This window comes from Pseudoalteromonas sp. S408 (assembly GCF_005886645.1).
Taxonomy (GTDB): Bacteria; Pseudomonadota; Gammaproteobacteria; order Enterobacterales; family Alteromonadaceae; genus Pseudoalteromonas.
On the sequence record NZ_PNDY01000001.1, the window covers coordinates 57,672 to 173,014 of the forward strand.

Sequence of the window (115,343 nt, forward strand, 5' to 3'; positions counted from 1 at the left end):
CCCACGTTACGACGAAGGCATGTTAGACCCGGCAGCCGCTAACTATTGGTTACCTGTAAACCAATACATAGGTGGTATTGAACACGCAATTTTACACTTATTGTACTCACGCTTTTTCCATAAACTATTACGTGACTTTGGTTTAGTAAATTCAGACGAGCCATTTGACCGCTTACTATGTCAAGGTATGGTACTTGCCGAAACGTTCTACCGTAAAGATGAGAAAGGTGGTGACATTTGGATTTCACCGAGCGATGTAGAAACCGAAACTGACGAAAAAGGCCGCGTAACTAAAGCATGGCATAAAGACGACGGTGAGCCAGTATTCTCATCAGGCATGAGCAAAATGTCTAAGTCTAAAAATAACGGTATAGACCCACAACAAGTAATTGCACAATACGGTGCTGATACAGTGCGTTTATTCATGATGTTTACTGCACCACCAGAACAAACACTTGAATGGTCAGATTCTGGCGTTGAAGGCGCACACCGATTCTTAAAACGTGTATGGAAATACGCAGTAGACGTGAAAGCGGCAGGTTACCAAGCACTTGAAAAGTCTGCGCTTACTAACCCACAAAAAGTACTTCGTCGCGAATTACACAAAGCCATTGCAAAGGTAAGTGATGATGTTGAACGTCGTCAAACGTTTAACACGGCGATTGCTGCCATCATGGAGCTGTCTAATAAGTTAATTAAAGCGCCACTTAACGATGCACAAGACATTGCCATTGCAAATGAGGCACTTGAAGCGTTAATTATTATGCTTGCCCCTATTACGCCGCATTTATCTCATGAGTTGTGGGAAGAACTAGGTAAAGACGGTGATATTTTAGATGCAGCATGGCCAATAGTTGACGAATCAGCCTTGGTTGAAGATGAAAAGCTCATCATCGTTCAAGTAAACGGTAAACTTCGCGCTAAACTAACTGTGGCAGCAGATGCAACACAAGAACAAGTAGAAACACTTGCCTTTGCAGAAGCAAACGTAACTAAATTTACTGATGGTAAGACCATTCGTAAAATAATTTACGTGCCAGGTAAACTACTTAACGTGGTTGCTAACTAATATGGCTGTATTTAAGGCCATTAAAAACGGACTAGCCTTAGCGCTAGTCTGTTTTTTGTTATCTAGTTGTGGGTTTCACTTAAAGCAAGCGTCAAGCCTGCCTGATAATCTAAAACTCATTACGCTTATTGGTGATGACGAAAAATCAGCTTTATTTGAACAGCTACAAAAAGAGCTGTTAGCAAGTGAAGTTAAACTTACCTCTTCATCTAAAAACGTAGCGCAGCTGTATTTACGTAAAGAAACCATAGAACGCCAAACGTTGTCGTTATTTAAAAATGGCCAGGTTGCTGAATACGAACTTGCCTATGGCGTTTCATATGTTCTAAAACACCCCAATAAAGATGCTATAGAAAAACGCTTTGAGCTTTATAGAAATTATCAAGACGACCCCGATAACGCACTTGCCAAAGCCAAAGAGCTAGAGCTGCTAATTAACGAAATTCGTAAGCAAGCAAGTCGCCGTATTGTTAGAGAGCTGTCGCAACTGTAATGCGCTGTTACGCTAATCAATTACCTAACGAGTTAAACAAAGGCTTAAAACCTTTTTACCTAGTTTTTGGTGAAGAGCCTTTTCAAGAAGCACAGTGTGTTCAGCTGATACGCGATACCGCCAAAGCACAAGGCTTTGATGAAGTCATTAAATTTACTTTAATGCAAGGATTTGATTGGCAAGAAATAATAGCGCAATATCAAAGTATGTCATTATTTAGTGCACGCACTATTATTGAGTTTGATCTAAACCAGCAAAAGCCCGGTGTAATTGGTAGTAATACCTTTAAGCGTGTCGTTGAGCTTGTTAACCCCGACACGATACTAATTATTAAAGGTGCAAAAGCGAGCCAAGAAGTACAACGCGGTGCCTGGTTTAAAGCGCTCGACAAACAAGGTGTATTTGTACCTTGTTACCCACTGACTGGCTCGCACGTCAAACGATGGCTTGATGAGCAATGTCAACGCTTGGCTCTTAACATGCAAAATGATGCCAAATTAAGCCTTATCAATGCTACAGAAGGTAACCTTCTAGCGTGTTATCAGGAACTTGAAAAACTCTCCTTACTGCATGGCAACGCACTTATTACCCAGCAATTGGTTATGCAAGGGCTATTAAATCAAGCCAAATTTGATATTTTTGATTTAAGCGATGCCTTATTAAATGGTCATGCCAAGCAAGCCATTAAAGTTTTGAACAAACTAGCCAGTGACAACACTGAAGTTGTGAGTATATTGTGGGCGATTACAAAAGAGCTCAACACCTTGATGAATGTGCAATTGGGATTGTTAAATGGTGAGCCAATCGCCAGCTTATTTAAACAAAATGCCATTTGGAAAAATCAGCAAGGGCCGGTGCAAAATGCCGTTAATCGCCTAAATATTACTGTACTTGAGCAAATTAATAGTGACATTGCTTTATTTGATGCAAGCTATAAACAAGGCAACTTAATTGCTACTTATCAGGCACTTGCACATATTTGTATTAAGTTTTGTCAACCGCTCGATATTCCTATGCCGTGTCACAGCCTTAATTAGTTGCTTAACCTGTTGGACAAAAAAATGATTGCTATTTTTGGTGGCACCTTCGACCCCGTTCATCTAGGCCATATTAATATGGCTCAGCAATGTGTAAGCGCATTTAATTTAAGCACATTGTATTTTATGCCCTGCGCACTACCTGCCCACAAAGCGGCACCAGGTATAAGCACAGAACATCGTGTTAATATGCTCAATGCGGCGATTAAACCGTACCCTCATTTTGCACTCGATTTAAGAGAGCTAGATCGTTCAGGCCCATCATACTCATTACTTAGCCTGCAAGAACTGCGTAAAGAGTACCCAAGTACACCTATTTTATTTTTGATTGGAATGGATTCATTTAATTCACTAAATAAGTGGTTTGAATGGCAAACAATTACTGAGCTTTGCCATATTGTGGTATATCAACGACCAGCGCAGAGTTGTCAGGTAACAGGTGAGCTTAAACACTACATGCAGCATGCCCTCGTGGATGACCCCGCTCTTATTACAGAGCATTTAGGTGGTAAACTTTACTTTTTACCGGGTAAAATGCTTGATGCAGCTTCTAGTTCTATTCGTGATGATCTTAAAAAAAGTAACAAAAAGAATGAACTATTACCCGATGCCGTGAGTCATTACATACAAATGCATCAGCTATATCAAATTGATGCTTAAAAATGCCTAGCGTGTTAAAATACGCGCCATTAAATTTTTAAATTGAGACAAAACCTTGGATTCAAAACAACTACTCGCCTTTGCAATGGATAAAATTGACGATATGAAAGCGCGTGACATCGTTGACATAGACGTAACTGATAAATCAGACATTACCGATTACATGGTAATTTGTACTGGCACGTCTAAACGCCACGTTCAATCAATCGCCGACCACTTAGCAAAAGAAGCACGTCATGCAGATTCAGAGCCGTTAGGCTATGAAGGCGAAAATGACGGCGAATGGGCACTGGTTGATTTAGGCGATGTGGTTGTACACGTGATGCAAACTGAAGCACGTAGCTATTACGATCTAGAAAAACTGTGGGGCTAACCACCCACTTGTTAAAAGCAACGCTTGGAAGTTATTCGTGAAAATACAAATGATTGCTGTTGGTACAAAAATGCCAGCGTGGGTAGAAACGGGATTTGCTGAATACCAGCGCCGTTTTCCCAAGGATATGGCTTTAGAGCTAATTGAAATACCCGCCGGTAAACGTGGCAAAAATGCCGATATAAAGCGTATTTTACATATTGAAGGCGAAAAAACATTAGCCGCTATTCCTAAAGGCAATCGTATTGTTACGCTAGAAGTCACTGGCAAAGCGCTAGATACTCACCAACTTGCTAAAAACATGGAAAAATGGCAACTCGATGGCCGCGATGTAAGTTTACTTATTGGCGGCCCAGAAGGACTTGCTCCAGAATGCATTGCTGCATCGGAGCAAAAATGGTCGTTATCGAACCTAACATTACCACACCCTTTGGTGCGAATTATTGTTGCAGAAAGCCTATATAGGGGCTGGAGCTTAAATAACAATCATCCCTATCATCGCGAGTAACGCCTTGCCATGCTAAAACAAAGACCCACTATTCGCGATCACTCCGCAGAAGCAAATTTGTTTGCACGGCGTGCATTTGTGGGTTTTGTTTTTGTATTAGGGTTAGTAGCTGTTTTAATTACTAATCTTTACAACATTCAGGTAAAAGACCACCAAGATTATCAAACCCGCTCCAACGACAACCGTATTAAAGTTATTCCTATTGCACCTAATCGCGGTTTAATTTACGACCGAAACGGTGTACTGCTTGCTGAGAACAAACCCGTTTATAATCTCGAGGTGATCCCCGAGGAGGTTGATAACCTTGAAAAATCACTTGAACAAGTAAGCCAACTAATCACGATTACAGAACAAGAAAAACAAGATTTTTTAAAAGATATAAAAAACACGCGCCGTTTTAAATCGCAAGTACTTAAAGCGCGCCTTGATGAAGCCGATGTTGCTACATTTTCGGTCAACCAGCATAAATTCCCCGGGTTTAGTATCGAAGCCCGTTTGGCACGTTATTACCCATTCGGCGACACGCTTACTCATGCCCTAGGTTATGTTGCAAAGCTAAACCGAAAAGAGCTGAACAAGCTCGAACAAGAAGGCCAAGCCACAAACTATCGTGCAACCCACGATATTGGCAAACTCGGTATTGAAAAATACTACGAGCAACTTTTACATGGTCAAGTCGGTTCGCAACGTGTAGAAGTTAATAACCGTGGTCGTGTTATCCGCACCCTGAGTATGCTTCCCCCACAGCCAGGTAGTGATTTAGTGTTAACGCTTGATATTGGCCTGCAACAAATAGCCCAACATGCACTCAAAAACATGCGCGGTGCGGTTGTCGTAATGGATGCAAAAGATGGTGGTATACTAGCGCTATATTCGAACCCAAGCTACGACCCCAATTTATTTGTACACGGTATTAGCAGTAAAAATTATAAGGCACTTCTTAACCCAGATCGCCCACTCATTAATAGAGCTACCCAAGGCCGATACGCACCAGCATCCACCATTAAACCGCATATGGCTATTTTAGCACTTGAAGAAAACATGGTGACGGAAGGGACAACCATGTGGGACCCGGGCTTTTTCCAAATTCAAAACGTAGAGCACAAATGGCGCGACTGGAAACGTTGGGGCCATGGCCATGTGGATGTATACAAAGCCATTGAAGAGTCGTGCGATACGTACTTTTACGATACCGCGTACCGATTAGGCATTACAAAAATTAGTAATTTTATGGCGCGCTTTGGTTTTGGCGACCTATCGGGTATAGATATACACGAAGAAACCACCGCGATATTGCCTTCAAAAGAATGGAAAGAAAACAGATTTAAAGAGTCATGGTGGCGTGGCGATACAATTTCTGTAGGCATTGGCCAAGGATATTGGACCGCAACACCGATTCAAATTGCTAATGCAACTAACATACTTGTTAACAAAGGGGTTAATCACCCTCCTCACTTAGCGCAAGTGGCTAAAAAAGAGGACGATGTGACGCAAATAAATAATGAAGAAAAACCACCTGTAGTACTGAACAATCCTGACAATTGGCGTATAGCCATTGATGCTATGCACAATACCGTAACTAAAGTCACAGGTACCGCCCACAAAGCGTTTAAGGGCGTAAACTACGACCCTGCAGGTAAAACAGGCACGGCACAAGTTGTGAGCATTGCACAAGGTGAAAAATACGATGCAGAATCACTTAAAGAGCGACAACGCGATAATGCCATTTATGTGGGGTTTGCCCCTTACAATAATCCTCAAATAGTTGTGTCTATTGTTGTTGAAAATAATGGTGGTGGCAGCACGGTTGGCGCACCTATTGCCAGGCAGTTAATGGATTATTACTTTGCAGCTAACCCTGTTGAACTGGCAAGGAATAACACCCTATGACCGCCCTGCATGACAAGCGCTCTATTTGGATGCGCATGCATTTAGACTTGCCTTTACTTATTGCCATTTTACTTATGATGGCTGGAAGCATCACGGTTGTGTACAGCGCAAGTGGCCAAGAGTCAGCGATGATGATAAGACACATGACGCGGATGGGTGTGGCCATCATTGCCATGGTAGTACTTGCACAAATTCCTCCCGCGACACTGAAAAGACTCACTATACCGATGTACTGCGTTGGGTTATTAATGCTGGTTGGTGTGTTGTTATTTGGTGTGAGCTCTAAAGGCGCGCAACGTTGGCTTGATTTAGGGTTAACTCGCTTTCAACCCTCAGAATTAATGAAGCTTGCAGTACCTATGATGGTGGCTTGGTATATTGGCCGTAAACATTTACCACCACGACCACTACACTTAATTTTCGGCTTTGCGATTGTAATGCTGCCTACATTATTAATTAAAGAGCAACCAGACTTAGGAACATCAATACTGATTGCAAGCTCTGGCATATTTGTACTTTTTTTATCAGGGTTGAGCTGGCGATTAATTAGCTTTTTAAGTGCAGCAGTTGCTTTAGCTGCATGGCCATTTTGGCAGTACGGCATGCATGCTTATCAACGACAACGCGTACTGACATTTTTAGATCCGGAGAGCGACCCTCTTGGCTCGGGTTATCATATTATTCAATCTAAAATAGCCATTGGTTCTGGCGGTGTCGAAGGTAAAGGCTGGTTGCAAGGTACACAGTCACAACTTGAGTTTTTACCTGAACGGCATACCGATTTTATTTTTTCGGTATTAAGTGAGGAGTTTGGCTTATTTGGTGTCTGCGTTTTACTTAGCTTGTACTTGTTTATAATTGGCCGCAGCTTATATATTGCAGTAAATGCACAAGACGCATTTGGAAAGCTGTTAGCTGGCGCACTGACTTTAACTTTTTTTGTTTATATATTTGTAAATATTGGCATGGTATCGGGACTCCTACCTGTTGTTGGTGTGCCCTTACCCCTGATAAGTTATGGTGGCACATCGATGATTACGCTAATGGCCGGCTTTGGTATTATTATGTCGATTGCGACAGACAAAAGGATGCTTTTAAAATAATGCAACGTTACGCTCAGATTCTAATAATCATCTTAATCACTATCACTGTCAGTGCCTGTAGTAGTGGTTCGAGTGGGCGTTACCATATGCGCCATGATTCAGCCCCTCTTAGAGCACCCACAGCGCTTGAAATGCAGGATGCTGTTGTTACTGAGGTGCAAAAAAGTGCTAGTGCTTCTCGCCCCTACGAGGTGCTAGGTAAACGGTATACCCCAATGCTTGACGAAACGGGTTACAAAGAAGAAGGCATTGCATCGTGGTACGGCAGAAAGTTTCACGGATACCACACTTCAAATGGTGAAATATACGATATGTTTGCCATGACCGCGGCGCATAAAACATTACCTTTACCTAGTTTTGTTCGCGTTACAAACACGCAAAATGGCAAGTCAGTAATTGTACGCGTAAACGACCGTGGGCCTTTTCATGATGACAGAATTATTGACCTGTCATATGCGGCTGCATACAAGCTAGGCTACTATACACACGGTACAGCAAAGGTTAAGCTTGAAGCGGTTACGCTTTCGAATTCTGCTGCGAATAAAACGTATATTCAAGTAGCTGCAGGCAGTACATTGGCAAATATTGAAGCCCTTGCACAACGCTTACGCCAACAATATAAATTACCAACAAACATTGTAAAAAAAGACACTATTTACAGATTGCATTTGGGGCCAATACAAAACGCCCAACATGCAGAAAAAGTATTAAAAAAATTAAAACAAAATCAATTTCAAAACGCGTTCTTGCTTTACACTCAGTAAGACAAATACCCAAACCAGCCTAACCACACTCGCATCTCGGGGGTGTTTGGGTATAGAATGGCGTAACGCGAATTTTTAACTTTAACCATTAATGAGTATGATGAAATCAATTAAACATAAAATCCTCAAAGGTGTATGTGGCTTAGTTTGTTCAGCCGCCGTATTTTCAGCCAGCGCCCAAATTATTCCGGCTCCACCTCAAGTTAATGCAAAGGGTTATTTTTTAGTAGACTTTACAACAGGTAAGGTTATTGCTGAAGGCGAAGCCGATACTAAACTTGCGCCAGCAAGCTTAACTAAAATGATGACCAGTTATGTAATTGGTACAGAAATTAAAGTTGGTAACATAGCCCCTACCGACATGGTTACAATTAGCGAAAAAGCATGGGCAAAAAACTTCCCAGAGTCTTCAAAAATGTTTATCGAAGTGGGTAAGCAAATTAGTGTTGATGAGCTCAATCATGGCATTATTATTCAATCAGGGAATGACGCCTGTGTTGCTATGTCTGAGCACATAGCAGGCAGTGAAAGTGCTTTTGCCGACTTAATGAATGCTCACGCTGCTAAATTAGGTATGACTAACAGCCACTTTATTAATAGCCATGGTCTTGATACTGATGAGCACTATACTACACCACGTGATATGGCCACGCTAAGCGCCGCACTTATCAGAGATGTACCTGAAGAGTATGCTATTTATAAAGAAAAATCATACACCTACAATGGTATTAAGCAATACAACCGTAACTCACTATTATGGGATGAGAGCTTAGACGTAGATGGTATAAAAACAGGCCACACATCTGAAGCTGGCTACAGCTTAGTTACATCAGCCACTAAAAATGGTATGCGTTTAATTGCTGTTGTTATGGGCACCTCAAGCGAGCGTGCACGTAAAGTAGAAAGCAAAAAACTACTTAACTACGGCTTTCGCTTTTTTGAAACAATTACACCTTACAAAGCGGGCGACAGCTTTGCAGAGCAGCGCATTTGGATGGGTAACAAAGAAAATGTATCGTTAGGTATTTTAGAAGACACACCTATCACTATTCCACGTGGTCAGCATAAAAACCTAAAAGCTAACTTTGAGCTAGACAACACCCTTGAAGCGCCATTAGCTAAAGGCACTAAAGTAGGCACTTTATTCTTGCAACTAGAAGGGGAAGACATTGCGCAATACCCACTAGTGACACTTGAAGAAGTGGAAGAAGGCAGCTTCTTTAGTAAAATTTATGACTACTTACGTTTACAGATCATGCAATAACTTGTAAATGACTAAGTATATATAATTTAAGCGCCTCCATTGTGGGGCGTTTTTTTTTGCTTGAAAAATGCTAGAATGCGCCCCATATATGCATCACTGCTAAACGCCTATCTGTATTAAGCTTCGTGCTTTACATAGAGTTCACACTTTTGTATGAGGAGTCACTAACGTGGTTCAACCAGTTAAAAATACTAAATTTGATGAGTACCTAGAGTACCCTTGCCCATTTACATTTAAAATTATGGGTTTAGCCAACGTTAATTTAACAGATCAAATATTAGCAAAATTACAACCTATTGCTCCGGGCGACTACGCACCAAAAGTAAAACCAAGCAGTAAAGGTAATTATGAGTCTGTTACGCTAGTAGCTACGGTTACAAGTGGAAAACACATTGAAGAAATTTACAACGTGATCAGTAATATCGATGACGTACGCCATATGCTTTAAGCCATAGTTGAGATTTGATGTGAGCGAAAACACTTTAATCGTACGCCAATTAGGTCGCCAGCGTTACATGCCTATTTGGCAAAAAATGCAAGACTTTACCGATACACGTGATGAAAACACCCCTGATGAAATTTGGCTTGTAGAGCACGAAAGTGTATTTACTCAAGGCCAAGCAGGAAAAGACGAGCATTTACTTGCCCCTGGCGACATTGAAGTAATTAAAGTTGATCGCGGTGGCCAAGTTACCTACCACGGCCCTGGCCAACAAATGATGTACGTATTATTTAACCTACGTCGTTTAAAGATAGGTGTGCGTGAACTTGTTACTTGGCTCGAAGAGTGCATTATAGAGTCGCTTGCTGAATACAATATTGAAGCATACGCTAAAGCCGACGCCCCTGGTGTTTACGTTAACGACAGCAAAATTGCATCATTAGGTTTAAGAGTTCGCCGCGGCTGCTCATTTCATGGCTTAGCATTAAATGTTAACATGGACCTAAGTCCATTTTTACGCATCAACCCGTGTGGTTATGCCGGTATGAATATGGTGCAAACAAAAGAATTAGAGGGTCCTCAAAACCTACAAAGCGCAGGTGAAGGACTCGTAAAACACATGATTAAAAAGCTTAATGCAGCACAGGTTAAGCATACTGAAGGGTTTGAAAACGAATGAATAAACCAGTCAAAATGGAACCAGGTGTAAAACTACGCGACGCAGAAAAAATGGCGTTGATCCCCGTTAAAGTTTTGCCAACAGAAAAAACTGAAATGTTGCGTAAGCCAGAGTGGCTTAAAATTCGCTTACCAAAGTCAACAGAGCGTATTGACGGTATTAAACAAGCAATGCGTAAGCACGGGTTACACTCAGTATGTGAAGAGGCATCGTGCCCAAACCTATCAGAGTGTTTTAACCACGGTACAGCAACCTTTATGATTTTAGGTGCTATTTGTACGCGTCGTTGCCCATTTTGTGATGTTGCTCATGGTCGCCCATTAAAACCTGATGCAGCAGAGCCTGAAAAGCTTGCACTAACTATTAAAGACATGAAGCTTAGCTACGTTGTAATTACCTCGGTTGACCGTGATGATCTTCGTGATGGCGGCGCACAGCACTTTGCCGATTGTATCCGTGAAATTCGAAAGCACAACCCAACCATTACCATCGAAATTTTAGTACCCGATTTCCGTGGCCGTATGGACCGTGCTCTTGAAATTTTAATTGAGACACCGCCTGATGTGTTCAATCACAACCTAGAAACAGCACCGCGTTTATACAAACTTGCGCGCCCAGGTGCCGATTACAAATGGTCGTTAGAATTACTTCGTCGTTTTAAAGAAGCACACCCAGAAGTAAAAACTAAATCTGGCTTAATGGTTGGTCTAGGTGAAGAGATTAGCGAAATAGAAGAAGTACTTCGTGATCTACGTGCTCATAACGTTGACATGCTAACAGTTGGGCAATATTTACAACCTTCTAAGCATCACTTGCCAGTTAAACGTTACGTGCCGCCTGCAGAGTTTGACGCGTTGAAAGAATACGCTGATGAAATTGGCTTTACACATGCAGCCTCTGGCCCATTCGTTCGTTCAAGCTACCACGCTGACCAACAAGCTGCGGGTAAAGAAGTAAAATAATTACTTTTAAAATGCATTAAAAAAGCCCTTGGTAATTAAATTACTAAGGGCTTTTTTGTGGATTTTATAATTGTATTATGTCGATTACTTTATTAAAGAACCTTTCTTAATCACAAAATCAGCAAATCGTACCTGCTCTTCTTCAGCGCGAAGGCTATCGGTCTCTACTATTGAGCGGTAAATTCCCCATTTAGGGCGTGCAAAGTCATCATCGCTTACGCCCCGCCACATATCTATATTTTGCTCGTTTATATTCAATAGCTCTTCATTGTCGCTTAAGCGGGTAAGGGTCATCTCAAATTGCCCCTCCTCGCTATATGTGGCTTGAACAAAAACCTGTATCCACTCATCGGTTATAAGTGACCAATCTGTTTCTAAAAGGTTTTTATCAAGCCCTGTACTGTTACCGTTTTCATCAAAACCTGCGCTATAACGCACCTGTAGTTGATTCCCTGTACTGTTTTTTTGCGCCCCAGAGAGCGTAATAATTGGCTGGTCGTCGTTACCATTGGTATTGTCGTTGGTATCGTTACGGGCTTTTATTTGAAAAAAGTGACTGAATTTACTCGTTAACTCAAGCTCACTACTTACTTTAAACTTCCAGTTGTATTGTACGGTTTCATTTTCAAAAGCAAGCGTTGCCGGGGGGGATTTATCATAGGACTTAATTTCGTTACGCTGACGATCACTCGGGCCTTTGTCTTTATCTTGGTCTTCATCGCGATGAGCTAAAAATACAAAGTGATTACCTACAATAGCGTCTGTATCTTCCACTATATGTATAACACCTTCATGATTCCCGCTATACATATCAGGCGATTCAATTGAGCCTTCACTAAATACATTTTCTATTAACGTATAAGCGCTGAGGCCTAAATTAACGCCATCAGCATTTAGGTTTGTTTCATCGCTTACTACAAAATTATCTGTCTGTACTACGCCAACAACGGTAATGCTTATTGTCGCTTTAGTTCCATCCGCAGAGCTAATTACTATTTCATCAAGTAATGTGTCCCCTATATCTAAAGCGGTAACGTTTGTGTCAGCGAGGTCCAAGGTGTAAGACCAACTACCATTGCTTGAAAGATTAAATATACCATAACGTGTTTGACTGCTCGTCTGAGTAATAAACACCGCCTCACCAGCTTGCTCATCTGTTATAGAAAGCTCACCCACGACTGCACTTTGACGATTGCTTTCTATATTTGCTGATATTTCCCCACTGATAATTGCGGCAGATTGTACCGACAGCTCAGTGCTGACTAACTCATTTTTCGAACTCGAACTCCCACAGCCCAATAATGAAAAACTTAAAAAGCACACAGTATAGATATTTAATACACTCAAACGAAATATCGACATAACAAACCAGCCCAACACATTAATGGTAAGTAAACTTTTAAAAATATAACTTACCAATTATTAATTTTAATAACTAGTTATTTATTACCAATAACTCATTATTCGCTTTAAGGGCTAGTTAAGTGTTTTAAACTAATAGAAGTAACTATGCTAAAAATATAATTAGGTTAAAACCAAGTTACTTGAGATAATCTAACCGATACCATTATTTAGGTTAAATATGAAATTATTAGTTCGTAATTTGTCTCGCACAACATCAGAGCAAGACCTTCGTACGTTGTTTACAGCTCACGGTAAAGTGACAACTTGTAACTTGGTACTTGATAAAGAAACTGGCCAATCTAAAGGTTTTGCCTTTTTAGAAATGCCAAACGACATTGAAAGTAAAAGCGCGATTAAAGCACTTAATCAATCAACCGTTGATAAAAGTAAGATTCGCGTAAAATACGCAGATGAAAAATAGCCGCTTGCTATGCACTTTTAAAACCAGCTAAATGCTGGTTTTTTCAATTATTAGTATTGCTGTATTTTCAGCTCAAAATCGTACCTAAGTTTGCTACTTTCAGACTACTACAAGTGAACCTTTATACCCCAACCTACTATTTTATATTAGGTTTGTTAAAAGCTACTTCCAACCTTGACGCCATTTTTCAGTGTTTTTAAGGTCTCGCCAGCTAATGGGATATTGTTTTTTAGAAAACACCGACTCAGTAATACAAGCTATTACATTAGCATCTTCATCGTACTCTACTTCTACAATTACAAAATGCTTTTCTTTATTAATGGTAGGTGTTGCAGTCCATTTGCTATTAAGTAATTTTTTTGGATTGAGGTTATTCATAAAATTTAAAGCTTATTATTAATTTATAGAGCCTAATACGAACAAATATGCGTCTAAGCTCAATTAAAAAACCCTCATGAAAGCGTTAACTGGTTTGCCATTAGCAAAAAAACCGAATAAACTTCTTTATTCTGTTTAATATCGATAACGCTTTGCTTTAACGTAAACTTAATAGTTTACTAATCAATAAAGCTTAATCATCCTCAATATTGTCCAAGCCTTTGGTGCCCTCTTTTGGTTTGAGTTTATGATGAATAGCCGACTTAATTAACATATAGCCACTAATTGGGGCCGTTATTAATAGAAATATAGTGATCAGTATTTCTTTAACACTTAAACCCGTTTTAGAGTTTGCAAAATACACCATAGCGGCAATTAACATACTTGCCATACCCAACGTTGTTGCTTTAGTTGGGCCATGTAAACGCATAAAAAAATCTGGCAATTTTAATAAGCCTAACGAACCAATTAAAATAAACGTGCCACCAAATAACAATAAAATTGATACAACCCATTCGCTAATCATTTTGCCACCTTATTCAATTATATCGCCACGTAGTAAATACTTACATACAGCTACTGTGCTTACAAAACCAAGCATAGCTATTAATAATGCGGCCTCAAAGTACAACCCTGTTCCCATGCTTATACTGTATAAAACAATGAGTGCAATAACATTTATGTACATAGTATCGAGCGCTAATACTCTATCGGGGATTGATGGGCCAATAATTAAACGCCATAAATTAAGCAGTAAAGAAAGTCCTATCATTGCGAAAACAATAAGTAATACAGTATCTAACATTGAAATATCTCCTTTAGTGGAGCTTCGTAGCGTTTTTTAATATGCTTGATAAGCTCAGCCTCGTCGTCAAGGTCAAGTACATGTATGAGCAAATAACGCTGCGTCATTTCCTCTCCCTCAGCTAACGACTCAGGAATAGGATACACCTCAGCACTTACAGTACCGGGAGTTAACGACACACTGCTTGCTAAAATTGTAATCGGCATATCGTGAGTTAAGTCTAAAGGGACTTTAATAAATGCTGGGCGTAGTTTTTTGGAAGGCCCAACAATTAATAACGCAACCTGTAAGTTAGCAACAATAATATCATAAAGTACAATTACAAATTGTTTTAGAGCTAGCCCTGGCTTTAAAATTAGCGGCTGAGGATCTCTAAATGAAAAGCTTAGAATAGGAATAAAAATAGCAAAAAATGTTGCCAGTACAATATGGCCAACCGACACACTATTGTTAAGCAACAACCATACTATAAACAAAAATAAACTACGAAATGGCGTTGGTAACCACCGAAAACGGGCTTGTAGTCTCATTACATGCCTCCTTTAAGTACAGCGTTTATGCCGCCGCTAATATCATGTAACTGCGTAGCAGCACCTACCATGTACTCGCTAATCGGCCCACCGAAAATCACTAACAGCGGCGAACAAGCAAGTAAACCTATTATTACCGTCACTTGCAATGGGTTTGCATCAGCGCAGTCTGCGCTTTCGCTGCGTTTATCTTTTCTTTCCCAAAACAAACTTGTACCCGCCCGAGAAAGTGCCACTAACAGCGCAAAGCTTGTCACTAAATACACTGGCCAAAATACTAAGGCTTGCTCACTATTTAACGTCGATTTTAGTATCCATATTTTACCAACAAAGCCCGATAGTGGCGGCATACCTACCACAGTTAAGGCTGCTACAACAAAGCATGCCCCAAGTAAAAGCGGCTGTTTAACTGCGCGCCCACCAACAAGCCTATCAGCAACTTTACCGCGTTGCTTAGCAATTAAGTCAGCTAGTAAAAATAACGCCGCACTCACTAATGTTGAATGCACTAAGTAATACAACAATGCAGCCGTTGCATTTACATTTTGTAAAGCTACTAGTGCAACTAAAGTACCTACCGACACCAAGACTAAATTAGCGGTTAACTTACGCAAATCTTGCGCAGCGATAGCGCCCATGGCGCCAACCACAATCGTTGCAATCGCTAATCCCCAAAGCCAAGGTTGTACCATGTGCTCAAGTGCACCCGCCTGTTCACCAAATATAACGGTGTAAACACGCAGCATGGCATAAACACCCACCTTAGTCATAATAGCAAATAAGGCTGCTACAACAGGTTTTGCGCTAGCATACGTATTTGGAAGCCATAAATGTAGCGGCAACAATGCGCCTTTTAAAGCAAATACAATAAGTAGTAATAAACCGCCGGCTTTAGCAATAAATACATCGTCGCCATTAAGTTGTGATACCTTTTGCGCCATATCAGCAATATTCAATGTACCTAATACGCCATATAAAATACCTAAACCGATTAAAAATACACTCGAGCCCACTAAGTTTAGAATTACATATTGTAGTGCTGCACGTGTGTTTTGTTTGTCGCCACCGTGCATAAGTAATGCATACGATGCAATCAGTAAAACTTCAAAAAACACAAACAGGTTAAACAAATCACCGGTTAAAAAAGCGCCATTAACACCCAGCACTAAAAAATGAACCAGTGGGTGATAAAAGCTCCCTTTTTCATCATCGCCTGCACTGCCATATAAAATGGCCCCAAGCCCTAAAAACGAGGTTAGCGCTACGAGTAATGTTGATAGATTGTCGGCCACAAGTACTATCCCGTAGGGGGCTGACCAATCACCGATGGCATAAACACTAATGCCTGTGTTGTAAATATGTATTAATAAAAACACACTAACAGCAAATGTAATAAGCGCCATAGTATTTGATGCGTATCGACGAATTTGTACACTTTTACCGCAAGGTGGGAGTAACAAAATTACAGCTGCAAGCATAGGCAGTAAAATAGGTAACGAAGCTAAATGTTGGATCATTTTTGCTCCTTACTTGCTGCAGCTGATTTAACGGGGCTTCCATCAACGTGGTCGCTTCCTAAATCAGCACGTCCACGAATAGCCAAAATAACCACAAATGCTGTCATTGCAAAACCAATTACAATTGCGGTTAAAACCAAGGCTTGAGGAAGTGGATCGGCGTAATCTGCACCGGTACCAAGCACCACGGCTTTGTTTATAGTTAAACGCCCTGATGAAAATAAAAATAAGTTTACTGCATATGAAATCATGGTAAGACCCAGTACAACAGGAAACGTACGTGCTCTTAACAGTAAAAATATACCGCAGCTAACTAATACACCAACGCACGATGCGTATAATAGCTCCATTAAATATTCACCTCTTTTTTAGGGGCATCGGAAGTCATATTACCCAAACTAGCTAAAATCATTAATGTTGCACCTACAACTGTGAGGTACACGCCAAGGTCAAACACAATTGCACTAGCAAGTTCTGTTTTACCTACAAATGGAATATCAAAGTAATCGAACCACGTGGTTAAAAATGGTCTACCAAAAAACCAACTACCCACACCGGTAAACATTGCTATACCTATACCCGAGGCGATAATTTTACGGTAGTTGATATCAAAGCGCTCGGTGATCCAATTAGAGCCATGCGCCATGTACTGTAAAATAAAGGCTATTGACGTAACTAAACCAGCAATAAAGCCACCGCCGGGTAAGTTATGACCACGCAAGAATATATATGCTGATACTAACAATGCCAGCGGTAATAAACTTTGTGAAATACTTGCAAGTAAAATTGGGTATCGTTCACGCGCCCAAGGACGCCCTTCACTGTCACTAGCTGGCATAAATAGCGGAATACGCGATAACACTTTAAATATACCTAGTGCAGCAATGCCCAATACCGTTATTTCACCTAGGGTGTCAAACCCTCTAAAGTCGACCAGTATAACGTTAACTACGTTTGTGCCACCGCCACCCGTTTTAGCATTAGCTACAAAGTAATCAGAAATAGAATTTAATGGGCGCGTTAGTATTGCATAACAAATACTAGCAACTACGACACCAATAGTAGAAGCAATCCCTAAGTCGCGTAGCACTCGCAACGAGCTCGACTCTTTAGGCGTATGCTGCGGTAAAAAGAACAGCGCAAGCATTAGCAATATAATGGTGGCAACTTCAACTGTTAGCTGAGTTAACGCTAAATCTGGCGCAGAAAAACGAGTGAATAAGACCGACACCATTAAACCAACAATAGAAAGCATTAACAGTGCGACCATTCTTGATCTGTGCCAAATAACGGTGGCTATTGCCCCAATTATTAATAAACCAGCACCAATCGCATTATGCACATCAACAGGTGTGCGCGGCATACTGCCGGCTAATTGTTGCATTTCAAATAATGGCCAACCTGCACAAAGTAATACCACGCCCAGCATAATAACTAAGTAACGCTGTAAAGAACCGTTTTCAGTACTGTTAATTTTACTTTGACACCATGCAACGACACTCAGCACGGCACGCTCAAAGGTTTTTTTAGCATTGAGTGTGGGTAATGACGCCTGAAATTGAAATAAATATTTGCGATTTACGTAAATGAACAAACCACCAACAACAGCCATTGCACTCATCAGTAACGGCAAATTAAAACCATGCCAAATTGTTAATTTATACTCTGGCATCGCCTCCCCTAATACTGCTAATGAAGCTGCAGATAAAATACTATCAACAGTAAAGCTTGGGAAAATACCTACCAAAATACACAGTACAACCAGTATTTCTATTGGCACTCGCATATAGCGTGGAGGTTCATGCGGTGTTCGCGGTAAATCTATTGGGTCACCGTTAAAAAATACATCGTGAATAAAGCGGGCTGAATAGGCAACTGCAAATGCACCAGCCACCGTCGCAAGCACCGGTATTAACCATGACATAGAGCCAAGTACTTGCTGATGGAGTGTTTCGGCAAAAAACATTTCTTTAGATAAGAAACCATTGAGCAGAGGCACGCCCGCCATAGCTGCAGCAGCAACCATAGCAAGGGTTGCAGTATAAGGCATAAACCGCCACATACCATTGAGTTTACGCATATCACGCGTACCAGTTTCATGGTCAATAATACCGGTTGCCATAAATAGCGAGGCTTTAAATGTCGCATGGTTAATTATATGAAATATGGCTGCCACCGTTGCAAGCTCGGTATCAAGGCCAAGTAATAGCGTGATCAAACCTAAGTGGCTAATTGTCGAATATGCAAGTAACCCCTTTAAATCGTGCTTAAATAACGCAATGTAAGCACCAAACAGCAGGGTAGCTAAACCCGTTAAACCAACTAATAAAAACCACATCTCGGTCCCAGCTAAAGCTGGATAGAAACGCGCAAGTAAAAAGATACCTGCTTTAACCATTGTTGCTGAGTGTAAATAAGCGCTAACAGGCGTAGGCGCAGCCATGGCATGGGGTAACCAAAAGTGAAACGGAAACTGAGCCGACTTAGTAAATGCCCCCAGCAATACTAGAACAAGTGCTAATTCGTACAAATCATGGGATTGTATAATGGCTTTGCTCGCTAAAATAACATCTAAGTCGTAACTGCCAACAATGTCCCCTAACAACATTAACCCGCCAAGTAGTGCTAAACCGCCTGCACCCGTTACAGCTAGCGCCATTCGCGCGCCCTTACGCGCTTCAGATTTATGCCACCAATAGCTTATCAATAAAAAAGAACTGATACTGGTCAATTCCCAAAATAACCATAGTTGTATAACGTTATTAGACATAACAATACCTAGCATTGCCGTCATAAATAACATTAAGTAGCTATAAAGCTTAGCCATTGAGTCATTAGCGCTGAGGTAATAACGTGTATATACAATAACAAGCAAACCAATGCCTAGTATCATAAACATAAACAAGAGGCTTAAACCGTCTATACGAAGCGATAAATCAAGCCCAATAGATGGGATCCACGCTAATGAATAGCGAATAGTTTCACCAGAAAGAACCGCAGGCGCGTGGTATAAAGTAATAGCCAAAGCGGTTAACGGTGCAAGCACAGTAATAAATGTACTTTGATTGCGAGAAAGTTTGCCTGTGAATGCAGAAATAACACTGCCAATCAAGGATAACAAGGGTATCCAGAGCAAAGTCATAATGTAGGGCCTTTTATAATCATAAGTTTATCAGGGCGCCACTTTTATACATTAAGTGATGCTTTTACTGCCTGTTTTTAAACGACATTAATGGTAATAGTTATACTCAATAACACATATTTTGTCTATAAAAAGCGAAGCATGTTGAGTTAATTTAAAGAGGGAAAATAGGGACTTAAAAACCTATGGTTATAAACATATTAACGCTTAATTTTATCTATATGTGCCAACCAAAGGGCCCTGTATTGATCAGAAAGCGTGATCTGCTGATATTCTAGAATTGACCAGTCTTTACTTGGTTTGTAGGCTACACCGCCAATCTGGCAGCTTTTACTTTTATGCCAACCATTTGGTGATTTTTCACCTTTTTGTGCAATATACAAGTTAGGAGCAACTAAACCTCTCCTTTTACACAACCACGCTTGCTTAGACTTGGGTAAAATATATTCATCTTCAAAGCCATTAAAGTGCATTAGCTCGTGCAAAAAAATACCATAATTAGCGCCTGAATTTAATTGCATAACGCCACGTCTAACATTAGCACTTCCATATTTGGGCATCATCACAACAAAATCAAATTCTCTTAAAAGCTGTTTATTTATTAACGCTGATTGCCAATCACAATTAGCCGCTTTGCTCATGCTATTAGTGCATTTTAAAGCACCTGCCACATATACTGGTTTACTAAAACAAAAAGCGCCCCGTCTTGGTTCAGGTTTTTTATTATAGGTTTTTATTAATGCCGACAACTTATAAAGTCCACTTCGATGATCGCTCATCGTTAAAACATTAAACTGGCATTTTTGATTTGCCAAAATATTAGAGTCTAACGATAAAAACTCCAATGAATGTAAAAATGGCTTAGGGATCTGTGTGTGAATAACACCATTGTGTAAATTAAAATGATTTAATACAAAACCAGGCTTAAGGTACCCTAACGTGTTTAATATATTAAGATCGCCCCATTGCTCAGTAGCGAGTAGTTGCTCCGATAAGTTAGTAATCTGAGCATTATTTATATTGGGTAAACTTGCCCACCAAAATAATTTAGCAGCTTTGATCTGTTTTGCCTTGAGCAGATGTAAAGAATACTCGTATTGCGCAGTAGGAATTTGATGCCTAGCAAGTAGGCCAAGGGTGTTTTTAGGCAGCTTATTTATACGTGCTAAAAAGTAGTGTGGAAATTGCCAATATAATTGCAGCGGATTGGCCTTGGCATTTAAAACCTGCCAAAAACCAATACCGCCATAACTGTTACTCGACCCTGCTATTGATAAGCTAAAAAGTAACGCGATTGTTGCTCTTAACACACTAACTTGCGTCTGCTTCCATTAACAGCTCAAGTTCTAAACGTGCATATTTGTATTCAATAAACTCATGAACGTTTGTAGACAGTGCCAATCTAAAATAATCCGCAGCGACATAGGTATCACCTGCAGCTTGATGTAGTTTAGCTAAGTAAAAATAAGCTTCGCACAAACGTTGTGCATATTCTTGCTCTGACTTAACGCCATCGCTAACGCCAGATAAAAATGCATGCTCACTCATATCACCCGCAAAAAGTGAAATTAGCTGATAAGCCCATTGTGAGTCATCAAGCGCTTTAGAATTGGTTTTTAGTTCGGCGAGCGCTGAGTCTTTATCTAATTTAGCTTGTGCTAAATAAACCCACAACACACGGTAAGGATCATTGGGAGAACGCGCTAAAAATTGGCTAAAATCGGTCTTTGCAATACTAGGCCTATCGCCATAGTACAATGCAATGCCCCGGTTTAAATAAGCATACTCATGTTCTTCATCCAGCTCTAAAGCAGAATCAAAAAGCTCATACGCTTTTTCGTATTGCTGCATTAATGTATGTTGAATACCTAAAAAATTATAAACTTCGGCTAAGTCTGGCTTAAGCTTTACAGCACGGTTGAAGTCAATACGCGACAATGTCGTCATACCTAAGCTGTCAAACAGTACTCCCCGATCATAATATAATTTAGCTTGTTGCTCGGGTGTTAAATCAGCTCTGTTGAGTAACTCAGAATAACGCGCTATGGCTATTTCACTGCGAAAGTCAGACGCTAATGGTGCTGTAAAAGGCACATTCACCACTGGTGTTGGTTCTGATTGAGTTGTTGTTTGGCAAGCGCTTAAAGACAAAATAGCAAAAGACGCCAAAGCAATGTGTTTGAATATCATTAAAATCCTTAATACCAAGGTTGGTAGCTCTAAGACTGACGACGACCAATTTGGTTCATAATCACATATACACTGTATATCATCGTAAGTAATCGAACCTCCTTGAATAATCTTTGTTTAAATTCAAGTTCCTCATTAAAGCATAAAAAAAGGGGCTAAACAGCCCCCTTTTATATTATCCAGTAAATATCTGGATTAAGCATTAGCAATTACGCGTCAGTTGGCGCATCAGCTGCTGGTGCAGCAGATTCCATTGCTTCTTTAATACTTAGACGTACACGGCCTTGGCGATCTACTTCTAGTACTTTAACTTTAACTTCTTGACCTTCGCTAAGGTGGTCAGCAACGTTATTAACGCGCTCAGTACTAATTTGAGAAATATGTACTAAACCATCTTTACCAGGAAGAATGTTTACGAACGCACCAAAATCTACGATTCGTACAACTTTACCTTCGTAAATAGTACCTACTTCAAGTTCAGCTGTTAGTTGCTCGATACGGCTGATTGCATTTGCAGCACTTTCACCGTCAGTAGCGGCAATTTTAATTGTACCGTCGTCACCAATCTCAATCGTTGTACCTGTTTCTTCAGTAAGCTGACGAATAGTAGCGCCACCTTTACCGATAACTTCAGCGATTTTCTTCTGTGGAATTTTCATTGTGTAAATGCGTGGAGCAAACATTGAAAGCTCTTCAGAAGGAGCAGAAATAGCTTCGTCCATAACTTCTAAGATGTGTAAACGTGCTGCTTTTGCTTGTTTAAGCGCAATTTGCATGATTTCTTGCGTGATACCTTCAATTTTAATATCCATTTGAAGTGCAGTAATACCTGCAGCAGTACCCGCTACTTTAAAGTCCATGTCACCTAAGTGATCTTCATCACCTAAGATGTCAGAAAGAACAACGAATTTCTCGTCTTCTTTTACTAGACCCATCGCAATACCTGCAACAGATGCTTTAATTGGCACACCTGCGTTCATCAGTGCCAGTGAAGTACCACATACAGACGCCATTGAAGATGAACCGTTTGATTCAGTGATTTCAGATACTACACGGATTGAGTAAGGGAAATCTGTTAGCGTAGGCATAACTGCTGCAATACCACGCTTAGCTAGGTTACCGTGGCCGATTTCACGACGCTTAGGAGAACCTACAAAACCTGTTTCACCTACACAGAATGGAGGGAAGTTATAGTTAAGCATAAAGTGGTTTTTGTGTGTGCCAGTCAAGTCATCGATTAACTGTGAGTCACGCTCTGTACCAAGCGTAGCCGTAACTAATGCTTGAGTTTCACCACGTGTAAAGATAGCAGAACCGTGAGTACGCGGTAATACGCCAGTCATTACGTCTAGTGCGCGGATCATATCTGGTTCACGACCATCGATACGCTTTTCGCCTGCAGCGATACGGCCACGAACAATTTTCTTCTCAAGTGAACCGAATACCTTACCCACTTCTTGCTTATCAAGCGTTTCGCCTTCAGCAAGCTCGCTTGATAGTGCTTCGATAACTGCATCTTTAGCTACGCCAAGTGCTTCTTTACGCGCTACTTTATCAGTGATACGGTAAGCTTCGCCTACTTTATCAGCAGCAAGTTCAGCTACTTTCTCTTCAAGAGATACGTTTTTCTCAGGTGCAGTCCAATCCCAAGTAGGCTTGCCTGCTTCTGCTTTAAATTCGTTAATAGCGTTGATGATAGCTTGAGATTGCTCATGGCCATATACAACAGCGCCTAGCATTACGTCTTCTGCAAGAACGTCTGCTTCAGATTCAACCATAAGTACCGCGTTATCTGTACCCGCTACTACTAAATCTAGTTGGCTTTCTTCAAGTTCTTTTAACGTTGGGTTAAGAACATATTCGCCACCAATGTAACCAACACGCGCAGCACCAATTGGACCACTGAACGGGATGCCAGAGATAGCAAGCGCCGCAGATGTACCAATCATTGCAACCATATCAGGTTGGATCTCAGGGTTAACAGACACAACCGTTGCAATAACTTGTACTTCGTTAACGAAACCATTTGGGAAAAGTGGACGAATTGGACGGTCAATAAGACGTGCTATTAGTGTTTCACCGTCGTTTGGACGACCTTCACGCTTAAGGAAACCACCTGGGATGCGACCTGCAGCGTACATACGCTCTTGGTAGTTAACTGTTAGTGGGAAAAAGTCTTGGCCAGGTTGTGCTTCACGCTTACCAACAACAGTTACTAAAACTGACGTGTCGCCAATGCTTGCTAAAACAGCACCATCTGCTTGACGCGCAATTGCGCCTGTTTCTAGAGTTACAGTGTGTTGACCTAGTTGAAATTCTTTTATAATTGCTTGCACTTAAAATATCCTTTAAATCTAAATAAGTGTTCCATCAAAGTACCAATTACAGTACATAATTGTATTCAGTTGGAAATCAATTAAGTACTACAATTGGCAATGATGTTATTAACTGTAGATAAACCTTTTTATCCACGCGCATAGTATATACCAAAGCCACGTAAAAATGCGAGTCTAGCAAACAGTTTATAGTATGTATGTTTATCATCTAAATGGGTTGAATTAACGAGAAAAACTGCGCACAGCTTTATAGAAGGCTTTTATACTAATCCGCTTAATAAAGTGATCTATTTTAAGAGTGGAAAAACGTGTAAATAGCTAAGCAAAAAACTTGCTATTAAGTTGTTCTCAAAATAAATTTTTAACGCAGATAGTGACACGTTTAGCCCCGCAACATGGTTAAGTATTATTGCGGATTGGTGTAAATATTATGGCCAGTTACTAGTCGATGTTATTTGCTAAATTTCAGGCACAAAAAAAGGAGCTATAAAGCTCCTTTTCTCGTAATCAAGTTCTTAGCGACGTAGGCCAAGCCCTTGGATTAACGCAGTATAACGCGAGATATCTTTACCTTTAAGGTAATCAAGCAATTTACGGCGAGTGCTTACTTTACGAAGCAGACCACGACGTGAGTGGAAGTCATGCTTGTGATCAGCAAAGTGACCTTGAAGCTTGTTGATATCAAAAGTAAGTAATGCTACTTGTACTTCAGGTGAACCAGTGTCGCCTTCAGCACGTGCGAATTTAGCAATGATATCGATTTTTTCTTGATTGCTTAGTGACATAATAACTCCAAAAATTAAATTTAAAAGGTGTCTTAGCCGATCACTAATTCAGCCAAAACGATTAAGCGGACGTATTCTAACAAGTATAAGAATAACTACAAGTTAAACTTTACTCTGCCTGCTGATTAGATAGGCCGCGCTTTGATTTTAAGTGCCCATCAGGATTTTTCTCACCAGTGCCTATAAACACGCCGTCTGCCAAGACTTTTATTGCACCGTCTGGTAATTCTTTACCTAGTACCACAGCTTGACCATGGCTAAATGCAATGCCCTGCTCTTCACTTATCTCTACAACAGGTAAATCAACTAATGCTGTATCCATAGGTAGAAGCAGTTCATCAAGGTAGCTTGATGGCAAAATTTCTTCGTCTTTCGCTTTAGCTAATAACGATTCTAGTTGCTCGAGCGATACCATTTTATCTGCAGGATAATGCCCAACAGCTGAACGGTGAAGCATAATTACATGAGCACCACAGCCTAAATTTTCACCTAAGTCATCAACAATAGTACGAATGTAAGTCCCTTTAGATACATGGGCCGTCATTTGTACTTCATTATTTGCTTCATCAAACTCATCAAGCGTTAAACTAAACACATTTATTTTTCTGCACTTTCTTGGAACTTCAATACCTTCGCGGGCATACTTATACAAAGGTTTTCCTTCGTATTTAAGTGCAGAATACATTGATGGATACTGATCAGATTCACCTAAAAACGCTGCAATTTCTTTTTTCAGCTGTTCTATAGTTACATTTACATCTCGTGTCTGAACTATTTCACCATCAGAGTCTGATGTTGTTGTTCTTTCACCTAATTTAGCGCGCACAACATAAGTTTTGTCGGTATCAAGTAAAAACTGGGTAAACTTAGTTGCCTCACCAAAACAAATTGGCAGCATACCAGTCGCTAGCGGATCAAGCGCGCCTGTATGCCCCGCTTTTTGAGCAAAATATATACCTTTTGCCTGTTGTAATGCTTTATTTGACGAAATGCCTTGCGGTTTGTTTAACAACAAAATCCCATCTATTGCACGGCCTTTACTGCGTCTTGCCATCGCTACATGCCTTCTTAACTGTCTTTATCGCCTGCTTGCTCGATATTATCATCGTTATTTTGCGCTTCATCAACGCTGTCTTCATTGACATGTTTTGCGTTATCTTCTCTGATGATTGTGTCCACTAAGTTAGAGATACGCATCCCTTCCATTAATGAATTATCAACCACAAACTTTAGCTCTGGCATAATACGAGCACGAATACGCTTACCTAGTAACGAGCGAATATAGCCTGTTGCTTCGTTAAGAACTTTTGCGCTTTGCTTAGCTGCATCTTCATCTTTTGTATTGAACACCGTGATGAAAATTTTTGCATAAGATAAATCGCGCGATACTTCTACCGCAGACACTGTCACCATGCCTAAGCGCGGATCTTTAATTTCGCGTTGTAAAATCACAGCAATTTCCTTTTGGATTTGCTGGCCAACACGATCAGTGCGAGAAAACTCTCTCATGAAATTTGTCCTAAAAATGTAACTTATTGAAATTTAATAATAAGCTAATTAAGTTATAGATACACAAATGGGGGCTAAGCCCCCATTTATTAGTTTAGTGAGCTAACAATTATAAAGTACGTTGTACTTCAACTGTTTCAAATACTTCGATTTGGTCACCAACACGTACGTCATTGTAGTTCTTAACACCGATACCACATTCCATACCGTTACGCACTTCTTGAACATCGTCTTTAAAGCGACGAAGTGATTCAAGTTCACCTTCGTATATAACCACATTATCACGTAGTACACGAATAGGCGCGCTGCGCTTAATAATACCTTCCGTCACCATACAACCGGCAATAGCGCCAATTTTTGGTGATTTGAATACGTCACGAACCTGAGCAAGACCGATAATTTCTTGCTTAAATTCTGGTGCAAGCATACCTGACATCGCTTGCTTAACTTCTTCAATTAAGGCGTAAATAACGCTGTAGTAGCGTAAATCTAAGTTTTCAGAGTCAATCACTTTACGTGCAGATGCGTCAGCACGTACGTTGAAACCTACAACAATTGCATTAGAAGCTGCAGCAAGCGTTGCGTCTGTCTCTGTGATTCCACCAACGCCAGAACCTACTATCTTCACTTTTACTTCGTCAGTAGAAAGCTTAGTTAGTGAATCAGAAATTGCTTCGATAGAGCCCTGTACGTCCGCTTTAAGTACCACGTTAACTTCTGAAACGTCACCTTCTGCCATGTTAGTAAACATGTTTTCAAGTTTCGCTTTTTGCTGACGTGCTAGTTTAACATCACGGAATTTACCTTGACGATATAATGCAACTTCACGCGCTTTACGCTCATCTTTAACTACCGTTGCTTCATCACCCGCTGCCGGAATACCAGACAGACCTAAAATCTCTACTGGGATAGATGGACCTGCAGACTTGATGTCTTTACCGTTCTCATCGCGCATTGCACGAACACGGCCATACTCAAGACCACACAATACAATGTCACCTTGGTTTAGCGTACCTGACTGAACAAGAATAGACGCTACTGGACCACGGCCTTTATCAAGACGCGATTCAATTACAACACCTGCAGCCATACCTTGGCTTGGTGCAGTAAGTTCTAATAGCTCAGATTGCATAAGTACAGCTTCAAGTAGTTCATCAATACCTAAGCCAGTTTTAGCTGAGATATGAACGTACTGCGTGTCGCCGCCCCATTCTTCTGGAATAACGTCTAGCTGTGCTAGTTCGTTTTTAACGCGATCTGGATCTGCGCCTTCTTTATCCATTTTGTTAACAGCAATGATTAAAGGAACACCCGCTGCACGAGCATGCTGTACCGCTTCTTTAGTTTGTGGCATTACACCATCATCAGCTGCAACAACTAGGATTACAATATCAGTCGCTTTAGCACCACGAGCACGCATTGATGTAAACGCGGCGTGACCCGGTGTATCTAAGAATGTGATCATGTTGCCGTTAGTTTCAACGTGGTATGCACCAATGTGCTGCGTAATACCACCGGCTTCGCCTGAAGCAACTTTAGCTGAACGAATGTAATCAAGCGTCGATGTTTTACCATGGTCAACGTGACCCATAACAGTAACTACTGGAGCACGCGGCTCAGACTTGCCATCTTCGTGGCGGTCATTTAGTACTGTTTGCTCTAATTCGTTTTCTTTAACAATGATAACTTTATGACCCATTTCTTCTGCTACTAGTTGTGCAGTTTCTTGGTCAATAACTTGGTTAATCGTAACCATGTCACCCATTTTCATCATTGTTTTTACAACTTCAGCGCCTTTAACAGCCATACGTGATGCAAGCTCAGCAACTGTAATTGTTTCGCTAATACGCACTTCATTTTTAACATCAGCCGTTGGTTTTTGGAAACCATGCTGTAATGAAGCAGGTGCTTTTAGCTTACCTTTTTTACCTTTAGACGCTGCAAACTTATCTTTTGCTGGCGCTTTTTTCTTCTTCTTCGCACGGCGTGAGCCTTGCTCTTCGCGAGCATCAGCTACATCTTCTGCTTCACGTGCGTAAGTTGAAGTCGTAAGGTGGTGATCTGCTGTTTCTTCACGCTTCTTACGCTCTTCTTCTTCTTTCTTCCAACGAGCTGAATTTTCTTCAGCTAGTTTTCTTGCTTCTTCTGCCTGACGTTTCGCTTCTTCTTCAGCTTTCTTCAATGCGGCCTCTTCTGCTTCTTTTTGCAGACGCTCAGCTTCGATGCGATCTTTCTCAGACTTAGCACTTTGCTCTGGGGTCATCTGCTTTTGTTTCGCTTTACGCTCAGCATCAGCTTTACGTTTAGCTTCTTCTTTGGCTTTACGATCAGCGTCTTCTTTCGCTTTACGTTCTGCCTCTTGTTTTGCCTTTAACTCAGCGGCTGCTTGTTCAGCTTTTTGCTGCTCTTCAAGACGCGCTTTTTCTTCAGCGGCTAAGCGTTGCTGCTCTTGCTCTTGTTCCATTGCGCTTTTCTTCACGTAGGTACGTGTTTTGCGAACTTCAACTTGAACTGCTTTCGCTTTACCTGTAGAGCCAGTCACATTTAATGTGCTTTTGCTCTTACGTTGTAAAGTCATGCGTGCAGGGCCTTCAGAGCCCGTGCCACCATGTGACTTGCTTAAATGATCAAGTAACGTTGCTTTTTCTGCTTCAGTTACATTATCAGTTGCCTGCTTAGTGATACCCGCTTGCGAAAATTGCTGTAGCAATTTATCAACAGTTGTACCTATATCGCCGGCTAGTTTTTCAACATTTACTTCTGCCATAGTGTGTAATACCTCCGTTAATAAATTACTCGTCTGCAAACCAACAAATATTTCGTGCAGCCATTATAAGCTCACCTGCTTGTTCAGATGAAAGCTCTGTGATATCAACTAATTCGTCAATACCTTGTTCTGCCAAGTCTTCAAGTGTTACAACACCTTTGCTTGCCATTACAAATGCTAGGTGACGCTCTAACCCTTCAAGCGCAAGTAAGTCTTCAGCTGGCTCTGCGCCCTCTAAGCTTTCTTCTGTTTTAAGCGCTTTTGTTGTTAATGCATCTTTAGCACGTGAACGTAAAACGTCCACAGTCTCTTCGTCAAGACCGTCGATTTCTAAAAACTCAGAGGCTGGCACATAGGCAACTTCTTCAAGCGTTGAGAAACCTTCGTTGATAAGTAGTGTTGCAAACTCATCATCGATATCTAAATTTTCAGTGAATAAGTTAAGTAACTTATCTGATTCTGCTTCATTTTTGGTACGCATCTCGTCAACTGTCATTACGTTTAGTTCCCAACCAGTTAACTGGCTTGCTAAACGAACGTTTTGACCATTACGTCCAATGGCTTGTGCTAGGTTATCGGCTTCAACTGCGATATCCATTGAGTGAGTGTCTTCATCTACTACGATTGAAGCAACTTCAGCCGGCGACATTGCATTGATAACAAATTGAGCTGGGTTGTCATCGTAAAGTACAATATCAACACGCTCACCACCAAGCTCAGACGAAACAGCCTGAACACGGGCACCACGCATACCTACACATGCGCCAATTGGATCAATACGCTTGTCATTAGATTTAACCGCGATTTTAGCGCGTGAACCAGGATCACGCGCAGCAGCACGAAGCTCGATCATTTCTTCGCCAATTTCTGGCACCTCAATGCGGAATAACTCCATCAGCATTTCAGGTTTAGAACGCGTTACAAATAATTGTGCGCCGCGAGCTTCTGGCTTAACTTCATATAAAAGACCACGAATACGGTCGCCTGGGCGGAAGTTTTCGCGTGGTAACATGTCGTCACGGTAAATAACGGCTTCTGCGTTGTTGCCTAAGTCAAGTACGATTGAATCACGCGTTGCTTTTTTAACAACACCTGTTACTAACTCACCAACTTGGTCTTTATATGCGTCAACCACTAAAGCACGCTCAGCTTCACGTACTTTTTGTACGATTACTTGTTTAGCCATTTGTGTGGTGATGCGGTCAAATTTGATTGAATCAATTTGCTCTTCAACAAAATCACCAAGCTGTAAATCAGGCTCTTCAACCTGCGCAGCTTCCAAAGTTATTTCGCTATACGGGTTTTCTAATGACCCATCTTCTAAAACTTCAGCAATCTGCCAGCGGCGGAACGTGTCGTAATCACCTGTTTTACGGTCAATTGATACACGTACTTCAATTTCACCATCGTGTTTTTTCTTTGTCGCCGTCGCTAGTGCGAACTCTAATGCTTCAAAAATCTTTTCTTTTGGAACCGCTTTCTCATTGGAAACGGCTTCAGCAACCAATAATATCTCTTTTGCCATGGGTAATGCCTCGCTTGCCCTATTCCTTCGCACTCGAATTTAAAACTTTGCGATTAAATTCGCACGTTCTATATTACTAAGCATGATCAAATGCTCTACACCATCGCTTGATAGTGTGATCATATCGCTGCTAACTGCTATTAAGTCGCCTTTAAAATTTCGACGACCGTCTTGTGGAAGCTTAGTACGCACGCGTACTTCCTCTCCTTGCGCCTGCTCGTAGTGATCTTGTTTGAATAATGGACGATCAACACCAGGAGACGACACTTCCAAATCATATTCATTTGTAATTGGGTCTTCGACATCTAATATCGCACTAATTTGGCGACTAGCGTCCGCACAGTTATCAACTGAGATCCCATCCTCATGAGCAATATATACTCTTAAGGTAGAATGGCGACCCGCTTGTACAAATTCAAGACCATGTAACTCAAAGCCTAACATTTCTACCGCAGGCGTTAACATGGTTACTAAATCTTGTTCAAGTTTTGTCACGAAAATCCTCCATACAAACAAAAAAAGGGCTTATAGCCCTAAAATACTGAGTTTAAATTTTAATTTAATGACAACCGCCATAAATTAAGAAAGGTGCAGATACAACAACGCCCCGAACCAAGCGGGGCGTCACACCAATAAAGCATAAAACTGTGTGGCCTAGGGCCGAGCTTGGTTGCGAGTCAGTAAATGACCAAATTAAACTGCATTAGCTTAAACGCAAAACGCGCATTACGTAGAATGCGCGATATAAAATAATAAGTTTACACTTATTAGTAGAATTGGTTGCGGGAGCCGGATTTGAACCGACGACCTTCGGGTTATGAGCCCGACGAGCTACCAGGCTGCTCCATCCCGCGCCAATAGATATCAAACCTTGATTTAATATCGCTGTTAGTTGTTTTAAAACAGACTAAACAATGGCCGCTATTATAGGGATGTTGGGGATGATTAGCAACCATAATAACGAATAACTTTTTAAATATTGTGCTCAAAGACGCTAAACAAAATACTCATTATACCTATTAAAGGTATAGAGCTATTCTCGTTGATGTATGATTTACAGTTTAAACAGAGCAAATACAGTAAAAACGAATCAATAACCACTCTCATTTTTATTTTTAAATGTATAAAACTCAAAAAGTTATTTCATAATTAATACTTTTTCATCAAAAAAACGTGTGATTTTTGTTACGCAACCTATAATAATAAAAAAGAATTATAAAAATAAGTTTTTCCTTTCTGTGAGGCTATGATGAATTCACATAAATCCGTTTTGTTAAAAAGTCTTGGTATCATAAAACCAAACTTTCACGCATTTACTGCACGATTCCACAAAAAGCTCGAGCAATCTAATGTATCAATGAAGATACCGAGCGCTGAGCAATTTAACGAAAAAAGTTACATTTTATATTGTACCTTAGAGCGCATAATCAAAAATATAGATAACCCATCATCTGTTGCGCCATTTTTGAGTCATCATTTACAGTTTTTAAAAAAATTAAATATTCAGCAAAGTGATATAAAGCCCCTTACAGATATATTTTATATAACTTTAGTAGAGCACTTGGGTCGACTATTTAAGGAAGATACCCATTTAGCATGGCGTAATGTTCTGACCTATTTTGAACGCTTTACGAATGACACACTGTTTAATGTCTCTAATGTGGTTTGCTTAAGCGAACTTATGCAACAAAAGCGAAGTAATAATTAAAGTAGTTTTAGGGTCTGTTGACCTTTTAAGATTGAATTTGAAGCAGTCTGTTTGGTATTCAGGCAAGGCAGAGCTTGTGTAGTGCTGTTATTCCCCATAAATTGGCGATAACGAAGCATTAATGCCAAACAGGCGCTGCCCGAGGGGGCTTCCTAAGGGCTATTCACGCTTTGTTGCCTACATGGACGCAAGTAGGGGCGTGAGCAGGACGCAGAAGCTTTGCTCGGTCTTTACTTATACTTACATGAATGAAAGCCAGTAGAATAAAGCAGGAGCAGTTATCGACTGCCCACTAGGTTAAACACCTCGCGCCGCGATTACCCCCCTAGTCTGAACAAATCTCAAACCTAAAAGATCATCAACCCCTAATTAAACCCTCTAAAATTGATTTAATAATATAAATAGAACGTAAATTGTAAATTAAGTTGTTAAAAAACAGCGATCGGTTAGGCAAATACCTACGTATTAATTTTCATTTTTTGGCTTTATTATGGCGGCTTATAAAACGCTAAGACTCATTTTAGGCGACCAACTCAACCCTTCTCATTCTTGGTTTAAAAATAAAGACGATGACGTCGTTTACCTTATTGCAGAATTAAAACAAGAAACCGACTACGTTAAACACCACATACAAAAGCTGTGTGCTTTTTTTAATGCAATGGAAAACTTTGCAACTGCGTTGAAATCAGCAGGTTTTAATGTCTTACACTTAACACTTGACGACACACATCAGGATGAAAACCTACCTGCACTGCTGAATCGTATTGCAAAAGAATATAACTGCACTTCTATAGAATACTTATACCCGGACGAATTTAGGTTAAAAAAGCAATTGGCTGATTTTGAAAAATCAAACGCAATAAATGTGTCAGCATATGACTCTGAACATTTTTTACTGCCTTTTGGCAATATTAAAGATCGATTCAAAAAAGATAAGCACGTAACTATGGAGCACTTTTACCGTGCTATGCGTAAGCAATATGATCTGTTGATGGAAGGCGATAAACCAGCTGGCGGTAAATGGAACTACGACAGCAATAATCGCAATAAATTTTCTAAGCAAGACTTAAAATCTATCCCAGAGCCTAAATTATTTAAAAATGATGTGAGTCATATCATTACTCGTTTAAAAAAGCATGATGTAGCTTATTTCGGTGAAATAAATGTAGAGAAACTCGAATGGTCGACCTCTCGTAAGCAAGCCAAAGAATCTCTTGAATACTTTTGTAAATATTTACTTGTCAATTTTGGTAAATTTCAGGATGCAATGACAGATCAAAGTAAAGACAATACCAGTCTTTACCATAGCAGGCTCTCTTTTGCCCTAAACACTAAACTTCTTCACCCCTTGTATGTAATCAAACGTGTAATATCTGAATTCAAGCAACGGCCTGACGAAATATCACTTTCACAAGTTGAAGGGTTTACCAGGCAAATACTCGGTTGGCGAGAATACGTTCGTGCTGTTTATTGGGTAAACATGCCCGACTACGCGACTAAAAATCAACTAAAAGCCAATAATAAGCTACCTAAATATTTTTGGGATGGTAATACAAAAATGAACTGTTTGAGCCACTCGTTAAAGCAGAGCTTAGACACCGCCTACGCTCATCATATTCAGCGCTTAATGATTATTGGTAACTTTTGTTTACTCAGCGGGATAAACCCTGATGATGTTGATAACTGGTACTTAGGTGTCTACATAGATGCCATTGAGTGGGTTGAAATGCCCAACACACGTGGAATGAGCCAATTTGCAGACGATGGAATTATTGCTACCAAACCTTATGCTGCAAGTGGTAATTACGTCAATAAAATGAGCGACTACTGCAAAAATTGTCAATACGACGTGAGACAAAAAATGGGGGATAAAGCTTGCCCACTGAACAGTTTATATTGGCGTTTTATGCAAACACACCGCGAAAAACTAGAGAAAAACCCACGCATAGGCATGGTTTATAGAAATTGGGATAAGCAAGACGATGAATTACGCGAAGAGACACTTAATCAAGCTACACACTACATAAATAACATTGAGTCTTTATGACACAAAAAAGCCGCCTCAAAAGAGGCGGCCAAATAATCAGGGGAAAATAATGTTGTTAATAACGAGGTTAGCTGTCTTCTAGTAGTCGACCTTGGCCAATCTCAATTTTACGCGGCTTTAAAGCTTCTGGTATCTCGCGCTTTAGCTCTATTGTTAGCAAGCCGTTTGCTAAGTCGGCGCCAAGTACTTTAACATGGTCTCCTAGCTGGAACTTTCGCTCGAAATTGCGTTCTGCAATACCTTGATGAATAAACTTACGTTCTTTGTTTTCATCTTTATTAGCTTTTATACCCGCTACTTTTAATGTGTTATTTTCTGACTCAATGCTTAGCTCGTTGTCGCTAAATCCGGCAACAGCCATTGTAATTTGGTATCTGTCTTTATCAAGTGCTTCAATGTTGTAGGGTGGAAAGCTAGGCTGTTTGTCTGTATTCGCCGCAGCATCCATTAAAGACGCTAAATGATCAAATCCGATGAATGAACGATAAAGTGGTGATAAGTCTACTGTACGCATAATAATACCCTCATATTTAAGCGATATTTTGTTTGCACTTTTCATTTGAACAAGCGCTAACAAATATAAATTAATAATATAAATTTCAATTGTTTAAGTTTAGCTTAGGACCCATCAGGCGTCCTACTAAACTATATATGGACGGTAAAAATGTTTTCAAGTAAATAAATTAAAATATTTAAAAAAATTCCTCATTTTATAAACTAGTGAACTTAGTAACCCATTTTGAGGCATTAAAAAGTCAAATGCTTTTAATTCCTCAAAATGGTTGTTCAGTATTGTAGATTAGCGCTAAGTATTCATCGCTAATTAGTGTGTTAATGTGCCACGAATTGGATAATCGTTTTCGCGAATAAACTCAATACCAGCCAACAAATCATTTAAATCAGGGCGTGAAAAAGGTGCATTTGATTTATCTAGTATCTGAATTTGATCATGCTCGTTAATTACAAAAATAGCAGGTTCAGCAAATGGGTGATCGGTTTCTTTTTCACTGCGTGGTTCACTAATATACAAACCTAAATCCGTCATTTGCGATAAAGATAAGCCACTGTAAAGAGGAAAGTTAATCTGTAAATCATTTAGATGCTCGGTTAATTGTGCATGGCTGTCGCCACTAACGGCTGCAATCTCTACCCCTGCATCTTTAAATTTATCTTTCATTTTAGCAAGTGCGTTAAGTTGTTTAGTACATAGTGGGCAGTGCTTTCCGCGATAAATTACTATCATTTTCCAGGGTAAATCTGTCTGTCGAGCCGATACGTCAGCATGGTTGTTTTCACTATCTTTTACATTAAGTGAAGGCATTTTCATTGCTGGTTGTAAATAATTGCTCATGATCTAGGTCTCCTTTGCCAGTTAAAAAACATATTCTATATGTTCGTCTCAAATATAGAGCTTAGGGTTAAAGTTATAAATTCAACTGTTAAAATGTAACCTGAAAGTCATTACCGTTTTCTTCTGAAGCTTTTTACTAGAAGCATATTTTGTGTAGAAGAGTAAGTTTAAAATAGATGCTTTATTGGCGTGTGGGCGCGATAAGTAAGCAAAAGCTAACTCCACTCCCAAATAACAGTGGCTGCTTAGCATTTATGTTAGGGTTGGCTTTTAATTATAAATAGGTCAGATAAAATCAATGGCATTAATACGTAGCACGTTAATAAATTTAAGTTTAGCAATACTCGTGTTTTACTTAGCAAGTGCCTACCAAACGCGTAATTTACTTGAAACAAACCACACTCCTGCCCCTTATTTTAACTTGCCTGTTTTAAATGAAAGCGGCGAGCGGTTTAGCATCGCAGAGCTTAAAGGAAATACAACTATTGTGTATTTTTTTGCTCCTTGGTGCTCGGTATGCCGATATAGCATGCCCAACTTACAAAGCACGTTAATAGGCTCTGACATTAATGTAATTGGTATTGCCCTTGATTATAAAAATGAGCAGCAGGTTATTCAATTTATAGATGACCTAAACCTTAATATCCCTATACTACTGGGTAATCAATACACCCAATCAAATTATAAAGTAGGCGCTTTTCCAACTTATTACGTAATAGATGCAAATTTACAGATAACGGCACACGCAATGGGCTACTCAACCCAATTAGGAATAGCAGCAAGAACGTGGTGAGTTAAGCCGTTCATAACTCGCTCAGCTTAATGTCCATTGTAATAATAGAATGGCACAATCACTTTTTTGCGCTTTATTATATTTTTTAATCATTTAAACTTAAGTCAATCAAATAAAGGAGAGCACCATGCTTACAGTAATTTTTGGCCGTGAAGGCTGCCCATTTTGTGTTCGTGCCAAAGATGTTGCAGAGCAACTTGCTAACGAGCGCGATGATTTTAAATATCGTTACATCGACATTATAAAAGAAGGTATAAGCAAAGCAGATTTAGAAAAGTCAGCCGGTAAACCTTGCCCTACTGTTCCACAAATTTTTGTTGATCAAAACCACATAGGCGGTTTTACCGAATTTGAAGCTTACGCAAAAGAAAATCTAGGCTTGTATAAGTAATCTTGTATCAAACTTGTTAACCAGTTTAATAATCCAATTATTCGACTGGTTAAATTTCAACCAACATCAAGCACATACAAATTAGTTTCAATTTATACAAGCATTTGCCTCGCTAATCCTATATAATGCGCGCCTCTTTAAATTCGTTGAGGCGTATTAATGTCAGAACCAGTCACGTTTGAATCTCTAAATCTTTCTCCTGCAATTTTGAAGGCAGTTGAAGAGTTGGGTTACAAGACACCATCTGAAATCCAAGCTCAATGTATACCGTTATTGCTAGAAAGAAAGGACGTACTGGGACTAGCACAAACGGGTACAGGTAAAACCGCAGCATTTGCACTGCCGTTACTAAACAATATTGACCCGTCTGTGAAACAGCCACAGATCCTTGTACTCACACCTACACGTGAGCTTGCGATCCAAGTTGCTGAGGCATTTGAACAATATGCAAAAGGTACTCGTGGTGTTGAAGTATTAGCACTATACGGTGGCCAAAGTTACAGCATTCAATTAAGCGCACTTCGTCGTGGCGCTCAAATCATTGTTGCTACACCGGGTCGACTAATCGATCACATAAACCGTGGCACTATCAAGTTTGACGCTCTTCAGGCACTTGTGCTTGATGAAGCCGATGAAATGTTACGTATGGGCTTTATCGATGATGTAGAAAGCATCATGGAAAAAACACCGCGCGAAAAGCAAACATGTCTTTTCTCTGCGACTATGCCTAAGCAAATTCAAAACATCAGCAGCAAGTATATGAATAACCCTGAACAGGTTCATATCTCTGCGCGTAACTCGACAGTATCGTCTGTTGAGCAAGTGTTTTGGAATGCAAGCGTACATAAAAATAAAGCGATTGTTCGCTTTTTAGAAGCTGAGCAATATGAAGGCGCTATTGTTTTCGTTCGTACACGTAATGACACAGTTCAACTTGCTGAGTTATTAGAGCGCGAAGGTTTCTCTGCTGCTCCACTTAACGGTGACATGAACCAGCAAGCACGTGAACGCACGGTTGATCGCTTAAAAAGTGGTATGCTAAATGTTGTTATTGCAACAGATGTAGCAGCACGTGGACTTGATGTTGACCGTTTAAGCTTAGTTATCAACTACGATATTCCACAAGATTCTGAAGCCTACGTTCACCGTATTGGCCGTACAGGTCGTGCTGGTCGTACTGGTAAAGCAATTTTATTTGTTAAGCATAACGAACGTTACTTACTTAAAAATATCATTCGTCATACTAAGTCTGAAATTGCACAGGTTGAATTACCTACAGCTAAAATTGTTGAAGAAAAACGTATCGCTGCGTTACAAGCAAAATTAAGTATTGCGCTTGAAAACAAAGACATTACGTTCTTTAACGACGTTGCTACTAACATGGCTGAAAAACTTGACCTTCCTCTTGAAAGCTTAGCGGGTGCTTTACTGTGTTTAGCGCAGCAACAGTCGCCAATCAAAGTTGAAGAAGTTAAAATTCAACCACGTGAGCGTAACGAACGCAGCCCACGCAATGACCGTGGTGATCGCGGACGCCGTAACGAACGTGGTGGTGAACGCGCTGAGCGTAAACCTCGCGAGCGTAACAGCCGTGATGCAGGCCCTATGGATACTTACCGTATCGAAGTGGGTCGTGAGCATGGTGTTCAGGTTAAGAACATCGTTGGCGCAATCGCTAATGAAGCTGATATATCAAGCAAGTTTATTGGTGATATTCGTCTTCACGATCAGCATAGTACGGTTCAATTACCGCAAAACATGCCTAAAGATGTACTAGATCATTTCCAAAAAGTGTTTATTTGTAAACGCCCAATGGGTATGACAATTACACAAGATCAAGGCCCATCTGAGCCACGTGGCGAACGCCCATCTGGTGATAGAAAACGTAACGATGGCCCACGCGGTGATAAGCGTAGCGGACCTCGTAAAGAACGTCGCCCAGTTAGCTTTACCGCTAAGTAAGCAACACGTCTTTATTAAAAAAACCTTGCCACGACAGTGAGCAAGGTTTTTTTATGTCTTGAGTTTAAGTATCAGGTAAGCTCAATCGCTGCAAAAGCAAGCCACTTTTATCTTCTAAAGGCAGCGACTCTAAATCTCTCAATAAATAATTCACTTAAAATAAAAAGGCCTAACCAATGAATGGTGAGGCCTTTACTTTATTATGGTGATTGTTTTTTACGGCGCTACAGCTGGATACACATAACTTGCATCTAACCCTAACGGAATACCCAATGCCCAATAACCGAGTAGAAACAAGCTCCAACCTATTAAAAATGCAACCGAGTATGGCAGCATCATCGCTATTAGCGTACCAATGCCGGTGCTTTTAACGTATTTTTGACAGTAAACTACAACCAACGGAAAGTAAGGCATTAGTGGTGTAATAATATTAGAGCTAGAGTCACCAACACGATAAGCCGCTTGTGTTAAATCGGGGGAAATACCTAGTTGCATTAACATAGGCACAAACACCGGACCTAGTAAGGCCCACTTGGCCGAACTAGAGCCAACAAATAAATTTACAAATGCGGTTAAAAATATAATGCCTACCACCGTTACCGAACTTGGTAGTGCCATGGCTTTTAATAACTGCGCCCCTTCGATAGCAAGTAAAGCCCCTAAATTTGATTTACTAAATGCGGCAATAAATAATGCACAGAAAAAGGCCATTACAATATAATAAGCCATACCGCCCATCGCTTTGCTCATAGCATCAATCATGTCTTTAGAGCTTTTAAATGTGCCAACTGTGAAGCCATATACAGCGCCTGGGATCCAAAATAATAAAAAGATCAACGGCACAATAGATTGCATTAAAGGTGAACGGAAATTAGTTAATGAGCCATCGCTACTGCGCATTGCAGAGTCAGCAGGAGCAGAGACATAAGCAAGAAGAGCAATACCAGCAATCATCACGCTGCTTGCTATAAAAAATGCACGTTTTTCATCGCTACGAGCATCTTCAAAAACAGGTAAATCTTCACTGTTTCCATCAAGCGGCGTATTTTGTAAACGAGGCTCAATAATTTTATCGGTAATATACCAACCAAGTAATACAATAAACATACTTGAAGCAGACGCAAACGCCCAGTTATTTAATGGGTTTATCGACATATCAGGGTTAATAATATGGGCAGCACTTTGCGTAAAGCTTTGCAGTAGTGGGTCTATTCCTGATGGAATAAAGTTGGCGCCAAAGCCACCACTTACACCGGCAAATGCCGCTGCAATCCCGGCTAAAGGGTGCCTTCCTGCTGCATAAAAGATTACGCCAGCTAACGGTATCACCAACACATAACCTGCATCAGTCGCTGTGTGACTTACAATAGCAACTAAAATAATAGACGGTGTTAACAGCTTTTTAGGTGTTACTTTTAACATCAGCTTAAGGCCAGTATTAATAAAACCTGAGTGCTCAGCTACACCCACACCTAACATAGCTACAAGTACCACGCCCAAAGGAGCAAAGCCTGTAAACGTTTTAACCATAGAAGATAAAAACGTGGCCAACGAATCGCTGGCAAGCATATTATTGATGATAATCGCTTCGCCAGTGCGCGGATCGATTGCATCAAAACTTACGCCAGAGAACCACCACGACAAACCCCATATCAATAACATGGCAAATAAAAATATAATTGCTGGATCGGGTAATTTATTACCAACCCGCTCAACTACATTCAAGAAGCGCGCAACAACTCCTGAAGGTAAAGCATCTTGATTATTATTCATTGTATTTCGCTCATTAAAATTTATTTAAGTAACAATATCGCATTAATACGCAACAGTAAATTAACGTAAAAAGCTATTTTAGGAACGTTAAACAAAAAAAGCACGATTACCTAAGATAATCGTGCTTTTTTTATTCATTGGGCTATTAAGCGAGCGCTTTCACTTCTTCCCATAAGCGAACAACTAATGCTTTGTCTTCTTCGTTAAGTTCACCGTTACGGTAAGCTTTTACCAAGCTTTGCTCTACTGTTTCGTTTAACTGCTCAATACTAATAGTAAGTTGCTCAACTTCAGCATAGCCTACAGCTAGATCAAAATGACCCCGTAAGTAGCCGCCTGCAAATAATTCGTCATCCGTTGCTTTGATCACTAAATCGTCATAATACTGTTGGGCCGCGTCAATATAGTTTACTAAGGTCACTTGTTCATCTCCTGATTTTGTATAGCACCCGCTTCATCTTGGTATTGGTGCCCTACTGCATACATAATATGGTCGTTAAATCCGGTGGTTACTTTCATGTAACCTGTTAATTCATCGTCTAATTCACTGTCGCCTGTGTCACAAATTAATGGGCGACCATTCAGCGCTTGTAATTTAGTTTTTGTTGCAACTACAATAATATTTTCTTTGCCAATAGCACGGATCAGAGCAGGGCTTAATTGCTGATTCCCACGACCAAAAATATGCCCTTGTCCACCGATTAAAGTGATCACAAGTTTTGTATTTTGCTCATGGGTAAGTTCTAGTAACTCAGCGGCTGTTAAATCTTGGGCTATAAGTGTTTGGTCTTTTATTAAATCAACACCTAGCAAAGTGTTCTCAAGACCCATTTCTTCCATTATAGCTTCAACGGTTGAGCCACTACCCATAATGTAAAGTGTTTCTTCGTCCATTTCGCTCACTACGTGGGCCGCTATATCTGAAAGTACTAATTCGTCAGTTTCTTTACCGCCATTTTTAACGGCTTGCACATAACGTACTTCGCTGGGTATTTGCATCTCGCCAAAACGTTTTGCTTTTACCGTGCCTTGTCTAAAGGCATCTTCATCAATATCCATTACATCGGCATCAGCCAAAGTGACTAACTCGCCATTTACGAGCATTTCAACAACACGCCCGGCGGCTTTAGGCGTAATAGCATAAACGCCAGAATGGATTTTACAGCCTGCAGGAACACCTAGTACTGGAGCGGTGTCTTCAATAGCATGACACACATTACGAGCGGTGCCGTCGCCTCCGGCAAACAACAATAGGTCAACACCGGCATTTTTTAATAGCTTTGCAGCCTGCTCCGTGTCATCTGGTGTAGTTATCGTGTCGGTGTTGTAAACAATTTCTACGTTAAAGCCTAGAGCTTTTGCAGTGTGTTCGCCCATATCGCCATTTACAGTATAAATTGTAAGGCATTTTTTATACGGAAGTAGCACTTCGAGTGCGGCTTTAGTGCGGCTATTTGCTTTAGGCTGTGCACCTAGCTCAATAGCTTTTGCAGCGGTTTGCGCTCCATCGCTTCCTTTCAAGGCAACGCTTCCGCCTAATCCTGCTACAGGGTTTATAATTAAACCTAATTTAAACTGCATCACAAAACTCCTGAGGATGTTGACAATTAAACTGCTTTGCGGTCATTGGCCATGGTGTATTGTAAAAATTGGCAAGAGCAATTAATAGTGATTCTGTTCGTGGGTTAAATCCGTTTTCTATCAAGTTAATTACACGCTGCTGCACTCGCTGTTGAAAATCAAACCGGCATGTTTGCTCACCATTTAAATTATCAACCGATACATTAAAAGAAAAACCTGCAGCAGCGCTTAATAACCATTCTATGGCTTGCGGCTTAACTTCTACACTTTCAAATTCAGCCTGCTGGTGTTTATCACGGCCATCAGGGCAATACCAATAGCCATAATCTTCTTGTTGTCGACGATCAATGCCCGCCACTAGCCAATGGGCTATTTCATGTAAGGCACTAGCATAAAAACCATGCGCAAACACAATTTGGTGATAAGGGGTGTTGTGTGTTGCGGGAAGGTATACGGGCTCGCAATCACCTTTGATCAGCCGTGTATTGTGGCTTTGATAAAAAGTGCCTTCAAAAATAGAAATAAGATCAGCTATTTGATGCATAAAATATGGCTAAATTCGTCTCGGTTACAGCGCCCAGCGGCACATTAAAAACGAAACGAATTGTACGGGCTTTTACAGCTAAAGTAAAAGTCGCTTACTTGCTATATTTTTAAATCATCGCCGGCTTCATCAGCATCTACTATATCGGTTTCTTGTAGAGCTTGAGTTATCCAGCTCTGTAATACAGGGCATGCTAATACATGTTGGCAGTAACTGTTGGCTGCTTTAGACAAGGTTATCTGATACGTTTTTAACCGCAGTACAATGGGTGCATACATAGCATCAACAATACTGAAATCACCAAACATCCACTGATTTGGGTAAATTACCTGTTGTTTACTAAAAATGTCGTCAATGCGGGCTATGTCTTTTATAGCATCATCAGAGAGTATGATTTTACGCTTTGCACGAATATTCATTGGCATTTCTCTTCTAAGCGCTATAAAGCCTGAGTGCATTTCAGCGCTTAAAGCACGTGCTGTTGCACGTTGTGTAACATATTTTGGCCATGCAGCTTGTGAGAGGTACGCATCATTAATGTATTCACAAATGGCAAGTGAATCCCAGACTTGTAAATCACCATCAATTAATGCAGGCACTTTAAGAACTGTAAAATGCTTTTTTAGCTCGCTGTAAAAGTGTGGAGTATCGAGTACAAGCTGGCTTTCATCAAACTCCAATTCAAATTTACTCATTAAATACCATGCGCGTAACGACCAGCTTGAGTAGTTTTTATTGCCAATAAATAGTTCCATGACCTATTCCTTGTTAAAACGGACTCCCCAACTGTACATTAATCAACCACGAAGTTAATACCAAAAATTACTCAATATTGTCTTTATTTAATTGCTTAGTAATATACTTTTTTAAAATGTGTGTATTACGGGTATTCGCTTTAAAAAACGCATCAAATATATCGCCAAAAAGGGGAATTGATCCGACAAAAAAGTCTATCAGCATATTAATAATTATCCGTAATTTAATATGCCAGCTTATACCTAGCTTTTGAGCTTCAAATAATACGTAACTAGATAAAATAAGCCCTATCACATCCCCTACAACTGGCACAAAACCAATAACTGCCTCAATGCCAAACCTAAAGTTTGTAAAAGGAAAACGAATACTACTGTCGGTTAGTTGACTAAACCTTTCTAAGCGTTTTAATGCTGCATTTTGTTTAGCGTATTTACTATGTGTTTGAATTGAATCTTGCATAATTTACCTCTATAGAAAATTATATAACGGTAAAGTTGAACTGCGCCTTAAACCACTTTAACTCTTTTACATAAACAAAAAGCGCGAAAAACGCGCTTTTATATGACTAACTTCAAACGTTAAACAGAGCCGTTAATTGGCCCGTGTTCGTGGTTCACATGCGGGTTTTGACCGCGTTGACGCAATAAATGGTCCATTAGCGTAATGGCCATCATTGCCTCAGCAATGGGTATGGCACGAATGCCCACACACGGGTCGTGACGACCTTTGGTGATCATCTCTACTGGTTCGTTGCTAGTATTAATACTCTTACCTGGAATAGTAATGCTTGATGTAGGTTTAAGCGCAATAGAGGCAATAATATCTTGTCCTGTAGAAATGCCAGCTAAAACACCACCAGCATGGTTTGATGTAAAACCTTCAGGCGTTAGTTCATCACGATGCTCTGAACCTTTTTGCTCTACTACATCAAAGCCATCACCAATTTCAACGCCTTTAACGGCGTTGATGCTCATTAGTGAATGTGCAATTTCAGCATCTAATCGGTCGAACACAGGTTCGCCTAGCCCTACAGGTACGTTGCTCGCCACGACTTTCACTTTAGCGCCGACTGAGTCACCTTGTTTTTTAAGGTCTCGCATATATTCGTCAAGTGCTTCTAGCTTGCTAGCATCAGGGAAAAAGAACAAGTTGTTTTCAACTTCATCCCAATCGTAACTTTCGGCTTTTATTGGCCCTAGCTGGCTCAAGCATGCTTTTACTTCAATACCATGAAATTGTTTTAAGTACTTTTTAGCAATGGCCCCTGCCGCAACGCGAATTGCTGTTTCGCGTGCAGAAGAGCGGCCTCCTCCGCGATAATCACGAAGACCATATTTGTGCCAGTAGCTGTAATCGCCATGACCTGGGCGAAACACATCTTTGATTTTGCCGTAATCTTGTGAACGTTGGTCGGTATTTTCGATTAATAAACCAATACTTGTACCGGTTGTTTTACCTTCAAAAACGCCTGCTAATATTTTTATTTGATCGCTCTCACGGCGCTGCGTTGTATAACGGCTTTGCCCTGGCTTACGGCGATCTAAGTCTATTTGTAAGTCGGCCTCTGTTAATTCAAGACCTGCTGGAGTGCCGTCAACAACGCCGCCTAAAGCAACACCGTGGCTCTCTCCAAAGGTGGACACTTTAAATAACTGCCCAATGCTATTACCTGCCATTAACTTTCCTCATTCCTAATGACGACTAATAGCCGGGCTAACATGCCCAGCTATATATTTACACTCGTTTTAGTTAATACAAATCCAAAAACAAAAGAGTGCTATTTTGCAAAATACTCATCTAACTGCTTTTTGCTAATTACAAACACACCTAAGCCACCTTGCTCAAACTCAATCCACTCAAACGGTGCATTTGGATAAAGTGCATCCATATGTACCATAGAGTTCCCCACCTCTACAAATAACAAACCGTTATCAGTTAGATGATTACTGGCTTCACTTAAAATAGTACGCGTTACGTCAAGCCCGTCGTGACCTGATGCAAGGCCTAGTTCTGGCTCATGGTGAAATTCGCGCGGCAAGTCTGCCATGTCTTCAGCGTCAACATAAGGTGGATTGGCAACAATCAAGTCGTACTTTTGACCTTCTACACCACTAAATACATCTGACTGGATAGGTAGCACGCGATCACTTAACATATAGTCGTTAATGTTGATATCAGTCACTTCAAGGGCTTCATACGAAATATCAACAGCATCTACTTGCGCTTGTTCAAATGCTTGTGCAAGTGCGATGGCTATACAACCCGACCCTGTACATAAATCTAAAATGCGATTTACCGAGCTTGGCTCCAAAAGCCAAGGCGTAAAGCGATTGCTAATAAGCTCTGCAAATGGTGAGCGGGGAATTAGTACACGTTCATCTACGTAAAACGGCATGCCTGCAAACCACGCAATGTTAGTTAGATAAGGTACTGGTGTGCAGTCGTTTATACGCTCTGCGATAAGACCCGCTAGACGATTTTTTTCTGTACTTGTTAAACGTGCATGCATTAATTCTTTTGGTGCATCAACGGGTAAGCTAAGCGCTGGCAAAAGCAGGCTTACCGCCTCGTCCCATGCGTTATCAGTACCGTGTCCAAAAAATATACTACTACTTGCAAATTGGCTTGTAGTCCAACGTAACCAGTCATGTAAAGTTGACAGTTCTGCAACAGCTTCTTCGAGTGTTGCTTCTTCTATTTGTAAATCGCTCATATATGTTTACCTGTATTAGCTTACTGACTGTTTTGAGTCTTTAAGACGATTGCATTGCCTATATGCGCTAGGCAAATTACAATTGCCCATCATTTAAGTATTGTACCGCCTTTTGCGCTGCGTTTTTACGTTTTTTTGTTTAGGTAATAGTTATGAAAAAAGACTCTCCATCACAATCGTCCCTAAGCAATGACGACATAGACTTATTTCGTCAAACGATCACAGGCGCTAAAGTATTTAAACAAGATACTCATCGTTTTGATACAAAGCCTAAGGTGTCACAAGCAAAGCAATTTGCCCAGCAAAAAAAGCAGGCTCAATCTGAATTTTATTTCTCAGATGAATATATTCCCGATATAGACACCCATGGCACTGTCAATTACGTAAAAGAAGGGCACGACACTTATTTACCCAAACAGTTACGCCGAGGCGACTTTGCACCTGATTTAACACTTGATTTGCATGGCTTAAACAAAGAAATTGCTAAAGATGAATTAGCAGGGCTTATTCATGAATGTAAAAAGCAACATTATTACTGTGCATGCGTAGTGCACGGAATTGGTGGAGGAATACTTAAACATAAAATTCCTCAGTACCTAGTTCAGCATCCAGACGTTATTGCAATGCATCAGGCGCCACTTGAATACGGTGGTAAAGGCGCGGTACTTATTTTGATAAACTTACCACAAAGCGATGAATTTAGACGCTAACCCAACACATTACTAGGAAGTAATTACGTGCATATTGTTTCTATTATTTTTCCACTTATATTCATTGTCGCATTGGGTTATAGCTGTTGCCGACTCTCGTTTTTTGACAAACAGCACATTGCAGGCCTAAGTAAATTCACATTTTATATAAGTTTACCGGCTTTTTTGTTATTGAATATGTCGCAAATAGACTTAAAACAAAGCATTAGTCTTTCTGCGTTTTTAAGCTTTTATATTCCAGTGCTGTGTGTTTTTGGGTTAGGTATTTTAGTTGATCGGTATTATTTAAATAAAAAACATCCAAAAAACTACCAAAAGCATGGCGTATTTGGCCTTGCTGCTAGTTATTCCAATATGGTGTTGGTAGGTATCCCAATTATAATTGCGTCCTTGGGCAAAGAGATGATTGCAATTGCTTTTATGATCATCACGTTTCATAGTACTTTATTATTTTCACTGACCTATTTAATTGGGGCAAAAGGCAATAGCAGTTCGTTCTCGTGGCTACAATTTGGTAAAAGCATGGTACTAAACCCTATTGTTTTGAGTATTGGTTGTGGCTTAATTATTAATATATCTGGGGTTGAACTATTTAAAAACTTAACGGATAGTTTAGCATTATTAGCGACCCCCGCCATTGCCTGTGCGCTATTTGTATTGGGTGCAAACTTAGCGTTTTATAAAATAGCAGCAAACTGGCAACCTGCCTTACTTGCATCTATTCTAAAAATTATAATACTCCCCGCAGGCGTATTAATAATTGGGTCGTATTTGTTTAAGCTCGACCCTCAAATACTTACCGTACTTGTTTTATTAAGTGCCTCACCTGTTGGCGTGAATGCTTATTTAATAGCAAGCCAAATTAAACAGCATGAAGCGACGCTTGCTGGAGCGGTGGTGCTATCAACTATTTTAAGTGTAGTTAGTTTATCGTTTTGGTTGGCGGTTTTACTTTAATTTATAAGCCACCAGCCACATCAATAAAAGCGCCAGTAGTAAATGAGGCAGAGTCTGAGGCTAAAAAATAGATTGCAGCAGCCACTTCTTCAGGTTGCCCACCCCTACGCAGAGGAAGATTACTTTTAAGCCGCTCTACTCGCCCCTCTTCTCCGCCATCTGTGTGCATATCAGTATAAATAAGGCCAGGCCTAACACAATTAACACGTATCCCTTTGCAACCAACCTCTTTAGCAAGACCCATAGTCAACGTATCAATCGCACCTTTTGTGGCTGCATAATCAATGTATTCATTTGGTGACCCAGTTTTAGCCGCTACCGAGGACACATTGACGATACTACTGCCGGATAACATTCGCTTAATAGCTTCTCGGCTGCATATAAATGCACTGGTAATATTTGTAGTGAGTAATTGGTTAATTCGCTCAGCGTCCATATTTAGCAGCGGCATTTGCGGTTTAAGCACACCGGCATTATTTACAAGCACGTCGAGCCGACCAAATACTTCATCTATACGTGAAAATAAAGCGCTAACATCACTCTCTTGAGACACATCGGCTTTTACTAGTTCGGCCCTTACGCCAAAACGTCTTATTTTATCGGCAACCTGTTCTGCTTTAACTAAATCAGTCTTATAGTTAATACATACATCATATCCGTGGCGCGCAAAATAAACAGCGGTGGCAGCACCAATCCCTCGGCTAGAACCTGTTATGAGTACCACCCGCGCTTTGTTCATACAAAATTAGTCCTTGAGTGCTGCCACAACCGAAATTTCGACCAATAGCGCATCGCGTGCCATTTTAGTTTGTACACATGCACGTGCTGGTGCGTGTCCTTGCGGAACCCACGCATCCCATACGGCATTCATTTGTGCAAAGTGCTGCATGCTTTTCAAATAAATTGTTGCGTTTAACATATGCTGTTTTGAACTACCCGCTTCATCTAATAACGCTTCTACTTTATCAAGCATGGTTTGCGTTTGCTCTGTTATGTCTTTTTCAGCATCAGCACATACTTGCCCACACAAATAAACAGTGCCATTGTGTTTTACTATACGGCTCATTCGGGCACCGGTTTGAAGGCGTTCAATCGTCATATTTTTCTCATTATTTATAAATCAGCAGGGGCGTTTATACTTATATATTCGCTGCGGTGAGTATCATCATTGTAATGTATGACAGCCACAGCACCCGTGTTAAATATAGGCATGTTGCCAGGACAAAGCTGATCAACCAAATAACTCACTATTGGCATGTGAGCCACAACTAACCAGCAATTACACTCTGGGTGCATTTGTATTAATGTTTCAAGGTAATCGGCAGCAACATGGGGTTTGCCTTCTGGGATGACATCGTTACACGTTTCACTGTATTTAAACGTTATAGTTTCAGCCACTCCATTTGCAGTTTGCTGAGCGCGTGTGTAAGGGCTAACTAACAGCGCGTCTGGAGAAAAGTTTTTGGCAAGCCATAGCCCCATTTTTTTTGCTTCTAAATGACCCACTTGGGTTAAATTTCTTGCCGCATCGTCAGCCTGCATAGGGGCCGCTTCGCCGTGACGCATTATTAAGATTGTTTTCATAAAAAATCAACCGATTTAAGAATATAAACAGTAGCCAGTTTGCTCACTTGTCAGCTATATTAACAACATAAAGTTATTTTTTCTAAAAATAGTTCTTTCAAGACACTCAGGTAAATCTTTTAGCATATTCTCGCTAACCTGAAGTTATCCTCTATTGTTATCAAGTAAGTATTTAGTTTCAGGAGCATCATTTGAATATCAGCCGCAATGATAATAGAGCATACCACGCCCTTACACTGGACAATGGTCTAAAAGTGCTGCTTGTGCAAGATAAAGATTCGACTAAGGCCGCAGCATCAATGGCTGTAAACGCGGGCCATTTTGACGATCCCTCTGACAGGCAAGGCCTTGCTCACTTTTTAGAACACATGCTTTTTTTAGGCACAGATCAATTTCCAGACTCAGGCAGTTTTAATAATTTTGTATCTCAAGCTGGCGGTAATACCAATGCATGGACGGGTACAGAACACAGTTGCTATTTTTTTGATATAAACAATCAAGAATTTAAACATGCTTTATTACAATTTAGCCGTTTTTTTATTGCCCCCTTGTTAAGCGCCACAGAAACAGAAAAAGAACGCAATGCCATAGAAGCTGAATTTAAACTAAAAATTAAAGACGATGCACGCCGTATTTATCAGGCCCATAAAGAAACCGTTAACCCAGCGCACCCTTTCGCTAAATTCTCTGTTGGTAACCTGCAAACATTAGCAGACAGAGAACGCTGTATTAGCGACGAACTTCGCGACTTTTTTAATGATCACTATCAAGCCCAGTGGATGACACTGGTTATATGTGCAAATGAAGAGTTAGACACACTTCAAACCTGGGCAAACAAATACTTTAACGACATTATTGGCAATAAAAAGGCTGTAAAACCTGAGATCAACGAACCCCTTTACAGAGAGCAAGACCTAGGGAAAATTTTACATATAGAGCCACATAAGCACATGCAAAAGCTAATAGTAAGTTTTGCAATGCCCAATATTGATGACTTTTACCGCCACAAAACAGTGAGCTTTATCGCGCATTTACTTGGCTATGAAGGGCAAGGTTCGCTCTATTCTATTTTAAAAGAACAAGGTTGGATAAACGCCCTTTCTGCGGGTGGTGGCATTAACGGCAGTAACTTTAAAGATTTTAATATAAGTATGGCTCTCACCGATGAGGGCATTGAATACTTTGAAGACATTATCGAAATGCTCTTTGAGTACATTTGCTTAATAAATAACAACACAGAAAAATTACCACGCCTGTACCAGGATAAAAAAAACCTATTACAAATAGCATTTGATAACCAAGAAAAATCACGCCTTATTGATTGGGTAAGTAGTTTAAGCATAAATATGCAGCATTACGACGAATGTAATTATGTGCAGGGTGACTACCTAATGGAAGGCTTTAAAAAGGCAACGCACGAAATGGCGATGCAATGGTTAAAACCTAACAATATGCGCATTGTACTTATACATCCTGATGTCGAGCCTGAACATAAAACAGCGTGGTACAACACACCTTACAAAGTAGAAAAGGTATCGCCTAGCTGGCTTGACGCACTTAGCGACATTAACAAACCTCTAAAAAATATGCTGTTACCCACGGCTAATCCATACTTAACTAAAAATGTTGAGCTTTTTGATGTAGAAAAGCCTCAAAACCAACCTACTCTTTTAGTTAAAAAACCGGGTTTTGATTTTTGGTTTAAACAAGACAACACATTTAGAGTAGCTAAAGGCCACTTTTATTTAGCCATGGACTCTCACTTTGCTGTAAAAGACGTAAAGCACATGGCCTTAACTCGCTTATTTAGTGATTTATTTATGGACAGTGTTGGCGAGCAGTTTTACCCTGCTGAGCTTGCAGGGCTTAGTTATCATTTAACATCCCATCAAGGCGGGCTAACACTTCACACCGCTGGATTATCGTCGAGCCAACTAGAGTTGGTAGATGAGCTGCTCGACGCGTTATTTAATGTAGATATATGTGCCAGACGCTTTGCTGAATACAAAAAACAATTAGTAAGGCATTGGCGTAATAGCAATCAAAATAAGCCTGTTAGCGAATTATTTAGTATTTTAGGTGCTAAAATAATGCCTTGGAATCCTCAGCCTAACGAACTCGCCGCAGCTTTAAAAACAACCAGTTTTCAGCAATTTAATGAATTTAGACAAGACTTTTTTAAAGCATTACATATTGAGTCGTTCCTACACGGTAACTGGCAAGAAAACCACGCTATTGAATTTCAAAAAAAGGTGGCCGTTCACTTACGTCACACTGCAACAATTGACGATTTAAGGCGCCCTTTATTTGAAATTAAAAAAGCAACACGCTATGAAATTGAGTTACCGTGTAATGATCACGCTATGGTGGTGTATTACCAGGCTCAAACCGATGACGTAAACGAAAAAGTTAAAATGATGGCATTAAATCATTTGATGAACCAAGACTACTTTAACGAATTACGCACAACACAGCAGTTAGGCTATTTAGTTGGTGCGGGTTACGCACCTTTTAACACCCGAGCAGGAATTGCCTTTTACATACAGTCCCCTAAATTTGACGCAAAAACTTTATTGCATCGCCATAGTCACTTTGTAAATCAATACTTGAGTAATATTGGTGGATTAGACGAGCAAAGCTGGCAGCAACAAAAGCATGGTTTAAAGACGCACATTGCAGAAAAAGATAAAAACTTACGTTTGCGTTCACAACGCTTGTGGCTTGCCATAGGTAATAGGGATCATAATTTTGATATGCAAAAACGATTACTATCGGCATTAAATATGCTGACTTTACAAGAAATTAAAGATTATGCGCTGGTACTTTTTACTGAAGATAGACCAAGATATGAGCTATTAAGTAACGCTAAAGTTAATAAACCTCAAAAAACACCCGTTTACTCGCATTCTCTTTGACTCTGGGTTTAGCTTGTTTTAAATTATCATTTGTAAATTAGAAGTAATAAAAAATGATAATAAAAACAATAAAACTAAGCTTGTCAGTTGTATTACTTGCTTACTCATTTGATCTTTTCGCCTTTGAGTCTTCATTTAAATACAATTCAGATACCATACTCTTTTTCTCAAGCGCTATTATAGCGCTCGTTCTTCCGTACCTGTTATTTGTGATATACAAACTGAGGCGTTCTCGCCGCCAGCTTCGTTTGTCTGAAAAGCGCTTAAAAAGTACTGTAGAAGGCAGTGGTGATACCCTGTGGGATTGGAACATAAAAACGGGTGAAGTTATTCGTATTAATGATAAATATATGATGAACTCCCCTACTATTATGGGTTTCCCACCAAATAAAGGCCTTATACACCCGCAAGATATTCCACATGTTGAGCACCTACTAAAAAAACATTTTGCCGAGCAAAGCGTGTTCTTTGAAGCAACATACAGAATTAAAGATACTTTTGGTAAATGGCATTGGGTACTGGACCGCGGCAAGGTTATCGAAAAAGATGCAAACCTAGCCCCACTAAGAATGACAGGAACAGTACGCGACATCTCACAGTTAAAATCAACCGAAGAACGATTAAATTTGTTTGCAAAATGTGTTGAATCGTTTACTGATGCGCTAGCAATTTACGATAAAAACTTTAAATTAGTCGATATAAATCCCAGTTTTTTAACGTTATTTGGGGGTATGCGCGAACAATACCTAAATAAAGGTTTTAATTTGCCTGGATACGATACAAGTTACGTTGAAAACATTATCGATGTAGTGCGCCAAACTGAGCATATTCAACAAGAAATTAAACTGCGCAATAATGAGCGTGTATTGCTGCCAATAGAAATATCGATTGATGAAATTAAAAACGAGCAAAATCAGATAACTAACTATGTGGTTGTTTATTCAGATTTAACAGAGCGTAAAAAAGCAGAATCGCAATTACACAATTTATCAAACCGCGACCGTACCACGAGCCTGCCTAACCGTAATTTATTTTTTACTAACTTACATAAACTAGTAAAACAAGACGCCCATCACGCATTACTGGTTTTTGATTTAGATAATTTTAAAAAAATAAATGACTCATTAGGCCATCAACTTGGTGATAGCTTATTAGCCAAACTCGCTATGCGATTAAATAAGCTCACCCGTGAAAACGATGTATTTTATCGTTTAGGAGGCGATGAATTTGCGCTTGTTATGTCAAATACAAACGACATTCATGTCATAACTCGCACTGCAAAACAGTTTTTAGCTGCTATTTCGACCCCATTTAAAATGGCAGGACATGAGCTGGCCATTACCTCAAGCGTTGGTATTGTGCTATTCCCTGAAGATGGAAACACCCCTGAAGTATTACTTAAAAATGCCGATACCGCTATGTACCACGCGAAAAAGAAAGGTAATAGCTACCTGTTTTTCAACGACACCATGAACCGCCAAGCTGTTAAACGTTTACAAATAGAAAACCTAATGCGTTTTGGTTTAAAAGAAGACCACTTTGAAGTTTATTATCAACCAAAAATGAATATACGAACCGGTAAGCTAACCGGTATGGAAGCATTAGTACGCTTTATTACACCTAAAAAAGGCATTATAAGCCCAGGTGTTTTTATTCCTATTGCTGAAGAAACAGGTCAAATAATAGATATTGGTGAAGTTGTTTTAAACAAAGCCTGTCGAGATGTAAAAAAATGGCTGGACGATGGGCTGTTTAATGGGCGCGTTGCTGTTAACTTGTCTGCTAAACAATTTAGCCTCCCCGATTTAACGTCGCGAATAGATATTATTTTGCAAAAAAATGCATTGCCATCGTACTTTTTAGAGTTAGAAATTACCGAAGGCACAGTAATGGACGATCCAAATGAAGCCATTAACATTATGCGTTCACTAAGCGCACGAGGTATACATTTAGCCATGGATGACTTTGGTACAGGGTACTCTTCTTTAGCTTATTTAAAGCAGTTTCCGCTTAATACACTTAAAGTAGATAAAGCGTTTATTGATGACATGAAAAATGAGCGCGGGCGCAATATGGTCGATTCAATTGTAACAATAGCGCAAAACCTAGACCTGCATGTGGTTGCAGAAGGTGTTGAACAAGCATATCAAATAGACACTTTAAAAGCACTTAACTGCGAAACGGTGCAAGGCTATTACTACTCAAAACCGTTATCTAAAGACGAATTCACCGAGTTTTTAAAACAACAACAAAGTAAAGCAACACCAAGCTTAATAAGATCTAAAGCAAGCAATGTGGCGTCTCTTAATTAAGGGCGCCATATGCACGCTTTAACACCCACGTTACGCAGCCAGGCTCGCCTGTAGTGCACGTTAAACAAACACCAAGCCAGCGGACCAAGCAGCGCACTGAGTATAAGCCAGCGCTTTACAGGCATGCCTTTTTTTATAGTGTTTAAGTACATAAGTGAAATAAACAAACCACTGAGTAAAGCCAACCACAAAACCACATACTCTCGCCAATTAAATTAGGGCGCGCAGTTTAACGTTTCTTCAATTAAATTTAAAGCAATACACCTTTAGCAAAAAAGCCGCGTTTTTAGTGGCTGTTGATCTTTGCGGATTGAAGTTTGTTAAAACTTGGAGGATTTAATCGCGACGCGAGGTGTGAAACCTAGTGGGCTCGATAACGGCTACTGCATTATTCTACTGGCTTACATCCATATAAGAATAAGTAAAAACTGAGTGAAGCTTTCGCATCCTGCTCGTGCCGCTTACCTACATCCATGTAGGCAACAAAGCGTAAATAGCCCCCTAAAAGATCAACAGACCCTATTGAGAGCGCAGCTTTAAATTTAATTAATAACTTGATGGCGCTACTTTTCAGCTCGCCCCATAAACTTATTTTCAACCGTATTGATACGAATGCGATCGCCCGTTGAAATATGCTCAGGAACAGATATATTCAGCCCTGTAGACATACGTGCTGGTTTTGAACGAGCACTGGCTGAAGCGCCCTTAATAGAAGGATCGGTTTCTTCAACAACAAGTTCAACGCTTGAAGGTAGATCTAGCCCTACAGGCGCTCCATCAATGACAATAACGTGCACACCTTGGGTTTCTTCATTAATAAACAAAATTTCTTCACTAATCGCGTCTTTATTTAAGTTATACGGCGTGTAGTCTTCGCTATCCATAAATACGTATTCATCACCGTCTATGTACGACAGCATAGCTTCACGACGAATTAAATCAGCAAGCGTTAGCATATCGCTGTCTTTAAACGTTTCATCAACTTTAGCGCCAGTTACTACATCGTATAAACGCATACGGTATAAGCTTCCACCAGCACGGCCTTGAGGAACAGAACGTACAATATCTTTTACTACTAATACACGACCATTAAATTCAATAGCTGTGCCTTTTTTAACATCACTCGCCTTTGGCATGTGTAAATCCTATTATTTTTTTGATTGCCAGAAACATACCACGAACTCAACTTTGTTCAACAATAAAGTGAGCTAAATAGGCTTATACCTTGTATTGACTTGTAAAATCTCTATTTATACTAAAATACATATAATCAAATCATTAAAAAACTGCTATGGTATATCTACCTAGTATGACTTCAAGGAATGGATCATGGATCAAATAAAAGTACATGAGTATTTAATCAAAAAGCCGCTTGTGTTGGTTACAAAGCCATTTGCTCAAGAGGTTGATGTCTATAAAGTGAATCATAAAATGTTCGCCACCCTTGCTGTTGGTAACGATGGTGAAACAAACGAAAACGGTGAAGTAATTTGGTGGCTAAATTTAAAGTGCGATCCTGATGAAGCACTTTCATTACGCGATATTTTCCCCGCGGTTATCCCTGGTTACCACATGAATAAACGTTTATGGAATACGGTTATTTTAGACGGGTCAATTCCCCAAGGTGAAATTGAACGCATGATTGATAACTCGTTTAATTTAGTTGTGGAAAACATGCCTGAAAAAGACCGTAACATGATAGAGCAACATTTAAATGCGAATTAAATTCGCTTATAAGTCTGTTATTTAGCCTATGTATGGCACAAAAAAACCGCATATAAATGCGGTTTTTTAATACGTGTTAAACGTTATTTAGTATCATCTTTAGCAACGTCTGATTGCTCTTCAGATACATCGTCTGCTTCTGGCTCTAATGTTTCTAGCTTTACTACTTCAGCAACGGTTTCGTTTTGTGTTGGCTTTTGGCCATAAAACGTTTCACCTGACTCAGCCATTGATACTAGCGACTCACACGGTGTAAATATAGCGTTGCTATTGGCAAGCGTAGACATATCCGAACTTACTTTACTCGCACCGAGTTTGTCCATGTAGCTAAATGGACCACCGAGGAATGGTGGGAACCCAATACCAAAAATAGCACCAATGTCACCATCACGTGGGCTTGCAATAATGCCCTCGTCTAAACAACGTGCAGCTTCATTTAGCATTTGCGCTACACAACGCTGTGCAATTTCACTTTTGTTTAAACGTGAATTAGGTGTTACATCTAGTAGCTCGTATACTGACTCATCAACCTTTTTGCCTTTTTTCTCGTAATCATAAAAACCACGACCCGTTTTACGACCAAGGCGTTTTGAATCAATCATACGTGAAAAGGCATTAGGTCCTTTAAAGCGTTCACCTAATTCTTTTTCAAGAATTGGCGCAATCTTAGAGCCAATATCAATACCTACTTCATCAAGTAACGCAAGCGGTCCTACCGGGAAACCAAACTCTACAAGGGCTGCATCAATTTTTTCAATTGGCTCACCTGCAAGCATTAAGTTAGCTGCTTCATTTAAGTAAGGTGCAAGTATACGATTTACGTAAAAACCCGCCATGTCTTTAACAACAATGGGGGTTTTACCCTGCTTACGCGCAAAATTAACAACACGTGCAATTGTCTCTTGAGACGTTCCTTCATGCGGAATAATTTCAACCAGTGGCATTTTTTCTACTGGTGAAAAGTAATGCAGGCCAATAACGTTTTCAGGACGTGCAGCGTTTGCCGCAATCTGTGAAATAGGCAACGATGACGTATTACTTGCAAAAATTGTATTCTCTTGGCATTGCTGTTCCACATCAGCAACCATACCTTGCTTTAACGCTAAGTCTTCAAATACCGCTTCAATAACTAAATCAATGTGTTTAAAGCCACTGTAGTCAGTTGTACCGGTAATACGGTTCATTGTTAACTGCATATCTGCTTTAGACATAATGCGGCGCTTAAGGCGCTTATCAAGAATTTTGTAGGTGTAGTTCATTGCATTGCTAATGCCTTGCTCTGCTACATCTTTAATACGAACAGGCAGCTTCGCTTTTACAGCACTGACGTGGGCAATACCCGCGCCCATCAAGCCACCACCTAATACTGCCGTTTTGGTGATTGCGGGTGCATCGTCATTGCGCCACTCTTTTTTCATTTCTGTGGTAGCAAAAAATAAGCCACGAAGCGCTTTAGATTGCTCACTCATTACAAGTGTTGCAAAACCCTCAGCTTCTGTTTTGTAAGCTTTTAGCTCATCAAGTTCTACGCTTGCACGTACCGCTTTAATAATAGCTAATGGCGCTGGATAGTGCCCGCCCGTCTTTTTCAAGACGTTTTCTTTCGCTTTTTTAAAGATAAAGTTACGGCCAAATGGGTTTGACTCTAATAACTTGCTTACTTTATCGAGCTTTGGCTCTTTAGCTTGTGGCTTTTTCTTAGCGGCAAATTCTTTTGCCACTTTTAAAAGTACGCTATGCGGTACACACTCATCCAATACGCCTGCTTTTTTAGCCTGTTTAGGACGTATTTGCTTACCGGTTAGCATCCACTCAAGTGCTTTTTGAATGCCCACGATTTTTGTTAAACGCTGCGTACCACCGCCACCAGGTAATAAACCTAGTTGAACTTCAGGCAAGCCAATTTTCGTCAAATCGCTATCTGTACCAACACGGTAATCACACGCTAATGCAAACTCTAAACCACCACCAAGCGCCGCACCATGAATGGCACTTACCGTGGTATAAGGTAGTTTTTTCATATCAAAAAAAGCTTGATGACACAGCTCACTAATGGCAAGCGCATCTTCACGTTTTTCTACGCTATCAAGCATTTTCACGTCAGCGCCTGCAATAAAGTTATCACTCTTGCCGCTAATAAAAACCATGCCTTTAACAGCATGCTCTTGTGCTTGTGCTAATAACGCTTTTAAATCGTCTGCAAACGAGTCGCGCAGGGTGTTCATTTTTTCACCCGGCACATCGATAGTTACAACGGCAATTTTGTTTTCGTCTACCGCTAAATTAAAAACTGAATCTGTCATTACGCGCTCTCCAATACAAAGGCTGCACCTAAACCACCAGCAGCACACGCTGTTGTTAATGCTAAACCGCCACCACGACGTTTAAGCTCGTTTAAGCTTTGTGTGATTAAGCGAGCACCTGTTGCTGCAAATGGATGACCATATGCCAGTGAGCCACCATTCACGTTAAACTTATCCATGTTAATTTCGCCAATTGCTTTGCTACGACCTAGTTTTTCTTGCGCAAACTTGTCTGAGGCAAACATTTTCATGTTCGCAAGGGCTTGCGATGCAAATGCTTCATGCATTTCAATTAAATCTAAATCAGCAAGCGTAATACCGGCTCTGTCAAGTGCGATAGGCGTTGAATGCGCAGGACCCATTAGCATGTCTTGCTCTACACCAATAGCAGAAAACGCAAAGCTGCGAACGTAACCTAAAATTTCGTAACCAAGCGCGCGCGCTTTACTTTCGTTCATCATCAATACCGCAGCTGCACCATCTGTTAGCGGTGTTGCATTAGCAGCTGTAACCGAGCCATGTTGACGGTCAAATACAGGTTTTAGCTTTGCGTAACCTTCAACTGTAGAGTTTTTACGAATATTGTTATCTTCTTCAATAAAGCTTTTATACGGTGGTAAATGAGCCGTCATTACTTCATCTTTAAGCTTACCATCAGCCCAGGCTTGCGTTGCAAGCGTGTGTGAACGATGTGCTAATGCATCTTGATCTTCACGGCTAATGTTATGAGTTTTAGCCATTTGCTCAGCCGTTTGACCCATAGAAAGACCAGTTGAGTACTCTGCAACTGCAGGCGGTACTGGCATTAAGTCTTTTAAACGTAGCTTTGAAAAAATTTGTAAGCGTTGGCCTAAAGTACGCGCCTTGTTTAAATCAACTAAACTACCTGCCAATTTTTTACTTACGCCAATAGGTAATACAGACGATGAATCTGCACCACCGGCAATACCTACACTTACAGAGCCCGCCATAATAGACTCAGCTACGTTAGCAATTGCCTGAAAGCTGGTAGCACATGCACGTGACACTGAATAAGCATCAACACCAACTGGCATGCCTGTACCCAGTACAATTTCACGCGCAATATTCGGCGCTTCTGGCATTTGTACTACTTGACCAAATACAAGTTGATCGATTTCTGACTTGTCGAAATTTAATCGCTCAAGCATTTCGTTAACCACTAATTTGCCCATATCAAGTGCTGGTACGTGGTGGAATGCTGTTGCTTGTTTTGCAAACGGTGTACGAAGGCCACTTACTATGGCAATACGATCACCCTTTGGTGTTTTTAGTATGTTTTGCTCAGACATTTATGCTCTCCCGCTGACAGGTCTGACCTGTTTGTTTTCCTCGATTCTAAACAACCCGTGTGCTAAAGCCAATAGATAAACTGAAATTTATACAAAGTAGTCAACTTTACATATAGCACAATAGGCTTTTTTAAACGCATTTACAAAGATTTGTGGTAGGCTAAAAACCGTTAAAAAATAACGAACTATTTTAAAAAATACAGTCTAACTCTTGAGTTACCTAATTATAAACCTTATAAATAGGTCAGTATTTGCAACCTAACCCATTTAGGTACTAACCCAGCTGACGAGGACAGTCCACTTATTATGGCAGCTAACGCATTTTCACAATTAAAAACGTACTTAGATACACAAATCATTGGCCAGCCAGAGCTTACTCAAGCACTACTTATTGCTATTTTAGCTGACGGCCATTTATTAGTTGAGGGCCCTCCAGGGCTTGCAAAAACACGCGCCGTAAATGCGCTTGCAAAAGGTATTGAAGGTTCGTTCCAACGTGTACAGTTTACACCCGATTTATTACCTGCGGATGTTACAGGTACTGATATTTACCGCCAACAAACAAGCGAGTTTGTATTTGAAAAAGGCCCACTTTTTCATAACCTTATTTTGGCTGATGAAATTAACCGTGCCCCAGCAAAAGTACAGTCAGCTTTACTTGAAGCCATGGCTGAACGTCAAGTGACGGTAGGTAAAAACACGTACCCACTTAGCGACTTATTTATGGTTATGGCAACTCAAAACCCGCTAGAGCAAGAAGGCACCTACCCGCTACCTGAAGCACAGCTTGACCGCTTTTTATTACATTTGAGTATTGGTTATCCGGGCGCCGAGCACGAGCTAGACATTTTACGCCTAACACGAGGCGAGGCATTAAAAGAGCAGCAAGCTGTTTTACAAAAAATTAGCCAAAGCGAATTATTTGCTGCCCGCCAAGCAATTTTAGGTTTGTACTTAGCCGAGCCACTTGAGCAGTATTTAGTTCAACTTATTATTGCAACGCGAGAAGGCGCTAAACTAGATGAGCAATTGGGCCGCTGGATTGAATTTGGCGCAAGCCCTCGTGCAACTATTGCGCTAGATAAATGTGCACGTGCTCATGCGTGGTTACAGGGCCGTGACTTTGTAGCCCCTGATGACATACAAGCCGTTGTTCATAATGTATTACGTCACCGTATTATTTTGAGTTACGAGGCACAGGCCGATGGCATTACTAAAGATCAGGTCATTAGCCGAATTGTTGAACTGGTAGCTGTACCGTAATTTATGCAAAAACAATTAGACCCTCAGGCATTGCTTAAACATAGCCATAGCCACGGTGTTAATTTAGCACTAAAAGAGCTGATGTATTACAAAGCCAAAGCGCAACTGCTTGAGCTTGCCCCTAAGGTAAAGATTAAAAATACTTTAGCGGGGCAATACCTTGCACCGCACAAAGGCCGTGGTATGGAGTTTGCCGAAGTACGTCATTACCAGCAAGGTGACGATATACGCTCAATTGACTGGCGAGTTACAGCGCGTACAGGCGAAACCCATACAAAACTTTTTCAAGAAGAAAAAGAACGCCCAGTTTTTGTATTTACCGATTTTTCAAACTCTATGCTATTTGGCTCAAAGCTACTGCTTAAGTCAGTACAAGCTGCGCACATTAGTGCATTAGTTGCTTGGTCTGCGTGCCAGCGTGGCGACAGAATTGGCGGTATTGTATTCAATCAGCATGCACACCTAGAACTTAAGCCGAGTGCGCGAGAAAAAGCAGTATTAAAGCTTTGCCACAACTTATGTGCAAATCATCAGCAAGCCCTTACAAATATTGATGCTAAAGCCAGCAATAACTTTAGTGATAACCTAAAGCGCCTTAATCATTTAGCAAAACCTGGGAGTTTAGTTTATTTAGTCTCTGACTTTAGCGCCTTAGATGACGCAAGCTTTAAACAGCTTGAAATACTTAGCCGTCATTGTGAGCTCATAGGGTGCCATATTAGCGACCCATTTGAACATCAATTACCCGCTTTTAAAAACACAGTAACGGTTAATGCGAACGGACAAAACTTTGCCTTACCGCTCATGGATAATACATTTAGGGCACAGTTTGCCAAAAATGCAGAAGATGCATTTAATACACGCCTTACTCGCTTAACTAAATCGGGTCTTAATTTAATATCATTCAATGCAGCCGACCCACTTGAGCTGCAGCTAGTGAGAAAATAAACCATGCAAACCAATCCTCTTGATGGCCTGCACGATGTAATAGCACCAAACCACGTTGACTGGTGGCCACTTGCCCCAACATGGTGGGTGATCATTGCTCTACTTTTTATTGCGGTATTGAGTGCTGTTTATGCAATTTATAAAGCGTATCAATATAAAAAAGCAAAACGCTATGCCGTTTTATTGAGTCAAAATGAGCAGAGCCCTCAGCAGTTACATATTATTTTAAAGCGCCTAGTAATTGAATATTACGGTAAACACCTTGCCGCGCAGCCTACAAAGCAATGGTGTGAAACGCTAAACACACTCAGTGGGCTGACTTTTACCGAGCAAGAAATTTTAAGCCTATACAGCAGTGATAACAGCGATTTAGCATTAAGTAAAAAATTTAGCCAAGCAATCAAATGCTTTAAAGTAAAGGAACCACTACATGTTTGAATTTAGTTGGCCGTGGCTATTTTTATTAATTCCATTACCTTTGTTGCTTTTATTACTAAAACCCATAGCAAGCAATAGCAATACGCGCCTGCGTATTCCGGGCTTTGCTAAGCATGCCTTAAATAACCCAAATTCAGCACCTCAATCACGCCGTTTATCTATATTTGAATGGCTACTTTGGCTATTACTTGTCAGCGCAGCAGCAAACCCAACATGGCTAGATGAGCCAATTTTATTACCAAATGAAGGGCGAGATATCATGCTTGCGGTGGATTTATCTGGATCAATGACCGAACAAGATATGGCTTACAATGGTCAATACGTTGATCGCTTAACCATGGTAAAAGCCGTACTGAGCGATTTTATAGAACAGCGGACTGGCGATAGGCTCGGACTTATTTTATTTGGCGATACCGCTTTTTTACAAACCCCTCTGACACGCGATTTAAAAACGGTAACCAAAATGCTTAACGAAGCACAAATAGGGCTAGTGGGCCGCGCTACAGCTATTGGCGATGCACTTGGTTTATCGGTTAAACGTTTTGCAAGTAAAGAAGACAGCAACCGAATCGTCGTGCTATTAACCGACGGGCAAAATACTGCAGGTAACCTAAACCCTGACGACGCTCTACTTCTAGCGCGCGAAGAAGGTATTAAAGTGTATACCATAGGTGTTGGCTCTGATAACCCACGTGGATTTAGCCTATTTAATATGGGCGGCTCAGGCGGGAGTAATTTGGATGAGCGCCTACTGAAGAATATCGCCGACGATACCGGGGGGCTTTATTTTAGAGCAAAAGATGTTGCGGGACTCAAACAGATTTACGCTGAGCTTGATAAACTTGAACCCATTAGTGCAGATGAAAAAACCTTTCGCCCGCAAAGCTCATTATTTTATTACCCATTACTCATCGCTATTTTTTTAATTAGTCTAAATGTAATGCTAAATACACTGCGCGCATTAAAGGAGCCAAATTGATGGATTTTGAATTTATTCGACCTGCCGTTTTATGGCTACTTATACCGGCAATTGGACTGTTTTTTGTGGCGTTAATTAAGCACAAAAAAACCACAAGCGATCAATTAATTGCCCCTCATTTAGCGCAATTTGTTATGACTGATACGGACACCAAAACCAGCCAACCGCTTTGGCTTGTAGCTGTATTTTGCACTTTAGGGGTTTTATTTAGTGCAGGCCCCAGCTTTGAAAAAAAACACGTGCCTGTTTTTCAAAGTAAAAGTGCACGTGTCATTGTAATTGACATGTCGTATTCAATGTACAGCACTGATATTTCGCCAAACCGTTTAACACAAGCACGCTATAAATCTCTTGATATGATTGAGCTATTTAAAGAAGGCGACACCGCCTTAGTCGCATATGCGGGCACGGCCTATACTATATCGCCGCTAACCAACGACGCCACAACACTCAGTAATTTAATACCCAGCCTGAGCCCTGACATAATGCCCGACAAAGGCTCTAACGTACTAGCAGGCCTTGATATGGCAAAAGAGCTATTAACTCAAGCAGGCTATATTGATGGCGATATTATTTTAATAACCGACGGCATAGAACAAGAAGAACAAACGGATGTCACACGCTTTATAAGTAACACAACGTTTAGACTCAATATTTATGGGGTAGGTTCTGAGCAAGGTGCACCTATTAAATTACCTGAAGGCGGTTTTTTAAAAGATAGATACGGTCAAATTGTCATCCCTACTATGAATATTTCACAACTAAAAAGTTTGGCCACCCGCAGCGGTGGTAAATTTGCGCGCTATCAACCAAGTAATAGCGACATAAATACGTTTTCGCCAATGGCTAACAGTGAATTAATTAAAGATGAGACGCAAAGCCATGCGCTATGGCGTATTGATGCGGGTATTTACGGGCTTTTACTTTTATTACCATTTGGTTTGTATTTATTTAGGCGCTCTGCCTTTTTAGGGGGAGTTTTATTGCTTGCCTTTTTACCGCAGCAAAACGCTTATGCATTTGAGCTCCCTACGATATTAAAAAATACAGACCAACGTGCACTCACCGCATACAACAATGAAGAATACGACAAAGCCGCTAATGCGCAATCAAACCAACTAAAAGGCGCAGCGTTATACAAGCAAGGCAACTTTGATGCTGCACTGGATGCATTTAGCCAGGATAAGTCAGCCACAGGTTATTACAACTACGGCAATGCACTTGCCAAAGCTGGCCAACTAGAAGAAGCCATAAACGCCTATAAACAAGCTCAAACGCTACGAAGTGATTTTAGCCAAGCCGCAGATAATCAGGCCTTAGTTGAGCAGTTGTTAAATCAACAAAAACAACAGAATCAACAGGAACAAAGTGGTGATGAATCCCAAGACCGAGAAAATCAGCAAAAAGGCGATCAAAACCAACAACCAAATAGCGATCAATCTGAGCAAGAGCAAGAGCAACAAAATAACGACCAAAACAACTCTCAAAAAGGTGACAAACAAAGCCAAAGCGATGCAAACGAAAAATCTGAGCAGGAGTCAGAGCCCTCTGAAGATCAGCAAGGTCAAACAGGTGAGCAATCTCAAGAGCAAAATAAACCTGATATGCAAGCACAGCCACAAAATAAGCAAAGCGAAAGTAATAATGCTGAACAGTCTGACCAGCCAAAACCGCAGGCAATGAGCGAGCAACCAGTCAGCGATGAGCAAAAGCAAAAAGCGCAACAACAGGCTATGCAAGCCCAAGCAAGTGAACTGACAAACGAAGAAAAAGAAAAAGCGCAGCAGCTTAATCAATTACTCAGAAAAGTACCGGACGATCCGGCCATTTTATTACGGAATAAAATGCAACTCGAAGCCCAAAAAAGACAATATCAACGCCGCCCTACAGGAGTAGAAAAATCATGGTAATGCGATTATTTTGCTGTTTATTGCTACTATGCGCGATGCCGTCATTCGCAGCGACAAAACTCGAAGCAAGCGTAGATAAAAACCCAGTATTAGCGGGTGAGTTTTTTATGCTTAACATTTCAGTAAACGATACCGTTAATGGTGAACAACCCGATACATCTGTATTGTTAAAAGACTTTGTAGTCGGCCCCACAAGTTTAAGTACCCGCACAAACATCATAAACGGCAGCATTAATAAACAAACCACTTGGAGCGTTAAGTTAATGACCCGCACTGAGGGGCAGTATACAATCCCCTCGTTTAGTGTTGCTGGGCTTAGCTCTCAACCCATTGATTTAACTGTCGCCAAACGGGCTGTAAACGCAGACAAAAATAACGATATTTTTGTAAAAACATCACTTTCTAGCAGCTCGCTATACGTCCAAGAAGCAGGCGTTTACACGTTAAAACTGTACTTAGCTAAAGAGCTACTTGATGGCAGTTTAAGTACACCCAGCATGGAAGATGCACAGCTAACCCAATTAGGTAAACAAACAGAAAGTTATGAATTAGTCGACGGAAAACGATACCTCGTTATTACCCGAGAGTATTTAATTCAGCCCCAAAAAAGTGGTGCTTATACTATTGCAGCTCCGGTATTTCAGGGCCGAGTTCAGCAAAATTATCGTCAGTTAGAAGTATCTGCACTTGGCGACGATCTAGAAATAGAAATTAAACCTATTCCAAGTGACTACAAAGGGGCTTGGCTACCCAGCGAACTGGTGAACCTAGATGAAGAATGGCAACCTAACGATAGCACCGTAGAAGTAGGCACTCCCATAACACGCACAATTACACTCACGGCTTTAGGGGTAACTAAAGAGCAACTTCCTGATATAACAATGCCTACCATCGAGGGAATTCGTAGTTACCCGGATCAAAAAGAAAACAACAACGCTGTTCGTAATGGGCGTGTAGTATCGCAACAAACCGCATCTTACGCATTACTTCCACAAAAACCTGGAACATATACATTACCCGAAATAAAATTGCCGTGGTTTAATACAAAAATAAACCGTATTAGTTATGCCACCATTGCAGAGCGAACAATTACTGTTATTCCAAGTAGCAGCAGTGTTAACACACCAATTAATGCACCACAAAATATGAACGACTTACCTTTGGATGAAGCTAATACCGAAAGTAATAGTGCTGGTAAACCTTTGGCACAGACAGCAACCGTTATAAACCAATCTCCGTTGTGGCTTATTGGGGTTGCAATACTGGGTTATGTTTTATGGATCATTACTGTAATTTTTTATTGGTTTAACCGTTCTAATATTAATACAGTTGAAAATGTGCAGCCGTCACCTACTTCACTTAATCAACCCAGCTTAAAAAAGTTGATAAAAGTACATAAAACTGGCGATATTAAAGGGTTTTATAACGAGCTTACTCATTATGCAATGCAAGTCACTCACGAAGAGACTGGGGCAATTGATAAGTTATGCCAAAGTATAAATAACCCGCAGCTAAACAATGCAATTATTCAATTACAAGCACAACTGTATGGTAATAAGGCTACAAATAGCGATCTCGGTGCTATTATAAAAATACTAGAGAGCGAGCAAACTCAGTCATTAAAATTACAACCAACTGTATTAAAAGACCTTTATAACTAAAGTGAAGTTAAAGATGAGTCTTTTTTAATTAAATAAAAATAAAGTAGTAAAAAGTGCTTATGTTGGGAAATAAAAAGTCAAACAATCAGGTCTTAATCGATATGGCAGAGAAACAAAAACGTTATGAAGCCTTGGTCCACGTTTACAATAAGGAGCTTTATCGCTTTGCTTATTGGTTATGCCGTGACCCGCACATAGCAGATGATTTAGTACAAGAGACATTCTTGCGTGCTTGGCGCTCACTTGACTCATTACTTGATCAAAAAGCCGCAAAACCATGGTTACTTACTATTTTGCGACGAGAGAATGCGCGCCGATTTGAACGCAAACAGTTTGACTACAGCGATGTAGAAAACGACACGTTGGTTGATGAAACCAGCCATTCGCTTGATGATGAAATGGAGCAAACCGTTATTCAACGACAAATTGGATTATTATCTGATGAATACAGAGAGCCACTATTGCTACAAGTTGTAATGGGGTGTACTGGCGAGGAAATTGCCGACATTCTCGATTTAAATAAAAACACGGTTATGACGCGTCTATACCGTGCCAGAAACCAACTTAAAGAGGCTTTAAGCCGTGATGATGAACAACTTAAAGGGGCATCAAAGTAATGGATGAACTTGAGTTTCGTCGCCGCACTATTGCGCAGCCAAACGATATTGACAAAGAACTTCAGGAGTTTGCCCAAAGCAATCCTGAACGACAGAATTTTATTAATGAAATGAAAGATTTTGATAAGCATATCCAAGATGCACTCGATATACCTGTACCTGATAATTTAGCCGACCGTATTATTTTAAATACCTCGTTAAAAGAAAAGGCGTTGCAGGAAGAACAAGCTGCTGGTAGGAATGTGGTTGATGCCAAATCTCGGTTTAAGTTTGATCGTGTGCACCTTGCTTTAGCCGCATCATTTATGGTAGCTGTGAGTGCGTTCTTTTTTAGCTCAGAGCAACATATTGGTCACGAAGCAGGCGAACATGCACTCGCACATGTTTACTACGAAATAAATGCGCTTGATAAAAAATCTCCTATTAGCCTGCAAAGTGTGAATGATAAGCTGGCTGTATTAGGTGGCCACATAGACGAACTACCAGGTGATATAACTTACGCTATGTTTTGTGATTTTAAAGGTGAAAGAGGCTTACACTTAATTTTTGAATCGGACTTTGGGCCAATGACGGTATTTATTGTTCCGTCTGAAAATAAATCGTTTGGTTTGGGTAACGACCATTTCCAAGACGAACGATTTGAAGGGCAAATTAATCGCGGCACCCAAGCCGATACTATTTTAGTAGCCAGTGTAGGTGCACCGCTTGATACTTATAACGAGCGAGTAACTAACGCAATTCGTTGGCTTTAAACCCCAGTAAATAAAAAAACCGCTTAGTCCATGCTAAGCGGTTTTTTGTATCTACCTTTTATCTATTAAAAAACGATTGATTTACCTCTTCCTGAACTTTCAGACGCAGCGTCTAATTGCCCGTTTTTATTGATAATTACATGCAAGTCACCAAAGTGGCGCTCGTCAATAGTGTAACCCATTTTTTTAAGTTCTAGTTTTACTTCATCATTCAACCCTACATGAGCACGTACAACGTTTTTAGGCCAAAGCTGATGATGAAAGCGAGGTGAATTAACGACTTGCTCTGCACTCATATCAAACTCAATAGCATTTAAAATTGACTGATAAACCGAGCTAATAATAGTTGTACCTCCGGGTGAGCCTGTAACCATTTGTACCGTGTTGTCTTTTAATAAAATAGTAGGCGTCATAGAGCTAAGCATACGTTTGTGTGGCTGTATTTCATTGGCTTTGCCGCCAATAGCACCAAACACATTCATAACACCAGGTTTAGCACTAAAGTCATCCATTTCATCATTTAAAATAAAGCCAGCGCCGTCAACCACTACACCGCTGCCAAACCCTAAGTTTATGGTCGTAGTATTTGCAACAGCATTACCCATTTTATCAATAATAGAAAAATGTGTGGTTTGTTCGCTTTCTTTTAACCCAGGCTTTATTGTTTCGGTTGTAGTAATGGCTGCCAACGAAATACCGCTGCTACGTGTTTGCAAATACGGTTCATCAACTAATGCATTTACCGGCACATTAAAAAAGTCAGGATCACCTAAATACTCCGCTCGGTCGGCAAACACACGTTTACCTATTTCAGAAAGTAAATGTACGTAGGGTGTTGAGTTATGAGCTATGTCGTTAACTGGTTTTTTTAGCTCATACATTTTAAGCCATTGTAAAATTGCAATGCCACCAGAACTAGGCGGCGGCGAAGTAAGTACTTCATAGCTGTTCCAACGTGCTTTTAATGGTGTGCGTGATTTAGCCGTATAATTTTTTAAATCAGCCTTAGTTATGATTCCCCCATGCTGGCGCATGAACTTTTCAATAATATTAGCTGTTTCGCCTTCATAAAATCCTGCTTGGCCATTATCACGAATTCGCATTAAGGTTTTTGCTAGTTCGGGTTGCTTAAATATTTCATTAGCTTTTAAACCAGCAAAATACTTTTCGAAGTTAACGTTTATTTTTTGCTCGTTTAAATAGCTGATATAATTACTAGCTCCTTGCGCTAGCTTTGGTGGCACAACAAACCCCTTCTCAGCCAAAGTAACTGCGGGTTGCACTAGCGTTTCCCAGTCAACCGTGCCATGTTTTTTATGTGCTAACCACATACCCGCAACACTCCCGGGTACACCGCTTGCGTGGATGCCATAAATTGATTTATTGGGGATCACATTACCTTGTTCATCTAAATACATATCACGATGAGCAGCACTTGGGGCAGTTTCTCGGTAATCAATAAAATCACTTTTGCCATCTTTTTGGATGAGCATAAAACCGCCACCACCAATGTTACCCGCTTCGGGAAGCGTCACAGCTAGTACAAATTGTGCTGCTATAGCTGCATCTACTGCGTTACCACCTTGCTCTAATATGTTTTTAGCCGCATCTGCACTGAACGAGTCAGGCATAGCGACAGCACTTTGCACAACCTGCTTAGCCGCTACATTAAATGCACTAAATTGCAGCATAACTACGCTAGTTATCACTAACTTGCTTGGCGAGAAAAATAAGCCCATACAGCATCCTTAAATTATTGTTTTAATATTGGTGTTATTGAAAAATTAATTAAAAAGTAAACATCTTAAAAATAACTAACAGCATAACCTCACGCTTATTTATGCATAGCTTTAATGGCTAGGTCAATCGTTGCGTATTCAGATTTTAGTCTTACCTTAAACGCTTAGAATAAAGAACAGCAGGTAGCTCACCCTGTTCATCGGTATGTGTGTAGGTTTTAATAAACAACAGTCCAAGCTTTTCCATTACTTTTATAGAACCGACATTATCAGCCAGAGCACTGGCGCTAATTTTTTTTACACTAGGTTGTTTTGCTAACTCTCCACACAGTGCCTTAGCGGCTTCAGTAGCGTATCCATGTCCCCAACTAGCTTGTTTAAAGCGCCAACCAATTTCAATATCACTAAAGTTTGGTGAATCACTAAAAAAATCCATAGGCCTCAGTAGAATCCAGCCAATAAACATATTCGTGTCTTTAATTGTTATTGACCAAAGCCCCCACCCTGTTTGCTCATTTCGATAAGCAAGCATACGCGGTATACCTTCCTCTTTAATTTGCTCTTTTGAGGTAGGAACCCCGCGTGTTAAAAATTGCATAACTACAGGGTCTTGATCAAGTTCATACAATTTATGCCAATCATGCTCGTCCATTAATTTAAATTTTAACCGTTTTGTTACGGGGGCGTTCATTTTCATTAGTGTATAGTTCCTTTAAATCAATTATTAATCTCTTGAGGAGATAACACATGAACAAATTAGCAGGTTTAGCATTATTAGGCACTTTAATAACTTTAACGGGTTGTGAAGATGCAAAAGAAGTAAAAGAAGAAACAAAAGAAAAAACCGCTCAAATGCAAGAGCAATTGGGTGATGCATGGAATGAAGTAAAAGAAACAACAAACGATCTTAAAAATGATGAGTCACTAAATGAACTGCTGCAAGAAAGTAAAGCAATGGGCTTAGACATGTACGACGATGGTAAAGAAATTGCTATTGATGCATGGATAAAAAGTAAAGAAGCCGCAGGTGAATTAACAGAAAAAACGAAGCAAAAAGCGCAAGAAATTGCTGATGAAATTGAGCAAGCTCGTGAAGAACATAATAAGGGATAATAAACCTTGTAATAAAAAAAGGTAAGCCATTACGGCTTACCTTTTTTGTATCGTACAAAACAACTGTGAGTAATTAAGCTTTATATTTGCTCATTACCAGAGTGGCGTTTGTACCACCAAAACCAAAGCTGTTAGACATTACTGTATTAAGCGCTACGTCTTTGCGTTCCGTCACAATATCTAAACCTTCAGCTTGCTCGTCTAATTCATCAACATTAATAGATGGCGCTACAAAGCCATGCTCAAGCATTAGCAAAGAGAAAATGGCTTCATGCACACCTGCAGCCCCTAATGCATGACCAGTCATTGCTTTTGTTGCACTGATCATTGGCGAGTTACCACCAAATACATCTTGAATTGCACCAAGCTCTTTGACATCACCCACCGGTGTTGATGTACCATGCGTATTAAGGTAATCAATGCTGTCTACATTTTGCATTGCTTGGCGCATACAACGTGCAGCACCCTCGCCCGAAGGTGCAACCATATCGTAACCATCAGATGTAGCACCATACCCTACTATTTCAGCGTAAATATGTGCGCCACGTGCTAATGCATGCTCAAGCTCTTCCACAACCACAATGCCACCACCGCCAGAAATAACAAACCCATCGCGGTTAGCATCATAGGTGCGCGATGCTTTTTCTGGCGTTTCGTTGTATTTAGTCGACAGTGCACCCATTGCGTCAAATTCCATTGCAAGCGTCCAGTGAAGTTCTTCACCGCCACCAGCAAACACAACGTCTTGCTTACCCAGTTGAATTTGTTCAACCGCATTACCAATACAATGCGCCGACGTAGCACACGCAGAGCTAATTGAATAATTAACGCCTTTTATTTTAAAAGGGGTCGCTAAACATGCTGATGTTGTACTGGCCATAGTACGTGGAACCATATAAGGCCCTACGCGTTTTACGCCTTTTTCACGTAAAATATCAGCAGCTTCAACTTGCCATTTAGATGAACCACCACCAGAGCCAACAATAATACCCGTGCGCTCGTTTGACACTTGGTCTTCTGATAATCCAGAGTCTTCAATTGCTTGCGTCATAGAAATGTAAGAGTACGCAGCTGCATCGCCCATAAAACGCATTGCTTTACGGTCAACGTGATCTTTAACATTTATGTCAATTTTACCCGATACGTTACTGCGTAAGTTATAGTCGGCAAACTCTTGGTTGAAAGCGATACCACTTTTACCTGTTTTTAATGACTCTAAAACTTCTTCTTTGTTGTTACCAATGCTTGATACAACACCGATACCGGTAATTACGGCTCTTCTCATGGGTGATTCCCTTAGCTTAATACTTAATTGCGTTTTATTTTACGCGAATTTAATCACTTAAGTGGTCAGCTTTCTAGCGTACACTTGTACTCTGAACTGCTAGCTTATAAATAACGCCAGACTATTACAAAGAAAACCCGTAAAATAATGAAAAATATATTCTATAAATTTGTTAATTATGATCAAAAACGCACATATACACTTTAACGATTTAGGTACACCGTTTGCTGATGACTTTGGTGATATTTATTTTTCGAATGACGACGGCCTTGCTGAATCGCATTATGTGTTTTATGAGCAAAATAATATAGACACTCGATTACAAACTCATGACCAATCCCATTTTGTAATAGCAGAAACAGGGTTTGGCACAGGGCTGAATTTCTTAAATACATGGCAACACTTTAACGATCATATTGCACGTCAACAATCACAAAATCAATTAGATAAAGGTGTTAAACGCCTTCACTTTATTTCGTTTGAAAAATATCCGTTAAAAGTCGACGATTTAAGCCGAGCACTTCAAGCATGGCCTACATTACAAAAATTAAGCAAAAAACTCGTTAACAGTTACCCTATCAACTTACAAGGATGCCATCGCCTTGAGTTTGACAGCGGGCGTGTTGTGCTCGATTTACATTTTGGTGATGCGCTGGCGTCTATTAATACAATGAGCTACCCACAAACAGGTATTGTTGATGCGTGGTATCTGGATGGCTTTGCCCCAAGTAAAAATCCTGAAATGTGGCAACAAAGCTTATTTAATGGCATGGCTAACATTTCAAAAGCAAAAGCAACACTCGCTACATTTACCGCCGCAGGTTTTGTTCGCCGTGGCTTAATAGAAGCCGGGTTTAATACAATCAAAAGTAAAGGCTTTGGCAAAAAAAGAGACATGCTAATTGGCCAAATAAATGATGCAAATACAGCGCAATCTGCGCCGCCTTACTTTAATCAAAATGCGAGCAAACTCGAAAAAATTGCTATTATTGGTGGCGGTATAGCAAGTAGTTGTATTTTATATAGCCTTGCTAAACGTGGTATTGCAGCTGAATTATTTTGCCAAGACCCACGTCCCGCTATGGGCGCGTCTCATAATGTGCAAGGCGCGGTGTATCCTCACTTACAAGCTAAAAACTCGCCACATAGTGAACTTTTTGCTCATAGTTTTTTATACGCAAAGCGTGTTTACCAACAACTGCTGGATGAAGGCTTTAGTTTTGATCATCAATGGTGTGGTGTTTTGCAACATGCAGTAAAAAAACCGCTGGCTGATAAACACAAAAACCTAGCTCAAAAGCAACTTTGGCCAAAGCAACTTATGCAAAACGTAACCGCAGAGCAAGGCGATGAAATAGCCGGCGTTCAAACTGGTTACCCCGGTGTGTTTTTTGAACAAGGGGGTTGGGTTAATCCACCACAACTCGTTAATGCAATGCTAGCCGCAGCCAATAAACTAGCGCCTCACAACAGCCATTTTAATTGCAATATCACAAACCTAAAAAAAACAGAAAACGGCTGGTTTTTAACAAGCAATCACCAAAAGTTTGGCCCATTTAGCGATGTTATTATTTGCGCTGGTGAGCACAGCGACGCATTTGAGCAAACAAAAGCACTTCCTATTGTAGGTGTACGCGGGCAAGTGTCGCATGTGCAAGCAAGCCCTGAATCTCAAAAGCTTAAGACGGTGCTTTGCCATAAAGGCTACTTTACGCCAGCTTATTTAGACCACCACTGTATGGGTGCTACGTTTGATAAAAACAGTAAAAGCCGTCATGTTTCAGATGAAGATAACCAAACCAACCGTGATCAACTCATCAACTTTTACGAACATAGCGACTTTGCCACAACGTTAGGTAAAGTAAACTCAGCAAAAGCCGCTGTCCGATGCACATTCATCGATCACCTGCCAATGGCTGGGCAATGGTGTGAACAAAGCGATTATACTAACGCATTTGCAAATCTAAGGCTGGGGAAACGTTACCAATACTTGCCTCTGGCTAACCCTCAACAAGGACTGCATATTTTCACAGGTTTTGGAGCTCGCGCTTTATGCAGCGCACCACTGTGTGCCGAACACTTTATTAGCTGCTTAGCAAACGAGCCACGCCCACTCAGCGAGCGAGTGAACCAAGCAATACATCCTGCTCGTTTTATTGTAAGAGATTTAATTCGCAATAAAATATAAATGACAAAGCCCCTAATTTAGGTAAACTATTCTTAATAAAAGGAACTTATAGAGCCACAATGAAAAAATTAATTGTACTATCGCTGTTACTGTTTACCTCATTTAAGGCACTTAGCATAAATGTTATTAACATTGCCCTGCCTGATGAGTTTGTTACAACAATGGAAGTAACAGATGAATACCCACTTGTAAAAACAGGGTATTTAACGCAATCTATTTCGTCCATTACAGACTTTTATCAGCAACAGTTAGGTGAGCCATTAAGCGTAACCGGCAATGAAAATTACCGTACCCTTCATTACAACTACCAAACTCGTAAAGTGCGTATTAGCTTATACCACCGTAACTATGTGACCGAAATGAGTATAATGATCGAATAAACATTATAAAAAACACCAATATAGTCACTCATTTTCATACTCAGTTAAGGTGCTCATTTTAAATTAAACATTTTTTAAAATTAACCAATTAATATCTCTTTTTACCCTTTAAAAACAATTTTTGAGCCCAAGGTCTGTTTGTAAGCAAACACATTTACTAACAAGTGAAAGGAGTTAATTATGAGTAAGACCTTAATTATTGGCGCTAGTGGTCAAATTGGTAAAATGACAACGGAGTTATTACTTAAGAACGAACAAAATGTTACTGCCCTTGTTCGTGATAAAACTAAACTAAGTGATTTAGAAAGCCCGTTTTTAAATATTGTAGATCAGGACTTAGAAGGTGATTTTAGTGAAGCTGTCAAAGGTTGCGACCAAGTAATTTTTGCAGCGGGTTCTGGTGGCAGTACTGGGGATGATAAAACATTATTGATTGACTTATGGGCTGCTGTTAAAGCAGTAAATTATGCAAAAGATAATGCTAAACACTTTATCATGGTCAGCTCAATCGGTGCAGACAACCCGGACGCAATAGAAAGCGATTTAAAACCTTACTTAGTTGCTAAACACATGGCCGACGAATACTTAACCAATAGCGGCTTAAATTACACCATTGTTCGCCCTGGTACGCTTACTGATGAAACAGCCTCAATGGAAGTGACAAAACAGCGCCCTGACGATCAAGACAAAGCCAAAATCAGTCGTGAAAATGTAGCCAATGCACTACTGCATATTGCAACTAACTCATTTGAAAAAAATCGTATTTTTGAGTTATTTGATGGTGATACAGCAATAAAATCTGCGGTTAAATAATTTAAGCGCTCCATTAACCTGAGCGTTAGTGGGGCAGCACTTTCATCGATTACCAAGTAAATTAAACAGCAAACATTAAAACAAGGGCGTAATACTGAGCCTAATGGATCTAAAAAAGGAATAGGCACTAAGGCACCCATTTGCATGCAACAAACAATTACCTCATTACTTCGCAAAAACGGTAAACCCAAAGTAGTCACTATGAGATTCAGTAAACCAGACGATATCTCCCCAAGACAAGGTCTAAGTGAGTGCCGCTTTAATAGTTAAATGTAAAATAATCTACGTTTCCTTCCCTACTTTGCAAATTTTCTCCTTATGAACACACTTCACTGTACTAATTTTAAGCACATTAAATTATTAATGAAAAATCATTAGTGAGGATTATAGATAACCGTGCTCCAATCTGTTAAATTTATGTTATGTATCTAAAATAAAAACAAAGCTTCTTTCTGGGATGTTAATAAGGGAATTAATGTGAGCGCTACATTTAAAATTATTTTTAATGGCCAATTACACCAGCATGCCAATATTCCATTGGTACAAAAAGAACTAAGTCATTTTTTAAATATTCCCCACGCTATTGCCATCAAATTATTTGACGGTAAACCCTACGCATTGAAAAAAGATCTAACGAGTATTGAAGCTGTTAAAGCCGAATCGTCACTTAAAAAAATGGGCTTAATAACACGAGTTGAACTGCATCAATCTACTTCTTTAACTGAAAAACAGTATCCTTTAGCGTTAAAAACACCAACAAATTACGATAATGCAAAAACACATAAAACGTCCGATTCAAAACGTATACTACTGCAAAAAAAAGTAATTTCTGTAAGGGATATGATTACGCGTTACAAAAACGACAAAGTAAAGCTACAGCGCGCGTCACTAAAAAGCCTGCTCTATTTTTGTTATATAGCCCTGTTAGTTGTGACAATTACAGGCCTTACCATTAGCTGTAATTTACTTTCAAACATTGTGAATGAATCGCACAGTAACACTTTAGTTAACTTAACCTATCAAGATTACAAACAATACATAACTGACCAAAACGCAATTAACAATCAACAAAGCAATATTAATACCGATAATAATGCATCGCAAAACCAAGGTAGTGAGCAATTCAATCGGTTTGCCCTATTAATTAATAGTTATGCTGAAAATGTAAAACAGCCTAATGTAGAAAAAATGGGAGGAGAAAAATTAAACCTACGCCTGCAAGAAATAGACGAATTAGGTGAAAAAAATGTATTTTGGCTGCAACTCATTAATTTAGCAAAAAACTTAAATAACGACGCGCATGTAATGAGCACACTTAGTAATGCCGACCCAAACAAAGTTCAATGGATCAACGCCGTAGACTGGATCAGCCAGCGTTATATTAGGCAGCAACAAAACAGCAACTCTCTTCCTAAAGTTAATGAACCTAACAACGTTGTGCTTAATTTAACGCTATCAATTAGTGTTTTATCACTACTTCTATTAATGATCATTGTGATAAAAATGAAGCTACGTACAATTAGAGAAACCTAGTATTTTTTATTCATTACATAAAAAAACCCGCAGCCTGATTACTCAAGTTGCGGGTTTTTTAGGGTTTTTAAACAAACGAATTTAAAAACCATTATTGGTGGAGCTGGGGGGATTTGAACCCCCGTCCGAAAAGCCTCGACCGTCGGTACTACATGTTTAGTATTGTCATTTAATTAACCTTTAAATCCCGGACAAACACGGTAAGTAAAGGCGAGGCCGCTTAGTTTTAACGCTTCAACCCCGGCCAGGGTTTCCATCGCGATCAGGTGTTAGGGTGACACTCCAGAATCCAGTCCACAAGAATACATGGAAGGAGCGCTAGCCAGCCTAAGCTGCTAGAGAGTAGTTATCGTCGTTTGCGATTACTTTAGATTGCGGCTTTTTTACGAGGCAAACCGCACCTCGACATGCACCTTGGGCTTCTTGAATTCCGTCGAATCCTAATCAGCCCCTGAATTAGTAAACTCATTCAGAGCGTGCAGGCAGTATAACTGAGTAAAGTGATGATACTCAAGGCTTAATGACGCTTTATTTAATTCACCTATGTTAACTGCGCATTTAATGAACAAATTAACAATAATGTACTAGATACAGTAAACATTTACTTAACAATATGGTTAACCTGTGTTCAAATGAGGGATTAGCAAACTAGTGCTAAAGGTTTAGTTGTAACTGTAAAAGTTAAGAATAATAACAGGCATAAGAAGTAGGGAATTAAAAATGTCGGTTTTTTCATTAGATAAAAGTACAGGATGTGTGTCTTTAACTAAGCATCCTGTTGATAGTGGTTTTCCGGTCACAAGCACTCAACTAATTGAAATGTTTGAGCAATCTGAGTTTGGTGAATATGAGATCATTTCAGCCAATATCGGAAAACTTTTTGCGCCTACAAATAACCACAAAGAAGTGTCTTTAGTTGTCGCAAAAGCAGTGGATGCATCTATTGTAATTAATATTGATGAAAAAAACATGGTTGCAGAAGCAACAATAACAACCGCCAAAGGTGGTGCACTGCTTTCAATAGAAGATGCACAAGAGGCGTTGAACAAAGCGGGTGTAAAAAAAGGGATTAGTCCTCGCGCACTTGATAGCTTTTTGGGTCAACAATTTGAACAAGCTTCTGGGTCAACTTACAGCGCTATTGTTGCGCATGGTCGTAATCCAAAAGAAGGAAGCGATGCTAAATTTGTTCGCCTTTGTTCAACAGCACAAGATCGTATTTTAAGCCCTCAAGCTACTGCCGGTGGCAAAGTAGATATGAAAGATCTTGGTGCCATTATTACTGTTAAACCAGGCACACCTCTTATGCAACGTATTGCTGCCACAATGGGTGAAGACGGCTATACCGTGTTTGGCGATATCATTCCTGCAACGCCTGGTAAAGAGCTTGAGCTGCAACCTTTTGAAGGGACAAAAATAGACCCAACAAACCCCAATTTACTAATAGCAGACTGCAAAGGCGTACCTGTTGCGCTACCACGCGGGATGCGCGTTGACGACGTTTTATGTTTCGATAATGTCGATGTGAGCACCGGTCATGTTGATTTTGATGGCAGTGTAATTATCAGCGGTGACATAAAAGACGGTATGCGAGTAAAGGCAAAAGGTGATATTACTGTTTTAGGCTTTGTTGAATCGGCCATTGTTGAAAGCCAAAGTGCAGTTACAATTGTGCTAGGGGCTATAGGCCGTAACCGTGAAAACGAAGAAGCATTTACATGTAGCATTTCAGCTAAGCGCACAATTTCTATAGGTTATGCCCAATACTGTAATATTAAAACCGACCAAAACCTGTTTATTGAACGTCAAGTATTGCATTGTGATTTAACGGCTAAACGTTTGATTCGTGTTGGCAAAGCAGATAAGCCTCGTGGAAAAATTATAGGTGGTAATATATTTGATGCTATGCGTATCGAAACTGGCGAACTAGGTGCACCAGCCGGTACTAAAACGCGTGTATTTTTAGCTCAAAACTGGTTTGAACTGCGTGATAAGCAGAGCCAAATTAACGACTTTGAAAAAGTATTAAGCACTAAATTAGTGGATTTAAAAAATGCGCGAACTAAAGCAGAAAAAATCACGAACCCTGCTCAGCGTAAACAATTTACAGATAAAATCAGTGCTAGCGAAAAGCAAGTGAATGCTCGCGCTCGAAATGTTAAGCAGCAAAAAGCACTCGTAAAAAGAAAAATAGCCCAACTATTAGCTTCTAGCCGCGTAAAAGTGAACGAATTAATGCACCCTGGTGTGGAGGTTAAAATAGCAAAAGAAACAAAACAGTTTTCGCGCATTTACCCCCCCCACTTCGTAAAACTATCTGAGGGTAAAATTACTCAGTCATTTTAGGTTCATTGGCTGCTTCATCTTCGTCGCTATCATCGAGTGGTGCAAGCGGCCAACCGCCTAGCTCTTGCCAACGGTTAACGATTAAACAGTATAATTCAGCGGTGCGTTCTGTGTCGTAAAGTGCTGAGTGGGCTTGACTGTTATCAAATTCAATTCCAGCCGCACGACACGCTTTAGCTAATACTGTTTGACCTAATGCAAGCCCTGCTAACGTTGTTGTATCAAAACTTACAAATGGATGAAATGGGGTGCGTTTTATACTATTGCGTTCAATTGCTGCATTTAAAAATCCGTGATCAAAGGCTGCGTTATGCGCCACAATAACAGAACGTTGACATCCGGCTGCCTTTTGCGCTTTGCGCACTACCTTACAAATCTCTTTAATGGCATCCTCTTCTTTTACAGCTCCTCTTAACGGTGAAAATGGATCAATTCCGTTAAATTCGATTGCCGCTTGCTCAATATTAGCACCTTCAAACGGCTCAACATGAAAATGCACTGTTTGATCTATGCTCAACAAGCCATTGTCATCCATTTTTAAGACAGAGACTGCAATTTCAAGTAATGCATCTGTTTCTTTATTAAAACCTGCGGTTTCAACATCAATAACAACAGGAAAAAAGCCACGAAAGCGTTTTGCGAAAAGAGTTTGCTCAGTATTTGCCATAGTCTTCTTGGTTTGTAGGTATAAGCCTTCTATTATGTCAAAAGTATAGGGCTTTCGGCTAGAGGCATTAACTATTATTTACGCCTATAATAATAGGCATATAACTTGCTTTATAATGACGTTAGCAAAGTGTACGTTGCACTTTAATAAAGTAGTACTGAACAATGCCAAATTTTTGGCGTGTAGGGTTACGGAGAGTTTTATGAAGTTTAAATTATTATTGATGAGCGCCAGTATTAGCTCTGTGCTATTAAGCACAAGTGCAACTGCAGCTATGCGTAATTACTCTGCTAATCAAGACAGTTCAAGCTGGGAAGTCGTTAGAACAACACGCTTACAGTGCCAATTAAATCATGAGGTTCCTTACTACGGGGAAGCTATTTTTAAAGCCACTGCCAGCAAAAATAAAAACCTAACTTTTAATTTAGATATGGTTGTGCGCCCAGATAACTACTCTATTGCTGGACTTAAAGCAGTTCCGCCTTCATGGCGTTCTGGGCTACCAGCCCGAGATATTGCCAATATGAAACTACTAAAAAAGTTTGATGGCGAGCTAGGCAATCAAACAGCTTGGGAAATGCTCACTGAGCTTGAAAAAGGATTTTACCCCACTTTTTACTATCAAGACTGGCAAAATAGTGCCGATAAAATTGCCGTTGGTATTTCAAGCGTTAATTTTAAGCAAGCTTATTGGGCGTTTTTACAATGTCGTGACGAACTACTACCTTACAGCTTTGAAGATATTTCGTTTACAGTAATGAACTATCAATCTAACAGCAGTAAGCTCACTAAATCATCTCAGCAACGCCTTGACAAAATTGCTGAATATTTAAAAAACGATTCAACCATCGAATCAATTAGTATCGATTCTTATACCGACAGCTACGGCGGTCGTTGGAACAATTTAGACCTATCGCGTAAACGCGCTAAAGCAATAAAAGACTACATGGTTAGCCTAGGGGTAGATGAAAATAAAGTTAAAACAACGGGGTTTGGTGAAAAACGCTTTGTAGACACCAACGATAATATTTTAGGTCGCGATAAAAACCGCCGTTTGGTAATTCAAATAGCTAAAATGTAGGAGCGTATACTCAGCCCACCAGGTTACAAATCTTACGCTGTAATTTGATCGCTCCTAGATTGAACAAATTTCTAGCCTCAAAGTTCAACGCGCACTCGTGCTAATGCTTTGCTTTTAAGTATTTATCGCCAAATTGAAAAAAGCCTAAACTAATAACAATGATAACCGCGCCAATTATTAGCTCTATACTCAGTGGCTCGTTGTTAAGCCACGCACCTAGCCCAATTGCAAAACTTGGTGTAATAAGTGTGGTTAACGCAACGGTACTTGCATTTAAATTTTGTAAAACATGAAAATACGCTAATGCCCCTATTAACGAACCAAATAGTCCTAAATAACCAACTGCCCAAAGCGACCTTACATTCCAGTTTTGTATATTAAGCTCACCATCAAGCAACCACCACGCAATAAAAAATAGTGGCGTTACAAACACGAGTGCACCAAATGTTGTGGCCATAGGGTGAATTGCAATTTTTACTCGCTTTATCATGACACCGCTTAAGCTAAAAAAACACACAGCCATAAATACATATACAAGCCCGAGTCCCTGAGTTTGTGAATTTTGTACTTGGTTGTAGCTTACAAAATAAAGGCCAACTAAAGCGCTTGCTAAAGCAATGAGCTTTATTGGGCTAAATTTAGGCTCATTTAATAGCTGCTGAGCAAGCAACCCCGATAAAATAGGAGCCAACCCAAACATGAGTGAAATAATGCCAGAAGGCACTGTTTTAGCCGCCATATAACTCAATAGCATGCCACCAAAAATACCAATACTTGAGTAAGAATACAGTAAACACGCCGACTTATTCCATGGCACTCTTACATTAGTGACGGCTACGACAAGCGCCCCCATAAATAGCCCCACCAGCATACGCATTAGCACCGCTAATGAGGGCGAAACACTTTCACTACTCCACACAATACCCAGCGGTGTGGTCGACCATATAAGAACCATTAAAAAATAAGAAACTTTAACTGGCACGTGCCATTCCTTTGTAAGTTAAAAATAAGGCTAGTTGAGCTTAGGAAGTAAAAACCAGCTTCACGCATTAATAAATGAGTTACAGGCAAAGCTAAATAGCTTTTGTTAAAACTCGCTAAAAGCAATTAACTGTCAGCTTAATCTTAAAATATAAGCGCCTAAGAACTGGTCACACGATTATACGCTGTAAAGGGTTTATGAATAGGCGTTTAATCATATTAAAGATTAAAAAACGTGTAAATATACAGCTGTAAATTGTAAGTTACATTTTATTTAATGCCATTTAGAACAAAACTATTTGAGTTTTACTGAAGTAGTTATATCGTGCGTGTAAATTAATAATAATTAAGGTAATTAAGTGCTCAAAAATAAAACAATAGGCAGCATGTTAATCGTAGCTGGTACCACAATTGGTGCTGGCATGCTTGCTTTACCTATCGCCTCTGCTGGTTTAGGTTTTATGACTGCACTTGCACTTATTGTTGCAAGCTGGGTATTAATGACTTACACCGCTTTACTGATGTTAGAGCTACATCAATTTGCCCCACGTGATGCCACGTTGAATACACTTGCTAAACGCTGGCTTGGGAAGCGTGGTCAATACATTGCCAATTTTTCTATGGTGTTTTTATTTTATGCTTTATGCGCAGCGTATATTGCAGGCGGTGGTGCACAGCTTCAAGAACGAATTAATCTTGGATTTGATTTAGACATGGCTCCCCAATTTGGGTCTGTCATATTAGCGGTCATTATTGCAAGCGTAGTTACACTGGGAACAAGCAAAGTAGATAAATTCAATAGAGTGCTGTTTACAATTAAAGTGATTGTTTTAGCCAGCCTATTTTATATGCTTACACCTTATGTACAAGCCAAGCATTTACTCGAAATGCCAGTACAACAAGGATTAATATTATCCGCGATCCCTGTCGTCTTTACCTCTTTTGGATTTCATGGCTCTATTCCATCAATCGTGAAATACGTAGGCCTTGACGTAAAAACGCTTCGTAAAGTGATGATTGCAGGCGCGGCACTTCCTTTAGTTATTTATATTTTTTGGCAATTACTAAGCCAAGGTATTATGAGCCAAAGCGATTTACTTAATAGCGAAGGTTTGAGCGGGTTTGTAGCCAGTGTTGCAAGCATTGCACATAATTCAAATGTGTCGGTAGCGGTAAAGTTATTTGCTGATTTAGCACTAGCAACTTCATTTTTAGGTGTAAGCTTGGGTTTATTTGACTTTTTTGCCGATACATTCAAGCAAGTCGATAACAACGTAGGCCGAATTAAAACCGCGCTTGTTACGTTTATACCGCCTTTGGGGTTTGCCCTTTTTTACCCGCAAGGGTTTATTATGGCTCTAGGTTACGCTGCTATAGCTTTAGTTGTATTAGCTGTATTTTTACCTGTTGCTATGGTTTATAAGCAACGAGGTTCAGCAAGCACTGTCACTGGTTATAAAGTACAAAGTGGTAGTATTGGGCTATTAATTGCAGGGTTATGTGGCGTGCTAATAATTGCTGCGCAATTTATGCAAATGGCGGGGTTTATACCCGCAATTGGTTAAACCGTACTTTTGTAACAACAAAATTTAGTTAATAAAAAACCGCATACCATTATTAATGGAGTGCGGTTTTTTTATATTAACTGCTCATTTACAAACGTCAGCCACTGCATTTGCAAAGTAATCAAGGTTTGCTTTGCTAACACCCGCTACATTTACGCGGCTTGAGCCAACAATGTATATACCGTATTCTTTTTGTAATCGCTCAATTTGCTCTTTATTAATACCCAAGAACGAAAACATACCGTGTTGACGTTCAATAAACGAAAAGTCTTGCGCTATGTCTTTTGATGCTAGACTTTCTTTAATTAAACTACGAAGGCCATTAATACGTGTACGCATTTCATCAAGTTCAGCATGCCACATTTGCGTAAGCTCTGTACTGCTTAGAATAGTGTTAACAATATCAGCGCCATGTGCCGGAGGCATTGAGTAAATACTACGTACCACACTTAACATTACTGAGTTAGACACATCAGCTGTTGCACTGTCTTTTGCGATTAATGAACATGCACCTATACGCTCACGGTATAGACCAAAGTTTTTAGAGCACGAAGAGCAAATAATTAACTCTTCTACGGCGTCGGCTAAAATACGTAGCCCGCGTGCGTCTTCTTCAAGTGAAGAACCAAAACCTTGATAAGCAATATCTACTAACGGTGTAAAGCCAACCTCTTTGGCAAGCTCTGCAACGGTTTTCCACTGCTCTTCGTTTAAATCCATACCACTTGGGTTATGACAACATGCATGTAACAGCACTACATCACCCTTTGGTACTTGCTTAAGGGTATTGATCATTTCATCAAATAACAGATCTTTATTTTCGTAGTCGTAGTACGGGTATTCTTTGACGGTTAAACCTGCCGCTTCAAATAAACTAATGTGGTTTGCCCAAGTCGGCGTTGTAACCCACACGGTTGCATCTGTATTACAGCGTTTAATAAATTCAGCAGCAACACGAAGTGCGCCTGTACCACCTGGTGCTTGTGCAGTACGAACACGATTAGCCAATAATGCTTGGTGCTCACCAAGTAATAGCTGTTCCATTTTTTGACAGTAATCTAAGTTACCTGCTAAGCCAATATAAGATTTGCTTGTTTCATTTTCCAAACGGAACGCTTCTGCTTTTTTTACTGCATTTAGTACAGGTGTATTGCCGTGCTCATCTTTGTAAACACCCACACCTAAATCAATTTTATTAGGGTTTGTGTCTTGTTTGTAGGCCGCCATAAGGCCAAGGATCGGATCAGTTGGTAATGGTTTTAATACTGAGAACATGGGCTATCTCTTATCTATATTTATGGGTTAGCAATTAAGCTTAGCTTAACATAAAAGCACATCACGTTGACTAGTGTTATTTACACTAGTGAATGAGGAATTTTAATACAACATGCAATTAAAATGGCCAGTACTTTTTCATCAAAAAAATCATTATTAAATGCTTCCGCATCAATAATACCTACGCAATCATTTTGAGCATTAAACAAAGGCAAACACACTTCAGATTTAACTTTAGGGTCACAGGTATAATATTCTCCACCTTGTGCCAAGTATTGCTCTACATTATTAATAATGCGGCCTTTTTGAGATAAAGCCACTTGAACGTTATTGCTTCCTGCAGCAAAGGCTTGTGTAAGCGGAAATAAAGGACGGCTAGGCACGCCATGATAAGCAAGCTTTAATAGTTGTTTACCTTCGTCAGTGTCCGTTGATTGATAAATACCATACCAGTCAACACCCGTTTGCGAGTGCACATAGTTAACAATACTTTGCAGCTGTGCAAGCTTGTCATTGGTATTGCTATCGTTATTTATGAAATCAGCAAGGTTGAAAGGTTCATCTTGCAAGTAACCAAATAAGCTACATGCTCCGCCTTCGCCTAATTCAGGTATTTGATACTGCCAACGAGTTTCTGGCAAAGATGTATGCGCAAGATAATTCTCGAGCTTTTCAAGCTCGGCTGAAATTAAGTTTGCATCGACGCTTAACTGCGCTTGCGTTAAATAAGAAGAAATCATTTGGCCATCCATACATCTAAAGTTTCAAGGATAATAGCATGGATATTTTCGCAGAGCTAGATCATCTTATAGCACATTTCAACTTGGTTACCGCTTGCGTTGTAAGTCACTTTTTCTGCTATTTCTTCAAGCAATGACAGGCCCCGACCAAATTCATTATTACCACTCATTCTATCATTTGACTGACTACTAAACCCCCTACCCGAATCACAAATCATAAAATGGAGGCTAAGTGTATCTGGGCAATAACGTATATCAATGATGATCATGGCATCTTTTAGCTCACTTATTGCCTTTTCACGCATTTCATAAAATTTAAAAAAACCGTCTTCCTGAAGTTTAATCGCAGAGTCTAATCCTAAAACACCATGATCAAGTGAGTTATTGTAAGCTTCAGAAAGGAGTAAAAATATGTTTGAGCGGTGATCATTTAATCCTTCAATACGACTAAGAATATTTACAATGTCGTAGACGGGATCAGTTTGTTTAATTTGTTTTGAATTTAGGCTCAATGACAAATTAAAAGCAAGCGTTGAGAAAGGTTCTCTGGGCTTTTCTTCCATCGGCAAAGGCAAGCAGTTAAGCAGCACAATGCTTACATCGTCTTGTTGTTGTAAGCCCTGTGCAAAATCGCTGACATGAGCAATTATATCCTCACAGGTGATCATAGGCTTACTTTGCAGGGTGGCTATAAAGCGGTCTTCGGCAAAAAAATCATCTTGTTTATTTGTCGTTTCTATTATGCCGTCGGTAGCAAGCACTAAACGCGTATCACTATTTACTTCAAAATGTATTAAGTCGTACTCAAATTCATGTTTGTCTAATATGCCCAGTGCCATATGCTGAGACTCTAGCGTTTTTTTTATATTGCCTTCGCTATCAATCAAGTATGCATCAGGTAAACCACCAAGCCACGCTGATATACTTTTTCCAGATGCACTGAGCTCTACAATAGTCGCCGCACAAAACATGTGCCCTGGTAGCAGGTTGTATAAAAGCGTATTTAACTCAAAAGCAATATCATTAACGGCCTTGCCTTTATTTACCATTGTATAAAATGCACGAGATACAGGAAGTGCACCAATAGCAGCTGCTAGACCATGCCCGGTAAAATCGCCCAGCATACAATACAAGTTACCTATTGGACTTTGCGCAACTAAAAACATGTCGCCGTTAAACATAGAAGCGGGAGATAAATTAAAGTCGAGGTGCTGCTTAAAACCATCTTGATTTTCGAGCGAATTATTAAAAATATGCTCAACAATTTCGTGTTCACGCTCAATTTGATTATGGTGATATTCGAGAAGTTGCTTTTGCTGATTCGCTTTTTTACTTAATTCTCGGGTTCTTCTATGCGCTTTAATTTTTGCGTTAAGGATTACTTTATCAAATGGTTTATGAATAAAGTCATCCCCACCAACCTCTAAACATTTTTCAAAACTTGCTTTGTCATCTAAAGAAGTAATAAAAATAATAGGTAAATAAACGTCACTGTGATTATTTTTTATTATTTTGGCTGTCTCAAAACCGTCCATAACTGGCATAATTACATCGAGTAACACAATGTCTATGGGTTCATGTTCGAGGATTTTAATGGCTTCTTGGCCGTTATAGGCCATCGATATTTGATACCCCTCATCTTTAAGCATTTGACTTAGTAAAATACGGTTTAATGCCTGGTCATCGACAATAAGAACGTGTGCTGCCATTAGCTAATGTCAAATTTCTTATCGAAGCGCGATATTTGTAGTATTTTTTTAAGCTGTGGCTGGCAATTAGTAATTTCAAACACAGTCACTTTATCTTCTAATGTTTTTTTCATATTTAAAAGCATACCCAGGGCAGAACTATCCATGTAGTCAGTTTCTCTTAAATCAACAATAACTTTATTAGTGCCATTGTCTATTTGTGCATAGGCTTGGCGAAAAGACTGAACTAAATTAAAGTCAAACTTTCCCTTTATTTGTATTGTTAACGCTTTTCCATCGGCTGATGTACGAGTAGTTAAATTCATTGATTTCTCCGTTAAATGTATCTTTGACTAAATATAACCTGTTAAAACTATTTAGCAAAAAGAAAAACACACAACTGCAAATTTGCTATCATTTACGCCATTATTTAATACATTTTGACTGAATAAGGTAAACCATGACAGATAGTCACTTAGTATATTCAACAAGCACTGGACGCATTGACCAGCCAAAACCAGAAAAAGAGCTTGATATTAAGCTCTTCAAAGATGGTTTTGTGCGTATTGAGCGTCAAACAAAAGGCCGTAAAGGAAAAGGCGTAATGCTTGTAGTTGGCATTGACCCAAAAGAACATGACTTAAAAAAGTTAGCTAAAACAATAAAGAGTAAAATGGGCCAAGGCGGCGCTGTAAAAGAAGGTATTATTGAAGTTCAAGGCGATGACCGAGATAAATTAAAAGCGATTTTAGAAGGCTTAAAATTTAAAGTGAAAATTGCGGGTGGTTAACCCGCAATTATAAACTACATTACTTTTTTAAATGGTACTTCACCCAGCTTAGTATATAAGTCTGGTAAATCAGATTCAGGAATTGGGCGGCTGTAATAGTACCCTTGCACTATAAAGCAGTTGTTATTTTGTAAAAACTCTACTTGCTCTATGGTTTCTACCCCTTCGGCAACGACATCTAAATTAAGCTTTTGAGCCATTGCTATGATAGCGGCTGTAATTTCCATATCATTGCTATCTTCTGGGATATCTTGCACAAATGAACGATCTATTTTGAGTATATCCACCGGAAAGCGTTTTAAATAACTCAGTGAAGAATAACCCGTTCCAAAATCGTCAATTGAAATAGAAATACCTAACGCTTTTAACTGATGAAGTTGTGTAATAGCGGCCTCTACGTTCCCCATTAACATGCTTTCGGTTAACTCTAAATGTAAGCGCTCAGCCGATACACCTGATGTAATAATCATTTTACTTAGGGTTGGCACAAGATTCGAATCTTTAAATTGGCGAGCAGATAAGTTTATAGATACATTATTTTCACGGTTTTGCTCTGTTAATCTCACAACAAAATTACATGACTCCTGTAATACCCACTCACCTAATTCAACAATAAGCCCTGTCGCCTCAGCAATCGGAATAAACTTATCCGGCGGTATTAACCCTTCTGTTGGGTGGAACCACCTTAATAAGGCCTCGTATCCAACAACCTGTTGAGTACGGCTATCGATTTGTGGCTGATAATAAACCACAAACTGGTCTTCTTTTAATGCAATACGCAGTTCGTTTTCAATGAATAAGCGCTCATTTGCGGCCGCATTAAGTTCTTGGCTATAAAAGTGGAACGTATTACGCCCTTTTTCTTTTGCCTCGTACATCGCTAAATCAGCATGCTTTAATAATTGGTCTTCTTCTAGGCTATCGTACGGCGCCATAGTAATACCAATACTGGCACTTATAATGACCTCATTATTGCCCAGCATGATAGGCATACTAAGTGTTTGCTGAATTGTATTTGCCACATCGGTTGCGTGTTCTTGGCTTTCGATACCACTCAATAGTACTGCAAACTCATCACCACCCAAGCGTGCAATAGTATCTTCAGAGCGAAGACGTTTTTTAAGTCTATTTGCAACCTGTATTAATAGTTGATCGCCCGCATCGTGGCCAAGGGTGTCGTTTATGCGTTTAAACTCATCCAAATCAAAGTAAAAAAGTGAAAACGCGTAATGACCGCGTTCTGCAAGTGCAAGAGATTTGCGCAGCTGCATTCTAAAGAAGGTTCTGTTTGCCAAACCTGTTAGCGTGTCAAAATAAGCCAACTGTTCCATTTTGCGTTGGCTTTCTTTAACAAACGAAATATCTTGTGCAGAAGCAACATAACTGGTGATATTGCCCCCCTCTTCACGTATTGGTGAAACGCTTAATGAAACCCATATAGGCTGTTTACCTTTGCTTTCAATTAAGGTATCGCCGCGCCAATAGTTGCGACTACGAAGATCAATATCAATATCTTCAACCAAAATCGCCATATCTGAAGCAACAATATTTAAAAGGGGTGCTCGGGTAAAGTGGCTTTCAGGGTACCCAGTCATTTCTAACATTTTAGGGTTAACGTATTCAATAACAAAGTTTTCGTCAGTTATAACTACACCTGTTCCTGAGAAAGCGACTGCTTTTGATAATCGGTTAGCTGCTTTTTCGGCTATTTCTTTTTCTGAAATTCGCTGGTTAAGTCCGTCAATTAATTTACGAATTTCAATCGTCATATCTTTAAACGAACCGTTAAGCGTACCAATTTCGTCTTTGTTCTCTTCTGGGAATTTAGTATCAAGTTTTCCTTGTCCAAAACTCGACACCGCATAAACAAGTGAATGCAATCGGCGTAACACAAGATGCTGCAATGCTTGATGCAATAACAAGGCAACTAAAATAGCGTAAAGAATAAAGAGGCCAAAAAACTTAAACTTTAAATCTTGCAGTGCAGACAATGTAGAAGAACGCTTTTTATAAACGCCTATATACCAATCTAGTTCATCAATTTTTTGAATATTGATTAAGTGTGCCTCATCATTTTGTAAAAATGAGCTGGCATACTCAGGAAGCTTGGTCGCAATTGCTTCACCTACAATTGACTTAAGCTGTGGGTTTACAAACTCGTCCATAACTACTGTTTTGTTATTTTTTCCGTATTCAGCAAGTAATGAAGCACTTAAATCTGGGTGAGCTAATAATTGGCCTTTGCTATCAAAAACGAGTAAGTTTTTTTCTTTGTCTCCTATGGGTAAAAAAGACACGAGTTTATTAAGCGTAATATCACTGCCTGTAACCCCTATAAATTCATTATTCGAATAAATAGGAACCAGTAAACTGATCACCCAATCATGCCATACCCTATCGTAATAAACCTTTGACCATTCTGGTTCTATTGAGTTACCTAAGCTTTCTCGAACATACTTGTAAGTTGAGCCTGCGCTTACCCGAAAATCAGCAGGGGCATTTAACGCCCAATTAGGAGGCGATATCCTAATAAAGTCATCATTCGTAATAAGGTAAAAATTGTAGAAGTCATAAACTAGTGTTGGTGAAATAACATCCCAGAGTGCTTCAGAATTATTAAATAGCTGTTTGTAAAAAGGACTGTACTTTTCTTGTGGTAAAAAAGCGGCCGATAAGCCATCAGATGAAGCGCTTCGAATCGTACCATCACTGTTAAACTGTAGTTGCGCTTTACTGGTTAGATCAATGGGGGAGTTTTTTTGAAATAACTGCTCATTAACTATGTTGTTAGCTTGCTTAGCAATATTTACTTTAGTTTTTATTCGTTCTTTAAATTGCCTTACTAATAAATCGGTCGAGCTTTTTAGTACTTCATGCTCTTCAAAAACCAGCTGTTTTTCCTCTGATTTAAGCATAAAAAATGCAGCACAAACACCCGCAATTAAACAAATTGAAGATATAAGTAACGACAGTTTTACACTTAAAGAGTTTATTCCAAAACGCGATGGAGGGCGTCTATATAGCACAAGCCAACCTTAATTATTAATAATTGTTATTATTTAGCTGTTAATGAAATATACCAGATTCAAATTCATTATTATAAATTTTTTGTAAACTTTATAAAAAAATTACAAAAGTTGAAATAATCAATACTTAAGCACTATGTTAGTAAAGTATATTATTGACATTACTCCTAACTCTCCATACATTAAGTGCATGAACATATTTAATTCTCGCACTATTTTTTCTTTTTTTAGCTTCTTTATATAAAGAGGCTTGCCTGTTTGTGAGATAAATCAATCGAATAGTAAAGCCTCCCAACCGGGAGGCTTTTTTGTATATGCTGCGTTTACGCAGATTAATTTTGGAATGAGGAAACCAAAAATGACCAACGATGTTTTAAACACCTTAAGACATGATATAAACGAAATAGATTCTGATTTACTCGTACTGCTAGCTAAGCGACGTCGTATTAGTCACGGCGTTGTCGAATATAAGATTGCGAATAATAAACCCATTCGTGATGAGGCTCGTGAATTAGCATTGCTTGAAAAACTCATTGGTTACGGTAAATCACTCGGCTTGGATGCGTATTATGTAAATAATGTTTTTCAAACAATCCTGGAAGACTCAGTACTTCATCAACAAGCAATGCTTCAAAAAAATCTAAATCCTGATGCTTTAAGTGAAACACATCGTGTGACTTACCTTGGTGGGCAAGGTTCATATAGTCAATTAGCTTGCCATAAATACTTTAGTCGTCGTCCAGGAAAGCTTGTTGAAATAGGTTGTTCATCGTTTGAAGAAATCACCTCAAAAGTAGAAAACGGACAAGCCGATTTTGGTTTACTTCCCATTGAAAATACAAGCTCAGGGAGCATTAATGAAGTATTTGATTTGCTTCAGCATGCGCAAGTCTCTATTGTTGGTGAAGTAACACACAGTGTTGAACATTGTTTATTAGCTTCACCGGACACTCAACTAGCCCAAATTACAAAATTATTTGCACACCCTCAACCGTTTGCACAATGCAGCCGCTTTTTGCAAGGGTTAGGTGATTTACAACAAGAAACCTGTGATTCAACATCCTCGGCGCTTCAATCTGCGCTAAGCACACCAAATAGTGCTGCCATTGGTTCAGCCCAAGCCGGCAAGAATGTAGGACTCGAAGTTATTAAATCAAACTTAGCTAACCAAAGCGAAAACCACAGCCGCTTTATAGTCGTAGCGCGTAAGCCTTTACATGTGTCGAATCAAATACCAACAAAGACCAGTTTAATTATGTCTACTAAACAACAGGCTGGTTCACTTGCTGATGCACTGATGATTTTTAAGCAACACAAAATAAACTTAGTAAAATTGGAATCTCGTCCTACTCCGGGCAATCCGTGGGAAGAAGTGTTTTATGTTGATTTAGAGGCAAATCTAGCCGACGGCCAAGTAAAAGAAGCGTTAGAAGAACTTAAAGAACATACCCAATATGTCCGCATATTAGGCTGCTACCAAAGTGAAACGTTGCAAGCCGTCAGTGTTAATACTTAAATATAAAACTAAAAGGGGCCAGATTCGGCCCCTTTGAGATTGCATTATTAATGTCACAAATTTAGTCGAGTACTTTAGCGTCATTCGCTTTGTTAAGTAAGCTGCGGCTTTGTGTTAGAAAATGCGCGGTAGAGTCTGAAAAATAAGATTTTGCATCGGCAAATGCATCTATTAACGCCGCTTTGTTGCCATTCCTTAATTTTTCGAGTGTTTGTGCAAACGTATCTTGGTATTGAGCCAATAGACTTTCTACATCGTCAAATTGAGCTAACATAATATCTGAATAAAGTTCGGGAGATTGTGCAAACAAGCGTCCCACCATCATTAGTTCTAATTGGTATATTGGCGACGAACAGCTTCGTAACTCTGCCAAAGTATGGCTTTGTTTTGCTAGAAACTGCCCATAAACAAACGTTGTTAAATGTCGCATTACCTGAATTATTTGCATAGCTTCATCGTGTTTTTTAGCATCTAGCTCTACAAGCTGACATCCCCACACTTGTAACTGCTCTAATAGCCCTTTGGCCGCTTGATGATGCCTGCCTTCACAAACCACCACGGTTTGTTTTACCCAATGTGAAATATCTGGGCCAAACATTGGGTGCAAACCGACAACCGGGCCGCTATGTGCAGCCTTTAGCGCTTTAATTGGCGATTGCTTTACTGATGTTATATCAACAAGCAAACACTCTTCATCTAGTTTCGGTAGTTTAGCAACTACAGATTCTAAAGCATTAATTGGTACACTGATCATAACCAGTTTTGCGCCACTCAAAATTTTGTGAGCATCATCTTGTTGATCTTTATCTAGCACTTTAACTTCGTAGCCCGAGCGCATAAATTGCTGCGCGAATAACTGGCCCATTGCCCCCTGCCCACCCACAATAACTATAGGAGAAAGCGATGGCGCTACACAAGCTAGCTTAGCCTGCTGATTTTGATATGCTTCACGCATCATCCGTCTGAGAATGTCTTCTACTAAATCAGGGCTCACACTTTGGCTAATTGCTTCTTCCCGCCTTGCTGCTAGTAACTCAGCTTCACGTTCTGGTGCATGTAAAGGCGCACCTGTTTGCTGTTTGATTTCACCGATTTTTTGGGTAATACCATTACGTTTAGCTAGTAAGGCAACCAGCTGCGTATCACATTCATCTATGCCTTTTCTCAGCTGGGCTAAATCACTTATATCTGCCACGTTCAATCTCACCATAAAACCAAATATCGTAAATATAAATTTACATAAAGGTAAACTAATCAATACAATAAATACTAACAGGATATGTAAACCGTTAAAAGAGCAGAGCAAATATAGATTAGTAAAAACCGAAGTTGTAGCACAGAGGTAATAGAGAAATAACTCACTGACTGTTAACCAGCTTAACATTAGATTGCAAAGCGTATGCTTAATAAAGTTTTAAAAAATTTGCGCATCGCAAAAAAACGGCTTATAACCACAAAATTTTCAATAACATCTAGGAAAGTTTTGGTTGTTAGAGTAATTAATACCTATTTAATTAATAGAATAATCTACTTGGTAGTTATTAAACCCTGTTGGTAGCACAAAAACTTATTGGTTGTTCTACATCATAATTATTAACGCGATTAGCGTCAGTAATTCCCCCCTCAAACAAGTTAAATATTACAAAACACCTGAACTCTTATTCTAATAAGTGTTCCTTTATAAAAACGAAAACGGGTTGCAATCCGAAGACTGCAACCCGTTTTTTTGCGTTGATAAACAGCGCGTATTAGTTAAGTTTTTCTCTAATACGTGCAGATTTACCAGAACGCTCACGTAGGTAGTAAAGCTTAGCACGGCGAACTGCACCGCGACGCTTAACTGTTACGCTATCGATAAGAGGGCTGTGCGTTTGGAATACACGCTCAACACCTTCACCGTTCGAGATTTTACGAACTGTGAATGCTGAGTGAAGACCACGATTACGCTTAGCGATTACAACACCTTCAAAGGCCTGTAGACGCTCTTTAGCACCTTCTTTTACTTTTACCTGTACAACCACTGTATCACCAGGGCCAAATGCAGGTACGTCTGTTTTAAGCTGCTCTTCTTCAAGCGCTTTAATAATATTTTGGTTTACTTTTGCCATTATGTTTCTCACTTTCCTAGGTGTAACTGTCTTCTAGCCACAAGCTTTTTGGTACTCTTGCTGAAATTCTGCGAGTAATACCGCTTGCTCCTCAGTCAGAGCTAGGTTATGCAACAAGTCAGGACGTCGTAACCAAGTTCTGCCTAATGACTGCTTAAGCCGCCACTTTGCTATCGCTTGGTGATTACCACTGAGCAATACAGCAGGAACCTGTTTGTCGTCCAATGTTTCTGGTCGTGTATAGTGAGGACAATCTAGCAAGCCATCCGAAAATGAGTCTTGCTCTGCTGATTGATTGTGTCCTAATACGCCTGGCACCAATCGCGCTACTGCGTCAATTAGTGTCATGGCTGGTAGTTCACCACCACTCAAAATAAAATCACCAATTGACCATTCTTCGTCAACGTATGACTCTATTATTCTCTCATCTACACCTTCATATCGACCGGCAATCAAAATCAGTTTTTCAGAGTTAGCTAATTCGCTAGCCCCTTGCTGATCAAGTTTGCGCCCTTGTGGGGACATATAAATTACTTTAGCACCGTCGCCTGCCGCTTTTTTAGCATCAAGGATGGCTTTTTCTAATGGTTTAACCATCATTAACATACCCGGTCCGCCCCCGTAAGGACGATCATCTACGGTTTTATGCTTATCTAAAGCATAGTCTCGAGGATTCCAGCAGTTAAAATCGATTAATCCATTTTTTACTGCGCGACCAGTAACCCCTTGTTGGGTAATAGCATCAAACATGTCCGGGAAAAGGCTTATCACCCCTACCCATAATGAACTAGTTTGAGTCATTAAAACCCAGGATCCCAGTCTACGGTAATTTCTTTTACGTCGTATTTAACCTCTTTTATAACTGAGTCAGTTAAAAAAGGAATTAAACGCTCCGATTGACCAAATGCATCTTTACTGTTTGCTTTCACAACCAGTACGTCATTTGAGCCTGTCTCCATCAAGTCATCAACAATGCCTAAGTTATAACCTTTATCAGTCATAACCGACATGCCAATGAGATCTCGCCAATAAAACTCACCTTGCGGGAGTTCTGGTAATTGCGTTGCATCCATTGAGATTTCTGCATGGGTATAAGCCATTGCTTCGTCTCGGTCGTTTACTTGCGCAAATTTAGCGATAAAGCCTTTGTTGTGGCGACGCCAGTCGACCACTTCTAAGGACTGCCATTTACCTTGTTGCCCTATCAACCACGGGCTGAAATCGAAGATCCCTGCGGGATCATCAGTAAATGAATGTACCTTAAGCCAGCCCTTTATACCATAAGGGGCGCCGAGCTTTCCTACGACAATTATTGATGAGGTGTTCTCTTGACTCATGGTTACACTTACGCCTATTAAGCCGCTTTACGAGCGTCTTTAACTAATTTAGCTACACGATCTGAAAGACCTGCGCCCTGACCTACCCAGTGATCTACACGAGATAAATCTAAGCGAAGTTTTTCTTCCTGACCCGAAGCGATTGGGTTAAAGAAACCAACTTTCTCGATGAAGCGACCGTCACGCGAGAAACGGCTATCCGCAACCACAATTTGATAGAAAGGGCGTTTTTTAGCGCCACCACGTTGCAAACGAATAGTTACCATACCGTCCTCTAAATAGATTGACTGTTTTCATTAATAAGATTTACTCCCCAGTATGGGGAGCCGGTGAATTGTACGAGTTTTTAGCAATAACGCAAGTAAGAAGTGAAGCAAAAAGCCAGTTTAGTAGGTTAAACCGTGATCTAGGCTAAAAATTAGAGCTAATGCAGTATTGAGTGCATAAATTATTCAACAAAAAAGGAGCGTTATGCTCCCTTTTTGTATTCATTGTGCTCAAATTAAACACAATGCTTATTCAATTTCTAGAATTTTGGACCGCCGCCACCCATCATGCCAGGTGGTAACATCCCTTTCATACCGCGCATCATTTTTTGCATGCCGCCCTTGCCTTTCATTTTTTTCATCATTTTTTGCATTTGCGTGAACTGTTTAAGTAGCTTATTTATCTCTTGTACTTGTGTGCCTGAACCAGCTGCAATACGCTTTTTGCGCGACCCTTTAATTATTTCAGGACGAGCACGCTCTTGCTTTGTCATAGAACTAATAATGGCTTCCATTTGGATAAATGTTTTATCACCCATTTGGCCTTTCACTGCATCTGGTAAGTTAGACATGCCAGGGAGTTTATCAAGCATCGACATCATCCCCCCCATATTTTTCATTTGCTTTAACTGATCAGCAAAGTCATCAAGTGTAAAACCGGCACCTTTAAATACTTTTTCGGCAACTTTTGCAGCTTGCTCTTTATCCACTTTCATTTCAACTTCTTCGATTAATGAAAGTACATCACCCATGCCTAAAATTCGCGATGCAATACGATCAGGGTGAAATGGTTCAAGTGCATCGGTGCGTTCACCAACACCCATAAACTTAATTGGTTTGCCGGTTATGTGACGAATAGATAAAGCAGCACCACCTCGAGCATCACCATCTGTTTTTGTTAGTATTACACCGGTAAGCGGTAGAGCTTCGTCAAATGCTTTTGCAGTATTTGCCGCATCTTGACCTGTCATAGCATCAACAACAAATAGTGTTTCGATTGGATTTATCGCTGAATGAAGATCTTTAATCTCATCCATCATATCGCTATCCACGTGCAAGCGACCCGCAGTATCAACTAGTACAACATCGATAAATTTCTTTTTAGCGTGAGTAATAGCAGCTGTAGCAATATCAACTGGCTTTTGTGATATGTCACTTGGGAAGAAATCTACATCAACTTCCGTCGCTAGCGTTTCAAGCTGTTTTATTGCTGCAGGACGATAAACATCGGCACTTACAACAAGCACTGATTTTTTCTTGCGCTCTTTTAAAAACTTAGCAAGTTTACCCACACTGGTCGTTTTACCCGCACCTTGCAGGCCGGCCATCATAACAACTGCTGGCGGTTGTGCATTAAGGCTTAGCTCTTCGTTTGCTTCGCCCATCGCTTTTTCAAGCTCTTCACGCACAATTTTTACAAACACTTGTCCAGGCGTTAAGCTTTTAGTTACTTCAACACCCACTGCACGTTCTTTAACTTGCTTTACAAAATCGCGAACAACTGGCAAAGCTACATCGGCTTCCAAAAAGGCCATGCGCACTTCGCGAAGAGTATCTTTGATATTGTCTTCTGTTAGGCGGCCACGGCCACTGATATTTTTTAAGGTTTTACCTAATCGTTCTTGGAGATTCTCAAACATGTATCGGTTCCGATAAAACGTTATACCAATTTAATTACGCAGCCGATTTAACTAGCGGCTCGACTAATGATATTGATATTATTAAATTTGAATTAAAAACAGTATACCGTAAATAGTGGCGGACAATACAGTGTTCAAGTGCAGTGAATTAAGTTTCTTTTTTAAGGTCTATTCATTTGCGTTGCTATAAAATACAATGCGTTTGTACTTGAAAGGATTTTTTTGACTCAAATTAAGTGGCCCAAGCAAAATGCTGATTATCAGTTTAACTATTATCACCAGTATATTTTATGTGTTAGCAACGTCACATGTACTTTCACGGCTTTTTCATAAACAAGGCCCTAGCCAAAAAATAACGGTCATTTTAAGTACTGTTGCTATATTGGCGCATATGCTGTTATTGGTAAATTCGGTATTTCGATCTGACGGACAAGATTTAAGCATCGTAAATGTAGCACTGCTGACTTGTTGGGTTATAGTTGTATCTGTGACTGCCGTGTCGCTTAAGTTCCCAGCTACTTTATTATTGCCTGTGGTGTATGGATTTGCAGCCCTTTTAACTGTTGCGAGCTTGTTTATACCCCATCATATATTACTGCAAAGTGTAGACGTTGAGCTTGGTTTGGTTGCTCATATATCACTTTCCTTACTTGCTTATTGTATTTTGATTATTGCAACCTTATACGGCGTACAATTTTACTTTATAGATAAACGCCTTAAGCGCAAAGACTTCGCTATTGTGCACAGTCATTTGCCTCCACTGATGGTAGTGGAGCGCCAGCTATACCAACTTCTTAATCTTGGCACTGCACTGCTTACAGTTGCGCTCGTTTGCGGATTTGTATTTCTCGATGGCATGTTTGCCAAAGAGTTTATCCATAAAACCATACTTTCGTTGGTAGCATGGGCAATTTTTGTTGTTGTCGCACTTGGCCATATTAAACAAGGCTGGCGTGGTAAACCTGTGGTCATTACCATCATGGTTGCAGCATTTACCCTCACATTGGCCTATTTTGGCAGCCGTTTTGTACAAGAAGTGGTGCTAAACAAGTTTTAACTTGACTCTAGTAGCTCACTCTAGCTTAATACGCATTGATTTATAAAAAAAGGATCCATCGTTGGACGACATATCGACAAGTACCCTGTTTATCTCATTAGGATTATTGGTACTTTTTTCTGCTTATTTTTCTGGTTCAGAAACCGGGATCATGTCAATCAATCGTATACGCTTGCGACATCTTGCAAAGCAAGATCACCGCGCAGCTAAACGAGTCAGTAAGTTACTTAGCCGTCCCGATAGGCTTATAGGTCTCATTTTAATTGGTAACAACTTAGTAAATATAGCGGCGGCTCAAGTAGCCACTATTATAGGTATTCGTTTATATGGTGATTTAGGTATTGCGGTAGCAACAGGTGTGCTTACCTTAGTTGTACTTATATTTGCCGAAGTAACGCCTAAAACACTTGCAGCGCTCTATCCTGAAAAAGTAGCCTTCCCAAGCTCAGTAATCCTTAAAGGGTTACTTAAAATAATGTTCCCGTTTGTTGTAGTTGTAAACTGGCTAACTAACGGCATATTACGTTTATTTGGTATTAGTGCGGCTCAAATTGATGAGCACAGCATGAGTAAAGAAGAATTAAAAACGGTAGTTAATGAGTCAGGTGCTTTATTACCTGCTCGCCACCAGAGTATGTTGACTTCTATTTTAGATTTAGAGCAAGTCACTGTTGAAGACATTATGATCCCACGTAACGAAATTGTGGCAATTGATATAAACGACGATTGGAAAGTAATTAGCCGTCAACTAACACATGCGCAGCATACGCGTGTTTTACTGTACCGTGATAACATTGATGATGCCGTTGGTTTTATTCACTCACGTGATGCACTGCGCCTTTTAACAAAAGAGCAGTTTGACAAACCGTCGCTGTTGCGTGCCGTTCGCGAAATATACTTTATCCCTGAAGGGACGTCACTAAATACCCAGCTCTTTAAGTTTCAACAATCCAAAGAGCGAATTGGTATAGTGGTCGATGAATACGGCGATATTCAGGGATTAGTAACACTTGAAGACATTTTAGAAGAAGTGGTGGGCGACTTTACTACCACTCAAACGCGTACGCCAAGTGAAGAAGTAACTACGCAATCTGATGGCTCGTTTATTGTAGATGGTGGCGCAAACGTTCGTGACTTAAACAAAGAAATGGAATGGGACTTCCCTCTTGATGGTCCTAAAACATTGAGTGGCTTAATTGTTGAATATTTAGAAGATATCCCCGACGCAAATATCAGTTTACGTATTGCGGGTTATCCATTAGAAGTACTCGAAGTAAAAGAAAACATGATTAAGTTAGTTAAAATACAGCCTAAAAAGCGTACTCGCCAATAACAAATAAGGAGCCAATAGGCTCCTTATTCACGCTGTTTTTCGATTACGTAAATAACCGTTCCAACCAACCTTTATCAAGTTCATCCTCACATCGTTTTAATTGCGCACCATAACGGCTCGCTCTGTTTTTTACCTTGTTAGCTACGCTCATGAGCCACTTTTTTTTCTTGTAAGTGCCACGTTTATATCCCCCCCAACCTTCATGATAATTGAGGTATTGAGCGTAAGCATCCCATTTAGAAATGCCGTTTACTTTATGCGTTTTATAAACAAACCATGCCATAAAATCGATTGCATCATCAAAGTCATCTCTATCAGCTCCACTGTTCCCTGTTTCACGAACGTAATCAGCCCAAGTAGGAGTTTTGGCTTGTGAATAGCCATATGCTGAGCTTGCTCTACCTGTTGGTATGATCCACAAAAAGTATTCCATTGGTGGCGCTGCATCGTGTTTAAATGAACTTTCTTGATACATCATGCTCATGAGTACATGTTTAGGAGAGCCCCATTTATCTTGCGCGTCTTTTGCATCAAAGTACCAGTCAGGCTTTTCTTCAAAAATTTTACACAGATCGTTTGGCTGTTTAGGGGGCGCTGTAGCACACCCGGCAAGGGTAAAAGCGAGAGTGAGAGATAAAATAAGTGCTTTTTTGTTCATTTTTTGTGTTCTCACTGAACTTTTATAAAAAGTGTTGGTCGTAGTAATTAATGCAGCTGTATAGCATTGTTTCATCCCTGAATAGTATTTACGCAGCCATATTAGGCTGCGTTTTTTTTGCGTGCATATTGGGTATCAGTTTTTATGAAAGTACTCATCTAAAAACATTGTAAACGACTGCGCATCTGCATCTTCTATACTACGCTGAGCTTCATTTGACAGCTCAACTTGCTGCTCAAGCCACGGCTTTAAAAACTCACTGTAGTCTGTGTTTACGTGGCTTTGCTTATACTTATTTGCTAAGTCTAAGGCAAAATGACCATTGTCTAAACCTGACTCTTTTAGTTTTGCTACATATCGCCCAGAGTAAGTAAGCGAAGGATCATTAACCCATGTGCTCATGCGCTCAATTGTTTCTGAGTAGTAACTAACGCCGTAAGCTTTATCCATCCACTTTGCAACATCTGTTAATTGAGAGAATATTTGATGACACCAAGATTGCAGACTACGCGGAGTATTATTATCATTGAGCATCAACCCTTGCTCTCTGCCCTGATTTACCACCGCATCTAAGTTTTCAGTACTACGAGCTTGTTCTTGCCAATCCATTTGTGGTGAATCTTTTAATAAGCAATACGTTAAAAATACATCTAAAAAGTGAATTTGCTCTATATCGATACCCACTTCACTAAACGGATTTACATCTAGTGCACGAATTTCAACATACTCTATACCTGCCCTTAATAAAGCATCCGTTGGTGTCTCACCACTGTTTGCATTACGTTTAGGGCGAATTGGCGAGTAAAACTCATTTTCTATTTGAAGAATGTTTTTATTTAACTGTTTTGGCTGTTCGCTAGTGTAGTCGTCAATATCACTGTAAATATCTGATGGCGTATTGATAGCTTTTTTCAAACCGGCAACGTATTCATCAAGCGAGTTATACATAACACGCAACGACGATTGTGCACTATTTGTGTACCCTAAGTTACCTAAACGCAGAGCAGTTCCTACCTCTAAATATAAGGTGCCTTTACCTAACTTTTTAAATGGTAAATCTGTTTTTCGACCTTGCAAAAATGAGTTACACAGTGCAGGCGATGCGCCAAACATGTAACTAATAAGCCACAGCTCACGTTTAAAGTTTCTTATCAGGGATAAATAACCATCAGATATAAAATCTTGCAAGCTCGCATTACTTTGCTTTAACGAGTGCAGAGACTTCCAAAGTGACTCTGGAAAAGAGATATTAAAATGCACACCAGCAATAGCCTGCATCATACTGCCGTATCGATTTTTTAGCCCTTCACGGTAAAGCGTCTTCATTTTACCTATATTTGAGCTACCAAACTGAGCAAGTACAATGTCGTCTTGATGATTTATAAAACAAGGCATACTGATGGGCCAAAGCAGTTCATCACCCATATTTTCAAGCGTAAATTTTTGAAGGTCGCGCAGCTGCTTCAGGGTCTGTGTTGATGACTCGCTAACAGGCGTAATAAACTCGAGTAAAGACTCCGAAAAATCAGTCGTTATGTGCCCGTTAGTTAATGCACTCCCCACCCCTTTTGGATGACCTTGAGAAGAAATAGCACCGTTACTTTGAATTCTTAGCGACTCGCGTTCAATGCCACGCTTAATGCCCTTAATTGCGTTTTGGTGTTCACCAGTTGATAACGCGTTAAGCGCATTTGTTAGATCATGTGTTGTCAAAAATATTTCCTCAGGCCACGTGGCGTAATCATTCGGTTATGGGGGCTAATTACCGATTACTCAAGATTAAATTGTTAAGAACAATATAGTTTTTTCAATTAGTCCTCATATCCATGATTTGAGCATACGCTTGATATAACTATCTTCATGCAATGATGTTGTAATCTTGCCATTGCTATTCACTTTATACAATTGCTTTACGTAGCTATTTGCTAATATAGCAGTATTAAACCAAGCTGTTCAAAAGACCTGTAATTACTAATAAACAATTCAAATTTTATTTGGTAAACATTGTTAACTTAAAAAAACTTGATACAGATCAATAAAGCATTAGATTTACCTTAAATATAAATATAAACGAGCTGTAATTTTGCTTTGTATAAATAACTGAATATACTTCAATTAATTAAAAAGGATGATAGTGAATGCAATGCACAGTAATAAAACACTAATTAATGAAGAAGTTCTCTTTGATGAGTCACAAGAGCTTGTTTCTACAACCGATCTACGAGGTGTTATTACCTACGCCAATACAGAGTTTTGCACCGTTGCTGGTTACTCAATACAAGAGCTTGTTGGCAAAAATCATAATATAGTTCGTCACCCAAATATGCCCAAAGCGGCGTTCAAAGAAATGTGGGAAACATTAAAACAAGGTCACTCTTGGCGTGGTATGGTAAAAAACCGCTGTAAAGATGGTCGCTACTATTGGGTTGACGCTTTTGTTACCCCAATTTTTGAACATGGTCAGCTCGTTGGTTATCAATCAGTAAGAACAAAGCCAAGCCAAGCGCTTAAAGATAAGGCGCAAAGCTTATACGATACACTTAATGCTAAAAAATCGTTATTTAGTATTCGTGAGCAAACAGGAGTAAGGCAAAGTATCACCATCGCGTGTGTGTTACTTTGGTTAATAAGCTCTGCGGTATTTGGCCCAATAGCCATTACTTTGCTTAACGTTATTGTTTGTGTATTAGTAGTCGCCCTAAATTACGATGAGCTTGTTGCAACCCCAAAAATATTACGTGAGCATAAAGCGAAATCAGATTCTGTTTCTCGCTATATTTACAGCGGCACCACAGCCCACAGCGTGAGTGACTTCAAAGAACAACTGCTAAATGCAAAATTACGTACGGTGCTTGGCCGTATGAAAGACTCAACTTATAACTTTAATAGTATTGCGACTAATTTAGACAAACAGTCAACGCTTACCGAAAAAGGCATTGCCTCTCAGGGAGAGCGTTTAGAACAGATTGCATCTGCGATGACACAAATGGGATCGACCATTGGCGAAATTTCAGTAAACACAGCTGAAACCGCAGATAAAGTTAATGCAACACACAGCAGTTGCTCTGAAATTAAAATACACATTGCCGATAACAGTAATATGATCTCAGATCTGGCCGTTCAAGTTGAGCATGCAGCAAGCACTGCAAGCAGTTTGGCGTCAGAAGCTGATAAAATTGGTCAAGTAATGAGTGAAATAGAAGGCATTGCAGATCAAACAAACCTACTTGCACTTAACGCAGCAATAGAAGCAGCAAGGGCTGGTGAACACGGAAGAGGGTTTGCTGTCGTTGCCGATGAAGTAAGAACTTTATCGTCTCGTACACAAAGTGCTACAACACAAATTCACAGCTCAATAAAAGAAATACAAGATACCTTATTTAGCTGGTCAAAAGTGATGCAAGATACTAAAGAACAGGCAGATAATTGTGTAAATACCACAGAAAAAACGCAAGTGGAACTGGAAGGTATTTTTTCTCAAATTAGTGAAATATCGCATTTAGCCATTCAAATATCGTCTGCAGCAGAAGAGCAACAAATGGTGAGTAACGATATCAGCAACAATGTGACTGATATTAAAGCCTTTGGCGATAACAATTTGAGTTTAAGCTTTGAAGTAGCTAAAGGTGCAGCAGAACTGGTTGAAGGCTCACGAAAAGTAAATGACCTACTTTTAACTTTTAAAGTATAAACATTACAGGTTGAATAACCGCTTAGTTGTATGAGCTGGGCAACTAAGCGGTTTTTATCGTTATTTACCGGCTAGTAAATACTAACCCATCGCTGCCTGCATCAATAACTATGACACACCCTGGAATGTAATCACCATTGAGTAACTTTTGTGCCAATGGGTTTTCAATCGTTTGTTGAATGGCTCGTTTTAATGGACGTGCACCATACACAGGATCAAATCCACTTGCAGCAATAGTGTCGAGAGCTGGGTCGCTAATTTCTAATAAGTACCCCATCTCAGTTAAACGTTCACGTAATTTCATTAGCTGAATGTCAGCAATTTCTTTAATATGCTGATTCGCAAGCGGATGAAATACCACGGTCTCGTCAATGCGGTTTATAAATTCAGGTCTGAACTCGCTAATCAATACATCCATCACTTTTGATTTAAGTGTTGTGTAATCATTATTACCCGCTTGTTCTTGAATAATATCTGAGCCTAAATTTGAAGTCATAATAATTACTGTATTTTTAAAATCAACAGTACGCCCTTGCCCGTCGGTCAGCCTGCCATCGTCGAGTACTTGCAATAAAATATTAAACACGTCGGGATGTGCTTTTTCTATTTCATCAAGCAATATAACCGAATATGGCTTACGACGAACAGCTTCTGTCAAATAGCCCCCTTCTTCATATCCTACATAACCAGGAGGCGCCCCCACTAAACGAGCAACAGAATGTTTTTCCATAAATTCAGACATATCAATGCGTACCATGGCATCTTCTGTGTCAAACATAAAACCAGCAAGCGCTTTAGTCAGCTCTGTTTTTCCTACCCCTGTTGGCCCTAAAAACAAAAATGAGCCAATCGGTCGGTTAGGATCAGCAAGCCCTGCTCGAGAGCGACGAATCGCATTTGACACTGCCACAACGGCCTCGTCTTGCCCTATTACTTTACTATGCAGTTTATCTTCCATTTGCAACAGTTTTTCACGTTCCCCCTGTAGCATTCGAGATACAGGAATACCTGTCCAACGAGAGAGTATTTCTGCAATTTCATCTTCGCCTACTTGGTTTTTAAGCAACGTCATGTCTTGCATTTCAGCTTGTGACGCTAAATCTAACTTGCGTTCAAGCTCTGGAATACGACCATATTGCAACTCAGACATACGCTGTAAATCACTTGCTCTTCGAGCTACATCTAAATCAAGCCGAGCTTGTTCAAGCTCCGCTTTAATTACTTGCGTACCTTGCAGTGATGCTTTTTCGGCATTCCAAATTTCATCAAGTTCGCGGTATTGACCATCAAGATCGGTTATGAGCTCTTGCATTTCACTACGGCGTTTTTGGCTGGCTTCATCTTTTTCTTTAGCGAGAGCATTATCTTCGAGTTTTAACTGAATAATACGGCGCTCAAGTTTATCTAATGACTCCGGCTTCGAATCAATTTGCAAACGAATAGAAGAGCCGGCTTCATCAATTAAATCTATTGCTTTATCAGGTAACTGACGGTCGCTAATATAACGATGCGATAACTGCGCGGCAGCAACAATTGCAGGGTCGGTGATTTCAACTGAGTGATGCAGTTCGTAACGTTCTTTTAAACCACGCAATATTGCAATAGTGTCTTCAACTGAAGGCTCTTCGATTAATACTTTTTGAAAACGGCGCTCAAGGGCTGCATCTTTTTCTATGTATTTACGGTATTCGTCTAGTGTGGTTGCGCCTACACAATGCAGCTCGCCGCGTGCTAATGCTGGCTTGAGCATATTGCCTGCGTCCATTGCACCATCGCTTTTACCTGCACCCACAATAGTATGAATTTCATCAATAAATAAGATGACTTGGCCTTCTTCTTTTGCCAACTCGTTTAAAACCGATTTTAAACGCTCTTCAAATTCACCTCTAAATTTAGCACCAGCAACCAAGGCTCCTAAATCAAGTGAAAGTACGCGTTTATTTTTTAATCCCTCTGGTACTTCACCATTAATAATACGCTGCGCTAAGCCTTCTGCTATGGCGGTTTTACCAACCCCAGGCTCGCCAATAAGTACCGGGTTGTTTTTAGTTCTGCGCTGTAATACCTGGATAGTACGGCGTATTTCGTCGTCTCGACCTATAACAGGGTCAAGCTTGCCTTGCTCTGCGCGTTCGGTTAAATCAATTGTATACTTTTCTAAAGCTTGACGCGTTTCTTCCGCATTCGGGTCGTCAACCTTTTGACCCCCACGGATTGCTTTTATGGCGCTTTCTATTTTTGTTGCAGTGATATTAAGTGATCTAAATATATCCCCAAGCGGACCTTTGTCATCGCATGCAGCCAACACAAATAGTTCGCTCGAAATAAATTTATCTTTGCGCTTTTGAGCGTACTTATCACATAAATTTATAAGCGTAGCCATATTATTTGATAGCTGTACGTCGCCCCCAACACCTTCTACTTTAAAAAGCTTTTCTATTTCTTGAGACAGCTTTGTATTAAGCTCGTCTGCACTTACACCTGTTTGAGCAAACAGTGCACGAACGCTTGAGCCGCTTTGCTGGAGCAATGCATACATTAAATGAACGGGTTCAATAAATTGATGGTCGCGACCAAGGGCCAGCGATTGCGCATCAGAAAGCGCAGATTGGAATTTACTTGTAAATCTATCTAAACGCATGGGGGGTTACCTATTAAAAAATCTAATTGATTAATAAATGGGTATGTTGCACGATTTGTTCAAGATGCTAAAGAAAATATATTCGTTAAATTGTTAATTACTTGCGCCAGATCAAACTTGCCATACGCCCTGTTCGGCCATCGCGACGATAAGAAAAAAATAAATCAGGTTGAGATACAGTGCAATATTCGCCGCCAGTAATATTTTTAACGCCAAGCTGGGTTAATAAAATATATGCAATACCATAAATATCAGCAAGATACTTATTGTTTGGCTGTAAATTAAATACATCAGTAAACTGCGGGGATTGATTGTTAAATAACTCAAATACCTCGGCGCCTACCTCAAACTGTTGCGCCCCGATTGCGGGTCCAAGCCATGCGTAAATTTTATTTTTAGGAGCAGTAAAGCATTTAAGTGTATTTTGGATAATGCCTCGTTCTAACCCTCGCCAACCGCCGTGAATAGCCGCTACCTCAGTCCCATCATTACTCGCAAGCAATATAGGTAGGCAATCAGCAGTCATTATAGCCAAGGGTTGGTCAACTAAACGCGTATAGAGTGCATCGGCATCATGTAATTTATTAAAATCAAACTTCTTATCAACTGTAATTACATTTGCACTGTGTATTTGATTCAGCCAGATAGCTGGCTTTGGGAGGATATTATTGAGTACTAAGCGATTTTGTAATACATCAGCGTGGCTATCATTAACATGAAGCCCCAAATTTAAACTATTGTATGGGGCCTTTGACACACCGCCTTCACGTGAAGTGCTTAAAGTACTTACATTGTGGAGGCTTTGCCATGGTGCTGATAGCAACTGCATTATCTATCGATATCTGGGTTAGCCTGTGTATCTTCACGAAGTGCTAACGTCATCTCTACCATATCATCTGGGATAGGTGCTTGCCATGTCATCATTTCGCCCGTAATTGGATGCGCAATACTTAGTTTTACTGCATGTAAGGCTTGGCGTTTAAAGCTACGAAGTAACTCAAATAACTGCGGTGTTGCACCCTTTGGTGGACGCGGACGGCCATTGTATGACTGATCGCCAATTAGCGGATGGTTTAAATAAGCCATATGTACACGAATTTGGTGAGTACGGCCCGTTTCTAAACGCAAGCGTAAACGCGTATGCGCACGAAATTTTTCAGCAACACGGTAATGCGTTATAGCAGGCTTACCCATTTCATGCACTGCCATGTGAGTACGCTGTGTTGCATGGCGGCCAATTGGTTTTTCAACCATTCCACCAGCGGTCATAGTCCCGTTACAAAGCGCTTCATACTCACGAGTGAAGTTTTCGCGTTTTTGCAATGCTTTAACAAGGTGTGTTTGCGCCTGAATTGTTTTAGCAACAACCATTAAACCTGTTGTATCTTTATCTAGTCGATGAACAATACCCGCACGAGGCACATTTATTATGTCAGGGTAATGGTGCAATAATGCATTAAGCACAGTGCCATCTGGATTACCCGCACCAGGATGAACCACTAATCCCATCGGTTTATTAATAACTAAAATATGGTCATCTTCATAAACAATGTTTAAGTCGATATTTTGTGCAAGGTATTCACGCGGTGCTTCAATGGTTGTTTCAACATTTAACACTTCGCCGCCTAACAATTTTGTACGCGGTGTGTTTAATATTTCGCCATCAACGGTGATTTTATCATCCAAAATCCACGTTTTTATACGTGAACGTGAATAATCAGGGAACAATTGCGCTAATACTTGGTCTAGACGTTTACCACCTAAGTCGGTTGGAACCTCGGCTTGAAGAGAAATTTGCTCTGTCATTCGTAACTTTACCCAATTTACCAGTGCAAGCTTTGCTCGACTGGGTTAGAATCGCTTTTAATAAAAGCATAATATAATACGTATAGTTTACTCGGTTTTACCGACTTGGCCTAGCCGAAGACATCGAAGGTAACAAATAAAATGATAAATAAAATAGGGAAACGTGCATTTGCCATCGTTTTTTCAGTTTCGGTACTTAGTTTAGGTGCCTGTTCGTCAGCACCTGACCAAGAAGACATTCAACGCGTACCAAATAGATCAGCACAAGCTTTATACGAAGATGCAAAAGAAACGCTAGATTCAGGCTTATATGCCCGTGCAATTGAGCTTTTATCAGCGATTGATTCGCGCTACCCATTTGGGCCATTCTCAAAGCAAGTGCAAATGGATTTAGTGTACGCTCACTACCAGTCGGGTAACACTGAACAAGCATTAGCAACTATTGACCGCTTTATTCGTTTGAACCCAAATCATAAAGATCTAGATTACATGTATTACATGCGTGGTTTGGTAAATATTAAAGCAGACAAAAATGCGTTCCAAGAATACTTTGGTATTGATAGAGCAGACAGAGATGCTAACAGAACACGCGTTGCGTTTACTGATTTATCAACACTTGTAAAACGCTTTCCACAAAGCGGTTACGCGCCCGAAGCAAAACGTCGTTTAGTATGGTTACTTAACCGTATGGCACGTTACGAGCTAAAAGTAGCCACATACTACTACGAGCGTGAAGCGTACTTAGCCGCAGCTAACCGTGGTAAGTTTGTTGTTGAACACTACTCGCAAAGTAGTTACTTGAATGCAGCACTTGATATGATGCAAAAAAGTTATGAAAAGTTAGGTTTAACCGAATTAAGCCAAAACGCAAAAAAAGCCCAAGCGCTAAATAAAAGAACACAGTAAATACAAAAAAGGCGCTTTTAAAGCGCCTCTTTAATGTCTGAGCTTTTTTAAACTTAGTTTAAATTGCGTCTTCATCTTCTTCTGCGGTACGAATACGAACTACACGCTCAACCTCAGTGACAAATATTTTACCATCACCGATTTTTCCGGTTTGCGCGGTTTTTACAATAACCTCAATAGCACGGTCAACACTTTCGTCAGCCAATACGATATCAAGCTTCACTTTAGGTAAAAAATCAACCATATACTCAGCACCACGATAAAGCTCTGTGTGGCCTTTTTGTCGACCAAAACCTTTCACCTCACTGACTGTCATACCGTTAATGCCCACTTCTGACAACGCTTCGCGTACGTCATCAAGTTTGAATGGTTTTATAATTGCTTCTATTTTTTTCATGTTAATTACTTTTTAAAGCTTTAGATGCCACGATTTTAGACAATCATAAGGTTCATAGCAAACAAAGCAATTGAATTACGGTGATAAATTAATCAGCCATGATATAATTTTGGGCATATAAGAATCGTAATATAAAAATTAGCTGTAAATGAGATCGTTATGAAAATTAAACAATCAGGATTCACACTTTTAGAATTAATGGTAACCGTCGCAATTGTTGGCATTATAGCGTCTATCGCTTTTTGGAATAGCAGCGACATGTTAGAAGAAAATCGTGCTGAAAACTTTTTACTAGAGCTGAAAAGAAATATTAGTTATGCCCGCTCACAAGCGGCAAGCACCGATGAAATAGTTGTAATATGCGCAGCGCAACACGGCGAAGTAAAAAACCAAAACGACACTATGCAATGCCGAAATAAATGGGACAAAAATAAAATTATTATTGTTTTTATCGACTCAGATAACAGTGGTAACTACAACAGCTCTACAGACTCTTTACTACGGGTAATGGAAAAAATTAGCCTAGAAGATAAAGTTAAATTTACAGGCAACTCAAAACGGTTACGTTTTAATACAAGCGGTCGAATTACAACAAACCCAGGGGAGTTTGTTTTTTGCCCTAATAATGGAACAGATAACAATAAAGCCCTTAGCGTTTCTCAATCTGGCACAGCGTTTTACTTAGGTGATAGCACAAAAACATGCGGTTAAAAAATAACCAATTTATCTTGTCATATTTTTTTCATTTACTAAACTAAATTAACGCTTATTAATTTAGGACTTCAGGGATGAGGTTATCAATATCGAAAAGTAAAGGGATCACGCTTCTTGAACTTATGATTACACTGGCTGTTGTAAGCATAATCAGTCAAATATCTATGTGGTACTATCCTGATTTTCTAGCTAAAAACAGGCTAGAAAATCATGTAAGCCTGCTGCATCGCACAATAAATTATGGTCGTTTGTATGCTATTGAAAACGCGACTTACGTTACTCTTTGCTCGTTAGACGAGGGTGAATGCTCAAAAGATGAGTGGGATGGGCAAATGTCCTTATTTATCGACAAAGATAAATCAACGACATTAGATGATGATGAGCTATTACTTAGTACCTTTGAAAAGGTTCATGATGCTGACGCGCTTGAATACCCTCGCACTGCAATTACTTTTCGCCCTGATGGTTCATTAAACGGTTTTCAAAATGGGACGTTTATTTACTGCCCAAATGAAAAAGCCAACCTAGAAGGGTTGGCTTTATCGGTAAGTCAAACGGGCAGAATACGGATTAAATCAACCGATAAATGCCAAAAAAATTAAACTCAACGGCCCCAGCAATAGTCAATATCTGAGTTACCTTTGGCACCTTTAGCGCCCTTTAAACCTGTGTCGGTAATAGATAACTCCTTGCAGTCGTTATCACCTTTTACAGCACCTGCAATTGGCTTTGCTTTTATAGTAAATGCATTGCCATCAACTACATCAATAGATAATTCAAAATGCCCATTTTCGGTTTTATTTTGAAGCCCTAAGTCTGCAAATGTTTCTGTGTATTCACGGTTATCTACAAAGAATTGCTCTTGTTTATTTGCCGTATCTAAAAGTGCTGCAGCAGCTTCCGCTCTTGATGCTCGTTTTACATATTCTGTGTAATTGGGCACTGCAACCGCTGCTATAATGCCAACAATAGCCACCGCTATCATCAGCTCAATCAAGGTAAATCCTCGTTGCTTATTCATTTTTATTCCTTAATTTCCAACTTCATCATTTTCTTCACGCTTATAGATATACGTTTGTTGCGTTCTAAATCCAAAGCCTAATGTATTATCAGGGTTAACAAGCTGTACTTTACCATCAACTACATTTAAACCAGGGCCTGTGATCTCAACTGGCCTCATTGGGTTTTGTGCATTTTCTCCTTTAATACCCGGCCCAATGAGATAAAATTGGCTTTCTTGTGTTACAGATAGGGTTGGGTTGTCATCGCACTTACCATCGCCATTACCATCGGCACATGAAGGGCCTTCTCCAAAGTAAAGTTGCGGTGTATCAGGTACATCATAACTGGTTGAAAATTTCAGGTCGTCATACACTTTTGTCCCGTAATGCAGGTGGAAAGCATACAATGAGCCCCCCCCGCCACTGAGCGAACATTGATTCTCTGTTGATGTTTCTGATGCTGGAGTAAAGCTAGTAAAGTACGCAACACCACCAACAACAGTTGAAGCGGCAAGTGACTTTTCACCAGTGCCTAACTCGTAACGCCAGCCATTAAATTTTGCTAAGTCTATTTCTAAATCTACAAAATCGTCCACATCATCAAGTGCATTACCAAACGGGTCTGAATTCATGAGCATTAAATCATCTGGTTTAATGGTGTCTGGTGCGTTTGATTTAAACGTTTGTGTGACAGTGTTTTCATCTCTTATCATAAACAGTTGGTCTTGCTCATTTGTACCGGTTGGTTTAGAGCGGTTACCACTACCTATAACTATTGCATCATACGGTGTATCCAGACGTGTAATCACTTTTTTACCGTTGATCGTCGTTTCTGATACTTTGCTGTAAATAGTACGCGCAACCAGTGGCTTGTAAAAAAAGCGCCTGTCTTCTGTTGCTTTGTTACTGCCAAGTTCTGCCAGTTTGAAATGACTAAAATCATTGGTGTTTGTACCGGGCATATCTATACGCCACACATCACCGCCTGTATCGGCTGCGTATATTCTGTCTATGTAGCCATCATAGTCAGAGTCTAATGTAGTAATATCGGCAGCAATGCTGTGCTCGCCCTTAAACCCATTAATGCTAGGTGTCAAAGCCCATACTCTTTTACCAGTTTCAGCCTCAACAATATATATACCTCGGCCAATACCATCATTACTTCTAATAGCCTCATCTTTATTTATATCGTAGCCTGCTCCAAATATAAGTAATGGTTTATCACCAAATGCTTTAATATAGGCTATCTGTGGCTTAGACCACGACTGACCTAATTCTTTGAAATCTCCTTTACCGCCTTCAATTGGGTTATCCCACAGCTTTTTAGGCTCATCTGGATTAGTAATATCAAGCGCATAGTAATTTTCACCACCGCGGCGCATACCTGCAAACGCCCACACTTTGTCGTCCCCGCTGGCGTCGATAATGCCATCATTTAATCCATCGCTGTTTAGGTTTTTATTACTAAAATAAACACTAATGGGTCCATCCATACCATAAACTTTTGTATCAGCTTGGTTATTCCTAAGCGGCTCAATAATGTCGTATAAGGCTGAAGGAATAAATGCCCAGCTTTCACTCACACTGGTATCAGAATCTTTAAACATATGTAAAAAGCCTGCATTAGTGCCAATTAAAACCCTGATATCATCGTTACCATAATCAATGGCTACAGGTTTTGAATGTAAAGGGTCGCCAAATATATCTTTACGCTGATCTACACTTGACCCATCACCATCTTCATCGTCTACATCTATACCCATAGCCCATTTAATATCCTTGCTCGATAAGCTAATCGGGTTATCGTCAACCAAATCAAGAATATCTGTTACAGTACTTGTATTAAACGTAATAACTTGTCCTTGATTCTCTGTGTATAAGTTACGGCTGTCTGAATCAAGATTAGTTAAATGAAGATTTACCCCACCTTGGGCCACTAAATTACCATCGGCAGCTTCACCGCTAGGTAACCAAAACGTTTTGGCACTTTCGTCAATCAGTCCATTTTCATCAAGAGCCTGGTTGCCCGTTGAGTCAACAATTCGACTGCCCGATACTTTTAATTTCTTAAGGTTACCACGCCAACGTGCACCGGTTTCAGGATAAAACATTGCAAAGTAAATAGCGTCGCGGCTTCGGGTTTGATCTACGTTGTTACTTGCCACAGAAGGAGATGAAAAGCTGTCGTTTACCTCTCTAATACGAGAAATTGTATTTTTGAGTGCTTCAGACAAAGCTTCAGATGTTCGAGCTTCTAAATATTGTCCGCCACCAACAAAAGCCGCTCCCTCTAGTAGCTTAATACCGTCTTCACTCATACCTGTACCAAAACCAATGGTATACACTCTACCCGTATCTAAAACATCGCTAGTGTCTGTGTATAAATCTACCTTTGTGTTGTTGGTGCCATGAATAATTTTAGATAAAGCCACTAAATAACTATTTGAATAGTCACCATCAACAAAAGGAATTGAGTCGTCAAATATATCATTGTGAACATTTCTTA

Annotated in this window: 106 protein-coding genes, 1 tRNA gene and 1 other RNA gene (2 of these 108 cut by a window edge); 48 read left to right on the plus strand and 60 right to left on the minus strand. The window is 40.0% G+C overall.

Annotation, left to right across the window (positions count from 1 at the left end):
* The 13 genes from leuS to lipA form a co-directional block, all read left to right on the plus strand.
* Positions 1-1,069, plus strand: the end of a protein-coding gene (gene leuS / locus CWB62_RS00340; RefSeq protein WP_138528602.1) for a leucine--tRNA ligase. 1,520 nt of this gene lie to the left of the window's left edge; the window shows 1,069 of its 2,589 coding nt (coding positions 1,521-2,589); its start codon lies off the left edge, out of view; the stop codon is at positions 1,067-1,069.
* Between the two features lies 1 nt (position 1,070).
* Positions 1,071-1,562 carry an LPS-assembly lipoprotein LptE gene (locus CWB62_RS00345; RefSeq protein ID WP_138528604.1) on the plus strand — a complete coding sequence of 164 codons (492 nt, stop codon included), beginning with the start codon at positions 1,071-1,073 and terminating at the stop codon, positions 1,560-1,562.
* A complete protein-coding gene (holA, locus tag CWB62_RS00350) occupies positions 1,562-2,599 on the plus strand; it encodes a DNA polymerase III subunit delta (protein WP_138528606.1) in 1,038 nt (345 codons plus the stop codon). Before CWB62_RS00345 ends, holA begins: the two co-directional genes overlap by 1 nt.
* 24 nt (positions 2,600-2,623) lie before the next feature.
* Positions 2,624-3,259 carry a nicotinate-nucleotide adenylyltransferase gene (nadD, locus tag CWB62_RS00355; RefSeq protein WP_010555992.1) on the plus strand — a complete coding sequence of 212 codons (636 nt, stop codon included), beginning with the start codon at positions 2,624-2,626 and terminating at the stop codon, positions 3,257-3,259.
* A 55-nt stretch (positions 3,260-3,314) separates the two neighbouring features.
* Positions 3,315-3,632, plus strand: coding sequence for a ribosome silencing factor (gene rsfS, locus CWB62_RS00360; RefSeq protein ID WP_006793397.1), 318 nt, complete (start codon positions 3,315-3,317; stop codon positions 3,630-3,632).
* A gap of 37 nt (positions 3,633-3,669) precedes the next feature.
* Positions 3,670-4,140: a 23S rRNA (pseudouridine(1915)-N(3))-methyltransferase RlmH gene (gene rlmH / locus CWB62_RS00365; protein WP_002958522.1), complete on the plus strand. Its 471-nt coding sequence runs from the start codon at positions 3,670-3,672 to the stop codon at positions 4,138-4,140.
* A 9-nt stretch (positions 4,141-4,149) separates the two neighbouring features.
* The gene (gene mrdA, locus CWB62_RS00370; RefSeq protein ID WP_138528608.1) at positions 4,150-6,030 is read left to right on the plus strand and encodes a penicillin-binding protein 2; all 1,881 of its coding nucleotides are present in this window, start codon (positions 4,150-4,152) and stop codon (positions 6,028-6,030) included.
* Positions 6,027-7,133 (plus strand): rod shape-determining protein RodA, encoded by a 1,107-nt coding sequence (gene rodA, locus CWB62_RS00375; protein WP_006793395.1) that lies wholly within the window; start codon positions 6,027-6,029, stop codon positions 7,131-7,133. Before mrdA ends, rodA begins: the two co-directional genes overlap by 4 nt.
* Complete coding sequence (locus CWB62_RS00380) at positions 7,133-7,897, plus strand: septal ring lytic transglycosylase RlpA family protein (RefSeq protein WP_138528610.1); 765 nt, start codon at positions 7,133-7,135, stop codon at positions 7,895-7,897. The genes rodA and CWB62_RS00380 overlap by 1 nt, the downstream gene beginning before the upstream one ends.
* Before the next feature lie 100 nt (positions 7,898-7,997).
* Positions 7,998-9,161: a serine hydrolase gene (locus CWB62_RS00385; protein ID WP_008128128.1), complete on the plus strand. Its 1,164-nt coding sequence runs from the start codon at positions 7,998-8,000 to the stop codon at positions 9,159-9,161.
* A gap of 169 nt (positions 9,162-9,330) precedes the next feature.
* Positions 9,331-9,609 (plus strand): DUF493 family protein YbeD, encoded by a 279-nt coding sequence (gene ybeD, locus CWB62_RS00390; RefSeq protein WP_006793392.1) that lies wholly within the window; start codon positions 9,331-9,333, stop codon positions 9,607-9,609.
* Between the two features lie 19 nt (positions 9,610-9,628).
* On the plus strand, positions 9,629-10,282 hold the full coding sequence (gene lipB, locus CWB62_RS00395; protein WP_006793391.1) for a lipoyl(octanoyl) transferase LipB: 654 nt from the start codon (positions 9,629-9,631) through the stop codon (positions 10,280-10,282).
* Positions 10,279-11,244: a lipoyl synthase gene (gene lipA / locus CWB62_RS00400; protein ID WP_004585911.1), complete on the plus strand. Its 966-nt coding sequence runs from the start codon at positions 10,279-10,281 to the stop codon at positions 11,242-11,244. The genes lipB and lipA overlap by 4 nt, the downstream gene beginning before the upstream one ends.
* An 84-nt stretch (positions 11,245-11,328) precedes the next feature.
* Here lipA and CWB62_RS00405 read toward each other — a convergent pair whose 3' ends face one another.
* On the minus strand, positions 11,329-12,606 hold the full coding sequence (locus tag CWB62_RS00405; RefSeq protein WP_171034602.1) for a VCBS domain-containing protein: 1,278 nt from the start codon (positions 12,604-12,606) through the stop codon (positions 11,329-11,331).
* Positions 12,607-12,826: 220 nt separating this feature from the next.
* Between CWB62_RS00405 and CWB62_RS00410 the strand changes: the two genes are divergently transcribed.
* The gene (locus CWB62_RS00410) at positions 12,827-13,069 is read left to right on the plus strand and encodes an RNA recognition motif domain-containing protein (RefSeq protein WP_058403389.1); all 243 of its coding nucleotides are present in this window, start codon (positions 12,827-12,829) and stop codon (positions 13,067-13,069) included.
* A 162-nt stretch (positions 13,070-13,231) separates the two neighbouring features.
* Here the strand turns inward: CWB62_RS00410 and CWB62_RS00415 are convergent, their stop codons facing one another.
* The 17 genes from CWB62_RS00415 to CWB62_RS00495 all read right to left on the minus strand — a co-directional run bounded on the left by CWB62_RS00415 (position 13,232) and on the right by CWB62_RS00495 (position 31,407).
* The gene (locus tag CWB62_RS00415; RefSeq protein ID WP_058403390.1) at positions 13,232-13,447 is read right to left on the minus strand and encodes a TIGR02450 family Trp-rich protein; all 216 of its coding nucleotides are present in this window, start codon (positions 13,445-13,447) and stop codon (positions 13,232-13,234) included.
* Positions 13,448-13,640: 193 nt separating this feature from the next.
* Positions 13,641-13,973 carry a Na+/H+ antiporter subunit G gene (locus tag CWB62_RS00420; RefSeq protein WP_058403391.1) on the minus strand — a complete coding sequence of 111 codons (333 nt, stop codon included), beginning with the start codon at positions 13,971-13,973 and terminating at the stop codon, positions 13,641-13,643.
* Between the two features lie 9 nt (positions 13,974-13,982).
* A complete protein-coding gene (locus tag CWB62_RS00425) occupies positions 13,983-14,252 on the minus strand; it encodes a K+/H+ antiporter subunit F (RefSeq protein WP_006793386.1) in 270 nt (89 codons plus the stop codon).
* A complete protein-coding gene (locus CWB62_RS00430; protein ID WP_058403392.1) occupies positions 14,246-14,782 on the minus strand; it encodes a Na+/H+ antiporter subunit E in 537 nt (178 codons plus the stop codon). Before CWB62_RS00430 ends, CWB62_RS00425 begins: the two co-directional genes overlap by 7 nt.
* Entirely contained in the window at positions 14,782-16,299 is a 1,518-nt protein-coding gene (locus CWB62_RS00435; protein WP_058403393.1) for a monovalent cation/H+ antiporter subunit D, read from the minus strand. The genes CWB62_RS00430 and CWB62_RS00435 overlap by 1 nt, the downstream gene beginning before the upstream one ends.
* Positions 16,296-16,649 carry a Na+/H+ antiporter subunit C gene (locus CWB62_RS00440; RefSeq protein ID WP_058403394.1) on the minus strand — a complete coding sequence of 118 codons (354 nt, stop codon included), beginning with the start codon at positions 16,647-16,649 and terminating at the stop codon, positions 16,296-16,298. Before CWB62_RS00440 ends, CWB62_RS00435 begins: the two co-directional genes overlap by 4 nt.
* Entirely contained in the window at positions 16,649-19,441 is a 2,793-nt protein-coding gene (locus CWB62_RS00445; protein ID WP_058403395.1) for a monovalent cation/H+ antiporter subunit A, read from the minus strand. The genes CWB62_RS00440 and CWB62_RS00445 overlap by 1 nt, the downstream gene beginning before the upstream one ends.
* A 200-nt stretch (positions 19,442-19,641) precedes the next feature.
* A complete protein-coding gene (locus tag CWB62_RS00450) occupies positions 19,642-20,751 on the minus strand; it encodes a hypothetical protein (RefSeq protein WP_058403396.1) in 1,110 nt (369 codons plus the stop codon).
* 1 nt (position 20,752) lies between these two features.
* Positions 20,753-21,631: a lipoprotein NlpI gene (gene nlpI / locus CWB62_RS00455; protein ID WP_058403397.1), complete on the minus strand. Its 879-nt coding sequence runs from the start codon at positions 21,629-21,631 to the stop codon at positions 20,753-20,755.
* Between the two features lie 209 nt (positions 21,632-21,840).
* Complete coding sequence (gene pnp, locus CWB62_RS00460) at positions 21,841-23,967, minus strand: polyribonucleotide nucleotidyltransferase (protein WP_058552625.1); 2,127 nt, start codon at positions 23,965-23,967, stop codon at positions 21,841-21,843.
* A 515-nt stretch (positions 23,968-24,482) separates the two neighbouring features.
* Positions 24,483-24,752 carry a 30S ribosomal protein S15 gene (gene rpsO, locus CWB62_RS00465; protein WP_138528614.1) on the minus strand — a complete coding sequence of 90 codons (270 nt, stop codon included), beginning with the start codon at positions 24,750-24,752 and terminating at the stop codon, positions 24,483-24,485.
* Between the two features lie 109 nt (positions 24,753-24,861).
* Entirely contained in the window at positions 24,862-25,806 is a 945-nt protein-coding gene (truB, locus tag CWB62_RS00470) for a tRNA pseudouridine(55) synthase TruB (RefSeq protein WP_058552624.1), read from the minus strand.
* A gap of 14 nt (positions 25,807-25,820) precedes the next feature.
* A complete protein-coding gene (rbfA, locus tag CWB62_RS00475) occupies positions 25,821-26,261 on the minus strand; it encodes a 30S ribosome-binding factor RbfA (RefSeq protein ID WP_058403399.1) in 441 nt (146 codons plus the stop codon).
* A 109-nt stretch (positions 26,262-26,370) separates the two neighbouring features.
* Positions 26,371-29,028 carry a translation initiation factor IF-2 gene (gene infB, locus CWB62_RS00480; RefSeq protein WP_058403400.1) on the minus strand — a complete coding sequence of 886 codons (2,658 nt, stop codon included), beginning with the start codon at positions 29,026-29,028 and terminating at the stop codon, positions 26,371-26,373.
* 25 nt (positions 29,029-29,053) lie between these two features.
* Entirely contained in the window at positions 29,054-30,553 is a 1,500-nt protein-coding gene (gene nusA / locus CWB62_RS00485; protein WP_008128091.1) for a transcription termination factor NusA, read from the minus strand.
* A gap of 39 nt (positions 30,554-30,592) precedes the next feature.
* Positions 30,593-31,048 carry a ribosome maturation factor RimP gene (rimP, locus tag CWB62_RS00490; RefSeq protein WP_006793371.1) on the minus strand — a complete coding sequence of 152 codons (456 nt, stop codon included), beginning with the start codon at positions 31,046-31,048 and terminating at the stop codon, positions 30,593-30,595.
* A gap of 282 nt (positions 31,049-31,330) precedes the next feature.
* Positions 31,331-31,407: transfer RNA gene (locus CWB62_RS00495), tRNA-Met, on the minus strand.
* A 503-nt stretch (positions 31,408-31,910) separates the two neighbouring features.
* Between CWB62_RS00495 and CWB62_RS00500 the strand changes: the two genes are divergently transcribed.
* Together CWB62_RS00500 and CWB62_RS00505 are read left to right on the plus strand one after the other, a co-directional pair.
* Positions 31,911-32,261 (plus strand): globin, encoded by a 351-nt coding sequence (locus tag CWB62_RS00500; protein WP_235591400.1) that lies wholly within the window; start codon positions 31,911-31,913, stop codon positions 32,259-32,261.
* A 490-nt stretch (positions 32,262-32,751) separates the two neighbouring features.
* On the plus strand, positions 32,752-34,308 hold the full coding sequence (locus CWB62_RS00505) for a cryptochrome/photolyase family protein (protein WP_138528616.1): 1,557 nt from the start codon (positions 32,752-32,754) through the stop codon (positions 34,306-34,308).
* A gap of 67 nt (positions 34,309-34,375) precedes the next feature.
* Here CWB62_RS00505 and CWB62_RS00510 read toward each other — a convergent pair whose 3' ends face one another.
* Entirely contained in the window at positions 34,376-34,822 is a 447-nt protein-coding gene (locus CWB62_RS00510) for an Hsp20 family protein (protein ID WP_058552780.1), read from the minus strand.
* Between the two features lie 309 nt (positions 34,823-35,131).
* A complete protein-coding gene (locus CWB62_RS00515; protein ID WP_138528618.1) occupies positions 35,132-35,659 on the minus strand; it encodes a redoxin domain-containing protein in 528 nt (175 codons plus the stop codon).
* Between the two features lie 298 nt (positions 35,660-35,957).
* Here CWB62_RS00515 and CWB62_RS00520 point away from each other — a divergent pair, with 298 nt between their 5' ends.
* From CWB62_RS00520 to CWB62_RS00530, 3 genes are all read left to right on the plus strand, one after another.
* A complete protein-coding gene (locus CWB62_RS00520) occupies positions 35,958-36,452 on the plus strand; it encodes a TlpA family protein disulfide reductase (RefSeq protein ID WP_138528620.1) in 495 nt (164 codons plus the stop codon).
* A 127-nt stretch (positions 36,453-36,579) separates the two neighbouring features.
* Positions 36,580-36,843 (plus strand): GrxA family glutaredoxin, encoded by a 264-nt coding sequence (locus CWB62_RS00525; protein WP_058403405.1) that lies wholly within the window; start codon positions 36,580-36,582, stop codon positions 36,841-36,843.
* 159 nt (positions 36,844-37,002) lie between these two features.
* On the plus strand, positions 37,003-38,805 hold the full coding sequence (locus CWB62_RS00530) for a DEAD/DEAH box helicase (RefSeq protein WP_058403406.1): 1,803 nt from the start codon (positions 37,003-37,005) through the stop codon (positions 38,803-38,805).
* Positions 38,806-39,021: 216 nt separating this feature from the next.
* Here CWB62_RS00530 and CWB62_RS00535 read toward each other — a convergent pair whose 3' ends face one another.
* The 8 genes from CWB62_RS00535 to prmB form a co-directional block, all read right to left on the minus strand.
* Positions 39,022-40,578: an AbgT family transporter gene (locus CWB62_RS00535; protein WP_058403407.1), complete on the minus strand. Its 1,557-nt coding sequence runs from the start codon at positions 40,576-40,578 to the stop codon at positions 39,022-39,024.
* Positions 40,579-40,723: 145 nt separating this feature from the next.
* Positions 40,724-40,999 (minus strand): YfcL family protein, encoded by a 276-nt coding sequence (locus CWB62_RS00540; RefSeq protein ID WP_006793362.1) that lies wholly within the window; start codon positions 40,997-40,999, stop codon positions 40,724-40,726.
* A complete protein-coding gene (locus CWB62_RS00545; protein ID WP_138528622.1) occupies positions 40,996-42,159 on the minus strand; it encodes an ATP-NAD kinase family protein in 1,164 nt (387 codons plus the stop codon). Before CWB62_RS00545 ends, CWB62_RS00540 begins: the two co-directional genes overlap by 4 nt.
* On the minus strand, positions 42,149-42,703 hold the full coding sequence (locus CWB62_RS00550; protein WP_138528624.1) for an elongation factor P hydroxylase: 555 nt from the start codon (positions 42,701-42,703) through the stop codon (positions 42,149-42,151). The genes CWB62_RS00545 and CWB62_RS00550 overlap by 11 nt, the downstream gene beginning before the upstream one ends.
* 101 nt (positions 42,704-42,804) lie before the next feature.
* Positions 42,805-43,458 (minus strand): glutathione S-transferase family protein, encoded by a 654-nt coding sequence (locus CWB62_RS00555; RefSeq protein WP_138528626.1) that lies wholly within the window; start codon positions 43,456-43,458, stop codon positions 42,805-42,807.
* A 67-nt stretch (positions 43,459-43,525) separates the two neighbouring features.
* On the minus strand, positions 43,526-43,918 hold the full coding sequence (locus CWB62_RS00560; RefSeq protein ID WP_138528628.1) for a DUF4112 domain-containing protein: 393 nt from the start codon (positions 43,916-43,918) through the stop codon (positions 43,526-43,528).
* Positions 43,919-44,037: 119 nt separating this feature from the next.
* Positions 44,038-45,135, minus strand: coding sequence for a chorismate synthase (gene aroC, locus CWB62_RS00565; protein WP_058403412.1), 1,098 nt, complete (start codon positions 45,133-45,135; stop codon positions 44,038-44,040).
* 101 nt (positions 45,136-45,236) lie between these two features.
* Positions 45,237-46,172 (minus strand): 50S ribosomal protein L3 N(5)-glutamine methyltransferase, encoded by a 936-nt coding sequence (gene prmB / locus CWB62_RS00570; RefSeq protein WP_058403413.1) that lies wholly within the window; start codon positions 46,170-46,172, stop codon positions 45,237-45,239.
* A gap of 152 nt (positions 46,173-46,324) precedes the next feature.
* Between prmB and smrB the strand changes: the two genes are divergently transcribed.
* Together smrB and CWB62_RS00580 are read left to right on the plus strand one after the other, a co-directional pair.
* The gene (gene smrB, locus CWB62_RS00575) at positions 46,325-46,882 is read left to right on the plus strand and encodes an endonuclease SmrB (protein ID WP_058403414.1); all 558 of its coding nucleotides are present in this window, start codon (positions 46,325-46,327) and stop codon (positions 46,880-46,882) included.
* Positions 46,883-46,909: 27 nt separating this feature from the next.
* Positions 46,910-47,839: an AEC family transporter gene (locus CWB62_RS00580; protein ID WP_138528630.1), complete on the plus strand. Its 930-nt coding sequence runs from the start codon at positions 46,910-46,912 to the stop codon at positions 47,837-47,839.
* A 1-nt stretch (position 47,840) separates the two neighbouring features.
* On the opposite strand, the gene CWB62_RS00585 is transcribed toward CWB62_RS00580, so the two are convergent.
* Genes CWB62_RS00585 through sixA form a run of 3 tightly spaced genes read right to left on the minus strand, consistent with a single transcriptional unit; the run spans position 47,841 to position 49,423 of the window.
* Complete coding sequence (locus CWB62_RS00585; RefSeq protein WP_138528632.1) at positions 47,841-48,578, minus strand: SDR family oxidoreductase; 738 nt, start codon at positions 48,576-48,578, stop codon at positions 47,841-47,843.
* Between the two features lie 6 nt (positions 48,579-48,584).
* Positions 48,585-48,938 carry a RidA family protein gene (locus tag CWB62_RS00590; RefSeq protein ID WP_138528634.1) on the minus strand — a complete coding sequence of 118 codons (354 nt, stop codon included), beginning with the start codon at positions 48,936-48,938 and terminating at the stop codon, positions 48,585-48,587.
* Positions 48,939-48,952: 14 nt separating this feature from the next.
* Complete coding sequence (gene sixA / locus CWB62_RS00595) at positions 48,953-49,423, minus strand: phosphohistidine phosphatase SixA (RefSeq protein ID WP_058403418.1); 471 nt, start codon at positions 49,421-49,423, stop codon at positions 48,953-48,955.
* 191 nt (positions 49,424-49,614) lie between these two features.
* On the opposite strand from sixA, the gene CWB62_RS00600 reads away from it, so the two are divergent.
* Together CWB62_RS00600 and CWB62_RS00605 are read left to right on the plus strand one after the other, a co-directional pair.
* On the plus strand, positions 49,615-52,338 hold the full coding sequence (locus CWB62_RS00600; protein ID WP_138528636.1) for an insulinase family protein: 2,724 nt from the start codon (positions 49,615-49,617) through the stop codon (positions 52,336-52,338).
* 53 nt (positions 52,339-52,391) lie between these two features.
* Positions 52,392-54,650 carry a putative bifunctional diguanylate cyclase/phosphodiesterase gene (locus tag CWB62_RS00605; RefSeq protein WP_058403420.1) on the plus strand — a complete coding sequence of 753 codons (2,259 nt, stop codon included), beginning with the start codon at positions 52,392-52,394 and terminating at the stop codon, positions 54,648-54,650.
* On the opposite strand, the gene CWB62_RS18805 is transcribed toward CWB62_RS00605, so the two are convergent.
* Positions 54,647-54,841 (minus strand): hypothetical protein, encoded by a 195-nt coding sequence (locus CWB62_RS18805; protein WP_249310719.1) that lies wholly within the window; start codon positions 54,839-54,841, stop codon positions 54,647-54,649. The genes CWB62_RS00605 and CWB62_RS18805 overlap by 4 nt on opposite strands.
* Positions 54,842-55,213: 372 nt before the next feature.
* The gene (gene efpL, locus CWB62_RS00620) at positions 55,214-55,786 is read right to left on the minus strand and encodes an elongation factor P-like protein EfpL (RefSeq protein ID WP_138528643.1); all 573 of its coding nucleotides are present in this window, start codon (positions 55,784-55,786) and stop codon (positions 55,214-55,216) included.
* 193 nt (positions 55,787-55,979) lie between these two features.
* Between efpL and CWB62_RS00625 the strand changes: the two genes are divergently transcribed.
* Positions 55,980-56,375 carry an MmcQ/YjbR family DNA-binding protein gene (locus CWB62_RS00625; protein WP_058403423.1) on the plus strand — a complete coding sequence of 132 codons (396 nt, stop codon included), beginning with the start codon at positions 55,980-55,982 and terminating at the stop codon, positions 56,373-56,375.
* 83 nt (positions 56,376-56,458) lie between these two features.
* Here CWB62_RS00625 and fadJ read toward each other — a convergent pair whose 3' ends face one another.
* Together fadJ and fadI are read right to left on the minus strand one after the other, a co-directional pair.
* On the minus strand, positions 56,459-58,678 hold the full coding sequence (gene fadJ / locus CWB62_RS00630) for a fatty acid oxidation complex subunit alpha FadJ (protein ID WP_138528645.1): 2,220 nt from the start codon (positions 58,676-58,678) through the stop codon (positions 56,459-56,461).
* Positions 58,678-59,988: an acetyl-CoA C-acyltransferase FadI gene (fadI, locus tag CWB62_RS00635; protein WP_058403425.1), complete on the minus strand. Its 1,311-nt coding sequence runs from the start codon at positions 59,986-59,988 to the stop codon at positions 58,678-58,680. The genes fadJ and fadI overlap by 1 nt, the downstream gene beginning before the upstream one ends.
* A gap of 306 nt (positions 59,989-60,294) precedes the next feature.
* On the opposite strand from fadI, the gene CWB62_RS00640 reads away from it, so the two are divergent.
* From CWB62_RS00640 to CWB62_RS00675, 8 genes are read left to right on the plus strand one after another with little or no spacing between them, the layout of a single operon-like run.
* Entirely contained in the window at positions 60,295-61,251 is a 957-nt protein-coding gene (locus CWB62_RS00640; RefSeq protein ID WP_058403426.1) for an AAA family ATPase, read from the plus strand.
* Positions 61,252-61,254: 3 nt separating this feature from the next.
* Positions 61,255-62,199, plus strand: a complete 945-nt coding sequence (locus CWB62_RS00645) for a DUF58 domain-containing protein (RefSeq protein ID WP_138528647.1) — start codon at positions 61,255-61,257, stop codon at positions 62,197-62,199.
* A 3-nt stretch (positions 62,200-62,202) separates the two neighbouring features.
* Positions 62,203-62,637, plus strand: coding sequence for a DUF4381 domain-containing protein (locus CWB62_RS00650; protein ID WP_138528654.1), 435 nt, complete (start codon positions 62,203-62,205; stop codon positions 62,635-62,637).
* Positions 62,630-63,616: a vWA domain-containing protein gene (locus tag CWB62_RS00655; protein ID WP_058403429.1), complete on the plus strand. Its 987-nt coding sequence runs from the start codon at positions 62,630-62,632 to the stop codon at positions 63,614-63,616. The genes CWB62_RS00650 and CWB62_RS00655 overlap by 8 nt, the downstream gene beginning before the upstream one ends.
* The gene (locus CWB62_RS00660; RefSeq protein WP_138528656.1) at positions 63,616-65,526 is read left to right on the plus strand and encodes a VWA domain-containing protein; all 1,911 of its coding nucleotides are present in this window, start codon (positions 63,616-63,618) and stop codon (positions 65,524-65,526) included. Before CWB62_RS00655 ends, CWB62_RS00660 begins: the two co-directional genes overlap by 1 nt.
* Complete coding sequence (locus CWB62_RS00665; RefSeq protein ID WP_138528658.1) at positions 65,520-67,187, plus strand: BatD family protein; 1,668 nt, start codon at positions 65,520-65,522, stop codon at positions 67,185-67,187. Before CWB62_RS00660 ends, CWB62_RS00665 begins: the two co-directional genes overlap by 7 nt.
* 59 nt (positions 67,188-67,246) lie before the next feature.
* Complete coding sequence (locus CWB62_RS00670) at positions 67,247-67,804, plus strand: sigma-70 family RNA polymerase sigma factor (protein ID WP_021032391.1); 558 nt, start codon at positions 67,247-67,249, stop codon at positions 67,802-67,804.
* The gene (locus CWB62_RS00675) at positions 67,804-68,556 is read left to right on the plus strand and encodes a DUF3379 family protein (RefSeq protein ID WP_058403432.1); all 753 of its coding nucleotides are present in this window, start codon (positions 67,804-67,806) and stop codon (positions 68,554-68,556) included. Before CWB62_RS00670 ends, CWB62_RS00675 begins: the two co-directional genes overlap by 1 nt.
* A gap of 65 nt (positions 68,557-68,621) precedes the next feature.
* Here the strand turns inward: CWB62_RS00675 and ggt are convergent, their stop codons facing one another.
* Together ggt and CWB62_RS00685 are read right to left on the minus strand one after the other, a co-directional pair.
* Complete coding sequence (gene ggt / locus CWB62_RS00680; RefSeq protein ID WP_138528660.1) at positions 68,622-70,295, minus strand: gamma-glutamyltransferase; 1,674 nt, start codon at positions 70,293-70,295, stop codon at positions 68,622-68,624.
* A 151-nt stretch (positions 70,296-70,446) separates the two neighbouring features.
* Entirely contained in the window at positions 70,447-70,992 is a 546-nt protein-coding gene (locus CWB62_RS00685) for a GNAT family N-acetyltransferase (RefSeq protein ID WP_138528662.1), read from the minus strand.
* 50 nt (positions 70,993-71,042) lie between these two features.
* Between CWB62_RS00685 and CWB62_RS00690 the strand changes: the two genes are divergently transcribed.
* The gene (locus CWB62_RS00690) at positions 71,043-71,408 is read left to right on the plus strand and encodes a hypothetical protein (RefSeq protein WP_058403435.1); all 366 of its coding nucleotides are present in this window, start codon (positions 71,043-71,045) and stop codon (positions 71,406-71,408) included.
* Positions 71,409-71,481: 73 nt separating this feature from the next.
* Here CWB62_RS00690 and fabB read toward each other — a convergent pair whose 3' ends face one another.
* Entirely contained in the window at positions 71,482-72,693 is a 1,212-nt protein-coding gene (fabB, locus tag CWB62_RS00695; protein WP_058403436.1) for a beta-ketoacyl-ACP synthase I, read from the minus strand.
* Positions 72,694-72,871: 178 nt separating this feature from the next.
* On the opposite strand from fabB, the gene mnmC reads away from it, so the two are divergent.
* The 4 genes from mnmC to CWB62_RS00715 all read left to right on the plus strand — a co-directional run bounded on the left by mnmC (position 72,872) and on the right by CWB62_RS00715 (position 77,607).
* Positions 72,872-74,881: a bifunctional tRNA (5-methylaminomethyl-2-thiouridine)(34)-methyltransferase MnmC2/FAD-dependent 5-carboxymethylaminomethyl-2-thiouridine(34) oxidoreductase MnmC1 gene (mnmC, locus tag CWB62_RS00700; protein ID WP_138528664.1), complete on the plus strand. Its 2,010-nt coding sequence runs from the start codon at positions 72,872-72,874 to the stop codon at positions 74,879-74,881.
* Between the two features lie 59 nt (positions 74,882-74,940).
* Positions 74,941-75,261, plus strand: a complete 321-nt coding sequence (locus CWB62_RS00705; protein WP_138528666.1) for a hypothetical protein — start codon at positions 74,941-74,943, stop codon at positions 75,259-75,261.
* A 180-nt stretch (positions 75,262-75,441) separates the two neighbouring features.
* Positions 75,442-76,074 carry an SDR family oxidoreductase gene (locus tag CWB62_RS00710; protein WP_138528668.1) on the plus strand — a complete coding sequence of 211 codons (633 nt, stop codon included), beginning with the start codon at positions 75,442-75,444 and terminating at the stop codon, positions 76,072-76,074.
* Positions 76,075-76,551: 477 nt separating this feature from the next.
* Positions 76,552-77,607 carry a hypothetical protein gene (locus tag CWB62_RS00715; RefSeq protein ID WP_138528670.1) on the plus strand — a complete coding sequence of 352 codons (1,056 nt, stop codon included), beginning with the start codon at positions 76,552-76,554 and terminating at the stop codon, positions 77,605-77,607.
* 95 nt (positions 77,608-77,702) lie between these two features.
* Here the strand turns inward: CWB62_RS00715 and ssrA are convergent.
* Positions 77,703-78,059, minus strand: a transfer-messenger RNA (tmRNA) gene (ssrA, locus tag CWB62_RS00720).
* 268 nt (positions 78,060-78,327) lie between these two features.
* On the opposite strand from ssrA, the gene CWB62_RS00725 reads away from it, so the two are divergent.
* On the plus strand, positions 78,328-79,953 hold the full coding sequence (locus CWB62_RS00725; protein WP_138528672.1) for a flagellar assembly protein A: 1,626 nt from the start codon (positions 78,328-78,330) through the stop codon (positions 79,951-79,953).
* Here CWB62_RS00725 and rnt read toward each other — a convergent pair.
* Positions 79,937-80,620 carry a ribonuclease T gene (gene rnt, locus CWB62_RS00730; protein ID WP_138528673.1) on the minus strand — a complete coding sequence of 228 codons (684 nt, stop codon included), beginning with the start codon at positions 80,618-80,620 and terminating at the stop codon, positions 79,937-79,939. The two genes, CWB62_RS00725 and rnt, sit on opposite strands and share 17 nt — an antisense overlap.
* Before the next feature lie 202 nt (positions 80,621-80,822).
* Between rnt and CWB62_RS00735 the strand changes: the two genes are divergently transcribed.
* Positions 80,823-81,701 (plus strand): flagellar protein MotY, encoded by an 879-nt coding sequence (locus tag CWB62_RS00735; RefSeq protein ID WP_138528675.1) that lies wholly within the window; start codon positions 80,823-80,825, stop codon positions 81,699-81,701.
* A 100-nt stretch (positions 81,702-81,801) separates the two neighbouring features.
* On the opposite strand, the gene CWB62_RS00740 is transcribed toward CWB62_RS00735, so the two are convergent.
* Positions 81,802-82,683, minus strand: a complete 882-nt coding sequence (locus tag CWB62_RS00740; RefSeq protein WP_138528676.1) for a DMT family transporter — start codon at positions 82,681-82,683, stop codon at positions 81,802-81,804.
* A 358-nt stretch (positions 82,684-83,041) separates the two neighbouring features.
* Here CWB62_RS00740 and CWB62_RS00745 point away from each other — a divergent pair, with 358 nt between their 5' ends.
* Positions 83,042-84,247: an aromatic amino acid transport family protein gene (locus CWB62_RS00745; protein ID WP_138528678.1), complete on the plus strand. Its 1,206-nt coding sequence runs from the start codon at positions 83,042-83,044 to the stop codon at positions 84,245-84,247.
* Positions 84,248-84,331: 84 nt separating this feature from the next.
* Here CWB62_RS00745 and CWB62_RS00750 read toward each other — a convergent pair whose 3' ends face one another.
* From CWB62_RS00750 to CWB62_RS00765, 4 genes are all read right to left on the minus strand, one after another.
* On the minus strand, positions 84,332-85,522 hold the full coding sequence (locus CWB62_RS00750) for an amino acid aminotransferase (RefSeq protein ID WP_058551026.1): 1,191 nt from the start codon (positions 85,520-85,522) through the stop codon (positions 84,332-84,334).
* Between the two features lie 80 nt (positions 85,523-85,602).
* On the minus strand, positions 85,603-86,262 hold the full coding sequence (locus tag CWB62_RS00755; protein WP_138528680.1) for a GAF domain-containing protein: 660 nt from the start codon (positions 86,260-86,262) through the stop codon (positions 85,603-85,605).
* Between the two features lie 56 nt (positions 86,263-86,318).
* Positions 86,319-87,971, minus strand: a complete 1,653-nt coding sequence (locus CWB62_RS00760) for a SpoIIE family protein phosphatase (RefSeq protein ID WP_138528682.1) — start codon at positions 87,969-87,971, stop codon at positions 86,319-86,321.
* Positions 87,971-88,276 carry an STAS domain-containing protein gene (locus CWB62_RS00765; protein ID WP_058551023.1) on the minus strand — a complete coding sequence of 102 codons (306 nt, stop codon included), beginning with the start codon at positions 88,274-88,276 and terminating at the stop codon, positions 87,971-87,973. The genes CWB62_RS00760 and CWB62_RS00765 overlap by 1 nt, the downstream gene beginning before the upstream one ends.
* A 134-nt stretch (positions 88,277-88,410) precedes the next feature.
* Here CWB62_RS00765 and CWB62_RS00770 point away from each other — a divergent pair, with 134 nt between their 5' ends.
* Complete coding sequence (locus tag CWB62_RS00770) at positions 88,411-88,740, plus strand: SUI1 family translation initiation factor (RefSeq protein ID WP_058403457.1); 330 nt, start codon at positions 88,411-88,413, stop codon at positions 88,738-88,740.
* Between the two features lie 14 nt (positions 88,741-88,754).
* Here CWB62_RS00770 and CWB62_RS00775 read toward each other — a convergent pair whose 3' ends face one another.
* Positions 88,755-91,766 carry a bifunctional diguanylate cyclase/phosphodiesterase gene (locus CWB62_RS00775; protein WP_138528683.1) on the minus strand — a complete coding sequence of 1,004 codons (3,012 nt, stop codon included), beginning with the start codon at positions 91,764-91,766 and terminating at the stop codon, positions 88,755-88,757.
* 358 nt (positions 91,767-92,124) lie between these two features.
* Here CWB62_RS00775 and CWB62_RS00780 point away from each other — a divergent pair, with 358 nt between their 5' ends.
* Positions 92,125-93,282 (plus strand): chorismate mutase, encoded by a 1,158-nt coding sequence (locus tag CWB62_RS00780; protein WP_138528685.1) that lies wholly within the window; start codon positions 92,125-92,127, stop codon positions 93,280-93,282.
* A gap of 61 nt (positions 93,283-93,343) precedes the next feature.
* Here CWB62_RS00780 and tyrA read toward each other — a convergent pair whose 3' ends face one another.
* The 6 genes from tyrA to ffh all read right to left on the minus strand — a co-directional run bounded on the left by tyrA (position 93,344) and on the right by ffh (position 98,633).
* Positions 93,344-94,477: a bifunctional chorismate mutase/prephenate dehydrogenase gene (gene tyrA / locus CWB62_RS00785; protein WP_138528687.1), complete on the minus strand. Its 1,134-nt coding sequence runs from the start codon at positions 94,475-94,477 to the stop codon at positions 93,344-93,346.
* A 553-nt stretch (positions 94,478-95,030) separates the two neighbouring features.
* The gene (rplS, locus tag CWB62_RS00790; RefSeq protein ID WP_008132530.1) at positions 95,031-95,390 is read right to left on the minus strand and encodes a 50S ribosomal protein L19; all 360 of its coding nucleotides are present in this window, start codon (positions 95,388-95,390) and stop codon (positions 95,031-95,033) included.
* 33 nt (positions 95,391-95,423) lie between these two features.
* A complete protein-coding gene (gene trmD, locus CWB62_RS00795) occupies positions 95,424-96,191 on the minus strand; it encodes a tRNA (guanosine(37)-N1)-methyltransferase TrmD (RefSeq protein ID WP_058403460.1) in 768 nt (255 codons plus the stop codon).
* Positions 96,191-96,727 (minus strand): ribosome maturation factor RimM, encoded by a 537-nt coding sequence (gene rimM, locus CWB62_RS00800; protein ID WP_058403461.1) that lies wholly within the window; start codon positions 96,725-96,727, stop codon positions 96,191-96,193. The genes trmD and rimM overlap by 1 nt, the downstream gene beginning before the upstream one ends.
* Before the next feature lie 17 nt (positions 96,728-96,744).
* Entirely contained in the window at positions 96,745-96,993 is a 249-nt protein-coding gene (gene rpsP / locus CWB62_RS00805; RefSeq protein ID WP_006792801.1) for a 30S ribosomal protein S16, read from the minus strand.
* 260 nt (positions 96,994-97,253) lie between these two features.
* On the minus strand, positions 97,254-98,633 hold the full coding sequence (ffh, locus tag CWB62_RS00810) for a signal recognition particle protein (RefSeq protein WP_006792800.1): 1,380 nt from the start codon (positions 98,631-98,633) through the stop codon (positions 97,254-97,256).
* 250 nt (positions 98,634-98,883) lie between these two features.
* Here ffh and CWB62_RS00815 point away from each other — a divergent pair, with 250 nt between their 5' ends.
* The gene (locus CWB62_RS00815; protein ID WP_138528690.1) at positions 98,884-99,690 is read left to right on the plus strand and encodes a cytochrome C assembly family protein; all 807 of its coding nucleotides are present in this window, start codon (positions 98,884-98,886) and stop codon (positions 99,688-99,690) included.
* 61 nt (positions 99,691-99,751) lie between these two features.
* On the plus strand, positions 99,752-101,023 hold the full coding sequence (locus tag CWB62_RS00820; RefSeq protein WP_138528692.1) for an HlyC/CorC family transporter: 1,272 nt from the start codon (positions 99,752-99,754) through the stop codon (positions 101,021-101,023).
* Positions 101,024-101,066: 43 nt separating this feature from the next.
* Here CWB62_RS00820 and CWB62_RS00825 read toward each other — a convergent pair whose 3' ends face one another.
* Together CWB62_RS00825 and gshA are read right to left on the minus strand one after the other, a co-directional pair.
* Positions 101,067-101,681, minus strand: a complete 615-nt coding sequence (locus CWB62_RS00825) for a transglycosylase SLT domain-containing protein (protein ID WP_138528694.1) — start codon at positions 101,679-101,681, stop codon at positions 101,067-101,069.
* Positions 101,682-101,816: 135 nt separating this feature from the next.
* Complete coding sequence (gene gshA, locus CWB62_RS00830; RefSeq protein WP_138528696.1) at positions 101,817-103,394, minus strand: glutamate--cysteine ligase; 1,578 nt, start codon at positions 103,392-103,394, stop codon at positions 101,817-101,819.
* Positions 103,395-103,824: 430 nt separating this feature from the next.
* Here gshA and CWB62_RS00835 point away from each other — a divergent pair, with 430 nt between their 5' ends.
* Positions 103,825-105,372 carry a methyl-accepting chemotaxis protein gene (locus CWB62_RS00835; protein WP_138528903.1) on the plus strand — a complete coding sequence of 516 codons (1,548 nt, stop codon included), beginning with the start codon at positions 103,825-103,827 and terminating at the stop codon, positions 105,370-105,372.
* 64 nt (positions 105,373-105,436) lie between these two features.
* On the opposite strand, the gene clpB is transcribed toward CWB62_RS00835, so the two are convergent.
* The 3 genes from clpB to rluD all read right to left on the minus strand — a co-directional run bounded on the left by clpB (position 105,437) and on the right by rluD (position 109,819).
* Complete coding sequence (clpB, locus tag CWB62_RS00840) at positions 105,437-108,013, minus strand: ATP-dependent chaperone ClpB (protein ID WP_138528698.1); 2,577 nt, start codon at positions 108,011-108,013, stop codon at positions 105,437-105,439.
* Between the two features lie 97 nt (positions 108,014-108,110).
* Positions 108,111-108,842: a peptidoglycan editing factor PgeF gene (gene pgeF, locus CWB62_RS00845; protein ID WP_138528700.1), complete on the minus strand. Its 732-nt coding sequence runs from the start codon at positions 108,840-108,842 to the stop codon at positions 108,111-108,113.
* Positions 108,842-109,819 carry a 23S rRNA pseudouridine(1911/1915/1917) synthase RluD gene (gene rluD / locus CWB62_RS00850; protein WP_006792792.1) on the minus strand — a complete coding sequence of 326 codons (978 nt, stop codon included), beginning with the start codon at positions 109,817-109,819 and terminating at the stop codon, positions 108,842-108,844. The genes pgeF and rluD overlap by 1 nt, the downstream gene beginning before the upstream one ends.
* A gap of 141 nt (positions 109,820-109,960) precedes the next feature.
* On the opposite strand from rluD, the gene CWB62_RS00855 reads away from it, so the two are divergent.
* The gene (locus CWB62_RS00855) at positions 109,961-110,725 is read left to right on the plus strand and encodes an outer membrane protein assembly factor BamD (RefSeq protein ID WP_006792791.1); all 765 of its coding nucleotides are present in this window, start codon (positions 109,961-109,963) and stop codon (positions 110,723-110,725) included.
* A gap of 58 nt (positions 110,726-110,783) precedes the next feature.
* Here CWB62_RS00855 and glnB read toward each other — a convergent pair whose 3' ends face one another.
* Positions 110,784-111,122, minus strand: coding sequence for a nitrogen regulatory protein P-II (gene glnB, locus CWB62_RS00860; RefSeq protein WP_006792790.1), 339 nt, complete (start codon positions 111,120-111,122; stop codon positions 110,784-110,786).
* A 159-nt stretch (positions 111,123-111,281) separates the two neighbouring features.
* Between glnB and CWB62_RS00865 the strand changes: the two genes are divergently transcribed.
* Positions 111,282-111,833 carry a GspH/FimT family pseudopilin gene (locus CWB62_RS00865; protein WP_058403466.1) on the plus strand — a complete coding sequence of 184 codons (552 nt, stop codon included), beginning with the start codon at positions 111,282-111,284 and terminating at the stop codon, positions 111,831-111,833.
* A gap of 77 nt (positions 111,834-111,910) precedes the next feature.
* Entirely contained in the window at positions 111,911-112,438 is a 528-nt protein-coding gene (locus CWB62_RS00870; protein ID WP_138528702.1) for a GspH/FimT family pseudopilin, read from the plus strand.
* A gap of 2 nt (positions 112,439-112,440) precedes the next feature.
* On the opposite strand, the gene CWB62_RS00875 is transcribed toward CWB62_RS00870, so the two are convergent.
* Together CWB62_RS00875 and CWB62_RS00880 are read right to left on the minus strand one after the other, a co-directional pair.
* Complete coding sequence (locus tag CWB62_RS00875; RefSeq protein WP_058403468.1) at positions 112,441-112,857, minus strand: type IV pilin protein; 417 nt, start codon at positions 112,855-112,857, stop codon at positions 112,441-112,443.
* 9 nt (positions 112,858-112,866) lie between these two features.
* On the minus strand, positions 112,867-115,343 hold the 3' portion of the coding sequence (locus tag CWB62_RS00880; RefSeq protein WP_138528704.1) for a pilus assembly protein. It continues 709 nt past the right edge of the window; only the last 2,477 of its 3,186 coding nucleotides appear in the window; its start codon lies beyond the right edge, outside the window; its stop codon occupies positions 112,867-112,869.

Excerpts from the sequence above, each read along its gene's own strand:
- CWB62_RS00345 (WP_138528604.1), top strand. The coding sequence starts at position 1,071 with ATGGCTGTATTTAAGGCCATTAAAAACGGACTAGCCTTAGCGCTAGTC.
- holA (WP_138528606.1), top strand. The coding sequence starts at position 1,562 with ATGCGCTGTTACGCTAATCAATTACCTAACGAGTTAAACAAAGGCTTA.
- nadD (WP_010555992.1), top strand. The coding sequence starts at position 2,624 with ATGATTGCTATTTTTGGTGGCACCTTCGACCCCGTTCATCTAGGCCAT.
- mrdA (WP_138528608.1), top strand. The coding sequence starts at position 4,150 with ATGCTAAAACAAAGACCCACTATTCGCGATCACTCCGCAGAAGCAAAT.
- rodA (WP_006793395.1), top strand. The coding sequence starts at position 6,027 with ATGACCGCCCTGCATGACAAGCGCTCTATTTGGATGCGCATGCATTTA.
- CWB62_RS00380 (WP_138528610.1), top strand. The coding sequence starts at position 7,133 with ATGCAACGTTACGCTCAGATTCTAATAATCATCTTAATCACTATCACT.
- CWB62_RS00385 (WP_008128128.1), top strand. The coding sequence starts at position 7,998 with ATGAAATCAATTAAACATAAAATCCTCAAAGGTGTATGTGGCTTAGTT.
- lipA (WP_004585911.1), top strand. The coding sequence starts at position 10,279 with ATGAATAAACCAGTCAAAATGGAACCAGGTGTAAAACTACGCGACGCA.
- CWB62_RS00405 (WP_171034602.1), bottom strand. The coding sequence starts at position 12,606 with ATGTCGATATTTCGTTTGAGTGTATTAAATATCTATACTGTGTGCTTT.
- CWB62_RS00410 (WP_058403389.1), top strand. The coding sequence starts at position 12,827 with ATGAAATTATTAGTTCGTAATTTGTCTCGCACAACATCAGAGCAAGAC.
- CWB62_RS00415 (WP_058403390.1), bottom strand. The coding sequence starts at position 13,447 with ATGAATAACCTCAATCCAAAAAAATTACTTAATAGCAAATGGACTGCA.
- CWB62_RS00420 (WP_058403391.1), bottom strand. The coding sequence starts at position 13,973 with ATGATTAGCGAATGGGTTGTATCAATTTTATTGTTATTTGGTGGCACG.
- CWB62_RS00425 (WP_006793386.1), bottom strand. The coding sequence starts at position 14,252 with ATGTTAGATACTGTATTACTTATTGTTTTCGCAATGATAGGACTTTCT.
- CWB62_RS00430 (WP_058403392.1), bottom strand. The coding sequence starts at position 14,782 with ATGAGACTACAAGCCCGTTTTCGGTGGTTACCAACGCCATTTCGTAGT.
- CWB62_RS00435 (WP_058403393.1), bottom strand. The coding sequence starts at position 16,299 with ATGATCCAACATTTAGCTTCGTTACCTATTTTACTGCCTATGCTTGCA.
- CWB62_RS00440 (WP_058403394.1), bottom strand. The coding sequence starts at position 16,649 with ATGGAGCTATTATACGCATCGTGCGTTGGTGTATTAGTTAGCTGCGGT.
- CWB62_RS00445 (WP_058403395.1), bottom strand. The coding sequence starts at position 19,441 with ATGACTTTGCTCTGGATACCCTTGTTATCCTTGATTGGCAGTGTTATT.
- nlpI (WP_058403397.1), bottom strand. The coding sequence starts at position 21,631 with ATGATATTCAAACACATTGCTTTGGCGTCTTTTGCTATTTTGTCTTTA.
- rpsO (WP_138528614.1), bottom strand. The coding sequence starts at position 24,752 with ATGTCACTAAGCAATCAAGAAAAAATCGATATCATTGCTAAATTCGCA.
- truB (WP_058552624.1), bottom strand. The coding sequence starts at position 25,806 with ATGGCAAGACGCAGTAAAGGCCGTGCAATAGATGGGATTTTGTTGTTA.
- rbfA (WP_058403399.1), bottom strand. The coding sequence starts at position 26,261 with ATGAGAGAGTTTTCTCGCACTGATCGTGTTGGCCAGCAAATCCAAAAG.
- infB (WP_058403400.1), bottom strand. The coding sequence starts at position 29,028 with ATGGCAGAAGTAAATGTTGAAAAACTAGCCGGCGATATAGGTACAACT.
- nusA (WP_008128091.1), bottom strand. The coding sequence starts at position 30,553 with ATGGCAAAAGAGATATTATTGGTTGCTGAAGCCGTTTCCAATGAGAAA.
- CWB62_RS00500 (WP_235591400.1), top strand. The coding sequence starts at position 31,911 with ATGAAGATACCGAGCGCTGAGCAATTTAACGAAAAAAGTTACATTTTA.
- CWB62_RS00505 (WP_138528616.1), top strand. The coding sequence starts at position 32,752 with ATGGCGGCTTATAAAACGCTAAGACTCATTTTAGGCGACCAACTCAAC.
- CWB62_RS00510 (WP_058552780.1), bottom strand. The coding sequence starts at position 34,822 with ATGCGTACAGTAGACTTATCACCACTTTATCGTTCATTCATCGGATTT.
- CWB62_RS00515 (WP_138528618.1), bottom strand. The coding sequence starts at position 35,659 with ATGAGCAATTATTTACAACCAGCAATGAAAATGCCTTCACTTAATGTA.
- CWB62_RS00520 (WP_138528620.1), top strand. The coding sequence starts at position 35,958 with ATGGCATTAATACGTAGCACGTTAATAAATTTAAGTTTAGCAATACTC.
- CWB62_RS00525 (WP_058403405.1), top strand. The coding sequence starts at position 36,580 with ATGCTTACAGTAATTTTTGGCCGTGAAGGCTGCCCATTTTGTGTTCGT.
- CWB62_RS00530 (WP_058403406.1), top strand. The coding sequence starts at position 37,003 with ATGTCAGAACCAGTCACGTTTGAATCTCTAAATCTTTCTCCTGCAATT.
- CWB62_RS00535 (WP_058403407.1), bottom strand. The coding sequence starts at position 40,578 with ATGAATAATAATCAAGATGCTTTACCTTCAGGAGTTGTTGCGCGCTTC.
- CWB62_RS00545 (WP_138528622.1), bottom strand. The coding sequence starts at position 42,159 with ATGCAGTTTAAATTAGGTTTAATTATAAACCCTGTAGCAGGATTAGGC.
- CWB62_RS00550 (WP_138528624.1), bottom strand. The coding sequence starts at position 42,703 with ATGCATCAAATAGCTGATCTTATTTCTATTTTTGAAGGCACTTTTTAT.
- CWB62_RS00555 (WP_138528626.1), bottom strand. The coding sequence starts at position 43,458 with ATGGAACTATTTATTGGCAATAAAAACTACTCAAGCTGGTCGTTACGC.
- CWB62_RS00560 (WP_138528628.1), bottom strand. The coding sequence starts at position 43,918 with ATGCAAGATTCAATTCAAACACATAGTAAATACGCTAAACAAAATGCA.
- aroC (WP_058403412.1), bottom strand. The coding sequence starts at position 45,135 with ATGGCAGGTAATAGCATTGGGCAGTTATTTAAAGTGTCCACCTTTGGA.
- prmB (WP_058403413.1), bottom strand. The coding sequence starts at position 46,172 with ATGAGCGATTTACAAATAGAAGAAGCAACACTCGAAGAAGCTGTTGCA.
- smrB (WP_058403414.1), top strand. The coding sequence starts at position 46,325 with ATGAAAAAAGACTCTCCATCACAATCGTCCCTAAGCAATGACGACATA.
- CWB62_RS00585 (WP_138528632.1), bottom strand. The coding sequence starts at position 48,578 with ATGAACAAAGCGCGGGTGGTACTCATAACAGGTTCTAGCCGAGGGATT.
- CWB62_RS00590 (WP_138528634.1), bottom strand. The coding sequence starts at position 48,938 with ATGACGATTGAACGCCTTCAAACCGGTGCCCGAATGAGCCGTATAGTA.
- sixA (WP_058403418.1), bottom strand. The coding sequence starts at position 49,423 with ATGAAAACAATCTTAATAATGCGTCACGGCGAAGCGGCCCCTATGCAG.
- CWB62_RS00605 (WP_058403420.1), top strand. The coding sequence starts at position 52,392 with ATGATAATAAAAACAATAAAACTAAGCTTGTCAGTTGTATTACTTGCT.
- efpL (WP_138528643.1), bottom strand. The coding sequence starts at position 55,786 with ATGCCAAAGGCGAGTGATGTTAAAAAAGGCACAGCTATTGAATTTAAT.
- CWB62_RS00625 (WP_058403423.1), top strand. The coding sequence starts at position 55,980 with ATGGATCAAATAAAAGTACATGAGTATTTAATCAAAAAGCCGCTTGTG.
- fadJ (WP_138528645.1), bottom strand. The coding sequence starts at position 58,678 with ATGACAGATTCAGTTTTTAATTTAGCGGTAGACGAAAACAAAATTGCC.
- fadI (WP_058403425.1), bottom strand. The coding sequence starts at position 59,988 with ATGTCTGAGCAAAACATACTAAAAACACCAAAGGGTGATCGTATTGCC.
- CWB62_RS00640 (WP_058403426.1), top strand. The coding sequence starts at position 60,295 with ATGGCAGCTAACGCATTTTCACAATTAAAAACGTACTTAGATACACAA.
- CWB62_RS00645 (WP_138528647.1), top strand. The coding sequence starts at position 61,255 with ATGCAAAAACAATTAGACCCTCAGGCATTGCTTAAACATAGCCATAGC.
- CWB62_RS00650 (WP_138528654.1), top strand. The coding sequence starts at position 62,203 with ATGCAAACCAATCCTCTTGATGGCCTGCACGATGTAATAGCACCAAAC.
- CWB62_RS00655 (WP_058403429.1), top strand. The coding sequence starts at position 62,630 with ATGTTTGAATTTAGTTGGCCGTGGCTATTTTTATTAATTCCATTACCT.
- CWB62_RS00660 (WP_138528656.1), top strand. The coding sequence starts at position 63,616 with ATGGATTTTGAATTTATTCGACCTGCCGTTTTATGGCTACTTATACCG.
- CWB62_RS00665 (WP_138528658.1), top strand. The coding sequence starts at position 65,520 with ATGGTAATGCGATTATTTTGCTGTTTATTGCTACTATGCGCGATGCCG.
- CWB62_RS00670 (WP_021032391.1), top strand. The coding sequence starts at position 67,247 with ATGTTGGGAAATAAAAAGTCAAACAATCAGGTCTTAATCGATATGGCA.
- CWB62_RS00675 (WP_058403432.1), top strand. The coding sequence starts at position 67,804 with ATGGATGAACTTGAGTTTCGTCGCCGCACTATTGCGCAGCCAAACGAT.
- ggt (WP_138528660.1), bottom strand. The coding sequence starts at position 70,295 with ATGGGCTTATTTTTCTCGCCAAGCAAGTTAGTGATAACTAGCGTAGTT.
- CWB62_RS00685 (WP_138528662.1), bottom strand. The coding sequence starts at position 70,992 with ATGAAAATGAACGCCCCCGTAACAAAACGGTTAAAATTTAAATTAATG.
- CWB62_RS00690 (WP_058403435.1), top strand. The coding sequence starts at position 71,043 with ATGAACAAATTAGCAGGTTTAGCATTATTAGGCACTTTAATAACTTTA.
- fabB (WP_058403436.1), bottom strand. The coding sequence starts at position 72,693 with ATGAGAAGAGCCGTAATTACCGGTATCGGTGTTGTATCAAGCATTGGT.
- mnmC (WP_138528664.1), top strand. The coding sequence starts at position 72,872 with ATGATCAAAAACGCACATATACACTTTAACGATTTAGGTACACCGTTT.
- CWB62_RS00705 (WP_138528666.1), top strand. The coding sequence starts at position 74,941 with ATGAAAAAATTAATTGTACTATCGCTGTTACTGTTTACCTCATTTAAG.
- CWB62_RS00710 (WP_138528668.1), top strand. The coding sequence starts at position 75,442 with ATGAGTAAGACCTTAATTATTGGCGCTAGTGGTCAAATTGGTAAAATG.
- CWB62_RS00725 (WP_138528672.1), top strand. The coding sequence starts at position 78,328 with ATGTCGGTTTTTTCATTAGATAAAAGTACAGGATGTGTGTCTTTAACT.
- rnt (WP_138528673.1), bottom strand. The coding sequence starts at position 80,620 with ATGGCAAATACTGAGCAAACTCTTTTCGCAAAACGCTTTCGTGGCTTT.
- CWB62_RS00735 (WP_138528675.1), top strand. The coding sequence starts at position 80,823 with ATGAAGTTTAAATTATTATTGATGAGCGCCAGTATTAGCTCTGTGCTA.
- CWB62_RS00750 (WP_058551026.1), bottom strand. The coding sequence starts at position 85,522 with ATGTTCTCAGTATTAAAACCATTACCAACTGATCCGATCCTTGGCCTT.
- CWB62_RS00755 (WP_138528680.1), bottom strand. The coding sequence starts at position 86,262 with ATGATTTCTTCTTATTTAACGCAAGCGCAGTTAAGCGTCGATGCAAAC.
- CWB62_RS00760 (WP_138528682.1), bottom strand. The coding sequence starts at position 87,971 with ATGGCAGCACACGTTCTTATTGTCGATGACCAGGCATTAAACCGTATT.
- CWB62_RS00765 (WP_058551023.1), bottom strand. The coding sequence starts at position 88,276 with ATGAATTTAACTACTCGTACATCAGCCGATGGAAAAGCGTTAACAATA.
- CWB62_RS00770 (WP_058403457.1), top strand. The coding sequence starts at position 88,411 with ATGACAGATAGTCACTTAGTATATTCAACAAGCACTGGACGCATTGAC.
- CWB62_RS00780 (WP_138528685.1), top strand. The coding sequence starts at position 92,125 with ATGACCAACGATGTTTTAAACACCTTAAGACATGATATAAACGAAATA.
- rplS (WP_008132530.1), bottom strand. The coding sequence starts at position 95,390 with ATGGCAAAAGTAAACCAAAATATTATTAAAGCGCTTGAAGAAGAGCAG.
- trmD (WP_058403460.1), bottom strand. The coding sequence starts at position 96,191 with ATGACTCAAACTAGTTCATTATGGGTAGGGGTGATAAGCCTTTTCCCG.
- rimM (WP_058403461.1), bottom strand. The coding sequence starts at position 96,727 with ATGAGTCAAGAGAACACCTCATCAATAATTGTCGTAGGAAAGCTCGGC.
- rpsP (WP_006792801.1), bottom strand. The coding sequence starts at position 96,993 with ATGGTAACTATTCGTTTGCAACGTGGTGGCGCTAAAAAACGCCCTTTC.
- ffh (WP_006792800.1), bottom strand. The coding sequence starts at position 98,633 with ATGTTTGAGAATCTCCAAGAACGATTAGGTAAAACCTTAAAAAATATC.
- CWB62_RS00815 (WP_138528690.1), top strand. The coding sequence starts at position 98,884 with ATGCTGATTATCAGTTTAACTATTATCACCAGTATATTTTATGTGTTA.
- CWB62_RS00825 (WP_138528694.1), bottom strand. The coding sequence starts at position 101,681 with ATGAACAAAAAAGCACTTATTTTATCTCTCACTCTCGCTTTTACCCTT.
- CWB62_RS00835 (WP_138528903.1), top strand. The coding sequence starts at position 103,825 with ATGCACAGTAATAAAACACTAATTAATGAAGAAGTTCTCTTTGATGAG.
- clpB (WP_138528698.1), bottom strand. The coding sequence starts at position 108,013 with ATGCGTTTAGATAGATTTACAAGTAAATTCCAATCTGCGCTTTCTGAT.
- pgeF (WP_138528700.1), bottom strand. The coding sequence starts at position 108,842 with ATGCAGTTGCTATCAGCACCATGGCAAAGCCTCCACAATGTAAGTACT.
- rluD (WP_006792792.1), bottom strand. The coding sequence starts at position 109,819 with ATGACAGAGCAAATTTCTCTTCAAGCCGAGGTTCCAACCGACTTAGGT.
- CWB62_RS00855 (WP_006792791.1), top strand. The coding sequence starts at position 109,961 with ATGATAAATAAAATAGGGAAACGTGCATTTGCCATCGTTTTTTCAGTT.
- glnB (WP_006792790.1), bottom strand. The coding sequence starts at position 111,122 with ATGAAAAAAATAGAAGCAATTATAAAACCATTCAAACTTGATGACGTA.
- CWB62_RS00865 (WP_058403466.1), top strand. The coding sequence starts at position 111,282 with ATGAAAATTAAACAATCAGGATTCACACTTTTAGAATTAATGGTAACC.
- CWB62_RS00870 (WP_138528702.1), top strand. The coding sequence starts at position 111,911 with ATGAGGTTATCAATATCGAAAAGTAAAGGGATCACGCTTCTTGAACTT.
- CWB62_RS00875 (WP_058403468.1), bottom strand. The coding sequence starts at position 112,857 with ATGAATAAGCAACGAGGATTTACCTTGATTGAGCTGATGATAGCGGTG.